The following is a 109912-nucleotide window of genomic DNA, read 5'->3' as shown; positions in this document are numbered from 1 at the left end:
CGACCTGGACGAGCGCGACAGCCGGCGCTGGGCCGAGACCATCGAACTGGCGATCAACCTGGAGCAGGCCGGCGATCTGATCGAGCGCATGGCCAGCGACGTCGACAGCAAGAAGATCGCCGCCCGCCGTTCCTTCTCGGCTTCCGGGGTGGACGAACTTTCCGCCCTGCACCGGCTGCTGGTCGACAGCCTCAAGCTGTGCCTGTCGGTCTATCTCTCCGGCGACCTGGACGCGGCGCGCCGCCTGCGCCGGCTCAAGCAGCGCTTCCGCCTGCTGGAGCGGCGCTATGCCCATGCCCACGTCGAGCGGCTGCACCAGCAGGTGGTGGAGAGCTTCGAGACCAGCTCCCTGCACCTGGGCCTGCTCAGCGACATGCGGCGGGTCAATTCGCTGTTCTGCAGCATCGCCCACGGCGTGCTGGAGGCGGCCGACGCCGGCTACGCCACCGAGCACGAACTGCCGGTGGAAGGGCGCGAGGAGTCGGGTGGGGTCTGAGGTTGGGTTTCGTGGATGAGGCTACGCCGTCATCCACCCTACGGGGCTTCAATGATTTATCGCGGCCATGGCGGTCCGCCGATGCGGCCGCTCCTACAGATGACTGTCTGCTCGCATTATCGCGGCCATGGGCCGCTCCTACAGAAGCATCACACCCTGTAGGAGCGGCCCATGGCCGCGATAACCCCTTCGCTCACTGCACCCGGCTATCAAGCTTCTGCAAGATCCGCCACGCCGTCTCGATCCGCGCCGGGATCGGATAATTGCGGTTGGCCAGGATTACCAGGCCGAGCTGGCGCTCGGGGATAAACAGCGCATAGGCGCCGAAGCCGTTGGTGGAGCCGGTCTTGTTCAGCAGGCGGGCGCCGCTCGCCGGCAGGGGCGGGTGTTGCCAGTCCACCGGTTGCGGCTCCAGGGCCATCGCCGGGGTGTTGCCGGCCAGCAGCTGGGTCTTGGCCAGCGGATAGGGGTAAGCCTCCCAGCCCAGGCCCTGGGTCAGGGGACCACTGCGGTAGTAGCCCTGCTGGGTGGCGTCGAGCGCCTTGGCCAGGGGCGCCGGCAACCGGCCGGGATTGAGATTCGCCTCGACGAAGGCGAGCAGATCGCCGGCGGTGGTCTTGATGCCATAGGCCTCTTCGGCATAGACGCCGGGATTGACCCGCAGCGGCTGATCGTTCTTGCCATGGCCCCAGGCATAGTGGGCCTGCTCGGCCGCCGGCACCTGCAGATAGGTGTGATCGAGTCCCAGGGGCTTCAGCACGTGGCGCAGAAGCGCCGTGGCGAAGGGTTCGTCGAGCCGCTGGGCCGCCAGGGCGCCGAACAGGCCGATGCTGGGATTGGCGTAGAGGCGGCGGCTGCCGGCGGGGAAGGGCGGCTGGAAGGCGCGGTAGAAGGCCGTCGCCTGATTGTCCGTGGTGACGCTATCGGGAAATTGCAGCGGCAGCCCGCCGGCGCTGTAGGTGGCCAGTTGCAGCAGGCTGGCCTGGCCGATGGCGCTGCCGGCCAGGGCCGGGCGGACCTGAGCGGCGGACTCGTCCAGCCGCAGGCGACCGGTCACCGCGGCGTAACCCCCCAGAGTGGCGGTGTAGGTCTTGCTCAGGGAGCCGATCTCGAACAGGGTGGCGGCGTCCACCGGCTGGCCGCTGCGGCGGTCGGCGGTGCCGAAGTAGTAGAGCCGGCGCAGCCCAGGGGCCGTGACGCCCACGGCCAGGCCCGGGATGTCCTGCTCGGCCATCACCGCGCGAGCGGCGGCGCGGACCTCGTCGTCGAGGGGATTGGCCGCGTTGGCCAGGAGCGGCAGGGCCAGGCCCAGGCCGAGCAGCGGGGAAAGACGCGGGAAAGCCGACATGCGGGAGCCATTCCTAGAGAGGGGAGGCCAGGAGTCTAGCCGAGCGGTGCGGCACCGGTATGAGACGCGGCCAGCGTTGGAAGGTTTTCCCGCCGCTGCTGTCCATGGCTGGCTGGAGCCCGGTCCTCGACTGGACTACAGTCGCCTCTCACCTTTTCCAGGAGTCATCCCATGTCCGCTGCCCCCCTCGTCGAACAGATCCAACTGGGTCAATTGCCCGTCTGGCGCATCCGCGTCGGCCAGGCCGAAGCCCTGGTGGCCTGCCAGGGCGCCCATGTGCTGCGCTACGGCTTCGACGGCGAGCCGGACATCGTCTGGGGCAATCCGGAAGCCGTGTTCGAGCCCGGTACCCCGATCCGTGGCGGCATCCCGGTCTGCTGGCCCTGGTTCGGCGATCTGCTGAAAAATCCGCCCGCGGTCCAGGCCATGTGCACCACCACCGCGGACGCCCCGGCCCACGGCCTGGCGCGGCAGGTCGCCTGGCAGGCCGGCGGCGTCGAGGTGGACACCGACCGGGTGCGCCTGGACTTCCATCACCGCACCTCCGCCGAGACCACTCCGGGCTGGCCCCATGCCACCGAGCTGACCCTGAGCCTGAGCGTCGGCGAGCGCCTGGAGCTGACCCTGAGCGTACGCAATCTGGAAGATCATCCGCTGGTGCTGAGCCAGGCGCTGCACACCTATTTCGCCGTGAGCGACGTGCGCGAGGTGGGTATCGAAGGCCTGGCCAATGCCGACTACTACGACTGCCTGGACGGCTGGACCCGCAAGCGGCAGAACGGCGAGCCGACCATCACCGCCGAGACCGACCGGGTCTATGTCGGCCTGCCGGCCCGCCTGGCGATCCGCGATCCCCAGTGGCAGCGCCGGCTGTTCGTCGAGACCCGCAACAGCCATTCGGCGGTGCTGTGGAATCCCTGGATCGACAAGGCCGCGCGCCTGAGCCAGTTCGCCGACGACGCCTGGACCGGCATGCTCTGCATCGAGACCGCCCGGGTGATGGACGACGTCCTCACCGTGGCGCCGGGCGCCTCCGCCGAGATGGCGGTGAGCCTGTGGCGCGAGGCGCTGTAAGGGACTGAGCGGGCGCCTGGGGCGGCCCTCACCCCGACCCTCTCCCGCAAGGAGAGGGGGCGCTGAAGGGGAGTTTGGTGCGAAGGGCTTAGGACTGTCAGGCTTCAAGCGCACCCTCACCTCGACCCTCTCCCGGAGGGAGAGGGGGCGCTTAAGGGGGAGTTTGGTGCGAAGGGCTTGGGCTGTCAGGCTTCAAGCGCACCCTCACCCCGACCCTCACCCGGAGGGAGAGGGGGCGCTTAAGGGGGAATTTGGTGCGCAGGACTTGGGGCTGCCAGGCTTCAAGCGCACCCTCACTCTGGCCCTCTCCCAGAGGGATGGGGGCGCTTAAGGGGGACTTTGGTGCGCAGGACTTAGGGCTGTCAGGCTTCAAGCGCACCCTCACCCTGGCCCTCTCCCAGAGGGAGAGCGGGTGCTCCGATAGAGGTTGGCGCGGGGTGATGAGCGTGTCGAGGGCAAGCCTGGATCCAGGCCAGGATGAAGCGGGCTAGCGGGCGGCAGAGGTCACACAGGAGTCCGCACGAAGTCGACCCAAACGCCCCCTCTCCCCCAGGGAGAGGGCCGGGGTGAGGGNGCAGCCGGCACCTAGCCGACGATCACAACTCCTCGCACAGATTCCGCCCGATCCACTCGGCCACCGCGGCGCGCTCCAGGCCGCAGCCGAGCAGGGCGTGCAGCTTGCCCAGGGCGGCTTCGCGGGTCATGCCGCGACCGGAGATGACTCCGGCGTCGGCCAGGCCGCTGCCGGCGGCGTAGGTGCCCAATTCCACGGTGCCACGGGCACCCTGGCTGAGGGCGACCACGGGGACCCCGGCGTCGCGCAGTTCAGCGAGGGCGGCGAGAAAGTCGGCGTCGTCCGCCGGCCCCGTGCCGCTGCCGTAGCACTCCAGCACCAGCCCCTGTACGCCACTGCCCATCAGACCGCGCAGGACCGCGCCATCGACACCCGGAAACAGCGGCAGCACCGCCACCCGCACCGGCTGGCGCGGCTGGTCGAAGCGCAGCGCGGCAGGTGCGGCGACGAGGGCGTCCCCGCTGCGCGGCCGGGCGCTTGCCACGAAGGCCTTCCAGCCGCTGCTGGCCTGCTTGGTGCAGCGCGCCGCGGGCAGGCGTTCGCCATGGAATTGCACCTGGACTCCTGGCGCCAGTCCGCTCGAGAAGGCCGCGAAGCTGTCGGCCAGGTTGCCGTCGGCATCGCTGTCCGGCACGCCGGCCGGCAGCATGGAACCGGTCAGCAGTACCGGGATGGTCAGGCCCAGCAGGCGGAAGGCCAGGGCGGCGGCGCTGTAGGCCAGGGTGTCGGTGCCGTGCAGCACCAGCACGCCGCGACAGGCCGGATCGGTGGCCGCCGCAATGATCGCCTGGGCCATGCGCTCCCAGGCGGCGGGGGTCATGTTGGCGCTGTCGATCAGCGGCAGCAGCTCCTGCAGCCGCCAGGCCGGATTGCCCAGCTCCGGACGGCTGGCCAGCAGGGCATGGATGCGCGCCTCGAAACCGGCGGCCGGGGCCAGGCCGGCAGCGGTCGCCTGCATGCCGATGGTGCCGCCGGTGTAGAGGATGTGCAGGTAGGGTGAATTCATGAGGGACTTCCTGATAAGACTGCCCCCACACGAGGTGGGGGCAGGAAAGCGGTCGCGGTCCGGGTCAGGACGACCCGGTGGCGGCGGTCAGTGCGCCTGGCGCGGCTGGGCGGCGCGGGCTTCGGCGACGGTCTCTTCCAGACGCTCCAGCGCCGGCCAGGCCTGGCGATCCAGGTCCAGGTCGCGGAACTGGTCGGCGTCGAACACCGGCTGGTCGACCCCGGCACGGCGCTGGGCGTCGTAGTCGTTGAGCACGCGCATGCCGACCTTGATCAGCATGGCCAGGGCGATCAGGTTGACGAAGGCCAGGCAGGTCATGGTGATGTCGGCGAAGGCGAACACCGTGGTCAGGTTCTGCATGGAGCCCCAGCAGATCAGCACCAGCACCAGGCCGCGATAGCCGAGCAGCACGGCCTTGCCGCGGCCGAGCAGGTAGCGCAGGCCGTTCTCGCCCAGGTAGATGTTGTAGAGGATGCAGGTGAAGACGAACAGCGACAGGGCGACGCTGATGAAGATGCGACCCCAGTCACCGACCACCGCGGCCAGGGAATTCTGGGTCAGGACGATGCCATCGCCTTCGAAGCCCGGGGTGTAGAAGCCCGACAGCAGGATCAGCAGCGCGGTGCAGGTGCAGATGACGAAGGTGTCGAGGAAGACGCTGAAGGCCTGCACCACGCCCTGGGCGGCCGGGTGCTTGACCGCGGCCACGGCGGCGACGTTGGGTGCTGCGCCCAGGCCGGCTTCGTTGGCGAAGACGCCACGCTTGACGCCCATGGTGATGGCGGCGCCCAGCAGGCCGGCGAAGGCCGGCTCCAGGCCGAAGGCGCTCTTGACGATGGTCAGCAGGGTGCCGGGGACCAGGTCGATCTGGGTGACGATCACATAGAGGGTGACGGCGATGTAGGCCAGGGTCTTGACCGGCACCAGGATGTCGGAGACCGCGGCGATGCGCTTGATGCCGCCGATGAACACCAGGCCCAGCAGGATGGCCAGGGCGATCCCGGTGTACTGCACCGGCAGGCCGAAGGCGTTTTCCAGCGAATGGGTCACGGTAAAGGACTGCAGACCGACGAAGGCGAAGCCGTAGGTCACCAGCAGCAGCGCCGAGAAGGCCAGTGCCATCCAGCGCTTGTTGAGGCCGTGCTGGATGTAGTACGCCGGACCGCCGACATAGAGGCCGTCGCCGTCGGCGCGCTTGTAGACCTGCGCGAGGGTGCACTCGAAGAAACTGCTGGCCATGCCGACCAGGGCGGTCACCCACATCCAGAACACCGCGCCGGGGCCGCCCAGGGTCACGGCCAGGCCCACGCCGGCGATGTTGCCGGCACCGACGCGACCGGCCAGGCTGAGCATCAGCGCCTGGAAGGAGCTCAGGCCGTCACCGCTGTTGCGCAGGGAGTCCTTGAACACGGTGAACATGTGCGGGAAATGGCGCACCTGCACGAATCGCGAGCGCAGGGTGAAATAGCTGCCCAGGCCGACGATCAGCACGATAAGCACGTGGCCGGACAGGAAGTCGTTGAGCATTTCTAGGTAGTGCATGAAGAATCCTCGAGCATGCTAGTGATGCTCCAAGGCCGGCTCGCAAGCCTTGGGGCTATTATTGTGGAATATCCCGCCCGGGTCTGCTCCCGTCGTGGGGAGACGACGGCAACAGGCGCTGGGACGGGTCGGTCCGGGTGGAACGGGCAGTAGGTCGGACCGGGCGCCTAGATTCGGCTATCCCACCGGCGTGAACAATTCCGCGCCTCGCTTCAAAATGGCGCGACTTGATGCTAGTTTTCTGGCCGTCTGTCAAGCTCGGGCCGGACTCATGAGCGACTTTTCCGCCAATTTGCAGCTGCTCTGCCAGCGCCACCGCTCGATTGCCGCCGTCTGTCGCGCCGTCGGCATCAACCGCGCCCAGTTCAATCGCTACCTCAACGGGCAGAGCCGTCCGTCGCCCTACAACCTGCAGCGACTGGCGGAATTCTTCGGCCTGCCGGTGGGCGATCTGCAGCTGCCACAGCGGCAATTCGCGGCGCGCCTGGGGGCGCCGGTCGGCCAGGAAACGGGGTGGGCTGGGCAGGCCCTGGCCCTGTTCGGCGAGCGTCAGGAGGGCCTGGCGCGTTACCAGGGCTACTACCACGAATACTATCCGTCACTGTCGACGCCGGGCGTGGTGCTCTGCGGACTGGTCTGGCTGTTCGCGGAAGCGGGCGTCTTCCGCTACGTGCGCTTCGAGCGCCTGCGCCGCCGCGGCGAGACCATCAGCCAGGCACGCTTTCGCTACCTGGGCCTGGCCATGAGCCTGGAAAGCCGGCTGTTCTTTACCGACTACGAATCCCTCACCGGCAACGAGTTGTCGCAGACGGTGCTGCTGCCCAGCGCGCGCAACCGCATCGATCGCCTCAACGGACTCAAGCTGGGCGTCAGCGCCTCCGACCGGCGCGAGCCGGCCTGCACCCGGGTGGTCTGGGAGTACCTGGGCACCCGGCCGCCGCGGGGGCGGGCCTATGCCCGCATCGGCCTCTACGACTGGCAGGATCCCAGCCTGGACGACGATCTGCGCCAGCGCCTGGCCAGCGTGGCCCTGGCCGACCACGTCTATCGCCTGGGCTAGAGGGATTCCTCCATCGCTGGGTGGCAGCGATCGCAGTCCTCGAGGATGGCGCGGTCGCGCCCGGCCTGCTTGGCCCAGTAGAGCTGGCGATCGGCGGCTTCGATAAAGCTCTCGGCAGAGTCGTGGTCCGGCCGGGCGCAGGCGCCGCCAATGCTCACGGTCACCCGCGGACCGGCCTGGGGCCCGAGGTGGGGGATCTCCAGGCGCCGTACCGCGTCGAGCAGGCGCTGCGCCAGCTTGGCGGCATCCTCTTCGCGCGACGGCGTGCAGAGGATGGCGAATTCCTCGCCGCCGTAGCGGGCCAGGCAATCGCCGGCGCGCAATTCGTCGGCCAGGGCGCTGGCGACCTGTTGCAGGCAGCGATCGCCGGCCGGATGCCCATAGCGGTCATTGAAGGCCTTGAAGTGATCGACGTCGATCATCAGCAGGAGCAGCGGCCGGGGCGGGGGATGGGCCAGGGCGGTGGCCAGGGCCTGCATCAGCGCCCGGCGATTGGCCACGCCGGTCAGGGGATCGGTGGCGGATTGCTGCGCCAGGAAGCGGTTGGAAGCGGTCAGCTCTTCGTTGCGCAAGCGGTCGCGCAGGATCAGCAGATAGCCCTGACGGCGGGCGCGCTCCATCCAGAAGTTGTTGAGCAGGGTAAAGCTCGCGGTGGCGAACGCCAGGGTCATGACCAGCGACGCCTCCAGGGCCGGCAGGGTATGCATCTGGGTGGCCAGACCGATGGCCAGCAGGGCGATCAGGGTGTGGACCGCGGCCTGGCGCAGGGGTGGCGCGATGCAGCTGTTGGTGAAGAGCGTCATCAGCGGCATGGTCGCCAGCCAGAGGGCGCGATGCGCGGCATCGGTGGCCTCGACGTCGAGCAGCGGCGGCGCATAGGCCAGCAGGCAGGGCAGGATACCCAGCCACTCGCGCGCGGGATGTTCGGCACGTATCAACCCGAGCGCCAGCAAGACCAGCCCGCCGCCGATCACCACCAGCGCGCTGAGCAGGCTGATGAGCCAGAAGGCATCGGTCATCAGGATCCAGTCCCAGATCGAGAAGCTGGCGTAGGCGAGGATGGCCACGGTCAGACTGATGCGCAGGTGCCGCCGGCGCGAACGGGCGATGTCGTGCTGGTAATGCCGTTCCAATACCGGTTCGAAGCGCAGGGCCCAGAAAGGCCGAGCCAGCGCTCGGGTGAGGGCGAGACTGAGGGACATGACGCCGTACCTGGCAGGTAAATCCAATGGGTCACTTCAGCACAATAAGTCCCTTAGCGCGATAGAGGGTTCCCGGACGCGGGGATGTAACCGCCGAATGGTAGCCATTGGCTACCATTCGGATGGTCGTGGAGGACTCGACCTTCAATTACCGGCCTTGATACGACTCCAGGCACGGGTGGGCGAGAGCCCGAAAGGTGATACCTCAGGCCAGGTTGCCATCAGCCGCCCTTGGCTTCGTAGACCACGAAGCGCTTCAGGGTCGGCTCCAGCACCTCCCAGGTGCCCTGGAAGCCGCGCGGCACGACAAAGCTGCTGCCGGGCCCGAGACGGGTGGCGTGGCCCTGGTCATCGGTGACCAGACTCACGCCTTCGAGGATCTGGCAGTACTCCTCCTCTGTGTAGTTCACCCGCCACTTGCCCACCTCGCTGTGCCAGTGGCCGACGGCGAACACGCCGCTGCCATCCTCGTAGTCGAGCCAGAGACTCTGCAGCGGATCACCCTCCAGGCGCTTTTCCGCTGGCAAGCGGTATTGGTCGGTGGGTTGGCAGCGGTCCGCGAGCAGGTGCAGGGCTGGCATGGCAAAGCCTCTCGTTGTGCAGGAGACGCCAGCATACGCCAGGCGCCATGACCGATAACCCCGGAGCCTTGCCTGCCTCTGGCGAGCAGCGACGCCACTCACGATAGACAGATGCGAAAACTCCCCGGGGCGGTGGCAGCCTTCCAAGCAAGAAGGATACCGCGCCCGCGGGGAGTTGCCGTCGGTTACCGCTCTGGTCTGGCGTGCGGGACTCAGACCTTGGCTTTCAGCGGTACGAGTCGCGGGGCGATCATGTTTTCCGGGCGCAGGATGTCGTCCAGGGTCGCCTCGTCCAGCAGATTCTCCTCGCGCACCAGTTCCAGCACGCCGCGACCGGTTTCCAGCGCCGTCTTGGCGATGCGGGTGGAGGTCTCGTAGCCCAGGTAGGGGTTGAGCGCGGTGACCAGGCCGATGGAGTGCTCCACCTGGCGGCGGCAGTGCTCGACGTTGGCGGTGATGCCGGTGATGCAATGCTCGCGCAGCATGTCCATGGCGCGCTGCAGCAGACGGATGGAGTCGAAGATCTTGTAGGCGATCAGGGGCTCCATGACGTTGAGCTGCAGCTGGCCACCCTCGGCCGCCAGAGTCAGGGCCAGGTCGTTGCCGATGATCTCGAAGGCCACCTGGTTGACCGCCTCGGGGATCACCGGATTGACCTTGCCCGGCATGATGGAGCTGCCCGGCTGGCGCGGCGGCAGGTTGATCTCGTTGATGCCGGTGCGCGGACCGCTGGAGAGCAGGCGCAGGTCGTTGCAGATCTTCGACAGCTTCACCGCGGTGCGCTTGAGCATGCCGGAGAACAGCACGAAGGCGCCCATGTCCGAGGTCGCCTCGATCAGGTCGGCGGCGGGCTTGAGCGGCTGGCCGCTGATCTCCGCCAGGCGCTGCACGGCCAGCAGCTGGTAGCCGGGATCGGCGTTGATGCCGGTGCCGATGGCGGTACCGCCCAGGTTGACCTCGGTGAGCAGTTCCGGCGCCAGGCTCTTCAGCCGCGCCAGGTCTTCGCCCAGGGTGGTGGCGAAGGCATGGAATTCCTGGCCGAGGGTCATGGGCACCGCGTCCTGCAGCTGGGTGCGACCCATCTTCAGCACCTCGGCGAACTCCACGCCCTTGGCGGCGAAGGCGGTGATCAGGCTGTCCAGGCTGGCGAGCAGGGCGTCATGGCCGAGCAGCAGACCCAGGCGGATGGCGGTGGGGTAGGCGTCGTTGGTCGACTGCGCCATGTTGACGTCGTTGTTCGGGTGCAGGTGGCGATACTCGCCCTTGGCGTGGCCGAGCAGCTCCAGGGCCACGTTGGCGATTACCTCGTTGGCGTTCATGTTAGTCGAGGTGCCGGCCCCGCCCTGGATCATGTCCACCACGAACTGGTCGTGGAATTCGCCGCGAATGATGCGCGAGCAGGCGTCATTGATCGCCTGGTGCTTTTCCGCGGGCAGATGGCCCAGTCGGTGGTTGGCGTCGGCCGCCGCCTGCTTGACCATGGCCAGGGCCACCACCAGCTTGGGGTAGTGACCGAGGGGCACGCCGGAGAGGCGGAAGTTCTGCACGGCGCGCAGGGTCTGGATGCCGTAGTAGGCATCGGCAGGGACTTCGAGGGTACCGAGGAGATCTTTTTCGAGGCGGACGGATGATGCAGAGTCGGACATGATAGCGTTGGGCTTCGATCGAGCGGCGGGCGCCGCGATGCCCTAGAATCTAGGCCTGCCAGCCGATCTCGGCCAATGCCGATCCGCCAAGCCTCATGCCGGATCGGCATAACTCGGGTTGTGACCTCACGAGATCAGATGACGTATGGGTGCCATGAACATCGAATTCAAATGGCTGGAAGACTTCGTGGCCCTGGCGGCCACCTATAGTTTTTCCCAGGCCGCCGAAAAGCGTTTCGTCACCCAGCCCGCCTTCAGCCGGCGCATCCGCGCCCTGGAGGAAAGCGTCGGCCTGACCCTGGTGGACAGATCCCACACCCCGGTCAGCCTCACCGAGGCCGGGCAACTGTTCCTGGTCACGGCGCGCAGCGTGGTGGAGCAGCTGGGCGAGACGGTGCGCCACCTGCACCATCTCGAAGGCGGGCAGGGCGAGGTGCTGCAATTCGCCGCCGCGCACTCCCTGGCCCTGGGCTTCTTTCCGCAGTGGATCGCCGGCCTGCGCGGCCAGGGGCTGGCACTGGCCAGCCGCCTGGTGGCCACCAACGTCGGTGATGCCATCCACGCCCTGCGCGACGGCGCCTGCGACCTGATGCTGGCCTTCCACGATCCCGATGCCGCCCTGCAGATGGATCCGGAGCTCTTTCCCTCGCTACACCTGGCGCACACCGCCATGCTGCCGGTCTGCGCCACCGATAGCGAAGGACGACCCCTGTTCCAGCTCGACGGGCAAAGCAGTGTGCCGCTGCTGGCCTACAGCGCCGGCGCCTTCCTCGGTCGCTCGGTGAATCTCCTGCTGCGCCAGCGCAAGTTGCGCGCCGTGACCCTCTATGAAACCGCCATGGCCGACAGTCTCAAGACCATGGCGCTGCAGGGCCTGGGCGTGGCCTGGGTGCCGCAGCTGTCGGTGGCCGCGGAGCTGGCCCGCGGCGAACTGGCCATCTGCGGCGATGCCGCCTGGCAGGTCGGCCTGGAGATCCGCCTCTACCGCTGTGCCCTGTTGCGCAAGCGGCTGGTACAGCAGGTCTGGCGGCATCTGGAGAACCAGGGCCGCAGCTGACTGCCTTGGAGGCTTGTATAGGGCAGCCAAACGCCACTGATATGTCTTAGGGTGGCTCCGGCGTAACGCTCGGCTATCTCCTCGTGAGCACGAGTTGCGACCTCAGACACCCCACCAGTAGTGCACGATTCGCAAGAACACGGGCGCGGCGAAACAGACCGAGTCGAGGCGGTCGAGCATGCCACCGTGACCTTCGATCATGTAGCCCCAGTCCTTGACGCCGCGGTCGCGCTTTATGGCCGACATGACGATGCCACCGGCGAATCCGAGGAGGTTGAGGGTCAGGGCGATCAGCGCCGATTGCCAGAAGCTAAAGGGGGTGATCCAGAAGAGCGCGGCACCGATCAATGTCGAGAGGGCCACGCCGCCCAGAAAGCCTTCCAGGGTCTTCGACGGCGATAGCCGCGGGGCGATCTTGCGGCGGCCGAACAGCTTGCCGCAGACGTACTGCAAGACGTCGGAGAGTTGTACCACCAACACCAGATAGGCGATCAGCAGCAGATTGCGCCCTTCATAGCCCGGAATCTTCAGCAACAACAGCGCCGGTACGTGGGAAATGCAGAACACCGCGATCATCAATCCCCACTGCACCTGGGCGGCTCGGGTCAGGAAACGCAGCGCGTCGCCGCCCAAGGACGCCAGGATGGGCAGCAGGAGGAATCCATAGACCGGGATGAAAATGGCGAAGAGCTCGAACCAGCCGATGTACAGCAGCAGGTACTGCATCGGCAGGATGAAATAGAAGGCCGCCACCAGCGCGGGGTAATCGCTGGAATGGGTGGGGACCAGGGTCAAGAACTCACGTAGGGCATAGAAGGACAGGCAGTAGAACAGCAGGATCACTGCGCTATAGCCGAGCCAGAAGGCGATTCCGAGCAAGGCCACCATGACCCACCAGGCCTTGATCCGGGCATTCAGATTGTCGATCACCGGGGCGGAAGACGGTCCGCTGCGCCATTGGAGAACCAGACCGATGAGCGAAGCGCACAGCAGCAGCAGACCGATGCCGAGGAAGAGATAGAGTGCATCTTGGGTCATTCGAGGTGATCCGGACGTAGGGCGAGTAGGGCCGTTCTGGCACGCTCGAGGAACGCCCGCTTGTCTTCTTCCGCGGCGAGGTGCAGTGGCTCTCCGAAGCTCAAGGTGCACAGCAGCGGTAGCGGTAGCGCGCGCCCCTTGGGCATCACCCGTTGCAGGTTCGCTATCCATACCGGCACCAGCTCCACCTTTGGGTAGGCCTTGGCCAGGTGGAACAGGCCGCTCTTGAAGGGGAGCGGTTCCGGGGTCTGGTTGCGCGTGCCTTCGGGAAAGAGGATCAGCGAATCGCCCTCTGCCAGAGCCTCTCGCAACGGTCGTAACGGATCGCTTCCACCCTCTTTCCGACGGTCGACGAGCACTCCGCGAAAGACATCCTGGATGAGGTAGCGACGCAGCCGACTGGCCAGCCAGTAGTCGGCCCCTGCCACTGGCCGTGTCCGGTGGCGCAAGGCCGGGGGTAGGGCCGACCACAACAGGACGAAGTCGCCATGACTGCTGTGGTTGGCGAAATAGAGACGCTGCACTGGCTGTGGCGCACAGCCGAGCCAGAGGCTGCGCGCGCCCGTCACCAGGCGTGCCAGGGTGGTGATCAGCATCGCGCACCAGGAAGCCGTCAGGGACAGCGGCTTGCTACTTCTGTCGCGGGCGGGAGGGCGAGGAGCATTCAACATAGCGGCTTCCTGGCCAGCGAGACGGTGAAAATGCCCCAGTCGTCGGTGCGCTGGGTGAGCTTGCGCAGGCCGTGATGAGCGACCAGCAGATCCATCTCCGTCTGCTCTCGACGCCGCATGACCCAGGGCGCGCCTTCGCGATGGCTGGTCAGGGCGCGGGCGATGAATTCCAGTTGTGGATGCCACGGCTGCCCGGTGTAGATCAGGTAGCCACCCGGTTCGAGGGCGGCAGTCAGGCCGAGCAAGGAGCGGTCGATCAACGCATTGTCGGCAAAGAGCTCATAGAGGCCGGAGACCACGATCAGGGTGGGACGCGGGCGGAGCGCGGCAAGCGCCTCGGCGTCGAAGGCGTCGCCCTGTTCGAAGGTCACCAGGGCGTCGAGGCCCCGCTGGCGGATGAGCGCTCGGCCTGCGTGGACGTTGCGCTCGCTGTAGTCGCGCAGTCGTACCGCTTCGGGCGGTTGCGGGAACTGGGCCAGGGCGTCGAGGACATAGCGACCGTGCCCGGCGGCGATATCCAGGATGCGACTGGCCATACCGGCCTGTCGCAGTCGCGCCTGCGCCTGCAGCAGCAGGGCCTCAAGATTGAGCTTGCGTTGACGGATACCTCGCCAGCCAATCGCGTTCAGATACTGATGATCGATCCACCGCCCCAGCGCGGAGCGGCCATTGGGCTGATAGCGATAGATGTAATCCAGGGTGCTGCCAGAGTCGAAGCCGGTTTCCCTGCCGAGGCGCAGGCCTTCGGAGAGGCGCGCGCCCTGCTGCAGGCCGAGGCGCACGGCGCGCCAGTACCAGGCCCGCAGCGAGTGTCTGGGCAGGGTATCGGCCAGCCCCTCTGCTTCCGCACAGGTCGGGCCGTGCCGATCCGCGCTCCTTAGGTCGAGCATTGGCAGCCGTCTCTCGCCGTGACTGAGGATGAAGCGTTTGATTCGGGGTAGCACGCGCTCGCGTTGGCGTTCTCCCAGGGTGTCGTGGAAAAAGCCGGTCAGTTCGTGCTTTTCCTTGTAAGGGGTTCCCAGGTTGGCGAAGAAGCGCTCTTGGGCTGAGCGCTTGACCACGGCATCGCGACCGGAAATCAACAGCTGGGTAGGCAGGCGAATGGCCCCGGCATCCTTGACGACACGATCCGCGGCCTCTCTCAGTCCGAGCAGCATCCGGACGGAAATGGCGCGGCTGATCGCCGGATCTCGTTGGTATTCGGCAATCCGTGCCGAATCGTGGGTCAGGAAGCGGGGCTTTACGTAGCTGTTGATGAAGAAATTTCCACGCAAGGCATACAGCAGACGCAGGCCGACCCAGGCGAAAGGGACGTAAAGCTTGATCTGGAAGGCTGGCGCGGCGAGCACCAGGCAGCGGATGCGCGGTGCATAGTCATGGGCCCAGGTAGCCGCCACGACCGCTCCCACACTCTGGGCCACGATCGCAGCATTGGCTTCATCCACCCCGTGGTGAGTGGTCAGGTGCTCGATGAATGCCTGGAGGTCGGCGACACTGGTGCCGAAGCAGGGACTGTCGCCACGTGGACCGGGTGAGTTGCCATGGCCACGAGCGTCCCAGGCGAAGAAGTCGTAATCCGGCAACCCCAACTCATCAACCAGATGAGCCAGACGCAGCGAGTGCTCATGCCCCCGGTGCAGCAGCACGATGGCCTGTTTTTGTGCGCTTGGAAGCACGGCCGGCCAATGGCGGTAGAACAGCTCGGTACCGTCGTGGGCGGGGAAGTGAGCGCTCTGATCCTGGCGCTTGCAGTCGTCATCCATGACGTTGGGTTCCTTATGGGTTAGGGGTGGTTCGCCTCGTCGAGCGCGCCGCGTATCCGGTTCGCCAGGGTGATCACCAGCAGCAGCGCCATCAGAGCCAGCATGACGTTCAGCCAGGGGGGGGTTAAGCAGTCCAGGGCGATGCCCAGCGCCAGAAAGCCGAGGCAGGCAGCGCGATCGCTTTTGCCCAAGGGGCCATCGTAACGGCGCGATGCACCCGCCAGGGGGCCCATCACGCCGGCATATTCACTGAGCAGGGCCAGGAGGATCACCAGCGCCAGCAGGCCTGGCTGGACGCCTTGGACGCAGAAGAGCACGCCGAACAGCGCCATGTCGGCGATGACGTCACCCAACTCATTGAGGTAAGCGCCCAGGCGCGATTGCTGGCCGAATTCCCGCGCCAGCATCCCGTCCATCGCGTTCAGCGCCATACGGACCAGCATCCAGACCGGCAACAGCGCGAAGATCAGCGGATGACTGGCAAAACTCATGATCAGCGCCGCGCAGAGCAGCGATCCGCCTGCGGCGACAAGTGTCACCTGGTTGGCAGTGATGTCTTGTTCATTCAGCCATGCCACCGTAGGCCGCAGCAGCCGTTGAAAGCCAGGCTTGAGTTCATAGAGGGTCAGCATGTTCGTCCGTGATTCCTATACTGAAAATCGACCTAAACCACCGTTCTAGAGCGGTTCGTCACCTTGGTCTGTAGGCGGTGTGGATCTTAGCTGATGCGTTGACCTTTGCCTCATCTTTTTCCGGCATCGGCTAAGCAGCCTTGCAAAGATCGGCACGAAAACTATGCCAATTTCGGCATTTTAACGGTGGACTGGCAGCAAGCCTTTTCGCCTGATCTGCGCGACACTGGCCTCTCTCTCACGGAGGTCAGCCATGCAGCGCATCCGCGTCATCGACTCCCACACCGGCGGTGAACCCACGCGCCTGGTGCTGGATGGTTTTCCCGAGCTCGGCCACGGCAGCATGGCCGAACGCCGCAGTCGTCTGGCCGGCGAGCACGACGCCTTCCGCCAGGCCTGCATGCGCGAACCGCGCGGCAACGAGGTGCTGGTCGGGGCGCTGTTGTGCGAGCCGGTATCGCCTGCGGCCAGTGCTGGCGTGGTGTTCTTCAACGAGGTCGGCTATCTGGGCATGTGTGGTCACGGCACCATCGGCCTGGTGGTCTCCCTGGCCCATCTCGGCCGGATCGGCCCCGGCGATCACCTGATCGAGACCCCGGTCGGCGACGTCACCGCCACCCTGCATGACGACGGCAGCGTCAGCGTGCGCAACGTTCCGGCCTATCGCTATCGCCACGCCGTCCGGGTGGAGATTCCCGGCCATGGCCCGGTCACCGGCGACATCGCCTGGGGTGGCAACTGGTTCTTTCTCTGTGCCGATCACGGCCAGCGCATCGCCGCCGACAATCTCGACGGCCTGCTCACCTTCAGCCTGGCCCTGCGTGGCGCCCTGGAGGCCGCCGGCATCACCGGCGAGCAGGGCGGGCACATTGATCACATCGAACTCTTCGCCGAGGATCCGGACGGCGCCGACAGTCGCAGCTATGTGCTCTGCCCGGGCCGTGCCTACGACCGTTCGCCCTGCGGCACCGGCACCAGCGCCAAGCTGGCCTGTCTCGCGGCCGATGGCGACCTGGCCCCTGGCGCCGTCTGGCAGCAGGCGAGCGTCATCGGCAGCCGTTTCGAAGCCCATTATCAGCCCGGCGACGAAGGCCGCATCCTGCCGGTGATCCGCGGCCGCGCCCATGTCATGGCCGAAGCCACCCTGCTGCTGGCCGCGGACGATCCCTTCGCCTGGGGTATTCCGGGGTGAAGCAGGTGGCGGACGTCCTCGTCGTCGGCGCCGGCATCGTCGGGGCCAGTTGCGCCGCGGCCCTGGCCGCGCGCGGCTGTCGCGTGCGGGTGCTGGACGCCGGCCTGCCTGGCGCCTCCGCCGCCGGCATGGGCCACCTGGTGGTGATGGACGACGACCCCGCCGAATTGACCCTGAGCGCACGCTCCCTGGCGCTCTGGCGCGAGCTGGTGCCCCAGTTGCCAGCCGCCGCCGACTACCGCAACTGCGGCACCCTCTGGCTGGCCCGCGATGCCGCCGAGCTGGATCTGATCGAGGCGAAGCGCCAGCGTCTGGACGCCCAGGGCGTCGCCAACCAGCCGCTGAACGCTGCGGCGACCGCCGCGGCGGAACCGGCCTTGACCGCCCTGGCTGGTAGCCTGGAGGTGCCCGGCGACGGCCTGCTCTATGCACCCGTGGTGGCCGCCTGGCTGCTACAACGCTCGCCGCTGATCGAATTCCAGCGTGCCCGGGTAAGCGCCGTCGAAGGCAGACGGGTGCGCCTGGATGACGGGCGCTGGCTGACCGCCGACGCCGTGGTGCTCGCCGCCGGCCTGCAGGCCGCCGGTCTCTGCCCGGACCTGCCGCTGGTGCCCAAGAAGGGCCATCTGCTGATCACCGACCGCTATCCCGAGCAGGTCCGCCACCAGCTGGTGGAGATCGGCTACGGCGCCAGCGCCCATGCCAGCAGTGGTGCCTCGGTGGCCTTCAACGTCCAGCCGCGCCCCACCGGCCAGTTGCTGATCGGCTCGTCGCGCCAGTTCGAGCGTCCGGACATGGCCGTGGAACCTGCGGTGGTCGGCCAGCTGCTGCGCCGCGCCCTGGATTTCCTGCCCGGTCTGACCCATACCTCGCTGATCCGCGGTTGGACCGGCCAGCGCGCCGCCAGTCCCGATGGCTTGCCGCTGATCGGCGCCCATCCCGATCAGCCCGGTCTGTGGCTGGCGGTCGGTCACGAGGGCCTGGGCGTCACCACCGCGCCGGCGACCGCCGAAGCCATCGTCAACGGACTGTTCGACGAGGGTTCCACGTTCCACGTGGAACCCTTCGCACCGGCTCGCTTCGCGACTACCCCAAGGAGCCTGGCATGCTGACCCTGTTTATCGATGGCGAGCGCCTGGAGATCCGTCCCGGCAGCCTGCTTACCGCGGCCCTGGCCAAGAGCGGCAACCCCGCCGCGCGCCGTTCGGTAAGCGGTGAAGCCCGAGCGCCCTTTTGCGGCATGGGCGTCTGCCAGGAATGCCGGCTACAGGTCGACGGCATGCGTCGCCTGGCCTGCCAGACGCCGTGCCAGGACGGCATGCAGGTGGAGCGCCTGTCATGAACGCCACGCGCTGCGATCTGCTCATCATCGGCGCCGGCCCGGCCGGTCTCGCCGCCGCCCGCGCGGCCAGTGGTCAGGGCCTGAGCCTGGTGCTGCTGGACGACAATCCCTTGCCCGGCGGCCAGATCTGGCGCGCTCGCGCGGGCCAGGTCGCCGCCGAAGTCGGTCAATTGCCGGCAGACGTTACCCTGCTTACCCAGACCCGCGTCGCCGCGGTTCTGGGCTCGCACCAGCTGCTGCTGGAAGACGCTCACGGCAGCCGTACCCTGGATTTCGACACCCTGATCCTCTGCACCGGTGCCCGCGAACTGCTGCTGCCGTTCCCTGGCTGGACCCTGGCCGGAGTGACCGGCGCGGGTGGTCTGCAGGCGCTGATCAAAGGTGGCGTGGAGGTAGCCGACGAGCGCCTGGTGGTCGCCGGTACCGGTCCGCTGCTGCTGGCCAGCGCCGCCACCGCGCGCCAGGCGGGTGCCAGGGTCACCCTGGTCGCCGAACAGGCCGAGCGCCGCGCGGTACTCGAGTTCGGTCTGCAGCTCTGGCGCTGGCCCAACAAACTGCGCCAGGCGCTGACCTTGGCCACCCCCCGCTATAGCCCCGGCACCTGGGTCGAGGCGGCGCTCGGTACCGACCGTCTCGAAGCCGTACGCCTGCGCCAGGGCAAGCGGCGCTGGGAGGTCGCCTGCGACCGCCTGGCCTGCGGCTATGGCCTGGTGCCCAATGTCGAACTGGCCCAGAGCCTTGGCTGCGCGACCCTGGATGGCGTAGTGGCGGTAGATGGCCACCAGCGCACCAGCCAGCCGCACATCCTGGCCGCCGGCGAATGTACCGGTATTGGCGGCAACGAATTGGCCCAGGCCACCGGCCGTATCGCTGGTCTGGTCGCTAGCAGCCGGCTCGACGCCATTGCCAGTGTGCAGGCCGAAGCCCGGGCCTGGCGCCGCTTCGCCGCCCAACTGGCTCGCACCTTCGCCCTGAATCCGGCCATTGCCCGGCTGGCCCAGCCGGATACCCTGGTCTGCCGCTGCGAAGACGTCGCCCTCGGCGCCCTGGTCGGCCATGCCGACTGGACCCAGGCCAAGCTGCGCAGCCGCTGCGGCATGGGCGCCTGCCAGGGCCGCATCTGCGGCCAGGCCACCCGCGTCTTGCTGGGCTGGACGCCACCGGCCCCACGCTTTCCGCTGCAACCCACCCGTATCGACAGCCTCCTGACCCTGACCGAGGACGACGCATGAACGCCGCCGCCCACCTGGACGCCCTGAGCCGCGCCCGCCCCGCCGACCTGCCCGCGCTGCTCGCCAGCCTGAGCCTGGTGGCGCCGCTGCTCGACGCCATCCCCGGCGTGGTGTTCTTCGTCAAGGACCTGGAGGCGCGCTATGTACTGGTCAACCTGACCCTGGCCCAGCGCTGCGGCTTCGAGGACGTCAGCGAGTTGCTCGGCCGGACCGCCGAGGAAGTCTTTCCCGCACCCCTGGGCGGCGCCTACGCCGAACAGGATCGCCGCGTGCTGCGCGAAGGCCTGGCGCTGGACGATCAACTGGAATTGCACCTCTACGCCGGTCGTACCCCGGGCTGGTGCCTGACCCGCAAGCTGCCACTGCACGACGCCCAGGGCCGGCTGATGGGCATGGCGGGCATCTCCCACGATCTGCAGGCCCCGGCCGCCGATCATCCGGCCCACGCCAAGGTGGCCGAGGTGGATCGCTATCTGCGCGAGCACTACGCCCAGCCGCTTTCGGTAGGCGAACTGAGTCAGAGGGTCGGCCTGTCGGTCTCCCAGCTCGAACGCCAGTGCAAGCGCATCCTGCGCCTCACGCCCCAGCAGTTGCTGCACAAGGCCCGGCTCGACGCCGCCTCGCGCCTGCTGGCCCGCGACCTGCCCGTCACCGAGGTGGCCCTGGCCTGTGGCTATACCGACCACAGCGCCTTCAGCCGTCAGTTCCGCCGTCTCACCGGCCTGTCGCCCCGGCAATACCGCGACTCTCTCAAGCCCCGTTCCCGTCTGGAGGAAACCCCCGCATGAGCACTCCCCGCGTCAACTGGAGCGGCGTCTTTCCCGCCGTCACCACCCAATTCAACGACGACTTCTCGGTCAACCTGGAAAAGACCCATGGCGTGATCAGCAACCTGGTGCGCGATGGCGTCTCCGGCCTGGTGATGTGCGGGACCGTGGGCGAGAACACCTCCCTGACCCTGGAAGAAAAGATCTCCCTGGTGGAGGTCGCCAAGGACGCCGCCGGTGGTCGCGTACCGGTGATCTGCGGCGTGGCCGAATTCACCAGCCTCAATGCCACCCGCACCGCCCAGGCGGTCGGTCGCGCCGGCGCCGACGGCATCATGCTCATGCCGGCCCTGGTCTACTCGGCCAAGCCCCACGAGACCGCCGCCCACTTCCGCAGCGTGGCCAGCGCCCTCGACCTGCCGCTGATGGTCTACAACAACCCGCCGATCTATAAGAACGATGTCACCCCGGACATCCTCATCTCCCTGGCCGACGTCGACAACATCGTCTGCTTCAAGGATTCCTCCGGCGACACCCGTCGCTTCATCGACGTGCGCAACGAGGTGGGTGACCGCTTCGTGCTCTTCGCCGGTCTCGACGACGTGGTGCTGGAAAGCATCGCCGTGGGCGCCGAAGGCTGGGTCTCGGGCATGTCCAACATCTTCCCCACCGAAGGCGAAACCATCTTCCGCCTGGCCAAGGCCGGTCGCTTTGCCGAGGCCATGCCGCTCTACGAATGGTTCATGCCGCTGCTGCACCTGGACGCCCGCCCGGACCTGGTGCAGTGCATCAAGCTCTGCGAAGAACTCGCCGGCCGCGGCAGCGCCCTGACCCGTCCGCCCCGCCTGGCCCTGCCCGACGCGGACCGCGCCTTCGTCGAACGCCTGATGGCCAAGGCCCTGGAAACCCGCCCGCAACTGCCTGACGTGGGGATCTGAGGCAAGGCCTTATCGCGGCCATGGCGGTACGCCGACGCGGCCGCTCTGCATTAATCGCGGCCATGGGCCGCTCCTACAGTCGTGTCTGAAGCTGTAGGAGCGGCCCATGGCCGCGATAAACACAACGCTTCAGCATGACTTGTCGCCGCAGGGAACCGGAACACCCGAGCTCTCACGCCGCGCCAATCCACCCCCTCTCCCGCCTGCGGGAGAGGGCTGGGGTGAGGGCGCTCTTCAGGGCGATCCCACCTCAAGCGTCCAGGCATCTAGCCCGCACCTCTCGCCCCACACCACCACCCGTCCCATGAGCGCCACAGCCTGTCCTCCAACCGACAGGCGATACCCGGTACAAGATCACTGTACGCCCCGCTTTCGTCTATACTAGCCCGCTCATTTCCCAAGCCACGTCCACCGCGTGGCTTCTTCATTTCAGAGGCACGACGATGAGCGCACTCGTAGGCGTGATCATGGGCTCCAAGTCCGACTGGTCCACCCTGAGCCACACCGCCGACATGCTGGACAAGCTGGGCATTCCCCACGAAGTGAAGGTGGTCTCCGCCCACCGCACCCCCGATCTGCTGTTCCAGTACGCCGAAGAGGCCGCCGGGCGCGGTATCGAGGTGATCATCGCCGGGGCCGGCGGCGCCGCCCACCTGCCGGGCATGTGCGCTGCCAAGACCCACCTGCCGGTGCTGGGCGTGCCGGTGCAGTCGTCCATGCTCTCGGGCGTCGACTCCCTGCTGTCCATCGTGCAGATGCCGGCCGGTGTACCGGTCGCCACCCTGGCCATCGGCAAGGCCGGCGCCATCAACGCCGCGCTGCTGTCCGCCAGCATTCTCGGCGGCAAGTACCCCGAATACCACGAGCGGCTCAACGCCTTTCGCGAAGAGCAGACCCGCACCGTGCTGGACAATCCCGATCCGAGGGAGCAGGCATGAAGATCGGCGTCATCGGTGGCGGCCAGCTGGGCCGCATGCTCGCCCTGGCCGGCACGCCGCTGGGCATGAACTTCGCCTTTCTCGATCCGGCGCCTGACGCCTGCGCCGCCGCCCTGGGCGAACACCTGCGCGCCGACTACGGCGACCAGGATCACCTGCGCCAGCTGGCCGACGAGGTCGATCTGGTGACCTTCGAATTCGAGAGCGTCCCGGCCGAGACCGTGGCCTTTCTCTCGCAATTCGTGCCGGTCTATCCGTCCGCCGAAGCCCTGCGCATCGCCCGTGACCGCCTGTTCGAGAAGTCCATGTTCCGCGACCTGGGGATCCCCACCCCGGCCTTCGCCGACGTCCTCTCCCAGGCCGACCTGGACGCTGCCGTGGCCCGTATCGGCCTGCCGGCGGTGCTCAAGACCCGCACCCTGGGCTACGACGGCAAGGGCCAGAAGGTCCTGCGCCAGCCGGAAGACGTCACCAACGCCTTCGCCGAGCTGGGCAGCGTGCCCCTGCTGCTGGAAGGCTTCGTGCCCTTCACTGGCGAGGTCTCCCTGGTCACGGTGCGCGGTCGTGATGGCGAGGTCGCCTGCTACCCGCTGGTGCACAACACCCACGAGAGCGGCATCCTGCGCCTGTCGGTGGCCAGCTCCGACCATCCGCTGCAGGCCCTGGCCGAAGACTATGCCCGCCGCGTGCTGGAGCAGCTCGACTACGTCGGCGTGCTGGCTTTCGAGTTCTTCGAGGTCGAGGGTGGGCTGAAAGCCAATGAGATCGCCCCGCGCGTGCACAACTCCGGGCACTGGACCATCGAAGGCGCCGAGTGCAGCCAGTTCGAGAACCACCTGCGCGCCGTGGCCGGTCTGCCGCTCGGCTCCACCGCCAAGGTTGGCGAGAGCGCCATGGTCAACTTCATCGGCTCGGTACCGCCGGTGGCCGCCGTCACCGCCCTGGAAGACTGCCACCTGCACCACTACGGCAAGGCCTTCAAGGCCGGGCGCAAGGTCGGTCACGCCACCCTGCGCAGCACCGACGCTACGACACTGCAGACCCGCATCGCCGCCCTGGAAGCCCTGATCCAGGATTGATGCCAGACGGCTTCCGCACACGGAAGCCGTTTTCCCCTGAACCTCGACGGATCACCGGTGGTCGGAGACTACAACGACGCCTGCTGACCGGCGTTGTCTTACCAGCACTCAAACAGGGGATTCTTCACATGGGCATCATCGCAACCATCATCATTGGTCTCATCGTCGGCCTGGTTGCCCGCTTCCTGAAGCCGGGCGACGACAGCATGGGCTGGATCATGACCATCATCCTGGGCATCGTCGGCTCCGTGGTCGCCACCTACCTGGGCCAGGCTCTGGGCATCTATCGTGCCGGTGAAGGCGCAGGTTTCATTGGTGCCGTGGTCGGCGCCATCATCGTGCTGTTCATCTACGGCATGGTGACCAAGCGTCGCTAAGACGCCGCTTCGCCTCGGCGAAGCCAAGTAGCACAGCGTTTTCGCCCCTGGTGTCGCCCGTCGACCCAGGGGCTTTTTCATGGGCGAGGCTCTGCTTTGCGGCCTGGAGACTGGACCCCTGACCCAGCGCGCCTCACACTCGGACTTTTGCGTCCGACCTGCCGACCATGCCCAGACTGCTCATCACCCTGCTGCTCGCCAGCCTGCCGCTGCTGACCCATGCCGCCAAGGGCGAACCGCCGGAAACTAACTGGCTCGATCTGCTCACCGCGGAGGATCGCCACGCCCTGGAAACCATGCCGGAGATCAGCCACAACAGCCCCGAGGCGCCGGGCGGCTTCGGCTCACCGGGCGGGCTCAAGCAGAAGGACGGTGGCCTGCCCGAGGTGATGCACTCCACCCGCACCGTGGCCGCCCTGAATGGCCAGAACGTGCGGCTGGGGGGATTCCCGGTGCCGCTGGAAACCGATGCCAAGGGCAATTTCCGCGAATTCTTCCTGGTGCCCTATCCAGGCGCCTGCATCCACGTCCCGCCGCCGCCGCCCAACCAGATCGTGCTGGTGCGCTACCCCAAGGGCGTGCCGCTTCCCGACATCTACGAGCCCTACTGGGTCATCGGCACCCTGCACACCGAGGCGGTCGACAACGCCTTGGCCGAGGCGTCATACACCCTCGACGCCAGCAAGGTCCGCAAGGTCGAAGAAAGCGATCTTTAACGATCGTAGGTAGGGTTGAGACGGCTCCGCCGTCGAAGCCCAACAGCTAGAGGCAGCCCCGTAGCGTGGACAACGGCGCAGCCTTGTCCACCAACGATCACACGCAGACCCTAGGCCGGCTGCCGCTCGCCGTAGCGCTGCTCCAGATAGGCGATGATGTCGTCCGACTCGTACATCCATACGCTCTGGCTGCCTTCGTCGATCCGCAGGCAGGGCACCTTCACCCGGCCACCGCCCTGTTCCAGCTCGGCGCGCAGTTGCGGGTCCTTCTTGATGTCCTTGAGGCGGATCGGCAGGTTCAGCCGATGCAGCGCCCGGCGCGTCTTCACGCAGAAGGGGCAGGCCTGGAACTGATAGAGCGACAGATTCGCCAGCTCCGTCTCGATGGCAGCCTGAGCCTGCTCAGTGCGCTTGAGCTTGCGTGGCCGGGTCACCAGATCCAGGCCGACGATCACCTGGCCGAGGCCGTTGCGTAGCAGATTGATCAACGCGATTCACCTTGAGGGTCGTTCGAGCCGGGCAGTTTACCCTATCGCCCCAGGGCTGCCGCTCCGCCAGTCGTTACGGAACGTCACCGGTAGGGCAGGGCTCTACTAGAGGGATTAATTCCTCTATGGAGACCTGTTGCATGCCGCTGTCTTCCGCAGAGCGCGAAGCCTTTCGCCAGCTCGCTGCCGATCTTCCGGGTGTCGATCTTCCGGTCTATGAACAGTTCGCCAAGGACCCGCTGGACCCCATCATCGGTCTGGGCGATCCCGATGCGCCCCTGGGCTTCTTTGGTCGCGATCCGGGGCGGGACGAGGTGAAGTACGGCGAGCCCTTCATCGGCAGCGGCGGCCAGATCGCCCGCAAGGTCCTCTATACCCACCTGCACGGCCAGCCCCCGGCCGACTTCGAAGCCACCCGCAGCCTGAGCCAGCAATTCTTCTGGGCCAACACCGTGCCCTACAAGCCGCTCGGCAACAAAGCCTGGTCGGAACGGGTGAAAAAGACCTTCCNCCCCCTGATGCGCCGCCTGCTGATAGAGCACTGGCACGGCACCCAACTCATCACCCTCGGCCGCGAAGCCTTCCTCTGGTTCGGCATCGGCCAGTCCAAGGAAGAACGCGCCCGCCTGGAAGCCTTCTGGAAAAGCGAAGACCGCTTCGAAAACAGCATTGAGGTCACCCTGGAAACGGAGGAGGGCACGCGCAAGACCTTGACGCTCTATCCCCTGCCGCATCCGTCGCCGTTGAATCAGACGTGGTATACGAGATTTCCTGGGTTGTTGGAGAATAGAGTAAAAGAGCTTCTCGCATAGTACTAGAAGGAGTGTAGGTAATACTCGGTTTTAGATTTGTATTTTTTCACCAAGCAATTCAGCTTGGAGGTTTCTTCAGCTCGAGTTCCCAAGCTTTCATTGCTTTCGAATAGACATGTTTTTTCAATGAAATTATCCCATGCGATGCTGGATTCCCTAAGATTTTTAATCTTTTCTGCCTGCATCATCGGATCATCTTCATAGAATTTTTCTGCGTTTTTGTAGGCTGTCTTAGCGTCGCGCTTTGCCATCTCTAGCTGAGATATTAGGACGTCTTCCTCCGTTTTTTTGCTGCTTAAGTTCTATTTCTAAATTAGCATTTTCACTATCTGTGACTGACATGAAGGCAAATAATGCCATGGCTATATACGTTGCACTATGCATGCTTGTGATTCAAGTTTTCGATTTTTACGCTACTGAGAGTTTAAGATGCTTTGAATTCTTCCAAATGAGCGAGTAAGCCTGTCTAGGTTTGAGGTATTCCTGATATTTTGTAATTGCTAACTTTGTGAGTCATGATAATTCTTAACTCATAGTCGTCATTTTCTGACTCTCAGCTTTGACAGACGAAATACTCGGTACCGTTATTTATGGATGAGACGCCATACTCTCCTTTGGGATCATTTGCTTCACCTCCTGCTCTTACATAGCTGTTGAAGGAAAGGCTTTTCCATGAGCTGGAGCTTGCTGAAGCAGGATAGGTCACCTCTATATGGCAAAGGATATTTTCTGTGCGAGCAGCTGCTTCTTGAGTTGCAGCGCCTACGTATATGAATACAAGCAAAGCGGCAATAAGGTTTCTAATGTGATTAGGCATATGCTTTTATGAAGTTATAAATGATTAACTTTATCTCTTTATTTATTATTATGATTTTTGGACTTTTTGCGAACTTGGGGCGGTACACTTAGTTTGCTGTCGCCTTGAATTAACTCTAGCTAATTAGATAAGCCCTTCGAGCCTTTCTTTCATTATTAACGTAGATGCATAACAGGCTATCAATTAGGTTTTCACTTATGGTTGACCTGGGCATTTATAAAAATTAATTTTTCCTTTTTGGAAGAAGTCAGGATTTTCTTTCCAGTACGTTGTGCTATTTTTTTTATTGTAAAAACCGATCCATTCAAAGATAAATTCTTTATCTGACCAATTTTTTATTTTGCCGATAGCCTTGTCTTTTGAGAAGTTTTTCCAGTCAAGCTGCATCCCTCCTGAGCCCAAATCCAATACGTCATCAAAATAAATTGCTGTATCGTTTTTCTCAGTGGAAAGCTTGGTCTTTATATAAATTTGATTAGAATTGACTTCCAGTTCGGCAGCTTTACGGCTAATTATCTGAAATCCTTGCAGGACCTCGCAGTCAGGTGACCAATGGCCGGTAAATTCATTTGGCTCATTTGCGTTGGATAGAGAGTTAGCACTGTAAATCGTAGTGAAAAGCACTATTTTGATACTTTTACTAATTATTTTTTTCATAAGTAATTGCTCAAAAAACCTTTCTTTAAATAGAGTTCTGTTCGGCCTTCCGTTTCTTCTCTTAAAAACTTTTCATAGCTCCTAAGAGATTCTTCCATGGTTTTTACAGGCTGGCCATAAGGGCTGGTTGGCAAGCTTGCCCATTCAGTACTGCATTTCTTTATGGCTTTTCCGATTTCTCCATTGCAAATCATTAGAAGTGGATTCGAACGTATCTTGTATCTTAATAATGCAATGCAAAACCGGTCTTGAGATTCAGGCGTAAAATCCCTGATCTGTAGTTTCTCGCGGATTCTTATCATGGCTTTGTCGTTCCAAGTATACGCCATTACTTGATAGGCGCCTGCCGCTGAAGATGTATAACCTTGTCTCTTTATTTTTATGTTTGGATGGTCGTCGAAATTTTTCGAGTAGTCTTTTATGAAGGACTGCCCGCCGAAAAGCTTTTCGTAACCAGATTTTCCAGTGGTTCCCTCGCCAACTCTAATCATTCTAATGAAGGCGCGAACTCTTAGTTCTCTTATGTCATTTTGTGTGGCTTCTATTAGGGTTATAGGGTGAAAGTGCCACGGATCTTTTATGTTTGTTCGAATAGCGCTGGCTACATGGTTCCACCAGCTAATCGTTTCTATTTTGCTCTTCTCCTTCTGCCATGCGAGATTCGGATTTTCGTTAGAGTTTCCGACTAGCTTATCTAGTTCATCCCAATAATTTGGCTCGTAGATCCATTCGGTTCTATGTCTTACAGCTAATTTGCAAATAGCTTGATAGAGTGAGAATTTATTATAGCTTGTAGGTTTGTAAAGATGTGAGTTGCCCTCTGTATCCTGTTTTCTTAAGATTCTTTCAATTTCATTTATAGCGGGATCGGAGGACGCTTCGCTAATTAAATTTTGAAACTCTCTTTTTTCTTCAGAAGAAAAAGATTCAGCTGTATTTAAGTGGTGCGCAAGTTTTGCTGCTGGAGAGACATTGTCCGCTAAAGTCTTATAGTCAACCCATTCCCACGGACTATGCCGGCTGATAATAAATTCCTGCTCACAAATCCAACCATCAATAGGCACTCCTTCGTCATCAGCCAGCAAACCTTTCAAATGCCACCAGCGTAGTTCTGGCGTGCAAACGCCGCCTGCGTTTCGTGAGGGAACGACGATCTTATCGTTAGTAGGCAGGGCATCCAGTTGAGTCTGGCTCAGTATTAGGTCCACCCCTACCTGAATACCCGGATCGCTGATCCGTGGTGGATGGCTGGCACCGATATCGGGACGGTGGGTAATCAGCTTGCTGGCGCCGGCATGGATTTTTAGTAGGGTTCGGCCACTGTCCGGCAAACGAGCAGCCCAGGCGCGGCTGCGCTCGATGAAGGCGGGGAGGTCATCGCAGCTGAAGGTTTCCAAGTGGATCTGCTGGCGGCCCTCGTAGAGGCCTGGGTGGCCGAGCAGGGTGCCGGCCTTGATGGGGAAGGGCTGGTCGAGGACCACCACAGTGTTCTGGGCCTTAGGGGTTGCTTCTGGCTTGAGATAACGCCTGGCGACATAGCCGAGACCGACCTGGGTTCGCCCTGGTAGAGGCTTCAAGCCGTTATTAGGCACCTCAACGAGCCGGCACCAGTCGCCGCTTCCCTCGATATGGATCTGGCTGCCATTGTCTAGTTCGGCCTGGACTAGAGCTTGGCTGCGCGGCTCTTGGCGGACGTTGAGCTTGCCGCCCTGGGTCTGGACGCGGTAGCGGTCATTGCCCCAGAAGGCTGGGCGGGGTAGTGCAGGGTCGGCCTCATAGCCGGCCCAGTCCAGCAGGTGCATGTAGAGACTGAAGAACACCAGCGAGGGTGGTGTCTCATCACCGCTGGGCACTTGTGGTGCCTCCAGGCGGTGGCGGACCAGCACGAAGCTGGTGGAGTAGGTCCTGCCCTCGATCGCCGAGCCCTCGTCGGGTACGAAGCGATGGACCTTGTCATCGATACGATAGGCAACCACCTCGCCATCGGCGATGCAGTGGATGCGGGATTGGTCCAGATAGGCGGCGGTGCCTGCGTCGAAATGCACGCCGCCATGCCAGAGGCCGTTGCTGCCCAGCAAATAGGTACCACCTTGAGCATGGGCCAATGCCTGTTGGTAGACCTGGGGATCGGTGACGTCCTGGCCGCTTTTCGCCTTGAAGGGGTAGGCCCAGTTTTCCACCTTAGGTTGTTGCATAGTGTTGGGAGTGGTCATGTTGCTGTCCTTGGCAAAGGCCGTTTTGTTGCGGCCGGTCCTGTGAATGGCGCTGAGGTCATACGGAGAAGTCGAGCGTGCGCTGTGGCTTCTGGTCTTGACGTTCCTGTTCGTTGGCGAGCGCCAATTGATTCGGATTCCCGGCGATTCCCTGCTGGGTACTGCCTGGCGGTTGAGGCAATTGCAGGGCGATGCCCGAGCCTTTGCCGGGTGCGCCGCCGGCATTCAGGCGAGCCAGGGGACCGACCAGGGTGATACCGCTCGGGTCAAGCTTGATGAAACTGCCACCGGCAGTCAGGGTAAGTTCGGTGCCGGCCTCGATGACGACACGATCACCCGCCTTGATATGGATTTCCTGGCCGGCCTCGACGAACTGGCTGCTGCCCAGCTTGAGATGCTGACTGCCGCCGATCAGCAAGTGATCGCTGGCCTTGACCTCGACCTTGCGCAGGCTATGGACGAGGCGGTGCTCTTCGGCGTGCAGCTCGCTGTGGCTGTTGCCATGGATACGCTGGTGGCGCTCGTGGCCGATCTCGCTGCGGTGGTCGTGGCGGATGTGTTCATCCCAGTCGCGCTGGGCATGGACGTGGATTTCCTCCTGCCCCTGGCGGTCCTCGATGCGCAGTTCGTTGTAGCCCTGTCCGCCTGGGCTACTCAGGCTCTTGAAGGTGCTCCGGGTCTTGTCCCCGGGTAGTTGTACCGGTGGCTGATGCTCGGCGTGGTACAGGCAGCCAAGGATCAGGGGCTGGTCGGGATCCCCTTCGAGAAAGCCCACCAGAACTTCCATGCCGACCCGCGGGATGGCCAGGGCACCCTGGCGATTACCGGCCCAGTTGCTGGCTACCCGTAGCCAGCAACTGGTGCGTTCGTCTGCCTGCCCTTCACGATCCCAATGAAACTGGACCTTGACCCGACCCAGGGCATCGCAATGGATCTCTTCCCCAGCCGGGCCGGTGACCACGGCGCTCTGCTGGCCGAGCAGGCGTGGCTTGGGATGACGGGGCAGGGGGCGAAAGGGCAGTTGCCAGGGAATGGCGTGGAAACGATTGCGGTAGCCCTGACTCCAGCCATCGTAGTCTGGCAGCCCCAGCAGTGCCGGGGTACCCAGGCCTTCTTCCAGCACCTGGGGTTGGCGGCCCTGATGCTCGATACGGGTGAGCAGCCACAACTGGTTCCAGCTTGCGCGGGGATGCTCGGTCAGGGGTAGGAAATGGCCGCTGGCCAGACGCGGCTGATCGCCGTAGCCCTGGGCTGTCTGGCTGTCGACGCGCAACGCCTCGAGGCCGCGGGCACTGAGCTGCTTGCCGCGATTTCGATCGCGAAAGCCGGCAGGAAAACGGTAGCTTTCCAAGGTCGGCTGCTGCTCGAGGTCGGTGCGGCTTTCCAGGCGCAGCCGGGGCTGCAGGGGATCCTGATCGCGCAGGATCAGCTGGGTGCTGCGGGTCTGGACTCCGACTTCGAGTCCGCGCACGACGGGATGATCGGCGACCTGACCGCTGCCTGGATGATAGGGCGTGGCGGCGAGACGGGGAAAACTGGTGGCGTCATCACCGAACACCAGCACGGCGCCGTCAGGCCGGTGCTCGAAGTGGTAGTGGATGCCTTCTTCCTCGCACAGGCGATTGAGGAAGTGCAGATCGCTCTCGCCATACTGCACGCAGTAGTCGCGCGCAGGATAGGGCGTTGGGCCAAGTGCCAGGCGATAGGCACCCTCCAGGATCCCATGCTCTTCGAGCAACCTGGCGAGGATCTGGGGCACCGCGAGGTTCTGGAAGATCCGCGAGTTGGTACGCTGGGCCAGATAGGTCAGACGGGGAACCAGTTCGAGCCGATAGCGGGTCAGGCGTCGTCCTGAGTCACCCTGAACGATGGCGCCCAGCAGTCCGTGAAGGCCCACGTCCATAGGACCCAGGCCAAGCCAGGCGGGACGGTTGAGCAGGTCTTCCAGGGCCCAGTCGGGCTTTTCGCTGACGACTTCCACCTGCAGACGATAGGGTTCGTTGAGGGCTTCCTGCCCATGGAACGCCAGCACCTGAAAGTCATGGGGCAGGCCCGGCAGGGTCAGGGTGAAGCGCGGCGCATTGGCGGGGCTGAACATGGGGTGTCTTCCTGACAGTGAGAGGTTTCACGTGGAACGCGAGAGCAGACGCTGCCACCATGGCTGCGGAGGCGCCGGCGCCTGCCACGCGGTGCGCCACTCGCCGAGGTCCTGCTGGCGGCGGGCGGGATCGATTTCCAGGGCTTGGCGAAGCACCTGCCAGGCGTCGGTAGGCATGGCCGCTGGCCGTTCGGGTTCGATTTGCAGGCTGCGTGCCTGCTTGGCGCTAAGGCGGCGATAGGGATGCTTGCCGGTTGCCAGTTCATAGAGCACGCAGGCGCAGGCATAGAGATCGCCCGCTGGGGTCAGCCGTCCGTCTTCGAGCAGTTCGAACGCGGCGTAGCGCACCGTCCAGGCATTGAAGCGTGCACGACTCAACCGCGGCAGGCCGGGCAGCAGGTCTTCGCAGGGCTGACCAAGACCGAAATCGAACAGGCGCAGACCGCTCTCCGTGAGGATCACGTTGCTGGGCTTGAGATCGCCATGCAGGACGCCGTTGGCGTGAGCGAACTGCAGGGCATCCAGCAGCGGCAGGGCGATCTCCTGCAGTTCGGTCCAGTCGAGTCCCTCGGGACGGTCACAGAGCAGGGCATCGAGCGTTGGGCCGCGCAACAGCTCAAGGGTGATGAAGGCGCGCTCGCTGCCAGGGTCGATCTCGAAACCATGCAGGCGAACGATATGCGGATGGCGCAGCCGTACGGTCAGGGCGAACTCCCCATAGAGCAGGGCGTTGGCATCGCCGTACTCGGCGAAGTCGTCGTTGAGCACCTTGATCGCGACCTGGGGTGCGGGATCACCATACTGCTCGCGCAACAGGTCGCGGGCGCGGTAGACGGCGCCCATCCCGCCAACGCCCAGCAGGCTTTCCAGTCGATAGCGGCTGCCCAGCACATCGGGCAGTGGAGCCAGCTGGCGGGTAGCAGCCGTCGTGCTGGGAGAAGCGAAGGCGAAGTGGGTGAGACCGTCATCGACGGCTGGATCCTGAAGGTTCATGCAGCCTCCCGAAGATGGATGACGATGGCGGTGAGGTTGTCGCGCGCGGGGCCTTTGAGCACGCCATCGAGCAGGCGCTCCAGGGCCAGGGCGGGCGAGGGCAGCGAGAGTGCGGCGCCCAGGGCGCGCTCTTTCAGGGCATCGTGCAGGCCGTCGCTGCTCAACAGCAGGCGGTCACTGGGCTGCAACTCGAAGCGGACGATGTCCAGGGCCAAGGCCTCCCGGGCACCCAGCGCCTTGGTCAGGGCGCGGGCGCCCGGATGGCGGGCTGCCTGGCGGGGACTGAGGCCTTCGACATCGATCAGGCGCTCCAGCAGGCGATGGTCGCGGGTCAGCTGGTAGAGCCGGTCGCCACGCCAGAGATAGGCGCGACTGTCACCCGCCCAGATGCAGGCCGCCTCGCCTCCACTGACCACCAGCGCCACGACCGTGGTGCCGATCAGGCGCTCGGGACCTTCGGCCAGTACCGTGAGATCCTGGGTGAGTCGTCGATTGATGTCGTGAAGCACTCGGCGCACCTGTTCCAGACGCTGGTCGAGCCCACCGCTTAAGGGCGTCTCGGCCAGGCGCTCGATAGCCAGGCGACTGGCGCGCGCACCGTCCTGATGGCCGCCCATGCCGTCGGCCACCGCCCAAAGGCCGTCGTTGGGGCGCTCCAGCAGGGCATCTTCGTTATGGGCGCGTACCTTGCCCGGATGGGTACGGGCAATGCTCAGGGCCGTCGTCATCAGAGCCGCTCCGGCAGCCTGAAGCCGCGCAGGGTGGCCACGTCGAAGGGGTTGGGCGAACGCTGACTGGATAGCAGATAGCCGGCATGGCGGCCCTCCAGGTCGGCCTGCACCAGCAGCACGTCGCGGACGCTGTGCTGTTGTAGCTTCATGCGGTCCAGCAGGCGGAACAGCGACCAGGCGCTACCGTCCTGCTCCAGGCCCACGCGGCGCCCACCCAGCTCTTCCAGGACCAGGGTCGTCCTCAAGGCATCGTTCTGCGGCCAGCGAAAGGTGGCGGCGACGATGGGGCCATGGCGGTATTCCAGACGCTCCTTGCCGATATTGAGGTCGGCGCGGGTCAGGCTTGGATCCAGCGAATAGGGCTCGAGCTTGAAGACGATGCCGGGCTCGGCCGGATTCTCGGCAAAGAAGCCGCGCCTGATCTGCTGGGTGCGGCTCATCTGGGCGAGGAAGTCCCGAGACAGCGGCAGGCTGTGGCCATCAATGCTGCGCGCGCGATAGGCTTCGCTCTCGCCGCGAACCACGAAGGGCTTCAGATAGGTCTCGAAAAAGCTGTCGGCGATACCCTGGGCCTTGAAGAATTCGCGGAAATCGACCAGAGAGACATCGCTTTCGCTGTCGGCCTTGAACGGATAACGCCTGTCCAGGCCGTTGCGATAGCTCGCCAGCAGTTCACTCTGGTAACGCCCATTGATGTAGTCGTAGGCGCCGGCCAAGATCAGATTCCAGCTGTCGTCGACCAGCAGACCGAGCCAGCCGTTGACCGGGGTGGGCAGCCGGCCGGCGGCACTACGCAGGCTGTTGAGTGCGTCGCGGTTGCCGGCCATGCGCGCCTTGGCCAGTTCGAAGGCGGCCTGCTCCGGAGCGCTGGCGTGGGCCAGGCCTGCCAGTTGTTGCTGGAGGTCATTGAGTGCCGCCATGGCCGGAGCAAGGTCGGCCACTGCAGCGCCCTGGTCGTCGAGCAGCCGATGCAGATTCTCGAAACGGCTCTGCAGGCTGCGGCGCGCGGTGTCCGGCAGGGCTCCATCCTGGCTGGCCGCCGCGGCGAGGCGGGTGTTGTTGCGGACTTCGGTCAGGAGCTGCAAGAGCGGCGAGTTGGCCGAGGTGAGCGCGGCCAGCAGGGTGGCGCCCTGGTTGGCGTCGCCCACGGGTTGCAGCGTGATCCGGGCGAGCGCATCGCTCCACTGATTGGCGTAGTCGCGGAAATAGAGTTGCTCGAGTTCCACCTGCAGGTGGCGCAGGTCCATGCCGGTGATGCCGTCGCCATCGCCCAGCACCCAGTTGTCGGCGGTCAGCTCTTGGATCACGGCCAGGCCCTGGGTGGAAAAGGTCTGCGCATAGCCCTGACGGGTATAGAACCCGGGGATGGGGTAGTCGGCGCCTTCGAAGGTCAGGGCCTGGGCGCCCAGCTGCTGGCTCAGCCGATAGATCGGCAGGCCGCTGGCCTGGTCGCGCAGGATGCGATAGACCACCACGGCTAGGGATTCGCTGCGCAGTACCTGGCGCGCCTGGGTCACCAGCTGGGTATCCACCGGATAGGCGTCAAAGCCCTGCTCCAGCAAGCGCGCCAGATGGGTATCCAGACTGTTCTGGGTGAGGGCGTCACCCGGATAGCGCTGGGACCAGTCGGCGGCGGCCCAATCGCGCAGGGTGCGGGCGTCGCGGCGTTCGGGCAGTTGCAGCATCAGGTAAGCCCGCAGGTGACCGATCAGCCGCTCCCGGTCGCCGAGGCTGCCACGGATGCGCTCTTCCAGCTGCGCCTTGAGCCGCGGCAGCAGATAGTTGTCGAGGGCCTGGTGATAGGCGGCCTCGATGACTGGGCGTACGGCCTCTCCTTGATAGAGCCCGGTGCGTTCGCGCAGCGGCGTAGCGTCTGCGGCTGGAAAGACCTGGGTGCCGGCATAGGCGTTGTCCAGTACCGGCAGCACCGCGCGGGCATCGGCGTCGGCCTTGAGCTGACTGCGCGCTTGCACGCCGTGCTGCACCAGGTCGCGCAGGCGCTCCAGTCGCGCGTGATTGCCGGCGAAGCTGCTGGTCCAGAGCGCCGCACCCAAGGCCAGGCCGGCCAGGGCTGCGGCATAGAGACCCCGCTGCCCCCAGCTCAGGCGGCGCAGCTCGCGCTGGTCCAGGCCAGCCAGAGCCGCCTCGGGAAAGATCACGCGACTGAACAACTGGCGGATGAAACGTGGCTGGCCGCTACGGTATTGGGGCAGCAGGCTGCTGGGCAGACCGAGCTGATCGCCGATGCCCTGGGTCTGGGCGTCGAGTGGCTGGCTCAGCGCCGGGGTGCTGGTCAGGTAGAACCCGCGTAACTGGGCCGCGCGCTGGTAGCGATTGCCCGCGAAGGCCAATTCGACGAAGAGGGCGAGGCCATCGCCCAGACGACCCAGCTGATGTGGGAAGTCGAGGATCTGGCCGCGGCGCTGGCCGTCGCGCTCCTGATGGATACGCGGGATGACCTGGCTGTTGAGGCGGCGCAGCAGTTCCTCGAATTCCTGGCGCAGCACTCCGGGATCGGTACCGTTCTGGGCTTCACGAAAGGTGGTGCCCAGGACCTGCTCATTTTCCTCGCGAGAAAGACTGTCGAAGAAGGCGTCGAAGCCAGGCAGGTGATCCGCCTGGGTCAGCACCAGATAGACGGGGACCTCGACCTTGAGCTGGCGAGCCACCTCGTGCAGGCGGGCGCGTACCTGACGTGCCAGGGTTTCCAGGGCGACTTCGTTGCCACTGGCCAACTGAACTACCGGGATAGCAATGAGAATGCCATTGAGCGGGCGCGTTCGCCGCTGGCGCCGTAGCAGTTGCAGCAGGGTCTGCCAGGCACTGCTGTCCACCGGAGCGTCGCCCTGGGTCAGGTAGCGGCCGGCGGTGTCCAGGAGCACCCCCTGTTCGGCGAAGTACCAGTCGCAGTGACGGGTGCCGCTGACATCGCGGGTCAACCGGGAACGCTCTGTATTGAGCGGGAATTCCAGACCGGAGAAATCCAGCAACGAGGTCTTGCCGGCACCCTCCGGTCCCAGTAGCAGGTAATGCGGCAGTTCGCGCCGCCAACGCTGGCTGCGTCCCCGATAGAGGCCGGCGCCATGCAGGGTGCGGTAGGCGTCCCGGGCGCGGGACTCCAGTTCGTGGGCCTCGTCGTCGATGCGCTCGGCGCGCAGCTGATCGTGCTGGCCCGCTTCGGTGGCGAGACGCTGCCGTTGCTTGCGCTGCTGCAAGCTTTGCAGCAGCGCCATGACCAGGCCCCAGGCCAGGAACAGACCGCAGAGGGTGGCCAGGCGGTGGGTGACCGAGGCCCAGGGGCTGTGGCCGGCAAAGGCCAGCAGAGGACCAAGGGTCCAGACCATGCCGCCCAGGCCCAGGGTCACGAGCAGCGTCCAGGTCCAGGGACGGCGCAGCATGCGCCCGAGTGCAATGATGAATCCTTTCATGGGTGCGCTTCCGTATCAGGCGTGGGGCGGGGCGGCCACTGGCGCGGTGACCGCAGGACCACCGGGATAGCCTTGCAGCAGGCCGTCGCGCTGCTGTTCCAGCGCCAGCCTGAAACCGCCATAGAGGGTGGCAAGGCAGATCAGGGTGAACAGCGCGACGAGCCACCAGGGCACCAGGCGGACCAGCCGTCGTGGCCGGGCATCCAGTCCCTGCCAGTGCGGCGACAACTCGCGCGGCACATCCCCACGCAGCTGGCGAAGTTGCCGATAGAGGCTGTCGCGGATGGCTTCGAGTTCGAGCATGCCGCGCGGCAGCACCCGATACTTGCCTTCGAAGCCCAGCGCCAGGCAGAGGTAGAGCAGCTCCAGCAGAGCCAGGTGCTTGGCTGGATTGCGACTGAGGCGTTCGAGCAGCAGAAAGAACTTTTCGCCGCCAAAGGTCTCGTTGTGAAAGCTGCTCAGCAGGCTGAGTTGCGACCAGTCACCGGCATTGCCCCAGGGGGTGGTGACCACCGCCTCGTCGACCGTGGTGCAAAGGGCATAGCGGGCGGCCATGACCTCACCGCTGTCCAGCCCGCTGGCCAGAGCACGCTGTTCGAACAGCCGTAGGCTGGCGGCCAGGCGCTCCTTGAGCACATGCAGGTCTTCCGCGGCGTAACTCTGGCGCAGGCGCACCACCTCGGAGAGCAGTGGCGCGGCAGCGCCTATCATGGGATTGATGCTCAGATTCAGGGTCTCGCCCGGTCGCAGGCGTGCCGCCTGGACCATGCGTTCCTCCAACTGGGCGTAGCGTGGTGGCTCGGCAAAGTCGGTGAGCGGGCTGCGGGGTGTGTCCGGCCCCTGGGCGTGGCGACTCAGCACCACGGTCCTGTCGTCCCGGCCTGCGTCGGTTGCGGTCTGCATGCTTAGCTCCTGATCGCCCAGAAGGCGAGGTCGAGGCCCGGAAAGGCGCCGGAGACATGAAAGGCGAAGCCACCGGATTGCTCGAGCTGGGCGATGTCGGTGGCGCTGAGTTCGAGGGCGAAATAAGCCTTGTCGGTATGGAAGGGCAGCTGACGCGGCGCGACCGGCAGCGGTTTGAGGGTGAGTCCTGGCAGGTGCAGATTCACCAGCTGGCGGATGCGCTCCACCGGTCCCACCTTGAGGTGCGCCGGCAGGCGCTGACGCAATTCCTCGGTGCTGCACTCGGCCCCGGCGATGAGCACGAAGCTGGCGCTGGCTAGCAGACCGTGGTCCTGCAGGGGCGCGACCTGGATGCCGTACTGACGCTGTTGCAGGGGCAGTGGCAGGGCATGCTGTTCGAGCACCATGGACAATGCCTGGCGCAGGGCCTGGAACAGCGGTGCGAAGCTGCCGGACTGATCGGCGTGGCGATAGTGAAGGTCCAGTGCCGGACGCCGGTCGGCAGCCGCGAAGGTAGCCAGCTCTCCGTGCAGGGCGAGCAGTTCGCGAAAGAGGCTGCGTGGATGCAGTTGTTCATAGTCCAGGCAGTGGCGCAGAACCGCTTCATGGCGATTGACCAGTTGCAGCAGCAGGAAGTCACCGATCTCTGCGGTGCCCAGGCTGCCAGCCTGGCGCAGGCGTTGAGAAAGTACCTCGGCACGATGGGCGAGCAGGGAGGCGACCTCCTTGAGACCCGCCAGCAGAGGCTCGGCCGCCCGCACCTGGATGACGCTGGGGGTAAAGGCGGTATCCAGCTCCAGGCTGCCGTCTGGCGCCGTTTCCAGCAGCTGACAGACCTGCAGGCGGACATAGGCGTCCAGTCGCGGATGGCTATCGAGCAGCAGCCGGAAATCGGGACGTCCGCAGGTGACCGCCCCCCGCTCGCCGAAACCGGCATGAGAGTCGGCGATCTCGCTGTCGACGCTCAGGTAACGGGCGATGACGTCGTCCTGGTCGACTGGACGGCTCTCCAGGCGCTGGCCGCTGGTCAGGGGGAGCGCCAGCCAGACCGCACTGTCGCGGGTATTGGCCGGTACATCGAGAGCCAGGGGCTCGCCGTCGGCGCCCAGTTCGAAGAGGGTGCCATCGGGCAGGATGCCACTGGCCTGACTGACCACTACCTTGCCCATGGCGAGGAATTGGCGATCGAGAGTCAGCTCGAAAAAGCCCCATGCCGGCTCGCCCAGGCGACGGGTACGAATCTGCAGCTGCTGGGCGTGATAGCGGTCGTTCTGCTGGAAGTGCTGCGGCCGCAGCAGCATGCCTTCCTGCCAGATCACCTTGAGTTGCTGCATGGCCTACTCCTTGATCGGCGGAGCGGCCTGGATGCCATCCGCCGTGAAATCCAGGCGGATCTGCGCCAGCGCCGCGGGCCTGAGCTGGATGACCTGCCGCCACTGGCTGCCGCCCAGGTTGCGGTAGGCGCCATAGATGCCGACGTAGCGGCTGGCGTCCTGCACCCTCAGCTTGAGTTCGCGTGACTCACCGGGCCGTAGCTCGACTTCTTCCTCGGCGACCCAGTCGGGAGCCAGGGTCTGCTTGGCGTTTTCATAGAGGGAAAAGAATTCGGCATTTTCGAAGCCGACCGGATTCTTCAGTTCGATAAGGCGCACCACCAGCGGCGAGGGCCGGCCGTTGAGGTCGGGATTGAGGTCCTCACCGCCCTTCAGGGTCAGGTCGAGGCGGGTCGGATCAGGTGCCCTGGGGCTGGTGCAGGCACCTAGCAGTAGGGCCAGGCCGAGCGCGCCGAGGCGTAATAGGGTGTTCATGTCAGCGTCCTTGCTGGGTGGGGTTGAGGGTGGCGATGAGGCGGACCTGCTCGGTGTAGGCCTGGGCGAAGTCCTTGGCGAACAGCCGTTCGCACCAGTCGTCGTCCTGACGCAGCTCGCGATACTGGCGCTGCCAGGCACGCCAGAGTCTGGCATCGCGCCCCCAGCGCAGGCGTCGGCCGTCACGCTCAAGGCGGGCCTCGCACTGGGCCGGTGCCAGCTGTTCAAGGGTGGCCAGCACCGCCTGGCGACTGGCCGCGACCAGGCCGACCTGATGGGCCTGAAGTTCGCGGCAGGCGCGGAGCAGAGCCTGGTCCGCGGTGAGCTGGCCGGAAGCGCTGGGGCGCAACAACTGACTCAAGGCCGCGTCGCCGTCGGCCGCGAAGGCCAAGGGGTTGTTGCCGCTGCTCTGTACCGTGGTAAGCGGCAGCCGCAGTTCATTGCGCGTTTCGTTGCGGGTCCGCAGGCAGCCGTGCAGGCCCTGGGTCGCCAGGCGCAGCAGGCGCGCGACCTCGAGTGCCAGGGTTTCACGCGCCTCCTGGTCGAGGTCGGCAAGCTCCAGACCCAGGGCCACCCCGAAGGCCTTCCAGAACGTTGGTGTCTGGCGCTGCGGAGCCGCCGCCGGGCGCTCGACCGGAGCCGGAGCGCTGTGCTCTACCAGAGCAGGAATGCCCAGGCTGTCCAGATCGACCCTGGCATAGTCGCTGCGAGTAATGTCAGTGGCGAAGGGATCCAGACCCTCGAGCTCGTCGATGCCGTGAGGATCGCGACGCTCCAGCGCCTGCAACGGATCCAGTTCGAGAAAGGCGTCGTCCGGGATCAGTCCAGGGGCACTGGTTGGGACCTGGAAATCGTCGGCGAACCCGGCCGGATCGCGGACCAGGCGGGCAGCGAGGGCGAAGGTGCCTAGGGCGAAGGTCTGGCCATGCTGGATCCGCCAAGGCTCGCCCTTGGTCAGACGCTGACCATCGGCAAGCTGGACGCCATTGCTGCTCAGGTCGGTGAGAAAATAGTCGCCTTCGCTGTAGCTGATGCGGGCGTGCTGACTGGACAGCACCCGCTGCGGATCGGGCAGGTACCAGTCGCAGTCTTCGCTGCGGCCGATGAGTCCGCCAACGTGGCGAAAGGTCTTTTGGGTGAGCAGTCCGGGGGCGTGCGCTCGACTGCCGACCAGATCGAATACCAGTTCCATGGTCTTGTCCTGTCCTAGGTGAGGCGGTGGGGTGTCTGGGGTTCGCCCAGGGGGCGATAGTCCTGCAGATCCCCGAGCGACGAGGTGCAGGCGGCCAGGGCGAGCAACGTCAGCAGCAACAGGGAGCGAAGTAGCGCAGGCATGGGGCGTTCCTCTAGGAAAGTTGCAGATCGGCGCTGCGGATGCTCAGTCGCTGCAGGCGATAGAGCAGGGTGCGGCGCGGCAGTCCCAACTCCTGGGCCGCCTGGGTCTGGTTGCCGCGGTTCTTGCGCAGGCAGTCCACCAGCAGGCCGCGTTCGAGCTGATCCAGGCGCTCACGCAAGGTCAGGCTGCCGGCATTGCCGGTCAGGGCGGCGGAGCGGATGGCAAAGTGTTCGGGCAACAGCTCGTTGCCGTCGCAAAGCAGGACGGCGCGCTCCACCAGCCCCTTGAGTTCGCGGACATTGCCGGGAAAGGCATAGCCCGCCAGCAGGTCCAGGGCGGCGCTGGACCAGCGACAACGTGACCGCTGCAGGCATGCACAGGCCTGGTCGGCGAAGTGCCGGGCCAGCAGCGGCAGGTCCTCGCCGCGCTCGCGCAGGGGCGGCAGCTGAATGGGAAAGTGAGTGAGGCGATAGTAGAGATCCTCACGAAAGGTGCCCTGCTCGACCAGCCGCGCCAGTTGACGATGGGTCGCCGCAACGATGCGTACGTCGACCCTGTGGGTTTCGGCACTACCCAGCGGGCGGACCTCGCCTTCCTGCAGCACGCGCAGCAGCTTGGCCTGTAAGGTCAGCGGCATATCACCGATCTCGTCGAGAAACAGGGTGCCGCCATTGGCCGCATCGAACAGACCGGCGCGATCGCGCTCGGCACCGGTAAAGGCGCCCTTGCGATAGCCGAAGAGCTCGCTTTCCAGCAGGTGCTCGGGCAGCGCCGCGCAGTTCTGCACCACGAAGGGCTGGGTCCGTCGCGAGCCCCGTTCGTGGATGGCCCGGGCCACCAGTTCCTTGCCGGTGCCGGTTTCACCGGTCAGCAGCACGGTGATGGGGCTGTGCAATATCTTGCCGATCAAGCGATGGACTTGCCGCATGGCGCCGCTATCGCCAAGCATGCCGAAGCCATCGCCCACTGCCGGTGACGTTGGCCTTTCCGTTACGGCGCCCAATGGCTGAGTCTGGGCGCGCTCTAGCAGCTGGCTCTGCGCCAGGGCGAAGCATCCGAGCGGTGTCAGTACCTCTGCATGGGTTTCCAGTTCGCGGCGGCAGCGGCTGGCCTGTACCAGCAGACCCTCGACGCTGCCCGACGGGCCAGTCAGGGGTAGGCAACCAAGGCTGAGCCAGCCGTCGCCAGGCAGGAAGGTAGTGGTGTGCAGCAGCGGGTCCAGCTCACGCAGGTGCAGGCTGCGATTCTGCGAAAGGCAGTAGTGCAGCAGACTCTCCTGCTCCAGCGGCAGGGCGTCACCGGCCATGGCGGCGGTGCTGTCCAGACTTTGTGCCAGGCACACCAGTTGGGTATGAGTGGCGTCCAGACGGTAGTACTGCACCAGGTCGAGCCGGGCCAGACGCTGGATGCCTTCCACCAGGCCGAGGGCGAGTTGGGCGGGGTCTTCGTGCTGGCCGAGCGCGATGAACAGGGGCAGCATGGCTTCTGGCGCGGGGGACGGGATCATGCCGCCACCTCACAGCGGAAATCACCCTGGTCGTTGCAGGTGAGGTGCAGCCGCCCTGGCGTCTGACCACGGGCGAGGGCGTCGAGCAACTGGTCGGTAAGCAGCGGCAGCACTCGCTGCTCCAGGAGTAGGTCGATCCGGCGAGCACCACTGTCGGCGTCCAAGCAACGTGCCGCCAGGTCCTCCAGCAGGGCCGGGGCATAGCTGAAGGCGACCCGGCGGGCGGCCAGCCGGACGCCGAGTCGTTCGAGCTTGAGCACGATCAGCTCACGCAGCAGCTCGGCATCTAGCGGGTAGTAGGGCACCACGCGCATCCGCGCCAGCAGGGCAGGCTTGAAGTGGCGGGTCAGGGTGGGGCGAATCGCCTCGGTCAGTTGGGCCACGTCCGGACGTACGTCGGCGCACAACCGCTGGATCTCGCCGCTGGCCAGATTGGAGGTCAGCAGGAAGAGCACGTTGCGGAAGTCGATCTGCCGGCCCTCGCTGTCGGTGGCCTGGCCACGGTCGAAGATCTGGTAGAAGAGGTTGAGTACCTCGGGATCCGCCTTTTCCACTTCATCCAGCAAGACCACCGAATAGGGCTGGCGGCGCACGGCCTCGGTGAGCAGACCTCCTTCGCCATGGCCGACATAGCCGGGCGGCGCGCCGATCAGGCGCGACACGCTATGTTTTTCCGCGAATTCCGACAGGTTGAGGGTGGTGAGAAAGCGCTCCCCGCCATAGAGCAATTCGGCGAGCGCCAGGGCGGTCTCGGTCTTGCCGACCCCGCTGGGGCCGACCAGCAGGAAGACGCCGACCGGCGCCTCGGGAGCGTTCAGACCCACCGCGGCTGCGCGCAGGGCGCGATCCAGGGCGACCACCGCCTGCTCCTGGCCACGCAGGCGTACGCGTAGATCGCTGGCAAAGCGGGCCAGGCGCTGGTCATGGCGACGGGCGAGTTGGTCGACCGGAAGGCCGGTCCAGGCCGCGATCACCTCCGCCACGAGGTGCGGGCAGACCTCAAGGTTGACCAGGCGCCCATGCTGGCGTTGCAGCTGCTCCAGCTCTGCCTGGGTCGCTGCCAGCGCAGCGCTGACCGAGGCCGTACGCAGGGTCAGGATGCGCTCGGCCAGCTCCCGCTGGCGTTCCCAGTCGGCCTGCAGCGCAGTGGCTGCCAGGTGCTCGGCGTCCCGCATGGCGGTAAGGCTATCCAGATGGCCGGGCGCGACAGGCAGACCGAGATCGGCATCGCGGCGGGTGGCGGAGAGCGTGCGCTCGGTAGCGGCCAGGCGTGCGCTCAAGGCATCCAGGGCCGGAGGCGGGCTGGCCAGGCTGATACGCACCCGGGCGCAGCAGGTGTCGAGCACATCCACGGCCTTGTCCGGCAACTGGCGCCCGCTCAGATAGCGGGCGGCCAGCTCGGCGGCGGCCACCACCGCATCGTCGCGCAGATAAACGCCATGGCCCTCGGCATAGGTCGGCGCCAACCCACGCAGGACGGTGATGGCGGTGGCGACGTCGAATTCGTCCAGCCTTACCGGCTGGAAGCGCCGCGCCAGGGCCGGGTCCTTTTCGAAGTACTTCCGGTACTCGCCCCAGGTGGTGGCGGCGATGGTGCGCAGCTCGCCGCGCGCCAGGGCCGGTTTGAGCAGGTTGGCCGCGTCCGAGCCCCCGGGCTGGCCACCCGCACCGATCAGGGTATGGGCCTCGTCGATGAACAGGATGATGGGGTGCGGTGCCTGGCGTACGGCATCGATCACGCCTTGCAGGCGGCGTTCGAATTCGCCCTTGACGCTGGCGCCGGCCTGCAGCAGCCCGAGATCGAGACTGCGTATTTCCACACGGCGCAGACTGTCGGGCACCTCGCCTGCCGCGATGCGCAGCGCCAGCCCCTCGACGATGGCGGTCTTGCCAACGCCGGCTTCGCCTACCACGAGGGGATTGTTCTTGCGCCGCCGCGAGAGGATGTCCACCAGTTGCCGGATCTCGGCCTCGCGGCCCAGCACCGGATCCAGGCGCCCGGCACGGGCCTGGCCGCTGAGGTCATGGGTGAAGCGGTCCAGAGGGGACTCGCTGATGACCGGTGACCCCTCGGGCCGCTGAGCCCTGACGAAGTCCAGGAGCTGCGCGGCATCCACCCGCTCCAGCAGGCGACCGTAACCTGTGCCCAACAGCCGCTCGGGATGGCGCAACAACGCCAGCAGCAGGGCGGCGCTATCGGTCTCAGCCTGTTCCAGTTCGAGACGGGCGAGCAGCACGGCATCCTGCAGCCACAGCAGCAGTGCAGGATCGAAGACCGGGTCGCCGCCTTCTCCATTGCCCTGGCGCGGCTGCAGCGTCGCGGCGAAATCCACCGAGTCCAGGTCAGCCGCTTTCAGCACGCGAGTGAGCAGTCCGTCGCGGGATTCCAGCAGGACCGCCAGCAGGTCTTCGATCAGGATCTGCCGGCCGCCCCGACGGACGCAGCGCTGCGCCGCCTGTTCCAGGTCCTGGCGCGCGGTCACGGAAAGGCTGTTGATAAGGAGGTTCAGGTCCAGGGTGAGCATCTTGATCGTCCTTGATTAACGGTGGCAGGCAAGGGTGACCTGGCCCTTGGCTCGGCCGAGGCCGAGCCAGGTGGTCCAGCCGAGACGGCAGGGGCTGACGGCTTCCAGCCGCCATTGCCGCAACGCGTCCCGCTGCAGATGCAGGCGCAGGTCGTAGTCCAGCTGGTCGCGCAGGGTGAAATTCAGCAAGGCGCGCACGGCGGCGTACCGACTGCCCCCGGGCAGGAATGAATGAAAGGCTTCCCAGTCCAGTTCGAGCAGGTGCAGGCGAAACTTGCCGCCACGATCGCGCACCTGCACACCCAGGACGGCTGTCTCTCCGAGCTGGGCGCTGGCCTGCCCGAGATGCGCGCGTTGTTCTGGGGGAATGACCACTGCGCGCTCTAGGCACTGCTCCAGCTGCAGCTCGGGCTGCTCCAGGTAATAGCGCAGCACCGCTTCGATCAGCGTCGCCGAATGCACCTTGAGGCTGAGCAGGCCGAGATAGGGCAGCAGGCGTTTCCAGTTCAGCTCCGGCGCCTGGCGCAGGCTACTGTCGCCCAGGCCGATCAGACTGAACAGCCGGGCCGACAACTCGTCACGCGCGCCTTCCCGGAAGCGGGCGTGATAGCGATACTTGCGCCAGATCGGCAGCAGCAGCCGGTGCAGCCGGTGATTGAAGAGGTCGAGGAAGTCGCGGGTGGTACGCCCTTGTTCGCCATCGCTCAGTGCCTGTTCGCTGTAGAAGGCCGGCAGCGGCGAACCGCTGCCCATCAGGGCGCCCAGGTTGAATTGCAGGCGGGCGCGCAGCCCGTCGGCGTCCTCGACGAAGTGCAGGCACTCGATATCGCTACCCGGAAAGGCCAGGCTGGGGTTGGCGTGGAACTCCAGCCGTTCATAGAGCTGCTCCTCCGAGAGACTCGGCATCAGGCGCTGCAACTGCAGGAGCACCTGTCCGATACCCTGGAACAGCGAGTACTCGCGGATCTCGCGGCACAGCGCCGAGCGATTCAGATCAGCGGCTGCTGACCCATGCGCGGTGTCCATAGATACACCTCTCCCTGTAGGCTGCGAACACTGAGTTGATGGAAGGAATTCAGGCTGGCGTAGAGCGCGAAGAACTCGTTGAGTACGCTGGCGAACAGGTACAGCTCGCCCTCGCTGCGAAAGCCGCTGGCATCCATGTCCAGCTGGGTGGCGATACCGCGGATCGGCAGGCTGCGGTAGAGGCGATCCACCGGGCGATGGCTGATGCCCTGCAGGGCGGCCAGGCGCTGGTGACTGATACGCTCGGCCTGCCGGTCGTGCTGACTGGGCAGGTCGTAACTGGCCAACACCGTACGCAGGGCCGCGACATCGGTGAGCGACAAATAATTGAGCGATAGATTGGAAACCAGCTGCCACAGCCGGTTGCCGGACAGCACCGGCGCATGACAGGCAGTTGGGGCGGCCAGATTGCGAAAGCCCAGGCCACCCGGGGTATTTTCGGTGGGCAGGCACAGATCACCGGCGCGCAGGCGCTGGGGCAGGTTCTGGTTGGTGCAGGTCAGTTCGATGGACAGGGTGTCCTGATCGGTACCCGGATCGCCAAACGCCAGATAGGTATCGATGCCGCCGTGCAGCAGGGCACTGCGCTGGCGTACGGCATAGTGCGGCCGACAGCTCTGGCCGCCGAAGCTCAGGTCGTGGGCAAAGGATTCGAAGGGTAGATAGTCACGATGGCCCAGGCCGCCCGGTTGCCAGCCGGTCACCCGCTCCACGGCAAAGACCCCCAGGTGTTCGCGGCCGTGGCCGGCCGGAAACAACGGGTACTCGTCGCGCTTGCCGTCGAGGCGGATCGGCAGGGCGTCATGGCGGAACAGATTGACCACCGGGACGCAGTGCAGGCGCAGGTTATCGCGACTGGGAAGCCGCGGCTGCCGGGCGATCCGGGCGATGTCGAAGCGCACCTCCAGCCCGCGGATCTGGCGGCGCACCGGGTCTGCCAGTTGCTTCAGCTTCGTCATTCCCTGAATCGAGACGAAGAGGAATTTCTCCGGAAAGGCGAAATATTCCTGCAGGTGGCGATAGCCGCGGAAGGCATTGGGTGGATAGGGCAGCAGCGCCTCGTCTTCGCCGAAGCCCAGCGGCTGGACCTGGTCGCGAGCGAGCGGCAGGACGAGTTCGCTGCCCTGGAGGTCAGTCAGCGGCTGGCGTTCGGCATCCAGGGGTACCAGGCTCAGACCGGCCAGGTTGTGCAGCAGTGCAAGATAGAGATCCTGACTAAGCGTGCGATCGCCCGCCAGATGCAGCGGCAACTGATGCAGGTCCAGAGCGTCCAGGGTGCCATTGCCGGTGATCTGCAGGCGCAGCGTCAGGCGCGCGCCGCTGCCCTGCTGGGCAAGGCTCAGCTCATCCACGCGTAGCGGTTGGATGGCGGTGGCGAAGCAGGTTCGAAAGCGGCAGCTCACCTCGTCCAGCGCTCGGGATTCCACTTCCGTTCCACGTGGAACCTGAATGGCCGCGCCTGGTGCTGGTAGAGGATCGAATTCGAGGATGGTGCAACTCGGCAGGGGCCGCAGATAATGGGGCCAGAGCAGGTTGAGCAGCGAATGGGTCAATTCCGGCAACTCGTCGTCGAGCTTCTGCCGCAGCCGACCAGTGAGAAAGGCGAAGCCTTCCAGCAGGCGCTCGACATCTGGATCCTGACCAGCCTGGCCCAGAAAGGGTGCCAGCGCAGGATTGCGTTCGGCGAAGCGCGCGCCCAGCTGACGCAACTCGGCCAGCTCGCTCTGGTAGTAGTGATTGAAGGACATGGACCTATCCCTGGCTGACCTTGACCTGGCCGCTGCCATCCAGGCTCGCGGTGAAACGGATGGGGCACCGCTGGCCGTCGAGCTCGAGCTGGCCTTCGAGGGCGAACGCCAGGGTGGTGCCTTCCCGCTGCAGCGGCAGCACCTTCACACCGGACAGGCGCGGCTCGTAGGCGGCCACGAACGCCTCGATGGCCAGCCGCGCACGCTGTAGCGAGTCGTGCAGCGACAGCCGCAAGTCATTGAGGTCGGGCAGTCCGTAGTCGACCTGGATCGGGACGCTGCCGGCACGGGTGCTGAGCATCTTGGCCAGGTGGGCGGCCACCGAGGCGCTCAAGGCGTCGGCGGACGCGCCCTGGTTGTGCGCGCTGCCCGGACCGGCCAGGCGTTCGAACAGACTGCCGTAACTCATGAGCCGTTACTCCTTGTCCAGCTTGCCGACCAGCGACAGGGTGAAATCGGCGCCCTGGTACTTGAAGTGCGGTCTCACGCTCAGGCCCACGCGGAACCAGCCCGGATTACCCTCGACATCGCTGACGCGGATGCTGGCGGCACGCAGCGGTCGACGACCGCGCACCTCGGCGCTGGGGTTTTCCTGATCGGCGACGAACTGACGGATCCACTTGTTGAGTTCCAGCTCGAGGTCGGTGCGCTCCTTGGTGCCACCCAGTTGCTCGCGCTGCAGCACCTTGAGGTAGTGGGCCAGGCGGCTGACGATGAACAGATAGGGCAGCTGGGTACCCAGCTTGTAGTTCAGCTCAGCTGCCCGACCTTCTTCGCTGTTGCCATAGAACTTGGGTTTTTGCGTCGAACAGGCGGAAAAGAAGGCGGCGTTGTCGCTGCCCTTGCGCATGGTCAAGGCGATGAAGCCGGCATCGGCCAGCTCGTATTCGCGACGATCGGAGATCAGCACCTCGGTGGGGATCTTGGTCTCGATCTCGCCCATGCTCTCGAAGTGATGCAGCGGCAGGTCTTCCACCGCGCCGCCGCTCTGCGGACCGACGATATTCGGACACCAGCGGTACGTGGCGAAGCTGTGGGTCAGGCGGGTGGCGAAGGCGTAGGCGGTGTTGCCCCAGAGGTAGTGGGCATGGTCCCGGCTGACGTTTTCGCGATAGGCAAAGGTCTTGACCGGATTCTCTTCCGGATCGTAGGGCGTGCGTAGCAGGAAGCGCGGCAAGGTCAGGCCGACATAGCGCGCGTCTTCCTGCTCGCGGAAACTCTGCCACTTAGCGAATTGCGGACCGTCGAAGTGATCTTTGAGGTCCTTGAGGTCGGGCAGACCGGTAAAGCTTTCCAGGCCGAAGAAGCGCGGACCGGCGGCGGCGATAAAGGGCGCATGAGCCATGGCCGAGACCGCTGCCACCTGTTGCAGAGTGCGGATGTCCGGTGCGGTGGGGTCGAAGTCGTAGTTGGCGATGATGGCGCCGACCGGCTCGCCACCGAACTGGCCGAATTCGGCGGTATAGACGTGCTTGTAGAGGCCCGACTGGACGATGTCCGGCGAATCCTCGAAGTCTTCCAGCAGATCCTGCTTGGAGACGTTGAGCATCTCGATCTTGTTGTTCTCGCGGAAGTCGGTGCGCTCCACCAGCAGGTGCAGGCCGCGCCAGGCGGCCTCCAGCGACTGGAACTCCGCGTGGTGGAGGATCTCGTCGACCTGGCGGCTGAGCTTCTCATCGATCTCGGCGATCATGCGATCGACCAGTGCCTTCTTGACCGGTTGCTGGGCGTTTTGCGGCTTGAGCAGCTCTTCGATAAAGGCGGAGATGCCGCGTTTGGCCACGCCATAGCCCTCGTCGTGGGGCGCGAGGCGAGTCTCGGCGATGATGCGGTCGAGGATGCCACGGTCTTCAGCGACGTCGGCAGCGGGTTGCGGGAGCAGGGTAGCGGTCATGATGATCTTCCTGATCAGACGTCTTGATTCGGCAAGCCGAGTTCGCCGAGCACCGTGGCCCGGGCGACCGGATCGGCGAGCACCTGCTCGATGGCCCTGCGGAACGCCGGGGCGTTGCCGAGCGGCCCCTTGAGCGCCACCAGGGCATCGCGCAGATCCATCAGTTGCTTGAGTTCGGGCACCTGCTGCACCAGCCGCGCCGGGCTGAAGTCGGCCATGGCCTTGAGGTCGAGCTGGACGGCCAGATCGTCCTGGCTGTCGTCCTGCAGGCGATTGGGTACCGCCAGGGTCAGGCCCAGCTGCTGCTTGGCCATCACCTCATCGAAATTGTCCTTGTCGACGGCTACCGGCTTGCGGTCTTCGAGCTTGCGGTCGTCGGCTCGCTGGGTGAAATCGCCCAGCACCATGAGCTTGAGGGGCAGTTCGAGTTCTTCCTCGGCACCGCCGCTGGCGGGTCGAACCGTGACGTTGATGCGTTCTTTCAGGGCAACCGAGCCTTCTTTGGCCATGTGTTTCTCCTTGGATATGAGGACAAGCCTCAGTCGAGAGCCGCTTCGAGATCGAGGCGGCAGAGTCGCGGACGCAGCTGTTGCAGCTGCATCCGGCTGTCGGCGGTGGCGGGGAGGGCTTCTAGGCACTGGCGGCGGGCCTGCAGGATCTCCAGCGCCAGTTGCGGCTCCCAGTGCGCCAGCAGGGCGCCGTGTTCGGCATCCAGGGCCGCGAGCTGAAGGTGTGCCAGTTCGAACTGGCGGGCCTGGATCAGCAACCGGACGCTGGCCAGATCCCACAGCAGGCGCTGGCGTTCGCCCTGGGCACTGCAGCTGCGCTGCTGCAGGTGGCGCACGGCGCTCCTGAGGCCGCTCGCGCGCAACTCCCCCAGGGCTTCGGCAAGGGCTTCGCTCCAGCTGTCCTGGCACGCCTCGCTTGAGGCGGAGACGGGTTGCGTCGCCTTAGCCGCCGTCAGACCGGACAGCCAGAGGCGGGTCTGGGCATCGGCAAAGGGTTGCCCGTCATGGAAGGCCAGGGCTTCCAGGCCTGGCAGCCGTTCCAGCAGCAACATCAGCGGCCACTCGATTTCTCGACAACTCGTTGTCGCACCGAGGGCCTGCAGGCACTCCCAGGCCAGCCGCTGGCCATCCAGCCAGAAAGGCGCCCGCGTCAGGCTGACCTCCAGTTCGCCGAGCAGCAGAGAAAAGTCACCGGCGGCCTGGCACTCCTGAAAATATCTCAGGCGATCAGCTGGCAGGCCGCGCAAGCCGGTGACACCCCGGGCATCATGAGCGGGCAGACTGTCGATGCCGCTCCACAGCAAGGCGCGATTCAGCCGCAGGGCGCGGTGGTCGCCGCTCCGCTGACGTAGCCACCAGCCGCTCAGCGTGCGGGCGCTTTCCTGTAGCTGGCGCAGCAGACGATGGGCGTCCTTGTCCGAGTCCAGCGGGCCCTGGAGGGCCTGAGCGGTCACGACCGGGCTGGGTGACAGGGCTGCGATGGTCGACTCCGCTGGAGCGGTGGATTGGATCTGGCGACGTCGTTGCTCATCGAGGCGACGTACCAACGGCAACAGCAGCGGAGCGGCCTCGCCCAGGCGCGGCTGGAGGAGTGCCTCCAACTGGCCGAGCTGGGTACTGAAGGTCTGTAGCCAGTATGCTTCCAGCGTCGTCAGGGCGGCGTTATCGAAGACGCCTTCCAGGCGGATCTGGAGCCAACCGAGCGCCGCGGCGCGAGTACGCTCCTTGCGGGGATAAAGGTCCTGCCAGTGAGCCTCCAGCAATCGCTCAAGCAGAGCCAGGCCGGCTTCCAGCCCCGTCCAGCTCCGGGTGCAGTACAGGGCCCAGGTCAGCCAGACGGCAACGCGCAGGTCCTTGGAGTGCTCACGCAGAAAGGTGGTCGCCTGCTCGGCCGTGGACTCCCAGTCCGGCATGACGTCGCGATGCAGCGCCTGGGTGTTCTGACAGACCGCTTCGAGTCTCTCGAACTCGGGGCTATAGCGGCGATCTTCCCCGACGAAGTTGTCCGTGGTAATGGGGTGATCGGCGACCGCTATATAAATCTGGGCGAACGAAGACAATAAAGTCATCCATGACCTCACAGGTTGAAGTTCCATTCCTTGAACTTCCCAAGGCGAAAAATGCTGGAGAATTTTTCAGCCTGTTGCTGAGCAGCTATTGGCTCAAAATGTCTGAGGTGCGCATCCTAGAGCTGTTTAATGAGCTTTGGTAGCAAAAAATTGTGATCTATGTCCAATTTTTATTGCTTAATTCTTAATGAAAAATAAGCCTATTTAGTGAAGTGACAAAAATTGTCCGAACTAACTGTGGAAACCTGACAGTCATCGTCAGTTTTAAAAGATATGATAAGTCACAACTATAAAGTTATATTTTAAGTTGGGCCGGGCTTGCCTGCTCGCGAAGCTATTAAAGCCATCCATATTCCGCCATCGACAGCGGCTCCCCATCCCCCACGATGAAATGATCCAGCACCCGCACATCGATCAGCGCCAGGGCGTCCTTGAGGCGGGTGGTGAGCAGGCGGTCGGCCTGGCTGGGTTCGGCGATGCCGGAGGGGTGGTTGTGGGTCAGAATGACGGCAGCGGCGTTGTGGGCGAGGGCGCGCTTGACCACCTGGCGGGGGTAGACGCTGGCGCCGTCGATGGTGCCGTGGAACAGGGCTTCGAAAGCCAGCACCCGGTGGCGGGTGTCGAGGAACAGGCAGCCGAAGATCTCGTGAGGTTCGTGGCGCAGGCGGGCCTTTAGATAGTCGCGGACCTGCTGCGGGCTTTCCAGAGCCGAGTCGCGTTTGAGGCCTTCGGCCAGGTGGCGGCGGCCCATCTCCAGGACCGCCTGCAACTGGCTGAACTTGGCCGGGCCGAGGCCGAGGTGAGCGCTGAAGGCGGCGAGATCGGCCTCCAGCAGGGCTCTGAGGCTGCCAAATTCCCCGAGCAGTTGGCGGGCGAGGTCGACCGCGCTTTTGCCGGCCACGCCGGTGCGCAAGAAGATCGCCAGCAGTTCGGCGTCGGTGAGAGCCTGGGCGCCGCGTTCCAGCAGTTTCTCCCGCGGCCGTTCCTGGGCCGGCCAATCCTTGATGCTCATGGACGCTCCTTGTCTGGCGGGGCGCCTGCGTCCTGCAGGCGCTGTGCTATCTTAACCGGATCATTCGCGGGTGCGCGCAGGCCTCGATTGGCCGTGCGATGCCCGTTCTAGACGGTTCGAGAACGGAAAGGCTATATGCAGCGGCTCCATCGTAAACGCATCGTGCTGGGCGTCGGAGGTGGCATCGCCGCTTACAAGAGCGCCGAGCTGGTGCGCCGACTCAAGGATCAGGGCGCCGAGGTGCGGGTGGTGCTGACCCGCGGCGGTCGCGAATTCATCACGCCGCTGACCCTGCAGGCACTGTCGGGTCTGCCGGTGCATCTGGATCTGCTGGACCCGGCCGCCGAAGCGGCCATGGGGCATATCGAGCTGGCCCGCTGGGCCGATCTGGTGCTGGTCGCGCCGGCCACCGCCGATGTCATGGCGCGCCTGGCCCAGGGCGTGGCGGACGATCTGCTCACGACCTTGGTGCTGGCCACCGATGCCCGGGTCGCCCTGGCACCGGCCATGAACCAGGCCATGTGGCGCGATCCGGCCACCCAGGCCAATGCCGAGCTCCTGCGCAGCCGTGGCATCAAGCTGTTCGGTCCGGCCAGCGGCAGCCAGGCCTGTGGCGACGTCGGCCCCGGCCGGATGCTGGAAGCCACCGACCTTGCCCAGCTCGCCGCCGACTGCTTCCAGCGCCTCGACCTGACCGGTCGCCACGTGGTCATCACCGCGGGGCCGACCCAGGAAAACATCGACCCGGTGCGCTACATCACCAACCACAGCTCCGGCCGCATGGGCTTCGCCCTGGCGGAAGCGGCGGCGGAGGCGGGTGCGCGCGTCAGCCTGGTGAGCGGCCCGGTGCATCTGCCGACCCCTGATCGCGTCGAGCGCATCGATGTGATCAGCGCCCGCGACATGCTGGCCGCCTGCGAGGCGCTGATGCCCTGCGACGTGCTCATCGCCTCGGCGGCGGTGGCGGACTATCGCCCCGAGGTCATCGCGCCGCACAAGCTGAAGAAGGACCCCACCCGCGGTGACGGTCTCCTGCTGGAGCTGGTGCGCAACCCGGATATTCTCGCCACCCTGGCGGGGCGCCCGGATCGGCCCTTCAGCGTCGGCTTCGCCGCGGAAACCCAGAATCTGCTGGAGTACGCCCAGCGCAAGCTGCGCGACAAGAATCTCGACCTCATCGTCGCCAACGACGTGGCCAATCCGGCCATCGGCTTCAACAGCGAAGACAACGCGGTCACCGTGATCGACCGTGGCCTGCACGAGATCCGCTTCGAGCAGACCAGCAAGGGCAAGATCGCCCGGCAGCTCATCGCCCTGATTTCCACCCACCTGAAAGACACCACCCAGAACCATGCATAGCCTTCAAGCCAAGATCCTCGACCCGCGCCTGGGGCGCGATTTCCCGCTGCCGTCCTACGCCACTCCCGGCTCGGCCGGCCTCGACCTGCGCGCCATGCTGCAGGAGGATCTGGTGCTGGAGCCGGGGCAGACCGCGCTGATTCCCACCGGGCTCGCCATCCATGTGGCCGATCCGTCGCTGGCGGCGCTGATCCTGCCGCGCTCGGGCCTGGGCCATAAACACGGCATCGTGCTGGGCAACCTGGTCGGCCTGATCGACTCGGACTACCAGGGCGAGCTGATGGTCTCCTGCTGGAACCGCGGCCAGACCACCTTCACCGTGAGCGTGGGCGAACGTATCGCCCAGCTGATGCTCGTACCTGTGGTGCAGGCGCACTTCGATATCGTCGACAGCTTTACCGAGACCGAGCGGGGCGCTGGCGGCTTCGGCCACTCCGGTACCCGCTGACGCCAGACACGCAAGGCGCGCCGTGACATAAAGGAGAAGAACGGCATGGCAAGGGGCAAGAACGACAAGGATGTGCGCAAGGCGGCCCCCCGGGTCGCTGGCTTGCCCGGCATGGGCGCGGGACTGCTGCTGGCACTCGCCGGCCTGCTGCTGGCCGCGCTGCTGCTGTGGTTCCTGGTGTTGCAGCCGCAGGGCGCGCGCGACCAGGAGCAGCAGGCGGACCAGGCGCTGCAGGCGCAGGCGACCTCCCTCAATCAGCTGCTGGTCGGCCTGACCCGTCGGCTGCAGGGTGTCGCCGGGGATGCCCTGGTGCTGCAGGCCCTGCAGGGCGACGATCCGGCGGCGCGCGCGGCGGCGGAAAGCCAGCTGCGCGAGCGCCTCGGCGTGGTCGACGTGCTGGTGGTGCCGGCCGGCATGCGCCAGATCGAAGACGATCGTCCCGGCCCCCTCAACTATGCTGCCCTCGATCTGCTCAAGCGCCTGGAAAGCGGCCAGCGGACCCCGCCGGAAGCCTATCGACTGGGCGATCGCTGGCTGGTCTACAGCGCCCAACCCATCCGCCGCGGCGATCAGCTGCTTGGCAGCGCCGTACTGGTGGAAGAACTCCCGGCCGTCCTGCAGGGCTGGGCCACGCCACCGGCGAACGTCGGCCAGTGGCGCCTGCTGCAGCAATTTCCCGGTGGCAGCGTGCAGGTGCTGGCCAGTGGCGGCAGCCCCGGTGATCCGGCGCTGATGCGGCGGCTCGCCACCGGCAGCCCGCTCTGGACGCTGGAGTTGGCACCCGCCGCCGAGGCGGGCGCCGATACACCGCTGGGTATCCCCCTGGTGGCGCTGCTGCTGGCGCTGTTTGGCGTGCTGGCGGGCTTTTGGCTGTTTTCCCGGGAGCTGTCACGCCGGCTCCGTGACGACGTCCGCAGTCTGACGGCCTATGCCGAGGAACTAGAAGCCAATCAGATAGCCAAAAGCCCGACTTTGCGCCTGGCGGTAATGGAACCCGTGGCCAAGTCGACGGCCCGATTGGCCAGCCGATCGGCCGGGTCGTCGCCGGACCTGTACGCCACCGCTCCCAGCGATGCGGTGGCCAAGACCCTGGCGGAGTTTGCCGACAGAGGCCGCTCTCAGCAGAGCGAGCCGCTGTTCCAGACCACCGACATCCTCGATATCAGTATCCTCGACGAAGACCAGGATCTCCTGGGATTGGAGAAACCCCCGATGAGCACTACCCCGCAAGCCCCCCAACTCAACGCCAGCATCTTCCGCGCCTACGATATCCGTGGCGTGGTGGGTGACTCCCTGACCGCCGAAGCCGCCTACTGGATCGGGCGCGCCATCGGCTCGGAGAGCCTGGCACGTGGCGAGCCCAACGTGGCCGTCGGCCGTGACGGCCGCCTGTCCGGCCCCGAGCTGGTCGCCCAACTGATCAAGGGCGTGGCCGACAGCGGCGCCAATGTCAGCGATGTCGGCATGGTGCCGACCCCGGTGCTCTACTACGCCGCCAACGTGCTCGAAGGCAAGTCCGGCGTCATGCTGACCGGCAGCCACAACCCGCCGGACTACAACGGCTTCAAGATCGTCATCGCCGGCGAGACCCTGGCCAACGAATCCATCCAGCGTCTGCGCGAGCGCATCGAGACCGGTGACGTGGCCAGCGGCCAGGGCCAGATCAAGCAGGTCGACGTGCTCAAGAGCTACGCCGACTACATCCGCAACGACGTGGTGCTGGCCAAGAAGCTCAAGGTGGTGGTGGACGCCGGCAACGGTGTCGCCGCGGTCAACGCGCCCCAGCTGATCGAGTCCCTGGGCTGCGAGGTCATCCCGCTGTTCTGCGAGGTGGACGGCAACTTCCCCAACCACCACCCGGATCCGGGCAAGCCCGAGAACCTGGAAGACCTGATCGCCAAGGTCAAGGAAACCGGTGCCGACCTGGGCCTGGCCTTTGACGGCGACGGCGACCGCGTCGGCGTGGTGACCAACGAAGGCAAGATCATCTATCCCGACCAGCTGCTGATGCTGTTCGCCAAGGACGTGGTCTCCCGCAACCCGGGCGCCGACATCATCTTCGACGTCAAATGCACCCGTCGCCTGAACAACCTCATCGCCGGCTACGGCGGTCGTCCCATCATGTGGAAGACCGGCCACTCGCTGATCAAGAAGAAGATGAAGGAAACCGGCGCGCTGCTGGCCGGCGAGATGAGCGGCCACGTGTTCTTCAAGGAGCGCTGGTTCGGTTTCGACGACGGCATCTACAGCGCCGTGCGTCTGCTGGAGATCCTCAGCCAGGAGAAGAACAGCGCCCAACAGGTGTTCGATACCTTCCCGGTAGACATCTCCACCCCGGAGATCAATATCCAGGTGACCGAAGAGAACAAGTTCGGCATCATCGAAACCCTGCAGCGCGACGCCCAGTGGGGCGATGCCCAGATCACCACCCTGGACGGCGTCCGCGTCGATTACCAGAACGGTTGGGGCCTGGTGCGTGCGTCCAACACCACGCCGGTGCTGGTGCTGCGCTTCGAGGCGGAAACCCTCGAAGAGCTGGAGCGCATCAAGACGGTGTTCCGCAAGCAGCTGCTGGCGGTACAGCCGGATCTGAATCTGCCGTTCTGACCTCGGGTCAGCGGTAGCACAGAGGGCGCCTAGGCGCCCTTTGTCTTTTCTATGTCGACCTTGAGAGGTGAGCCATGACCCTGAGCCGCGAGGATGCCTCGCACGTCGCCGAGGTGCTGTCCGAGGCGCTGCCCTATATCCGCCGGTTCGTCGGCAAGACGCTGGTGATCAAGTACGGCGGCAACGCCATGGAGAGTGACGAGCTCAAGGCCGGTTTCGCCCGTGACATCGTGCTGATGAAGGCGGTGGGCATCAACCCGGTGGTGGTGCACGGCGGCGGTCCGCAGATCGGCGACCTGCTCAAGCGCCTGTCCATCGAAAGCCACTTCATCGATGGCATGCGCGTCACCGACGCCCAGACCATGGACGTGGTGGAGATGGTGCTGGGCGGCCAGGTCAACAAGGACATCGTCAACCTGATCAACCGCCATGGCGGCAAGGCCATCGGCCTGACCGGCAAGGACGCGGGCCTGATCCGCGCCACCAAGCTCAAGGTCAGCCGGCAGACGCCGGAAATGACCAAGCCGGAGATCATCGACATCGGCCATGTGGGCGAGGTCACCGGGGTCAACACCGATCTGATCAACATGCTGGTGCGTGGCGACTTCATCCCGGTCATTGCGCCCATCGGTGTGGGTCCGGACGGCGAGTCCTACAACATCAACGCCGACCTGGTGGCGGGCAAGGTGGCCGAGGCACTCAAGGCCGAGAAGCTGATGCTGCTGACCAACATCGCCGGCCTGATGGACAAGCAGGGCCAGGTGCTCACCGGGCTGTCCACCGAGCAGGTCAATTCGCTGATCGCCGACGGCACCATCTACGGCGGCATGCTGCCAAAGATCCGCTGCGCGCTGGAAGCGGTGCAGGGCGGCGTGCAGAGCGCCCACATCATCGATGGCCGGGTGCCCAACGCGGTGCTGCTGGAAATCTTCACCGACGTCGGCGTCGGTACCCTGATCTCCAACCGCAAGCGCTGAGCGCTTTCGGTCGGACCAGAAACGGCGCCCCAGGGCGCCGTTTTCATTGCAGGCCCGGACTCACTGCTCCCAGCTGGCCTTGGGCAGGGTCAGGCCATGCTGGCCGTTGTAGGCCGCCCGCTTGGGCGATTCCCAACCCTGCAGCAACGCCTCCTCGACCCGGTAGATCTCCACGCCCAGCGGGCGGCAGACCTTGAGCGGGTCCTCGGCGTCAGGACCCCACATCGCCAGGGACAGATCGCCGCCCGGGCAGGTGGACAGGGCGCAGAGCACGTCGATCTCGGCGAAGAATTCCAGGTAGTCGCCGGGCTTGGCCGGGCAGGCCTTCATGAAGTAGAGGTCGTCATGGTTGAGGCCGGTGCACTGGAAGATGTTCAGCACGTCGTGGACATCGAATTCGGTGAGGCCGTGGGGCAGCACCGCGCGGGTCAGATTCGAGTGGCAGTGGTGGTGGAAGTCCTCGCCGGTGAGCATCTTGTTGACGTAGGGATCGCAGCGGGTGCCGAGCAGGTCATGCAGGCGGCCGCCGTGTTCGTCGATGCCGTAGCCGGCCAGGCTGTCGTCGGTGATGGTCAGCAGCGGACGCAGGAAGGGCAGGTTCGACCAGAGGCGGTCGTAGGTGCTGACGTGGGCCCCCTGCAGTTGCCGGGTGCGCGCGGCCCACATGCGCTCGCGTGGGTCCTCGGCGTTCCAGACGTTGAAGTCGCCCACCTGGGGACCGTGCGGGGTAGTGACGCGGAACAGATGGCCCGCCGGGACCTTCCAGGCGCGACCGGTGCGGATCGGGATCTCGAATTGCTCGATCAGGGTACGCGCGTCCTTGTCCTCGCGCAGGCGATCGTAGAAGGCCTGGTCGACCTGCAGGGCGGAACCCTGGGTGGACTGGTAGGCGGCGGGGTAGTCCTTGTACATGGGAGGTCTCCTCGGTCAGAGCGGCCTGGCTGCGCTCAGCAGATCCAGCAGCCGGTTTTCGGAATCGTCGAGATAGCTGGCCATGGCCTCGGCCGCCGCCTGGCGCTGTCCGGCGGCGAGCAGGTGGTGGATCTGGCGGTCGCGGATGATCCAGGGCCGCTGGAAGTGCTCCTCGTCGGGCGCGAGGGAAAACAGCAGGCGTATCTGGGCGGCGACGGTGGCGAAGAATTCATCGAACAACGGACTGCCCAGTAGGCCGACGATGTGCTGATGGAAATGCAGGCCGTGGGTGCCGAGGGCGCGCCAGTCTTCACGCGACTGCGCCAGTTCGGCGGCCTCCAGCGCGTCCAGCATCCGATCGGACTGGTATTCGCGCAGCGGGCGGCTGGTGAGGATGGCCTGCAGTTCCAGGGTGCGGCGCACGGTAAAGAGGTCGCGCACCTCGGCCAGGCCCAGGCGCCGCACCATCACCCCCTTGTGCCGCACATAGGTGGCCAGGCCCTCGCGATCCAGCTGGTGCAGGGCTTCGCGAATGGTGTTGCGCGAGGCGTTGTAGGCCTTGACCAGTTCAGCCTCGACCAGCGCCGTACCGGGTAGCAGGCGACCGCCGATGATGTCTTCGCGCATTTCCAGCAGCAGCTGAGCCCCCAGGGACAGCGCGCCTGCGTCTTTGCCGCTCATAGGTCTTCACGCCCGATTGTTCAACAATGCGTAGAAAATCGAACTGCACGGTACGTGCCAGAATATGGCGTGAAGAGGCGGCAACCTTGTCGTGCCGCCCAGCAGGCCATGGGCGGAGGGGGCCGCCGGCAGCGTGCTCAGAAGGGCTAGCGATCCGTGGCCTGAGCCGCTTCCAGTCGCTGCATGCGCGCACGATCGGCGTCGAAGGCCGCGCTGGTGCTGGTGCGCAATTCGGCGTAGCGCTGCAGATCGGCCTGCAGACGCACCTGATCGGCGGCCGCGGCGTCGAGGCGGGCCTGGAGGTCCGCCGGAAGCGCCTGGCCATTGCGCTGCTGCACCGCCGCCTGCTCCATCAACTGGCTCTGCAGCTGGCGTGCGGCCTCAAGGTTAGCCCTCTTGATCTGCATCAGGCCATCGAGCTCCGTCAGCTTGCGCGCCTTGGCGCGGTCGACGTCCTCGACATTGCTGTAGAGCTTGCGCAGCTGGCCATCGATCACGGCCTGCTGGCGCTCGCGCGCCTGGCGGTCGAGTTCGGCGGCGGGCAGGGCCGGGGCGACCTTGCGGATTACCCGGCCCTGTTCGTTCAGCACGTCATAGCCCTTGCCGGCGTATTCCGGCGGCACGCCCTGGCGGTCGATGACCAGGGTGCCGTTGCGGTCCAGATAGCGGTACAGCTCGGCCGCCTGGCCGGCCAGCGGCAGGGCGATGAGCAACAGGCTGGCAGCGGCGCGACGTACGACCATGGCCGTCTCTCCTGGGGCTAGATGCCGTATTGAGCGCGATAGTCCTGGACGGCGGGGAGGTGACGCTTGAGCTCGGCGTCCTCGGCCAGGTATTCGAGCACCTGATCCAGGGCGACGATGCTGAGCACCGGAATGCCGTAGTCGCGCTCGACTTCCTGGATGGCCGACAATTCGCCGCGGCCACGCTCCTGGCGGTTCAGGGCGATGAGCACCCCGGCCGCACTGGCGCCCTGGCCTTCGATGATCTGCATGACCTCGCGGATGGCGGTGCCGGCGGTGATGACGTCATCGATGATCAGCGCCCGACCGGTCAGGGGCGCGCCCACCAGCAGGCCGCCTTCGCCGTGGTCCTTGGCTTCCTTGCGGTTGAAGCACCAGGGCACGTCGCGGCCGTGGTGCTCGACCAGGGCCACCGCCGTGGCCGCGGCCAGGGGGATGCCCTTGTAGGCCGGGCCGAAGAGCACATCGAAGGGCAGGTTGGCCTGCACCAGCGCATCGGCATAGCAACGGCCGAGCTGGGCCAGGGCCGCACCGCTGTGGAACAGGCCGGCGTTGAAGAAATAGGGGCTGATACGACCCGATTTCAGGGTGAATTCACCAAAGCGCAGAACTCCGCGCTCGATGGCGAAACGAATGAAATTACGCTGATACGCCTGCATATAAGTCCTTGCGCGGCTTGTATTTAGCTAAACCGGTTTAGCTCGGGTATCATACATCCACGATTTTTTGGGGGCCATTTATGCGGATCATCAGCTTGAACGTCAATGGTATTCAGGACGCTGTGGAGCGGGGCCTGTTGCCCTGGCTTAAGGCGCAGAATGCCGACGTGATCTGCTTGCAGGATACGCGCGCCTCTTCTTACGACATGGACGATCCGGCCTATGCGCTGGAGGGTTACATCCTCTATGCCTGCGACGCCGAAGTGCCGTCCCAGGGTGGGGTCGCGCTCTATACGCGGGTCCAGCCGAAGGCGGTGATCAGCGGCCTGGGCTTCGAGTCCTGCGATCGCTTCGGTCGCTACCTGCAGGCGGACTTCGACAAGGTCAGTATCGCCACCCTGCTGCTGCCTTCGGGCAAGCGCGGTGACGAAGACCTGAACATGAAATTCAAGTTCATGGACGACTTCACCCACTACCTGAACAAGCAGCGCCGCAAGCGCCGCGAGTACATCTATTGCGGCTCGCTGTACGTGGCGCACCAGAAGCAGGACGTGAAGAACTGGCGCGACTGCCAGCAGATCCCCGGTTTCCTGGCGCCCGAGCGGGCCTGGATGGACGAGGTGATCGGCAACATGGGCTATGTGGATGCCCTGCGCGAAGTGAGCCGCGAAGGCGACCAGTTCAGCTGGTGGCCGGACAGCGACCAGGCCGAGCACCTCAACCTGGGCTGGCGCTTCGACTACAACATCCTGACCCCGGGTCTGCGCCGCTTCGTCCGCTCGGCGCGCCTGCCGCGGCAACCGCGCTTCTCCGAGCACGCGCCGCTGATCGTCGACTACGACTGGACCCTGAGCATCTGATCCAGACGCTGCTCCAGAACGAAAAAACCAGCCCGAGGGCTGGTTTTTTGTTGGGCGACTATTTCACCAGGATCACCGGCAAGGGCACCTGATGGACCACGCGATGGGCCACCGAGCCGAGCAGCAGGCCGCTGAGCGAGCCCAGGCCGCGGGTGCCCATGACCACGGTGTCCACCTGCAGGCGCCGCGCCGTCTCGCCGATGGTCTCGGCGATGCCGCCGAAGCCCACGTGGGTCTGGGCCTCGATACCGGCTTCGAGCAGGGCCGGGCGCGCCCGGACGAGGATGTCTTCGGCCTTGTCCTGCAGGCTGCCGCGCCATTCGCGCAGGATGCGGTCGTCGAAGGGCGCGCCGTAGATCTCCGGCTCGTTCTGGACGTTGAGCAGGTGCAGCTCCAGCGACAGCCCGGCCTTCACCAGGTCGAGGATGTAGCGCAGGGCGTTGTCGGCGCTGGGGGAACCGTCGTAGGCGACCAGGACAGTGTGCATGGGGCATCTCCACGAGAGGGGTATGCCTTCATGCTAGACCCTGGCTGTCAGGGGCGCTTGATCCCAATCAAGGCCGCGGCCTCAATGCCCCACCCAGTTGCGCGCGCCCTTGGGAATCACCTCGGATTCGTCCAGCTTGCTGGCGAACATGCTCACGGCTTCCACGGCGTCGCTGGCCCCATCGCGGATCTGCACGATCACCGCACCGGCCTGGTCGGCCAGCTCGACGCCCTTGACCGCTCGACCCTGGGTGCTTTCCATGCTGGCGACCGCCTGCTGGGTCTCGCTCAGGATCCGCCCGATCATCTCGGCGATCTCCGCCGTGGCGCTGCTGGTGCGTCCCGCCAGCTGGCGGACCTCGTCAGCGACCACGGCGAAGCCACGCCCCTGGTCACCGGCGCGCGCGGCCTCGATGGCGGCGTTGAGCGCCAGCAGGTTGGTCTGGTCGGCGATGCCGCGGATGGTGTTGACGATGGCGGTGATCTGCTCGGAGCGCTGGCCCAGCTGGCCGATCACCTCGGCGGAGGCGCTGACGTTGTGGGCGATCTCGCGCATCTCGCCGGCGGCCGCCTGGATGATCCGGGTGCCGTGCTCGGCGACCTTCTCGGTCTCGGCGGAGATGTGATAGGCCCGCGAGGCGCTGCGGCTGTCGCTTTCGTGCTTTTCCACCCGCTCGCTGATGTCGCTGGCGTACTTGACCACCTTGTATAGCCGACCGGTGGCGTCGTACACCGGGTTGTAGCTCGCCTCCAGCCAGACCACCCGGCCGTGCTTGCCCAGCCGCTTGAACTGGCCGCGAAAGAACTCGCCGGCATTGAGGCGGCGCCAGAAGTCGGCGTATTCACTGCTATTGACCAGGGCCGGCTCGCAGAACAGGCGATGCTGCTGGCCCTGGATCTCCTTTAGGCTGTAGCCCAGGGTGGCCAGGAAATTGTCGTTGGCCGTGAGGATGCGCCCGTCCAGGTCGAATTCGATGCGCGCCAGGGCGCGGTCCAAGGCCTTGAGGTTGCTCTGGGCTTCGCTGTCGCGCTCGACCTGGGCGGTGACGTCGAGGGCGTACTTCACCACCTTGGCGATCCTGCCGCTGCTGCCGGGCACCGGGTTGTAGCTGGCTTCCAGCCAGAGGGTACGGCCCTGGGCGTCCAGGCGGTGGAAGGTGCCGGAAACGAAATCGCCGCGCTTGAGGCGGGCCCAGAAATCGCCATAGTCGCGACCCTGCACCACGTTGGCCGGACAGAGCCGGCGATGGTGCTGACCGACCAGGGTGTCGGCACGATAGCCGGTCAGGCGGAGAAAGTTGTCGTTGGCACGCAGGACGGTACCGTCGGTATCGAACTCGATCACCGCCATGGACCGCTCCAGCGCCTGGGTCAGGCCCTGGTTGGCGTGCAACTCGGCCTCCAGCCGAGCGATGGTCTTCTTGTGGTGCGCATTGAACATGGCAGAACTCGCTGGCCGGGGGAGAGGTAGTCAGCCTATCGGCGCGGATCGGAGCGACTTGATGGCACCCGGCGAACGGCAGAACTCGGCCGTTGAGTGGCTGTCGCAAACGCGCCGGCCCGGGGCGTAAACAGGCATCTTGGGGTCTGGGGCCGGGCCTACCATCGCGGCCAAGGGGGTGGTTTTCACCGCCACAGACTTTAGGAGCGCCGCGATGTTCAGCAAGCAGGACCAAATCCAGGGCTACGATGATGCGTTGTTCGCCGCCATGGGCGAGGAAGCGCGGCGCCAGGAGCATCACCTGGAACTGATCGCGTCCGAAAACTACACCAGCCAGCGCGTCATGGAAGCCCAGGGCAGCGTGCTGACCAACAAGTACGCCGAAGGCTATCCGGGCAAGCGCTACTACGGTGGCTGCGAGCATGTCGACAAGGTCGAGCAGCTGGCCATCGAGCGCGCCAAGCAGCTATTCGGCGCCGACTACGCCAACGTCCAGCCGCACTCCGGCTCCCAGGCCAACTCGGCTGTCTACCTGGCGCTGCTGCAGCCTGGCGACACCATCCTGGGCATGAGCCTGGCCCACGGCGGTCACCTGACCCACGGTGCCAAGGTCAGCTCCTCCGGCAAGCTCTACAACGCCGTCCAGTACGGCATCGACACCGATACCGGGCTGATCGACTACGACGAGATCCAGCGTCTGGCCGAAGAGCACAAGCCCAAGATGATCGTGGCGGGTTTCTCCGCCTACTCCAAGACCCTGGACTTCCAGCGCTTTCGCGACATCGCCGACAGCGTGGGTGCTCTGCTGTTCGTCGACATGGCCCACGTGGCCGGTCTGGTCGCCGCCGGGGTCTACCCGAACCCGGTGCCCTTCGCCGACGTGGTGACCACCACCACCCACAAGACCCTGCGCGGCCCCCGTGGCGGCCTGATCCTGTGCAAGGCCAACGCCGACATCGAGAAGAAGCTCAACGCCGCGGTATTCCCGGGTGCCCAGGGTGGTCCGCTGATGCACGTCATCGCCGGCAAGGCGGTGTGCTTCAAGGAAGCCCTCGAGCCGGGCTTCAAGACCTATCAGCAGCAGGTGATCAGGAACGCCCAGGCCATGGCCGGCGTGTTCAAGGCCCGCGGCTTCGACGTGGTCTCCGGTGGCACCGACAACCACCTGTTCCTGGTCAGCCTGATCAAGCAGGGTATCACCGGCAAGGACGCGGACGCCGCCCTGGGGCGCGCCTGCATCACCGTGAACAAGAACGCCGTGCCCAACGATCCCCAGTCGCCCTTCGTGACCTCGGGTCTGCGCATCGGCACTCCGGCCCTGACCACCCGCGGCCTGGGCGTCAGCGAAAGCGAACGCGTCGCCGGCTGGATCTGCGACATCCTCGACCACCTCGGCGATGCCGATGTGGAAGCCCAGGTGGCGCGCCAGGTGGCCGCGCTGTGCCGTGACTACCCGGTTTACCGCTAGTCGCCACGCGCCTGACGCAACCCTTATCCAACCCCTTTCCCCCTTTGCGGAAAGGGGCGTCGTCTGCAGGAGTCTCCAGATGCAACGCTATTCCGGCTTCGGCCTCTTCAAGCACTCCCTGAGCCATCACGAGAACTGGCAGCGGATGTGGCGCACCCCGACGCCCAAGCCGGTGTACGACGTGGTCATCGTCGGCGGTGGCGGTCACGGCCTGGCCACCGCCTACTATCTCGCCAAGCAATTCGGCGTGAAGAACGTCGCGGTGATCGAGAAAGGCTGGCTGGGCGGCGGCAACACCGCGCGCAACACCACCATCGTCCGCTCCAACTACCTGTGGGACGAATCGGCGCACCTCTATGAGCACGCCATGAAGCTGTGGGAGGGCCTGTCCCAGGACCTCAACTACAACGTCATGTTCTCCCAGCGCGGCGTCTACAACCTCTGCCACACCCTGCAGGACATGCGCGATTCCGAGCGCCGGGTCAGCGCCAACCGCTTGAACGGCGTGGACGGCGAACTGCTCGACACCCGCCAGGTGGCCGAGGAGATTCCCTACCTGGACTGCAGCAAGAACACCCGCTACCCGATCTTCGGTGCCACCGTGCAGCGCCGCGGCGGCGTGGCCCGTCACGATGCCGTGGCCTGGGGCTTCGCCCGCGCCGCCGACGCCCTGGGCGTCGACCTGATCCAGCAGACCGAGGTCACCGGCTTCCGCAAGCAGGACGGCAAGGTGATCGGCGTGGAAACCAACCGTGGCTTCATTGGCGCCCGCCGCGTCGGCGTGGTCACCGCCGGCAACTCCGGGCACATGGCCAAGCTGGCCGGCTTCCGCCTGCCGCTGGAATCCCACCCGCTGCAGGCGCTGGTGTCCGAGCCGATCAAGCCCATCATCGACAGCGTCATCATGTCCAACGCGGTACACGGCTACATCAGCCAGTCCGACAAGGGCGACCTGGTGATCGGCGCCGGTATCGACAGCTGGGTCGGCTACGGCCAGCGCGGCTCCTACCCGGTGATCGAGCACACCCTGCAGGCCATCGTCGAGATGTTCCCGATCCTCTCGCGGGTGCGCATGAACCGCCAGTGGGGCGGCATCGTCGACACCTCGCCCGACGCCTGCCCGATCATTTCCAAGACCCCGGTGGAAAATCTGTTCTTCAACTGCGGCTGGGGTACCGGCGGCTTCAAGGCCACCCCCGGCTCGGGCAACGTCTTCGCGGCGTCGCTCGCCTCCGGCGAGATGCATCCGCTGGCCAAGCCCTTCTCCATCGACCGTTTCCACACCGGCGCGCTGATCGACGAACACGGCGCAGCGGCCGTCGCGCACTAAGGAGCCCGAGCATGTTGTACATCCATTGTCCCCACTGTGGGGAACTGCGCTCCGAAGAAGAATTCCACGCCGCCGGCGAGGCGCACATCCCGCGTCCGCTGGATCCCGAGGCCTGCAGCGACGCGGAGTGGGGCGATTACATGTTCTTCCGCGACAACCCGCGCGGCCTGCGTCACGAGCTGTGGGTCCACGCTTCGGGCTGCCGCCAGTACTTCAACGCGACCCGTAACACCGAGACCTACGAAATTCTCGAAACCTATCCGATCGGCGAGCAACCCCGCTTCACCGCCGAGCGAGGAGAGCGCACATGAGCCAGGTCCATCGACTCACCCAGGGCGGTCGCCTGGACCGCAGCCAGGCCATCACCTTCACCTTCAACGGTCAGACCTACCAGGGCTTCAAGGGTGACACCCTGGCCTCGGCCCTGCTGGCCAACGGCGTGGACGTGATCGGCCGCAGCTTCAAGTACTCCCGGCCGCGCGGCATCGTCGCCGCCGGTGCCGAAGAACCCAACGCCATCATGCAGATCGGCGCCACCGAGGCCACCCAGGTGCCCAACGTGCGGGCCACCCAGCAGGCGCTGTACCAGGGCCTGGTCTCCGCCAGCACCAACGGCTGGCCGAGCGTCAACAACGACCTCATGGGCATCCTCGGCAAGGTCGGCGGCAAGATGATGCCGCCCGGGTTCTACTACAAGACCTTCATGTATCCGCAGAACCTGTGGATGACTTACGAGAAGTACATCCGCAAGGCCGCCGGCCTCGGCCGGGCGCCGACCCAGGTCGATCCGGATACCTACGACAACTTCAACCAGCACTGCGACGTGCTGGTGGTGGGCGGTGGCGCCGCCGGCCTGGCCGCGGCCCTGGCCGCCGGTCGCAGCGGCGCCCGGGTGATCCTGGCCGACGAACAGGAAGAATTCGGTGGCAGCCTGCTGGACAGCCGCGAGCGTCTCGACGGCGCCCCGGCCGCCGACTGGGCCGCCAAGGCCGTCGCCGAGCTGCAGGGCCTGGACAACGTGGTGCTGCTGCCGCGCGCCACGGTCAACGGCTACCACGACCACAACTTCCTCACCATCCACGAGCGACTCACCGATCACCTCGGCGATCGCGCGCCCCATGGCCAGGTGCGTCAGCGCCTGCACCGTGTCCGCGCCACCCGCGTGGTGCTGGCCACCGGCGCCCACGAGCGGCCGCTGGTGTACGCCAACAATGACCTGCCGGGCAACATGGTGGCCGGCGCCGTGTCCACCTACATCCGCCGCTATGCGGTGGCCCCGGGTCAGCGCCTGGTGCTGTCCACCAACAACGATTACGCCTACCGCGTGGCCCTGGACTGGCTCGAAGCCGGTCGCCAGGTAGTGGCAGTCGCCGATGCGCGTCCCAATCCCCGCGGCGCCTGGGTCGAGGAAGTGCGCAAGCGTGGCGTGCGCGTCATGGGCGGTACCGCCGTCAGCGAAGCCCGCGGCAATACCCGGGTGACCGGCGCCAAGATCGCCACCATCGACCTGACCGCCTTCCGTACCCTGGGTGGCGGCGAGTGGCTCGATTGCGACCTCATCGCCACCTCCGGCGGCTACAGCCCGGTGGTCCACCTGGCCTCGCACCTGGGCGGTCGTCCGCTGTGGCGCGATGACATCCAGGCCTTCGTGCCCGGTCCGGCGCCGCAGAAGCGCCTCTGCGCCGGTGGCGTGAATGGCGTCTTCGCCCTGGGCGATGTCCTGGCCGACGGTTTCGAGGCCGGCGCCACCGCCGCGGCCGAAGCCGGTGCCAAGGTGGTCAGCGGCGAGCTGCCCCAGGCCGAATTCCGTCAGGAAGAGCCAAGTCTGGCGCTGTTCCAGGTGCCCCACGACAAGCCGTCGTCGCGGGCCCCCAAGCAATTCGTCGACCTGCAGAACGACGTGACCGCCGCCGGCATCGAGCTGGCCTGCCGCGAGGGCTTCGAGTCCATCGAGCACGTCAAGCGCTACACCGCCATGGGTTTCGGCACCGACCAGGGTAAGCTGGGCAACATCAACGGCCTGGCCATCGCCGCCCGGGTGCAGAGCAAGGCCATCCCGGAAGTCGGCACCACCATGTTCCGCCCGAACTACACCCCGGTGACCTTTGGCGCCATCGCCGGTCGCCATTGCGGTGCCCTGTTCGAGCCCAAGCGCTACACCGCGCTGCACGCCTGGCACCTCAAGCAGGGCGCGCTGTTCGAGGACGTCGGCCAGTGGAAGCGCCCCTGGTACTTCCCCAAGGCGGGCGAGGACCTGCACGCCGCGGTCAATCGCGAGTGCCTGGCCGTGCGCCGCAGCGTCGGCCTGCTCGACGCCTCGACCCTGGGCAAGATCGACATCCAGGGCAAGGACGCGCGGGAATTCCTTAACCGCGTCTACACCAACGCCTGGACCAAGCTGGACATCGGCAAGGCCCGCTACGGCCTGATGTGCAAGGAAGACGGCATGGTCTTCGACGACGGCGTCACCGCCTGTCTCGCCGACAACCACTTCCTGATGACCACCACCACCGGCGGCGCCGCGCGCGTCTTCGAATGGCTGGAGCTGTACCACCAGACCGAATGGCCGGAGCTGGAGGTGTACTTCACCTCGGTCACCGACCACTGGGCGACCCTGACCCTGTCCGGTCCCAACAGCCGCAAGCTGCTGGCCAAGCTGACCGACATCGATCTGGACAACGCCGCCTTCCCCTTCATGGCCTGGAAGGAAGGCCAGGTGGGCGGGGTACCGGCGCGGGTGTTCCGGATCTCCTTCACCGGCGAACTCTCCTACGAGATCAACGTACCGGCCAACTACGCCATGGGCGTGCTGGAGCAGGTGGTCGCGGCGGGCAAAGAATTCGACCTCACCCCCTATGGCACCGAGACCATGCACGTGCTGCGGGCGGAGAAGGGCTTCATCATCATCGGGCAGGACACCGATGGTTCGGTCACGCCCCAGGACCTGGGCATGGGCTGGGCGGTGAGCCTGAACAAGAGCTTCTCCTTCATCGGCAAGCGCGGCATGCATCGCCAGGATTGCGTCCGCGAGAATCGCAAGCAGCTGGTCGGCCTCAAGCCCCTGGATGCCCGCGACGTCCTGCCGGAAGGTGCGCAACTGGTGTTCGAGCGCAACCAGCCGATCCCCATGGACATGGTCGGTCACGTGACCTCCAGCTACCACAGCGCGACCCTGGGCTACGGCTTCGCCATGGCCATGGTCAAGGGTGGCCTGGGCCGCATGGGCCAGACCGTCTACGCCCCGCTGGCCGATGGCCGCTACATCGCTGCCGAGATCGTCTCGCCGGTGTTCTACGACCCCAAGGGTGAGCGGCAGAACGTCGCCTAACGAGGATAGCGCCCCATGAACAACATCAATGTCTACGACCAATACTCCGCCACGGCGCGCGCCGAATCCCCGCTGTTCCACGCCGAGCTGAACAAGCTCGCCGGCCGCGGCCCGGCCACCGCCGGGGTGACCCTGCGCGAGCGGGCCCTGCTGGGGCATCTGGTCATCCGTGGCGACGCCCATGACGAAGGCTTCACCGGCGCGGTGCAGAGCGTGGTCGGCCTGGAAGTGCCCGGTCCCCTGGTAATCACCCAGAAGGGCGAGAGCTCGCTGCAGTGGCTCGGCCCGGACGAGTGGCTGCTGGTGGTGCCCGGTGGCAGCGAGTTCGCCACCGAGCAGGCCCTGCGCCAGGCCCTGGGCGAGCGCCATGTCGCCATCGTCAACGTCGGCGGTGGCCAGACCCTGGTCGAGCTCAAGGGCCCCAAGGTGCGTGAAGTGCTGATGAAGTCCACCTCCTACGACGTCCATCCGAGCAACTTCCCGGTGGGCAAGGCGGTGGGGACGGTGTTCGCCAAGTCCCAGCTGATGATCCGCCATACCGCGGAAGACACCTGGGAGCTGGTGGTGCGGCGCAGCTTCGCCGACTACGTCTGGCTGTGGCTGCAGGACGCGAGCGCCGAGTACGGACTGCGCATCGAGGCCTGATCGGTCGCTGCGTCCAGTCGTTCTCTCGAACCCGACCTGCGTGAGGCGCAGGTCGGGTTTTGTGATTCTGGCTTCATCTCCATGCAAAGGAATTCATCATGAGCCGCACGCCCGATACCTGGATTCTCACCGCCCAGAGCCCGAGTCGCCTCGGCACCGTGGACGTGGTCACGCGCTACCTGTTCGAGCAGGGCTGCTATGTCACCCAGCACCACAGCTTCGACGATCGTGAAGCCCAGCGCTTCTTCATCCGGGTGGAATTCCAGGTACCCAGCGACTTCAACGAAGGCCTGTTTCGCGTCGGTCTGGACCTGCGCTTCACGCCCTTCGACATGACCTTCGAACTGACCCCGCCCGGCTATCGCGCCAAGGTCGCCATCATGGTCTCCAAGGCCGACCACTGCCTCAACGACCTGCTCTATCGCCAGCGCATCGGCCAGTTGCCCATGGACGTGGTGGCGGTGATCTCCAACCACCCGGATCTGGAGCCCCTGGCGGCCTGGCACGGCATTCCCTATCACCATTTCGCCCTGGATCCCCAGGACAAGCCGGCCCAGGAGGCCAGGGTCTGGCAGGTATTGCAGCAGACCGGTGCCGAGCTGGTGATTCTCGCGCGCTACATGCAGGTGCTGTCGCCCGAGCTGTGCCGTCGCCTCGACGGCTGGGCGATCAACATTCACCACTCGCTGCTGCCCGGCTTCAAGGGCGCGCGGCCCTATCACCAGGCCTATGCCAAGGGCGTCAAGCTGGTGGGCGCCACGGCGCACTACATCAACAACGACCTGGACGAAGGCCCCATCATCGCCCAGGGCGTCGAGTCCGTGGACCATGCCCACTACGCCGAGGACCTGGTGGCCCGCGGCCGCGACATCGAGTGCCTGACCCTGGCTCGGGCGGTGGGCTATCACCTGGAACGCCGCGTCTTCCTCAACGCCGGGCGGACGGTGGTGCTCTAAGGCCTTCCCGCTACCGCTCCAGGCGGGCTGCGAGATCGCCGAGGCGCTCGCAGCGCCCCTTGCCCCTTGCCGGTAGCCTTGCAGGGTTTCCGGCTGGGTCGCTGCCATGGCCGTAAGACGATGACTCGGATCGTCATCGAGGCAATGGCGGCAAAAGCGCTTCTGCGCCACGTCGATTCCAACCGATGACTGCCATTGAAACGTTTAACGTTATTCGTTAAATTTTTCTTGACCAGCTGCGTTAGGGTGGCCTGATGATACTGAGCTTCACGTGCAAGGATACGCAGGCGCTGTTTACCGATGGCAACAATCGGAAGTGGAGCCAGATTGCCAATGTGGCGACACGCAGACTGACGGCGCTGAGTGAGGCGGTGGAGTTGCGCGACCTCAGATCGCCGCCCGGTAATCGTCTCGAGCTCCTGGAAGGGAAGCGGAAGGGTCAGCACAGCATCCGCATAAATGACCAATGGCGGATCTGTTTCGAATGGACGCCGCAAGGACCAGCCAACGTCGAGATAGTCGACTATCACTGAAAGGCCGGCACTTGCCAAATCAGGCGCTGGCTCAGGTATCGATCAAGATCCGACCCATGTCTTAGCCCTATCCGGAAAGAAAGAGGTAACGCCATGCTGACCAACGGAATGCGCCCGGTTCATCCCGGGGAGATTCTGCGGGAAGACTATCTGGTCCCCATGAACATGACGCCATCGGCCCTGGCCCGTGCGCTGGGCGTCTCGGCACCTACGGTAAACGACGTGGTACTGGAGCGTCGCGGAATCTCTGCGGATATGGCCTTGCGGCTTGCCGCTGCCTTCGATACCACGCCGAATTTCTGGATGGGCCTTCAGGCCACCTATGAACTGCGGGTGGCGGAAACCTCGAAGGGCGAGCTGATCCGCCAGCAGGTGAAGCCACTGCACGTCGCCTGACGACGTTCCACTGGTTTGAGCATGACGAGCCGGACGTCTGTAGTGCCTTTTGCGCTATCTGGTCGCGCAAGATGCAGAACGGGGTGCCTTGAGACGCTACCCATTGCATCGGGGAACAGGCGCCGTGTCGGTCATAGAGGCTTGGGCTTCAGGCTGGTAGGGACGGGGCGGGGGCGAGAACGTTAGGCCTGAAGCCTTCATAAACGTTCAGGGTAGGGCCGCATAGTGGTCCTGCCAGGCTCCTGACCACCCGCCTTCGCAGGGAGCGGCGGGTGGTCGGGGAACGGTCAGCCCGCCTGGGACAGGGTGGAGCGGACCGCGGGCGGGGCGACGTCTTCGCCGGCCTTTTCCAGGTTCTTGCCCAGCAGGGCGTGGTAGAGCTCCTTGTCACCGAGGATGCCCACGGCGCGGCCATCGGTCTCCAGCACCAGCTTGTGCCCGGTGTGGTAGCGGATCTCCAGGGCGTCGCGCATGCGGATATCGGCCGGTGCCAGGGTCGGCTGGCGTTGCAGGCTGTTGATCGGCATACCCGGGGTCCAGCGTTGCAGGGCCAGGCTCTCGCCGCCGCGGCGCAGCGCCTTGACCGTCTGATTGTCCAGGGCCAGCCAGATGTCGTGGCTGCGCTCCAGGCAGATCTCGTTGCCCTCGCGCCCGCACTTGTCCAGGCCGCGCATCAGGCTGTAGCCGCTGAGCACGTTGAGCGGATTGGTGTGGGCGACGAAGGTGCGCACGTATTCGTCCGCCGGATTGAGCACGATGTCCTCGGGACGACCATGCTGGATGATGCGACCGTCCTTCATGATGGCGATGTTGGTGCCGATCTTGAGGGCTTCGTCGAGGTCGTGGCTGACGAAGACGATGGTCTTGTTGACCTTGGCCTGCAGTTGCAGCAATTCGTCCTGCAGCTGCTGGCGGATCAGCGGATCGAGGGCGGAGAAGGGCTCGTCCATCAGCAGGATGTCGGCGTCCATGGCCAGGGCGCGGGCCAGGCCGACGCGCTGCTGCATGCCACCGGACAGGGAGTCGGGCTTCTTGTTGCGCCACTGGGTCAGGCCGACCAGCTCCAGCTTCTCCTCGACCAGCTTCTTGCGCTCGGCGGCCGAGCGGCCCTGCATCTCCAGACCGAAGCCGACGTTCTCGGCCACGGTCAGCCAGGGCATCAGGGCGAACTTCTGGAACACCATGGCGATGCGGGTGGTGCGCATGTCCTTGAGCACCGCGGGCGAGCAGTTGGCGATGTCCACCTCGCTGCCCTTGTGCTCGATCAGCAGCTTGCCGCGACTCACGGTGTTGAGGCCGTTGATGCAGCGCAGCAGGCTGGACTTGCCCGAGCCGGACAGGCCCATCAGCACGCAGATCTCACCCTTCTGGACCTCCAGGCAGGCGTCCTCGACACCCAGCACCTGGCCGGTCTCCTGGAGGATCTCGCTGCGACCCTTGCCCTGGTCGAGCAGCTCCAGGGCGCGCTTGTTCTGCTTGCCGAAGATGACGTCGACGTGTTCGAAACGTATGGCGGTCATGATTTACTTAACCTCGCGAGGGGCGGGTTGCTTGCACACCCGGTCGAGTAGGATGGCGATCAGGACGATGGACAGGCCGGCTTCGAAGCCCAGGGCGATGTCCGCGGTGTTGAGGGCGTTCACCACCGGCTTGCCGAGGCCGTCGGCACCCACCAGGGCGGCGATCACCACCATGGACAGCGACAGCATGATGCACTGGGTGATGCCGGCGCCGATGCTGGGCATGGCGTGGGGTAGCTCGATGCGGGTCAGCAGCTGCCAGCGCGAGCAGCCGAAGGCCTTGCCGGCGTCCATCAGCTCGGCGGGAACGTCTTGGATGCCCAGGCAGGTCAGGCGGATCGGCGCGGCCACGGCGAACACCACCGTGGAAATCAGCCCGGGCACCACGCCCAGGCCGAACAGAGTCAGGGTCGGAATCAGATAGACGAAGGTGGGGACCGTCTGCATCAGGTCCAGGACCGGGCGCAGGCCGGTGTAGAACCAGGGCTTGTGCGCGGCGACGATGCCCAGCGGTACGCCGACGGCGATGCACACCAGGGTGGCGAAGACCACCTGGGCCAGGGTTTCCATGGTTTCCTGCCAGTACCCCAGGTTGAGGATCAGCAGCAGGGAGACGAGGGCGAAGATCACCAGGCCGATGCTGCGTTGCAGCAGATAGACCCCTACCGCGACCAGGGCAATGAAGGCCAGCGGGTTGAACCACATCAGGCCGGCGGTGAGGCCGTGGATGAGGCCGGACAGCACATCGGAGATCTTGTCGAAGACGCTGGCGCCATGCAGCGTCAGCCAGTCGATGAAGTCGGCGATCTGCTGACCGAGAGGGAGCTTGTGGTCGGTAAGTAACATAACGGTGCCCGTCAGGTAGGAGTGGACAGGTCGAAGCACGAGAACCGCAGATTCGTGCTTCGGCTGTGGCAGTACCCGCCCGAACTGGCGCGGGACAGTCGAATGTTATTGTTCTATCAAGGGGCCAGGGTGGCCTTGGCCGCTTCCAGCGCAGGCTTGCCATCGCGGGTGGTCACGCCGGCCAGCCATTGGTCGAGCACCTGCGGATGGGCCTTGAGCCAGGCCTTGGCGGCGGCGCTTGCGGCTTGTTTTTCGTTGAGGACCTTGTCCATCAGCTGGTTTTCCATGTCCAGGGTAAAGGACAGGTTGGTCAGCAGCTTGCCCACGTTGGGGCATTCCTGGACGTAGCCCTTGCGGACGTTGGTGTAGATGGTGGCGCCGCCGAAGTTGGGACCGAAGACGTCGTCGCCGCCTTCGAGATAGGCCATCTTGAAGCGGGTGTTCATCGGATGGGGTTCCCAGCCGAGGAAGACCACCCACTGCTGGCGGCGCTCGGCGCGCTGGATCTGCGACAGCATCCCCGCCTCGCTGGATTCCACCAGCTTGAACTTGCCCAGGTCGAAGGTGTTCTTGTCGATCATGCCCTGGATCAGGCGATTGCCGTCGTTGCCCGGCTCGATGCCATAGATCTTGCCGTCGAACTTGTCGGCGTTCTTGGCGATGTCGGCGAAGCTTTTCACCCCGGCGTCGTAGACGTACTGGGGCACGGCCAGGGTGTACTTGGCGCCCTCCAGGTTGGCGCGTACGGTCTCGACGCTGCCGTTGTCGGCATAGGGCTTGATGTCCGCCGCCATGCTCGGCATCCAGTTGCCGAGGAAGACGTCGATGTCCTTGTTCTGCAAGGACTTGTAGGTGACCGGTACGGAGATCATGTTGGTCGTGGTCTGGTAGCCGAGGGCGTGCAGCACCTCGCTGGTCACGGCCGTGGTCACGGTGATGTCGGTCCAGCCGACATCGGCAAAGCGCACCTTGGCACAGGAAGCCGGTTCAGCCGCCTGAACAGCGAGTGGCGCCAGCAGGGCGGCACTCAAGAGCCAACGGGAACAACCTTTCATGGACACATCTCCTTGCGTTTGGCGGGGTACCTTTCGGTGCGCCCCACGTGTATTTATCTGTAACCCATCCCCCCAGGCTCGCCTACCGCCTGCGTCGCTACCAGTGTACGCGGCGTCGTAACCAGAAGCGGAGATGTCGTATCCAGCGTGAGCCCCAGGGCACGTCCGCGCCCGGAGCGCTGTGGCAGAGCGAGAGAGGCGGGCAGCAGCGTCCCTCGCCGTGGCGGAACGCTGGCCAGAGGCGCTGGCGTCGGCCGGAGCGGCCCTGGATCAGTTGGCCAGACTGGCCTTCACCGCCACGCTACCCGGTGCGCCGCTGCGGGTGGCGACGCCCTTGAGCCAGGCGTCGAGGCGTTCGGGATTGCGCTTGAGCCAGTTGCGCACGGCGCGACGCGGATTGTCCTTTTCGTTGAGCACCCGATCCATCAGCTGGTTTTCCATGTCCAGGGAAAACACCAGGTTGCCCAGCAGCCGGGCCACGTTGGGGCACTGCTGGGCGTAGCCCTTGCGCACCACCGTGTAGACCGTCGCCCCGCCCTGGTTCGGGCCGAAATACTCGTCGCCACCGTCGAGGTAGGCCAGCTTGTGCCGGACGTTCATCGGATGGGGTTCCCAGCCGAGAAAGACGATCCACTGGTGGTCCAGGAGTTCCTTCATCCGCACCTGGGTGAGCATGCCCTGCTCGCTGGATTCATCGAGCTTGAAGTCGCCCAGGCCGAAGGCGTTGCTGGCGATCATCTTCTTCACCAGGGCGTTGCCGTCGTTGCCGGGCTCGATGCCGTAGAGGGTGTGATCGAAGCGCTCGGCGAAGCGGGCGATATCGGCGAAGTTCTTCACCCCGGCGTCATAGACGTACTGGGGGACCGCCAGGGTGTAGCGGGCCCCTTCCAGGTTGGCGTGCAGGCGTTCGACCGCACCCGCATCAACCCGCGGCTGACTGAGCTTGGCCTGCGCCGGCATCCAGTTGCCGAGAAAGACATCGGCCTCGCCCGCGGCCAGGGCGTCGTAGGTCTGCGGCAGGGACAGGCGCAGCACCTCGGTCTCGTAGCCGAGGGCGCTGAGCAGATAGCGGGCCGTGGCGTTGGTGATATTGAGATCCGACCAGCCGACATCGGCCAGGCGTACCTGCTGACAATTCTCGGCTTCGCCTGCCTGTACGGCAGCGCTCAGCAACAGACCGGACAACCACAGCGCTGGGGAGATTTTCATCCTGAACTCCAGGGGTCGCGAGGGGAAGGGCCGCTGGCCGCTGCACGTACCGGTCCGTCTGGCCCGGGGCCTGGTGGCTTTTCGCCATAAGTGGCCAGAAGGGCGACGGACGGTCGCAGGGCCTGACCTACAACCGTGCCCGTTGAGTCGCCATGCCACATTTTGGCGCGCGTCGGTTACGTCTCGGTGTTACCGATGGCGTCCTCCTGGCGAAGTGCCATCGGCAAAGGGTCGGTCTCGGATCAGAAAGGTCGCAAATAAAAACCCTAGCTAATCAACGTCATTGAGCGCTGCTGAATGGGTTGTTCGTGCCAGACAGCTTGCCTGGGCAGGGGTTCACCCAGTTTCGGCATGGGAATTGCGACATGACTTATGCGTCCGCGACACATCTTTCACCCAACGTTGTCCGTCGCACCTCATTAGAGCCCAGCCAAGGGCCCCAGCCTGCGTGAAGGAGATTCAAACCATGTCGCCCATTCCCACCTCGTCACAGGCCCGTGCGATCCAGTCCATCGGCTTTCTGCTGCTGGACAACTTCACACTCATCTCCCTGGCGTCGGTGGTGGAGCCGCTGCGCATGGCCAACCAGCTGTCGGGACGGGAACTCTATCGCTGGTGCACCCTGAGCCTGGACGGCCGACCGGTGCGGGCGAGCGATGGCCTGCAGATCACCCCGGACAGCGCCGTGAGCGCCGCCCCGGTGATGGACATGGTGATCGTCTGCGGCGGCGTAGGCATCCAGCGCAGCGTGTCGCGCGAACATTGCACCTGGCTGCAGAGCCAGGCGCGCCAGGGCCGCAAGCTGGGCGCGGTCTGTACCGGCAGCTGGGCCCTGGCCCGGGCCGGCCTTCTCGATGGCTACGACTGCAGCGTGCACTGGGAAACCCTGGCGGCCCTGCAGGAAGCCTATCCGCGCGTGGTGCTCAGCACCCGCCTGTTCACCATCGACCGCAATCGCTGCACCGCCTCGGGCGGCACCGCGCCGATGGACATGATGCTGCACCTGATCGGTCGCGAGCATGGCCGCGAGCTGTCGGCGGCGATCTCGGAAATGTTCATCTACGAGCGCATCCGCAACGAGCAGGATCACCAGCGCGTTCCCCTCAAGCACATGCTGGGCACCAACCAGCCCAAGCTGCAGGAAATCGTGGCGCTGATGGAAGCCAATCTCGAAGAACCCATCGACCTCGACGAACTGGCGGTCTATGTGGACGTGTCCCGACGCCAGCTGGAGCGGCTGTTCCAGAAGTACCTGCACTGCTCGCCGTCGCGCTACTACCTCAAGCTGCGGCTGATCCGCGCCCGGCAGCTGCTCAAGCAGACCACCCTGTCGATCATCGAGGTGGCCTCGGTGTGCGGCTTCGTCTCTACCCCGCACTTTTCCAAGTGCTACCGCGAATACTTCGGCATCCCGCCGCGCGACGAGCGCCAGGGTCCGACCATCCAGCAGCCCATCGCGCTGATGCCGCTGTCCCAGGAATTGTCGCTGATGCCGGCCTCGTCCGCGCTGGCGGCCCTGAGCCAGGCCCAGGGCGAATCCACCTTTGCCAGCGTGCGGCTGTAAGCCGCCTGCGGCCGCCTAGCGACCGCTGGGCAGGCTGAGCAGCAGCGCCGCCGTCTGCAGATCCGGCTGGCCGTCGAAGCGGCCCGGCCGGTACTTCATCTGGAAGGCGCCGATCACATCGCGGGTGGCCGCATCGAGCACGCCGGTGCGGGGCACCGTATAGCCGATCCGTGCCAACTGGTCCTGGAACCAGGCCGGGGGTGGCAGCACGCCGCCCAGGCTGGCTTGACGCTGGGCGACCACCGCCGGATCCGGCCAGTTGATCAGGCCCGCGGCGGCCAGGCGCGCCCAGGGAAACAGCGGACCCGGATCCTGCTTGCGCCCCGGGGCGATATCGCTGTGGCCAACGATGGCGCGGCGATCCAGGCCATGGCGTTGTTCGATGTCCTTGAGCAGCGGAATCAGCGCCTTGATCTGGGCTTCGCTGAAGGGATACCACTGGCGTCCGGCCGGGGTGTCGCGAAAGCCCAGGTTGACCATCTCGATGCCGATGGAGGTGGAATTGAGCCAGGTGCGGCCTTCCCATTCGCTCACGCCGGCATGCCAGGCGCGGCGATTCTCGTCCACCAGACGATAGATGGTGCCGTCGGTATCGATCAGATAGTGGGCGCTGACGCCGGCCTGGGTCAGCAGCTTGAGCGACTGCTTGGAATCGGCTGCGGTGTAGTGCAGCACGATGTACTGCACCCGGCTGTCCTGATCGCGGGCGGTGTAGTCGTCATTGATGCGGGGGCCGCTGGAGCAGCCGGCCAGGAGCAGGCCGCAGAGCAGCCAGGGGAGGAGCTTGAAGGGCTTTCGCACGATTACCTCGCGAACGTGGAAGGGGTCAGGCCACGTCCAGGCGATCGCGTCCGGCGCGCTTGGCGCGGTAGAGCGCCTGGTCGGCACGCTCGAATACGGTATCGGCATCCTCGCCCGGCGCAAAGGCCGCGAGACCAGCGGACAGGGTGATCACCACCCGTTCGCCCTTGAAATGGAAGGGGCAGGCGGCGACCGCGGCGCGTAGCTGCTCGATCAGGGTGACCCCGCCGGCGACCGGCGTGGCACCCAGCAGCATGACGAATTCCTCGCCGCCGAAGCGGGCGATGAAGTCGGTCTTGCGCAGGCGGCGCTGCAATTCGCTGGCGATGATCTTGAGTACCTTGTCACCGGCCAGGTGGCCGTAGCCATCGTTGATGCGCTTGAACAGATCGACGTCGAGCACCGCCAGCAGCAGATCGCCGCCGTGGCGCTGCCAGCGGGCCACCTCCAGCTCCAGGCGCTCGCTCCAGGCGGCGCGATTGGGCAACCCGGTGAGGGGGTCGCAGAGGGCCTTCTGCCGCTGTTCTTCCAGGTGGCCGCGATACTGCTGGGCCTCGCGCTCCATGCCGGCGACGCGCTCGGTGAGGGCGCTGAGTCTTTCGCTGGCTTCCTGCTCGCGGGTCTCGCGCTGGCTCTGCTGGTCGGCCAGGCTGGTCAGCAGGCCTTCCAGGCGGCTGTCGAGCGACAGCTTGAGGCTGTCCAGGTCGGTCGCCTCCTGGACCTCGGTCTGCAATTCATTGACCTGGCCGCGCAGGGCGTCGCCAAAGGCGCGCTCCTGGGTCTGGCCGTCCTGGCGCCCGACGTGGACGTCCTGCAGACCGGTCTGGAAGGCGGCGAGGCGCTCGTTGAGGCGGCGCAGGTAGAGCTGGAATTCGCTCTGCCCGGAATGGTTGAGCGCCAGCACCAGCACCGACAGATCGTCGAGCACCGGCACCAGTTCGTACCAGTTCAGACTGCCCTGGATGCGCTGGCGCAGGTGCTCGGCCTGGGGCTTGTGGCTGTCCGGCAGCGCCAGGTCGTCGAGCAGCCGCAGCAGGGTGGCTTCCAGGTGCGGGGCAATGGCGCTGTAGCCGGGTTCGGGCAGCGGGGGCAGGGCATAGGCCGGATCGGCCTGGACTGCCAGAGGCTCTACAGGGGCTTCAGATGGCGCAGCGGCTATACCTTCGACCGGCAGCGGCGGCGGTTCGGGCGTTGCCAGCGCTTCCGTCGCTGGCGAGGCTACTGGCGCCGGCGAGGCGTCTTCAGCTAGCGGACTCGACGCGGTCGCCGGCGCCTCTTCCGCCGCCTCGCCCCGACCGCCCAGCAGGCGCTGCAGGAAACCGGCGCGGGCGGGCTGTTCGGGGTGCAGCTGACTCAGCGCCTGTTGCTGCAGACGGCTGAATTCACCGAGCAGCGCGGGCAATTCACCCGGTTGGTCGGCCGCGGCCTGGGCGCGTTTGGCGAAACCCTTGAGCGCCTTGCGCTGGTCGCGCGGCAACTCCAGGGTCTGCAAGAGCCGGCACAGTTCGGCAAAGGCCTCGGCCACCTGGCGCGCGCGCATTTCCCGGCGCTGCTCGGAGTCGAGCACGGTGCGCTCCAGGCGCGGAATCAGCTTGGCGAGGTCGGCGTCGCTGTCGTCACGGCGGAGGATGTCGCGCAATTCGACCAGGCAGGCGTCCACCGCCGCGTCGTTGCCTTCGGCGGCCAGGCTGCTGCGCACGAGGCCACGACGAACCAGGTCCAGGCGGTTTTCCCACCGGCTTTCCAGGCGTTCGAGGTTCTCGAGGCTCTCCAGGTATTTGCTTTTCCAGCGTTCGACGTCCGCGCGCTCCATCCGCCCGCTCCAAAGGCTTGAGGGTGGCCAGCAGGCAGGCACGACGGGGCGGCCAGCCGACTTGATAGTGGCTAGGGTATCGGCGGTTTCGGGGAAAGTTTGAGCAGGACGACCGGAGGCCGCTTGAGAGGGACGAGCTGAGGAGCCGCCGCCGCGGGACGCGGCGGCGGGTAACGCTTACTTGGCGGCGCGTTCTTTCTGGATCAGGAAGTCGGCGACCTTCAGGGTCTCGTCCGGACCACCCGAGGAGCCCAGGTCGAAGCGGTACTTGCCGTTGACCACCATAGTCGGTACGCCGGTGATCTGGTAGGCCATGGCCAGTTTCTTGTCCTTTTCCACCTGACCCTTCACGGCGAAGGAGTTGTAGGTGCTGAGGAACTTGTCGCGATCCACGCCCTGGGTGGCGAGGAAGTCGGCCATCTCTTCGGGAGTGGCCAGCTTCTTGTGCTCCTTGTGGATGGCGGCGAAGACGGCGTCATGCACCTTGGCTTCCACGCCCATGGCTTCCAGGGTCACGAACAACTGACCGTGAACGTTCCAGATGCCGCCGAACATGGCCGGCACGCGCTTGAAGGCGACGTCGTCGGGCAGCTTCTTGGACCAGGCGTTGAGGGTGGGCTCGAAGGCATAGCAGTGCGGGCAGCCGTACCAGAACAGCTCAACCACTTCGATCTTGCCGGGTTCGGACACCGGAACCGGACTGCTCAGTTCGGTGTACTGCTTGCCGGCCTGGATGTCGTCGGCATGGGCGGCCGCGCCGAACAGACTGGCGGCGGCGAACACGGCGGAGAAAAGCAGGTTGCGCATGGGACTACTCCTGGAAGAAGGCACGCCCACCAACCGGGCATGACGGATTGCGGGCATTGTAGCCGGGTGCATCGCCGCGCCTAGTCGCTGGTGTGCCCGAGGCCGGCCATGTTCAGGCTTCGTTCAGGTTGCCGGGGGCACGGCTCTCGCCCGGCGCATCCGATATACTGCTGGCTTTGCCGCGCGCTCGCGAGTACCCCCATGTCCAGCTTCAAGAATCCCATCGTCGGTCTGTGCCAGCAGGCGTCCTTTCTCATCAGCGCCGCCAAGGTCGATCAGTGCCCGCTCGACAGCGGCCTGGAAGTGGCCTTCGCCGGTCGCTCCAACGCCGGCAAGTCCAGTGCGCTCAACACCCTGACCCACGCCAATCTGGCGCGTACCTCCAAGACGCCGGGGCGGACCCAGCTGCTAAACTTCTTCAGCCTCGACGACGAGCGGCGCCTGGTGGACCTGCCCGGCTATGGCTACGCCAAGGTGCCGATTCCGCTCAAGCAGCACTGGCAGGAGCACCTGGAGGCCTATCTGAGCAGCCGCAATTCGCTCAGCGGCGTGGTGCTGATGATGGATATCCGTCATCCGCTGACCGAATTCGACCGCCTGATGCTGGACTGGGCTCAGGCCAGCTCCATGCCGCTGCACATCCTGCTGACCAAGGCCGACAAGCTGGCCTTCGGGGCGCAGAAGAATGCCCTGCTCAAGGTGCAGCGCGACGTACGCCAGGGCTGGGGCGATACCGCCAGCATCCAGCTGTTCTCGGCGCCCAAGCGTCAGGGCGTGGAAGACGCCCAGCGCGTGCTGGCCCGCTGGCTGGGCCTCGACGAGCCCGTCGCCGAGGCATAAAAAAACTCCGGACTTCCATCGGGGGAGGGGAGAAGTCCGGAGTTCAAGACTGGACCGCCAAGCAGGGGTCCAGCATCTGCCAACACTAAACAGCAAAGGAGCAGAACGGCTATCCAAACCGTTCAGCAGTTCAGACGGGGCGCCAGGAAAAAGGTTCGCCCCCGTCCGAGCAGAAAGCCGGTGCCCTGACTAGCGGCCGCTGGCGAGCCCCAGACCCTCGTCGGCGCCCAGGTGCACGTTCATGCACTGGACCGCAGCACCTGCCGCGCCCTTGCCCAGGTTGTCCAGGCGCGCCACCAGCGTCATCCGCTCGGCATTGCCATAGACGAAGAGATCGGCGCGGTTGGTGTCATTGCTGGCCTGGACGTCGAAGAAGCCATTGTCCAGCTCCTCCTCGGCGGCCACCGGGGCCACCCGAATGAAGGCTTCGCCGTCATAGTGACGGGCCAGCGCCGCCTGCAGGTCGGCGGCGGTGGTGCCCGGGCGCAGCTGGCTGGCATGCAGCGGAATGGTCACCGCCAGGCCCTTGAGGAAGGGGCCGACGATGGGGCTGAATACCGGCGCGGCGGTCAGACCGCTCTGCACGCGCATTTCCGGCAGGTGCTTGTGGCCCTGGCCCATGGCATAGGGGCGCGGACTCAGCAGGCGCGCATCGCCGCCGGCTTCGTAGGCGGCGATCATCTGCTTGCCGCCACCGCTGTAGCCGGTCAGGGAAAAGGCCGACAGCGGGGTGTCCGGGGCCAGCAGACCGGCATCCACCAGCGGCCGGGCCAGCAGGATGAAGGCGGTGGCGTGGCAACCGGGGTTGGCGATGCGCTTGCTGGCGCGCAGCGCTTCGCGCTGACCGGCCGCCAGTTCCGGCAGGCCGTAGGTCCAGCTGCTGTCGGTGCGGAAGGCGGTGCTGGCGTCGATGATGCAGGTGTTGGGATTGGTCACCAGGCTGACCGCTTCGCGGGAGGCGGCATCGGGCAGGCAGAGGAAGGCCACGTCGGCGGCATTGAGGAAGCGCGCACGCTCGGCCGGATCCTTGCGCTTGCTCTCGTCGATGCGCAGCAGTTCGATGTCCGAACGGCCGGTCAGGTAGTCCAGCAGACGCAGGCCGGTGGTGCCTTCCTGGCCGTCGACGAAAACTTTGAAGCTCATGGCGGTGCCTCTCGCGGATGGGCGCTGAAAGCCTCGATTGTAGCGACTCGGACAGATCAGGCATACGCCGTGGAAAGCGGATACAGCCGTAACTCGTCTGACCGGCGCAGTAGGCCGGATCAGCGCGGTTCAGGCATGATCGCCAGGTACAGATCTAAAAATTGATGATTTGTACGGATACAGTTCTGTGCAGCTGTAAGTGGTCTGGTCCCGCATCAGCGGCGAAGCTGGAGTTCCTCCACCGCTTCGCTGGATATCGCCATGGATCGCCTCTCGCCCGACAGTGCCATTACCCGCCTGGTCTCCCCTCGGCGCGGATGCCGCGCCCTGTTCGCGCTGCTCGTCCGCTGGCGCCTGCGTGCCCTGGGCCGGCGGCAATTGCAGCAGCTGGACGGCCGGGCGCTGGGCGATCTGGGTCTGAATCTGGCGGATCAGCGGCGGGAAGGCGACAAACCCTTCTGGCGGGAGTGAAAATCTGCGCCGGGATGCGACTTCCTCGGGCTGACGGTAGTCTCACTCAGGCCTATCCAGACGGGAGTCCCCCATGAAAACCCTGCACCTGGGCGCCGCCGCGGCGCTGTTCTGCCTGTCCACCGCCGCCTCGGCGTCGAGCTTCTATGTCACCACCGACATCATCGTCAACGCCATCGATGCGACCTCGGACACCACCTCGTCCATCACCGGCTCCTTCAAGAACGACAAGCTGGTCCAGGAAGCCCGTGACGATGCGGCTACCTACGTCGGCAGCGCCGGCGACATCCGCGGCGTACGCCTGGAAGCGGCGCTGGACCACCTGCGCAGCCAGGCGCCCGAACTGCGGCAGGCCAGCGATGACCAACTGGCCCAGGCGATTCTCGCCATCTGACGCGCAACACCGCGATACCCCCCGTACCCCGTGGCTGCTAGCCCGGAGCGGGGGGCTGCGTTAGCCTTGGCGACCATCTGCCACCGGAGGGTCGTCATCCATGCATATCCGTCGTTCTGCCGCGCTGTTGCTCGGCCTCTGTCTCGCCACGCCGGTCCTGGCGTTCGACTCCACCACCGAGGGTCTGGTGAAGACCATCTACGGCACCAGCCAGCTCACCACCGGCCCCTTCCAGAACAAGCTGGTCCTGGCGGCGCGTGACGATGCCGCGGCCTTCGTCGCCACCGACGGCGCCCTGCGCGGTGCTCAGCTGGAGGAAACCCTCCGCGCCCTGCGCGCAGCCGATCCGGCACTGCACGCCTCCGACCGGGAACTCGCCCAGGCGATTCTGAGTCAGTAGTCCGTTTCAATTCCGTGACATCCCTGGAGTATCCATGCGCCGTTCCCTGCTTATCGCCGCTGCCCTGACCCTGGGCGTTTCGAGCCTGGCTCAGGCCCAGACCCTGGTGGCCACCAGTAACATCGTGGTGCGGGCGCTGCAGCGCAGCATCGACTTCACCTCCGATACCACCACCTCCATCCGCGACGCCAAGATGATCCAGGCCGCGCGCGGCGATGCCGCCAGCTTTGTCGCCACCGACGGCGACATCCGTGGCGTCCAGCTGGAAGAAGCCTTCCGCAGCCTGCGCGACCAGTTCCCGGCCGCGCGCCAGGCCAACGACCTGCAGCTGGCCCAGGCCATCCTGGCACTGTGAAGAACCGCGCCGGCCGGCTGCGGCAGTGGCTGGCCGGCCTCGCGGCCGGCCTGGCCCTCGGTGGGGCCCAGGCCGCCCTGCACCTCGAACTCGATACCCAGGGCCTGACGCCCGCGCAGATCCAGGCGACCCAGCAACTGCTGGATGAAGCCCAGGCCCTGCTGCCACCCAGATTCAAGGCGGCGCTGGACGAGCGCATCCCGGTGCGCTGGAGCAGCGAGCTGCTGGAAGAGGCCTATGGCGAAGCGGATCGGCGCAATCTGCTGCTCAATCGCCGCCTGCTGCCCAGCCTGGTCGACGGCAGCGACACCCGCATCCAGACCGGCCGGCCCCATGGCACCCAGCACCGCGAGCTGCTGGCCACGGTGCTGCACGAGCTGACCCACTTCTATGACCGCGAGCGCGTCTGGACGCCCGCGCAGCGTCAGCTGATCCTCTCCTGCGGCGGCCTGGGGCTGACCTCCGACCAGCTGCCGGTGAAATGCCAGGGCCAGGCCGGGCGCAGCTATACCCTGTCCGACGATCCACGGCTGCTGGACCTGGCCGGCTGGCAGGTGAAGACCCGCAAGCACGGCAATCGCGAGTCGAAGAATCTCTTCATCGCCCGCAGTCCCGATCTCTATGAAGTCACCAACCCGAAGGAATTCGTGGCGGTGAACATGGAGTACTTCCTGCTCGACCCCAGCTACGCCTGCCGGCGGCCGGCGCTGCAGCGCTACTTCGCCGAGCACTTCGGCTGGTCGCCCGAGCACGATGCCTGTCCGGGGCGCTATCCCTATCTCAACGCCGGCAACGACTTCGGCGAGGCGCCCCTGGGCTGGCTCGATCCGGAGCGGGTCTATGCGGTGGACTACCTGCTGGCCGAGGGCAACGAGAAGGTCATGAGCCGCTGGGGGCACAGCATGCTGCGCCTGGTTGTCTGCGCCCCCGGTCGGCCGCGTGGCCCGGATTGCCGGCTGGATCTGCAATACCACCTGGTGCTGTCGTTCCGCGCCTTCGTCAACGACGTCCAGCTCTCCAGCTGGCGCGGCCTGACCGGCTCCTATCCGTCGCGGCTGTTCGTGCTGCCGCTGGCCCAGGTGGTCGACGAGTACACCAAGGTGGAGTTGCGCGGCCTGCAATCCGTGCCGCTCAAGCTGACCCGCCCGGAGATCGCCGACTTCCTCGAGCGGACCGCCCAGGTGCACTGGAGCTATGACGGCCAGTACTACTTCGTGACCAACAACTGCGCGGTGGAGACCTTCAAGCTGCTGCACGACGGGGTGCCGCGCCTGGCCGATGCCCAGCTCGATGTCATCACCCCGACGGGCCTGATGGATGCGCTGAGGTTCAAGGACCTGGTGGACACCTCGGTGCTCGACGATCCGCGCGAGGCCTTGCGGCTGGGCTATCGCTTCGACAGCTTCCGCGAGCGTTTCCAGGCGATGTTCAAGGTGGCGCGGGAGCGCCTGCAGCTGCCCCAGGCGGATGTCGAGGCCTGGCTGGCGCTGACCCCGCAGCAGCGTCGCGAGCAATTCCAGCGTGCCGACCTGCGCGCCAGCGCCGCCCTGCTGCTGCTGGAGCAGGCAGCCTATCGCCGGGCGCTGCTGCAGGCCCAGACCGAGCTCAAGGATCGTTACCTGGGCCAGGACGCGGTGGACAAGGCACGCTTCGGCAAGGCCGGTGGCGCCCTGGAACAGATCCTCAAGGACAGCGGCTACCTGAGTCGTCCGGCCGAGTTGCTCGGCACCGACGGCTACGGCCTGCCGCAACCGGGCGAGTGGGAACAGCTGACCGCCGAGAGCCAGAAGCGCCAGGCGCACCTGCGCAGCCTCCGGGACACCCTCAACAACGAGGTTCGCCAGCTGCTCTCGCCGGAGGCCCGCGATGGCCTGGACCTGACCGAAGCCAACCTGGACCTGCTCGGCAAGCACCTGCGCGAGCTGAACAAGGCCAGTGGCGGGCTGGAGTTGAAGTAGGGCGGTTGGGACGGCCGGGGCGTTGTTGGGCTTCGCTGGGCTCAACCCAGCCTACGCAAGGTACAGCAGGGGCCAGATAGCCCCCTCTCCCCTGGGGAGAGGGCTGGGGTGAGGGGCGCGGTACCAGGCTGTTGGGCTTCGCTGCGCTCAACCCAACCTACGGGAGCTGTGTAGGTTGGGCTGAGACGGCGCCATCGTCGAAGCCCAACCGCCCCGGCATCCGCTAGCGCTTCGGCGCCTTGCCCTGGGGTTTGGCGGGTGCCGCGGGTTGCGGGCGTTCCAGCAGGGCCAGCAGCTGTTCCGGCGGGACTTCCTGGCCGTTGAGCAGCAGCCGCCCGGCGCTGTAATTCAGGGTTGCCACCAGATCCTCGCCTTCGGCCTTGAGCAGGCCGCTGTTGAGGCCGATGCCCGCCAGGGCTTCGGCGGTGGCCTGGGCCTGTTGCTGCATGGCCGGCTGGCTGCGCTGGGCGCCCGCCTGGAACAGCACGCCATCCACCAGGCTGCCCCGCGCCACCGACAGGCGCGCATCGAGACCGGCCAGCAGCTGGGCCGCGAGTTGCTCCGGCGGCAGATCGTAGGTCGCCGGCTTGGCCAGGGTCAGGTCCAGGTGCAGGCGGTTGCTGCCGCCAGGGGTGTCGAAGCGCAGCTCATCCACCACCAGCTGGGGACGCGCGGCGAGCACATCGCCGAGGTGCTGCTGCAGGGTCGCCTGGGTGGTGGGATCGAGACCCTGCTCGGTATCCAGCTGCAGGTGCTGCAGCAGGGCATTGAGCTGGGCCAGGGCCGGGCTGTCGAGCTGGCTGTAGTGGCTTTTCAGGGTCGCCTTGCCCAGGGTCTGGCCGGCGATGTCGAGCTGGCCGAGGCTGGCGTTGAGCGTGCCCGCCAGTTGCTGGCCCTGTTGCTGGGTGTCGCCCTGGAGCTGCAGATCCCGCAACTCGACCGCGGGCTTGCCGGGCATGGCCAGCAGCAGGCGCCCGAGGCGCAACTGCCCCGGGCCGAGCCAGAAGCCATCGGCATTGCGACGGTTGTCGCCGGTCAGGCCGAAGCCTTCGGTCTCCAGCTTGGCCCAGCCATCCGGCGTGCGCACATTGAGGCTGAATTGGCCGACGGTGCTGTCCAGGCGCAGCCGGCTGGCCTCCATGTCGGTAGCGAAGGTGGCGGTCAGGCCGGAGAAGGCCACCGCGCCCTGGGGCTGGTCCAGGTGCAGGGCGGCCAGGGTCAGACCGCCCTCCACCGTGCGGTCGTAGCCCAGGGCGGCGTCGAGCCGCACGGGTTCGGCGCCCTTGGCCAGGGTGAAGAGATCGGCGGTGAGCGGCGTGCGCGCCAGGGTGACGCGGTTGACCGCCATGACCGGCGCCAGCTGCAGGGATTTGAGGCGGGTCAGGGGGAAGGGGCCGTGCTGGATGTCGTCGAGCACCCGCAGCACCTCCACCGGCGGTCGATCCTCGGCCTGTACGCTCAGGCTGAAGGTGGCGGTGCTGCTGAAGATACCGCGCTGCAACTCGACCAGCTGCAGTTGCAAGGGGTACTCGGGCAGTTGCGCCTGCAGGGCCAGCTGGGCTTGGCTCGCGGCCTGGCGCAATTCGCCTTCCAGCCGGGTGCCGGTGTACCAGGCGCCGCCCACGGCGGTGCCGACGGCGACCAGGGCCACACCGGCGAGGGTGGTAAGTAGCGGTTTCTTCATGGTGACCAAATCCCTTTGCATGAGGCTCACGGCGGCGCACGGCCGATAGGAAGCGGAGTGTACGAGAGCGCCGGGTGGATGCCGAGGGGGAGCGGCCGGGATCGCCTCGCCGGGCCACAGACTGTGATGGCTTTCCGGCGGTGTCGGTGCCGAGTCGACGACCCGCTCCGCGGGGTGCTAGCGTGCCGCGATCCCCACTGCCGGAACCTCCGCCATGACCGCTCTCCCGTGCCTGCCTGTCGTTTCCATCCTTGCGCTACCGGGGGTGCCGGCATGAGCAGTCAGCGTCCGGTCGATGGCCTGCAACTCCCCGCCGAACTCCTCGCCCGCGCCGAGGCGCTGCTGGCCCAGGGGGGACGCCGCCTGCTGGGCATCGCCGGTACGCCGGGCGCGGGCAAGTCGACGGTGGCCGAGCTCCTGGCGGCGGCGCTCGGCGAGCGCGCCGTGGTGGTGCCCATGGACGGCTATCACCTGGCCAATCGCGAACTGGCGCGTCTGGGCCGCGCCCAGCGCAAGGGCGCGCCGGACACCTTCGACGCCCGCGGCTATCGCGCCCTGCTGCAGCGGCTGAAGACGCCGGTGGCCGGCGAGACCGTCTATGCGCCGCTGTTCAATCGCGAGATCGAAGAACCCATCGCCAATGCCATCCCGGTCCACGCCGAGACCCAACTGGTGATCAGCGAGGGCAACTACCTGCTCTTGACCCAGGCGCCCTGGAGCGATGTCGCCGAGGTGTTCGACGAGTGCTGGTACGTGCGCGTCGATCCCGCGGAGCGTCGCGAGCGGCTGGTCGCCCGGCACATGCACTTCGGCCGCAGCCGCGCGGACGCGGAGGCCTGGGTGGCGAGCACCGACGAGCCCAATGCGCGCCTGATCGACGGCGACCGGGCGCGGGCGGATCTGGTGGTGGAGTGGCGGGATGGGGCGGCTGCCGGCAAGGCCTAGGCCTAGGCCTGTGCCCGCTGCCATTCGGTCGGGCTCGCACCAATGATGCGGCGAAAGGCGCGGGCCAGGGCCGAGGGACTTTCGTAGCCGACCTCGTCGGCGATCAGCGCCAGGGGGCGGCGCTGCTGCAGGCGCTGTTGCGCCAGGGCGATGCGCCAGCGGGTGAGGTAGTCGCCTGGGGCACTGCCGACGACACGTTGGAAATGTGCGGCAAAACCCGCGCGTGACATGCCGGCCAGGCCCGCCAGCTCGGCTACGGTCCAAGCGTGCTGGGGTCGTTCGTGCAGGGCGGTCAGGGCACGCGCGAGCCGGCGATCCGCCAGGCCGGCGAGCATGCCGGGCGTGGCGCTGGGGCGGGTCAGCAGTTCACGCAGCAGCTGGATGATCATCAGTTCGAACAGGCGGTTGAGCACCAGGCCGCGCCCGCAGTCGTTGCCAAAGGCCTCGGCAAACAGCCAGTCGGCGCTGGCGGCGAGACCTGGCAGCTGGCGCAGTGGACTGACCAGGTAATCCGGCAGGGCGCGGGTCAGCGGGTTATCCGGACCACCGCGAAAGGCCAGCGAGGCGCACACCAGCTCGGCAGGGCTATCGTCCGGGGTGCTCAGCTGATGCGCGCGCGGGCGGATCACCAGCATGAGGCTGGGCTCGACCAGGTCCTGCCGCTCGCCCCGTGCGGTTGCGAAGCTCAGGCGTCCGCCGCGCAGCAGGTGGACCTGGCCGGTGGCTTCACCGTCCGCATGGCGGCTCACGCCACAGAAGGCGCCCTGGTGGTAGCTGTCCGCAGTGAAGGCGAAGTGGTCGAGCAAGACGGCGAGGCGATCCATGGATGAGGCACCGATTTGGACGATCTGTCGCGATGTTTGGACGCTGGGCGTCCAGGCGTCAAGTCGCCCCGCCTAATCTGGTTCCACGCCTGATGACCAGGCCGCAACCCAAGGAGCACCCTCATGACCCGTATCGCCCCCCTTACCCTCGACCAGGCCTCCGCCGAGGCGCAAACCGCCCTGCAGGGCATCCAGAAAGGCCTCGGTTTCCTGCCCAACGCCTTCGCAACCCTGGCGCATTCGCCAGCGGCGCTCAAAGGCTATCTGGCGCTGGCCCAGGCGCTGGGCAGGAGCGGACTCAGCGCCCAGGAGCGCGAGGTGGTGGCCTTGGCGGCCTCGGCGGTCAACGGTTGCGACTATTGCCTGGCGGCCCATGAATTCTTCGGTGGCAAGACCGGCTTGACCACTGTGGAGCTGGCCGCCGCCCGGGCGGGTACGCTCAGCGCCGTGGCGCGCCTGGCGCGGGAGGTGACCGAGCAGCGTGGCCAGTTGCATGACGAGCAGTTGCAGGCCGCCCACGCAGCCGGTCTGGATGATGCCAGGATCGTCGAGGTGGTGGCGCAGGTCAGCCTGCTGACCCTGACCAACTACCTCAACAACCTGGCGGCGACCGAAGTGGATTTTCCGCCCGCCGCCTGAGCATGAAAAAGGCCCCGGTCAGGGGCCTTTTTCATGGCCGGGTCAGGCCGGCAGCGGCGGCGCGGTCGCCGTGCGCCTGGAGCGCTGCAGACTGAACAGCGCCAGCAGCAGGAAAGCCAGCGACGTCAGCAGCAGTCCCTGGAAGCCATGGCGGGGATAGACCTGCCCAGCGACGAAGGTGCCGACGCCGATGCCGCAGAACATGAAGGAGGCGGTCAGCGCCAGGGCGATGCCCCGTACCTCGGCGAGCTGTTCGAGGATACGTCTCTGCTGGGACGGCCAGAGGATGTCGGTGGCCAACGCCCAGACCACCAGGCCCAAGAGCAGCGCCACGAAGCGGCCCTGGCCGAGGGCCAGGATCGAAAGCGCCAGGGCCAGTAGCAGGAGGCCGCCGAGCAGCAGCCGCTCGGCACTGAAGCGGCGTGCGGCGCGGATCACCAGCAGGTTGCCCAGTACCCCGGCGACACCCAGCACCGCGAGTGCGAGGGAGACATCGGCGACGCTGCCGTGGAAGTCCTGGCGCACGATGGGCGTGAGGAAGGCGTAGGTGGAAAACACCCCGGCGGCGATGAAGAACACCACCAGGAAGGCGTGCAGCGAGTGGGCGGTGGTCAGCAGCCGCGCGACCACGGCCGGGGCGATGCGCTCGCCCGGGACCCGATCGGGCACCTGCCTGAAGATCAGCCAGGCGGTGAGCAGCCCCAGTCCGCCGATGCCGGCGAACAGCGGGCGCACGCCAAGGGCCGTCGCGACCCAGGCGCTCAGCGGCAGACCCACCAGGCTGGCCAGGCTCAGCCCCAGCAGCACCGTGGCGATGGCGCTGCCCTGTTGCTCGCGGCTGACCAGACCGGCGCCCAGCGCGCCCAGCACCGGACCGATGAAACCGGCGCCCACACCCATCAGCACCCGGCTGACCAGCAGGGTCGGGTAATCGGCGGCGCAGGCGAGCAGCAGGGCGGCCAGGCTGAACAGCAGCAGCCCGCCGAGCACCTGGGTCCGCCGCGCCCAATGGCCGAGCAGTATCTGCAGCAAGGGCGCCGCCAGGGCGAAGGTAATACCGAAGAGGCTGAGCAGGTAGGCGCTCTGGCTGTCGCTGAGGTGCCACTCGCGGGAAATCGCCTGCAGGCAGCCGACGACCGACAGCGCCCCGACCGCCTGGACGAAGTAGGCCAGGCTCAGGGGCCGCAGCGCCCCGGGCAAGGGAAGTGAGGACATGGGAGGCTCCAGAACACACGCCGACCGCAGAAGGCGGCCGGCGTGCCGAGGTCAGGCGACGGGGATGGGGTTCTCGACCAGCGAGAGGTTGAACTGGTTGATCAGCACATGCTCCTGGGGACCGGGGTTGGCGCGCAGCGGCACCACGCGATCCACCAGCACCTCGGTCTCGGCGGTGGCCAGCTTGTCCAGGGTCTCGGCGATGAAATCGTCGAGGGGCATGGCGCGGCTGTCGCCACTCTTGTGGACCAGGTCGGTGTCCACCCACGGCGGGGCGATCTCCAGCACCTGCACCGAGGTGTCGCGCAGCTGGAAGCGCTGGGACAGGGTGTAGGAGTGCAAGGCCGCCTTGGTGGCGGAGTAGAGCGCCGTGGCCGCCAGCGGCAGGAAGGCCAGCACCGAGGTGTTGTTGATCAGCGTTGCCGTCGGCTGCCGCTTGAGGTGCTCGATGAAGGCGGCGCTCACCCGCACCGGGCCGAGCAGGTTAGTGGTGACCAGCTGCACCGCCTGGGCATCGTCCAGATCGCCGGCGCCGGCATCGTCGAAGGGCATGATGCCGGCGTTGTTGATCACCACGTTCAGGTTGGGGTGACGGGCGATGACTTCGGCGGCGACGGCCTTGATCTGCGCCGGGTCGCCAATGTCGAGCAGCACGGTATCCATACCAGGATTGTCGGCGGCGATCTCGTCGAGCAGCGCCTGGCGGCGACCGGCGACGATCACCTGGTTGCCGCGACTATGCAGGGCCTCGGCCAGGGCGCGGCCAATGCCGGAGGTGCCGCCGGTGATGAAGACGGTGTTGTCGGTCAGTTTCATGGGGTGTGCTCCTCTCGGGATCAAGATCAATGGGCGGTGTGATAACGGGGGGCGAGCTGGCGGCTGGACAACTGGTCGGCCATGGCCAGGCGACTGGCTTCGTAGGTCTCCCAGCGGGACAGGTCGTGCAGCGAGGGGATCGAGATGGCGACCTCACGCTCGAAATCGGCCAGGGCGGCGGCGACCAGGTCGGCCGGGCTCATGACGATCTCCGGATCGAGGTGCGCCAGCGGCAGGCCGCCGCGCGCCCAGAAGTCGGTGGCGGTGGCGCCGGGCAGCACGGCCTGGGCGCGCACGCCGGTCCCGGCCAGCTCGCGCTGCAGGGATTGGGTAAAGGCCGTGACATAGGCCTTGCTGCCGCCGTAGACGCCGTTGAGCAACTCCGGCGCCAGGCTGACGATGGAGGAGACGTTGATGATGGCGCCACGGCCGCGGGCGACGAAGGCGGGCACGGTGGCATAGGTCAGCTGGGTGAGGGCGGTGACGTTGAGGGCGATCATCCGCAGCATCTGCGCCGGATCGCTCTGCAGCAGCGGCGTATGGGTACCCATCCCGGCGTTGTTGACCAGCAGGGTGAGGCTGGCGTCTTCACGCAGAGTGCGCTCGACCTCGGCCAGGGCGGCAGGGTCGGCCAGGTCGGCCGGCAGGACCTGGACGCTCTGGCGGGTCGCGTCGGTCAGGCGCTGGGCGAGGGCATCCAGGCGCTGGCGATCCCGGGCGACCAGGATCAGGTCGTAGCCGCGCTGGGCCAGTTGTTCGGCGTAGTGGGCACCGATGCCGGACGAGGCGCCAGTGATCAGGGCAGTACCTTGTGGGGAGCGGGTCATCATCGTGTCTCCGGGGTGGGTGTGAGGCCATGATGAGCGCGCTGGTCGATGGCGCAAATGACGCTTATAGTCATGATTTAGGACACAAGGAGCAGCCATGCACCGGATCGGCTATGTATTGGGCGAGCGTTTCCAGGTGATGGCGCTGGCGACCCAGAGCGTTTTCGAATTCGCCAATCTGGTCCTGGGCGAGCCCTTCTATACCCAGGCGATCTTTTCCGAACGGGGCGGCCTAGTGCGTTCTTCACAGCAACTGCTGGTGGAGACCGAAGCCCTGGGTACGCCGGGCCGCGCCGATACCTGGTTCATCGTCGGCAACCTGACGCCCCTGGCCACCGAGCCATCGCCGACGCTGCTGGACTTCGTGCGCCAGGCCGGCGCCCAGGCGCGGCGCACCGCCGGCATCTGTACCGGCGGCTTCGCCCTGGCGGCGGCTGGCCTTCTCGATGGGCGCCGGGCCACCACCCACTGGTCGTTCGCCCGGGCCATGCAGGAACGCTATCCACAGATCCGCGTCGAGGAAGACCGCATCTTCATCGTCGATGGTCCGGTATGGACTTCCGCCGGCATGACCGCCGGCCTGGATCTGGCGCTGGGGATGGTGGAGAAGGACCTGGGCATGGACGTGGCCCGTTCGGTAGCGCATCGCCTGGTGATGCAGCAATTTCGCTCGGGCGGTCAGACCCAGCATTCGGAGCTGCTGGCCCTGGCGCCCAAGTCGGATCGTATCCAGACCGCGCTCGCCTACGCCCGGCAGCACCTGGGCCGCGTCTTGAGTGTCGAGGAGCTGGCTGAGGTCGCCCACCTCAGTCCTCGGCAATTCAGCCGGGTGTTCACCGCCGAGACGGGACAGTCACCGGCCAAGGCCATCGAGGGGCTGCGCCTGGAGGCGGCGCGGCTGATGATCGAGCAGACTCGTCATTCGCTGGAAACGGTCGCCCGCGAGACCGGCTTTCGCGATCGCCGTCATCTGCGCGAGGTGTTCATGCGCGGCTTCGGCGTACCGCCGCAGATGATCCGCCGCGATGCCCGCCGCCTGGCCTGAACCCCGGGTCTTCAAAATCCTCCGCCGGCATCCAGCCAGGCTTGTTCCTCCGGCGTATTGATGCGGCCTAGCGCCCGGTTGCGGTGCGGGAAGCGGCCGAAGCGGGCGATCACCTGCAGATGGGCCTCGGCATAGCGCCGGTAGTGCTCGATGCCCAGGGCCTCGAACAGTTCGAGCGAGCGCTGCTGATCGGCCAGGGTCTCGGAGTGCTCGAACGGCAGATAGAAGAAGGCGCGCAACTCGGCTTCGACCTGCTGATCCAGGCTGGCGGCTATCGCCTGTCGCGCGTGCTGCAGGGCCAGGCCGTCGGTGGCGAAGGCGTGGCCGCTGTGGCGATAGATATTGCGCGGGATTTGGTCGAGCAGCAGACACAGGGCCAGGGCGCCTTCGGCGCTGGCGGCCCAGCTATCGAATTCGCGACGACTCGCAGCGAAATGCCCTGCCTCCAAGCGTGTACGGCATTCGGTGTCGAACTCGGGGCCGCCGCTGAACCATTTGCGCCTGCCGGCAGAGCGCCAGAAGGTTACGACCTCCTGTGGTTGCATGCTGTCTTCCTCCGATCGATCCGGGCTTGCCTGGGTGGTGGTTCCACAAAGCATAGCCTGGAGACCTGCGGCAAACGGTTGCTTGGTACGGTGAGACGCGGCTATCCGAGGACGCTGCGTCATGGGGATGGTGCGTCATTGACTTATATGTTGGCCACCGTATGATTGGGGTACGCCAATGACGCATGGATTGCGACATGATCTTTATCGAAACGCCGGTCTTCACTCGGCTCGTCAAAGAGCTACTTGAGGATGATGCCTACGCCGCTTTCCAACGTGAACTGGCGCAAAATCCGACGGCAGGCGATGTCATCAGGGATACCGGCGGCCTACGCAAGATCCGTGTCGCCAGCGGTGGCCATGGCAAGCGTGGCGGCTCTCGGGTGATCTACTATCACTTCGCTGCCGATGCTCGCATGCCCTGCTACTGATCTACCCCAAGAGTGAGAAGGATGACCTCTCCGTCGAGGACCGGAAAGCCCTGAAGGCCATGATCGAAAAGTGGAGATAGACAGCATGACCAAGTTCCTGGATGACCTCATGGAAAGCGTTACCCAAATGGACGAGATCGTCCGGGGTGAGCGACAACCTTCCCGTGAATTCCACGTCGATGCCTTGCAGATCAAGCAGATCCGCAAGAATACCGGTCTGAGCCAGGCGCAGTTCGCCAGAAAGCTCAATATCGACGTCGGTACGTTGCGCAACTGGGAGCAGAGCCGCCGCGAACCTACCGGGCCGGCGAAGGCCTTGTTGGTAGCGCTAAAGAACGATCCCGTGCATGTACTGGCGGCGTTGGAGGCTTGACCGTCCCAGTCCTAGTTTGTGAGCTGCCGTTGCGGCAATGAATTTTCCCCCTTACCCCAGTCTGGGTTGGAATGCTTTCTTAGCTGCCTGCACGGCAGTGAACCTATCGCTACGCACCTTGGACAAACCCGGCATTTTCTAATGCTGCCTATACAGCCGTGAACCGTGACACCGGCTCGCCAACGACGGGCTGAGTTTTCTAAGCTGCCTCCGCGGCGGCTTAGAAATCATCTCCATGCGAGGCGGTAGAAGGAATGGCTTTCACCGCCCTCTTGGCAGCCCCTTGGGGTTCCACGTGGAACCCCTCAGCCCCGCCCCACATAGGGCATCTTGGTCGCCATCACCGTCAGGGTCTGGACGTTGGCGTCCAGCGGCAGGCTGGCCATGTAGCGGACGGCGTCGGCGACGTGCCTGACGTCCATGCGCGGCTCCACGGCGGTGCTGCCGTCGGCCTGGAGTACGCCGTTGGCCATGCGCTCGGTCATCTCGGTAGCGGCGTTGCCGATGTCGATCTGGCCGCAGGCGATGTCGAAGGCGCGGCCGTCCAGAGCCAGGGCCTTGGTCAGCCCGGCCACGGCATGCTTGGTCGCGGTGTAGGGCGCACTGAAGGGGCGTGGCGTGTGGGCGGAGATCGAGCCGTTGTTGATGATGCGCCCGCCGCGGGGCGATTGCGCGCGCATCAGGGCGAAGGCCGCGCGGCTGCAGAGAAAGACGCCGGTGAGGTTGGTGTTGACCGCCCGGTGCCAGGCGTCCAGTTCCAGTTCGTCGATGGGCACCGCCGGAGCGCCGACGCCGGCATTGTTGAACAGCAGGTCCAGGCGGCCGTAGGTCTCGCGGATGCGGGCGAACAGCTCCTCGACGCTGGCGGCATCGGTGACGTCGCAGGGTACCGCCAGGGCTTCGCCGCCCTGTTGCCGCGCCTCTTCGGCGAGGGCCTCCAGGGGTTCGGCGCGACGAGCGGCGAGGACCACGCGGAAGCCGTCCTGCAGCAGGCCGAGGGCGACGGCGCGGCCGATGCCCTGGGAGGCTCCGGTGACGAGGGCGATGGGGCGGACGGTGGTCATGGGCGGTCCTTGGGCGGGGGAGGAGCTTCCAAGGCTAGCAGGTAGGGAGGGGTGGTGGGTGGGCCCTCACCCTAGCCCTCTCCCGGAGGGAGAGGGGATGATTGTGGTGTGTTGGGGAGGTAGGTGGTTCCTGGTAGCTCCGGTCGGCTCAGCGCAGCTTTAAGTCGGTCGCCACCAGGATCGCCTGACCGGAGGGTCGCGCGCGCAGGCGGTCGAGGTAGGCGGCGAGGCGGGGCCAGGTCGTCCGCCAGTGTAGGTCGGGCAGGGGCTCCAGGTAGTCGAGCATGGGCGCCAGCAAGGCGTCGGGCAGACTGAATTCGGCGCCGCAGAGAAAGTCCTGGTTGCCCAGCTGGCGATCGAGCACGGCCAGGGTCGCGTCGACGTCGGCCAGGGCGCGCTGCTCGTCCTCCGGTGTGCGGAAGGGGGCGGGTCGTGGCCCGGCGACGCGCAGCAGATAGTGGCGGACCAGACGGCTATCCACAGTGGTGAGCAGGGCGCTGCTCCAGGCGTCCTGCTCCGGGTTGCCATCGCGCTCCGGCGAGAGCCGACGATCGAGATGGCGGCAGATGGCGAGGGTCTCGAAGATCCGCAGCTCGCCATCGAACAGCACCGGCACCTGGCCGAAGGGGTGCAGCGCCAGGTGGGCTTCGCTGCGCCAGGCGATGGCCTGGCCGGCGGGTGCGAGGCCACAGGGCAGCTCCAGGCCCTGTTCCAGGGCATGGAGGCGCACGCTGCGCACCAGGGTGCTGAAAGCGGGACCGAAGAGATAGGGCGTCATGCTGCAGGCTCCTTGCAAAGAAGGCTGCATGCTGGCAAAGGGGACCTTATGTTCAAGAACATAATCTGGAGTAGCCATGGCCTGGCCCCTTGATCAGCGCGAGCAGACCCGCCAGCGCATCCTCGACAGCGCCGCCCGCCTGTTCGCCCTGCGCGGCTTCGATGCGGTCGGTCTCGACGACCTGATGGCCGATGCCGGTCTTACCCGCGGCGCCTTCTACCACCACTTCCGCACCAAGACCGAGGTCTATGACCAGGCCATCGCCCATGCCGCGCGGATCGGCAGTGCCCGGCTCGACGATCTCGGTAGCCAAGGCCTCGGGCAATTGGTCGAGCATTACCTGAGTCGCGAGCATGCCGAGGGCGAAGCCTTGCGCTGTCCGCTGGCCTTTCTGGCGGCCGACGTCACCCACCGGGAGGCCGCCATCCGGGGCAGCTATACCCGCTTCTTCGCGCGCTTCGTCACCCGACTGGAGCAGGATCTGTCGGGGCCGCCGGGGCAGCGGCGCGCCCGGGCGCTGCAGCTGGCCACCACCCTGATCGGGGGCGTGGCCCTGGCGCGGGCACTGGATGACGAGGGCCTCGCCGAGGAACTGCTGGCGGCCTGTCGCCAGGGCGCCCAGGAGCTGCTGGAAGAGGGTGGTGATTTGGCAGCTGCACTCGGCTAGGCGACACTGGCGGCTCCTTCGTCCGCCGGAGTCACCCATGCAGATTCGCCCCCTCGAAGCCGCCGATTTCGACCAGGTCTGGCCGCTGATCCAGCAGGTCGCCCAGGCCCGGGAGACCTACGCCTACGACCCGGACATGACCCGCGACGAGGCCTGGCGCCTCTGGGTGGAGCTACCGCGGGCGACCTTCGTCGCCGAGCGCGACGGCCAGCTGCTCGGCAGCTACTACCTCAAGGCCAATGCCATGGGGCCAGGCGATCACGTCTGCAATTGCGGCTACATGGTCGCCCCCGCCGCCCGCGGCCAGGGCGTCGCCGGCGCCCTTTGCGAGCACTCCCTGCAGGTGGCCCGTGAACTGGGCTTCCAGGCGATGCAATTCAACTCGGTGGTGGCCAGCAACCAGGTGGCGGTACGGCTCTGGCAGAAGCACGGCTTCGAGATCGTCGGCACCCTGCCCAGGGCCTATCGCCACTCCAGCCTGGGGCTGGTGGATTGCCATGTGATGTATCGCTGGTTGGCGGACTAGCGCCACTCGCTCAACACCGTCTGCAGCGAGGCCGGCAGCATGGGGCCGTGGCCCAGCCCTTCGAGCACCTCGTAGCGCACCCGGATGCCGGGGAGCTGGCCGAGGCGGTCGGCCAGGCGCCGGGTGGCATCGGCGGGGACCTCGCTCTGGAAGTGCGCGGGCAGTTCGCGCTCGGCGCCGCCCTGCAGCAGCACCAGGCGGGCCGGATGGGCCTGGAAGCGCGCCTTCAATTGCTCGTCGTCTTGCGGCAGCACGGTGGGACTCCACCACAGCGAAGGACTCACGGCGTAGCCCTCGGCGAAGGCGTCCGGACGGGTGAGCAGGGCGTGGAGGACGAACAGCCCGCCCAGGGAATGACCCCAGACCGCGCGCTGGTCAGGATCCAGGGGGACCTGACGGGCCACCGCCGGCTCCAGGCGCTCCAGCAGCCAGGCGAGAAAGACGTCGGCGCCGCCGGTGGCCATCTCGCGAAAGCGCTCGCTGGTGGGGGCCGAGGGCGTGTAGTCATAGGCCCGACCCGGGCCATCGATACGCTTGCCGCCCGTGTAACCCACCGCCACCAGCACGGGCGGATGGGGCCGCTTGGCCAGGGTGTCGAGCAATTCGGCATTCAGCCCGCCCAGGGCGGCGTTGCCATCGAGCAGATAGAGCACCGGATAGCCGGTGGCCGGCGCCGGGGTGGCGGGTCGGGCGATCCACACCTGGTAATGGCGGGCGCCGTCGGTGGAATCCAGCTGGAGTTCGCTGAAGGCATAGCCGTGGCCCGGCTGCTGGAGCACCTGGGCGTCCATGGGCTGATCGATGGGGCGCGCCTGGCCCGGCAGGGCCAGGGCCAGCAGCAGCGGCAGGGCCAGCCAGGTGCAGCGTGGGGGGCGGCGAGAGGAGAGCGGCGACAGAGGCATCAGCAAACAAGACTCATTTCCAGTGGAGCGGTCGAGCCTACCGATCTCTGCCGCCGGTCGCCATACTGACGGGGATCTCCGCTGCCCAGGACGCCCCATGCATCACCCCCATCTGCTGTTCGATCTCGATGGCACCCTCACCGATTCGCGCCTGGGCATCACCCGGGCGATCCAGGTGGCGCTGCGCGCCGAGGGGATCGAGGAGCCCGATCTGCGCAGGCTGGAGGTCTTTATCGGCCCGCCGCTGCTGCAGAGTTTCATGACCCACTACGGCTTCGACGAGGCGCGCGCCTGGCGCGCGGTGGCGGCCTATCGCGGGTATTTCCGCGCCACCGGTCTCTATGAGAACGAGGTCTATGCAGGCATCCGCGAGTTGCTGGCCGCGCTGCAGGCGGCCGGGCGACGGCTCTATCTGGTGACGGCCAAGCCGCGGGTGTTCGCCGTGGAGATCCTCCGGCACTTCGCGCTGACGGAATTCTTCATCGCCCTGCATGGCAGCGAGCTGGATGGCACCCGCACCGACAAGACCGAGTTGCTGCGCTTCGTGCTGGACACCGAAGGCCTGGCGCCGGAGACCTGCCTGATGCTGGGTGACCGCGAGCACGACCTGATCGCCGCCCGGGCCAACGGCGTGGCGGCGGTGGCCCTGGGTTATGGCTTCGGCAGCCGGGAAGAGCTGGAGCGCCAGCGCCCGGCCTTTCACTTCCACAGCGTGGCAGCCCTGCGCCAGGGCTTCGGCCTTTAGCGGCAGGCGCCGACCTGCGCGACCGGGGTCGGCAGGTCGTGGGGCGCGACGGGGATCAGCCGCAGGTGGCGGTCTGCACCACCAGGCTGGCGCTGGTGGTGATGGTCAGGCGCTGGGAGTTGAAGTCCATGGTCATGGGGTCCTGCGGACGGACCACGCGAACGACCTGGGCACCGGCGCGTTGCCGGCCTTCTTCGGCCAGGGCCGGGGAGAGGGCCTTGCCGACCAGATCCTGGACCGCATCGGAGTTGCACCGGCCACTGCTGCTGACGGCGCCGCTCGGGGCCGAAGAGGCGGCCGCCGGGCTGCTCTGGGTTTCGTGCGAGCCGCAACCGGCCAGCAGGGTGAAGAGCGCGGCGCCAGCCAGCAGGAGGGGAGTCTTGGAGCTCATGAGTTCGCCTTTTCGATCGTGAGAGAAGGAACCTTAACCCGTACGGGCCTCCTCATGGACCCCTCAGGGGCGGGCATTGTTACAAAGCGCGATACAGGAGACGTTGCGAGGCCCGGGTGACCGGTCGTCCCGCAGGCATAAAGTTAATAAATATAACGTTCGGTAATCGGCCAGATTCGGGTCGGATGGCTTGATCCATTTTGGCCATCGACCATCATCGAACCAGGGCCACCCGGCCCCCACGGTGACGACAACAACAACAAAGGGACACCCGCCATGTCAGCTCGCTATCCAACTACCCTCCCGCCTGACCGCTACCCGATCCGCGCCCGCTAGGCCCTGATCCGCGCCCCCGCGGCGCCTTCCGCATCCTCAGTCAGGACGGTCATCTCATGTCTTGTTCGCGCTCGCTTCCGGCCTGCGCACGGGCCCGCTCGTGCCTCGCCTTTACCGCTCTCGCCGCCTTGCTCGCCAGCCAGGGCCTTGTCGCCGCGCCTTCCACCACCCTGGAAAGCGCCCGCCCCAAGCCGCTCAACAACCTGGAGACGGCGCGTCCCCTGCCGCCCGGACCGCCGCGCTGGGCGGAGGACTATCGCTTCCTCGACGATCCGCAAAAGCGCACCGATCCCTTCGACGGGCTGCGCTACCAGCGCCTCGGTGACTCGGCCTGGCTGCAGACCGGTGGCGAGGCGCGCTACCGCTTCGACACCATCCGCAATCCGGTCTTTGGCCGGCGGGGGGTGGATACCGATCACTACATCCAGCAGCGCCTGCAACTGCACGCCGACCTGCACCTGTTCGATGACGCCGTGCGCGCCTTCGTCCAGCTGGAAAACACCCGCGCCTGGAACAAGGCGCTCTACGGCCCCTACGACCAGAGCCGCACCGAACTGCACCAGGCCTTCATCGACCTCAACACGCCGCTGGCCGGTGGCAAGCTGATGACCCGCATCGGTCGCCAGGAGCTGGGCTACGGCAACCAGGCCTTCGTCACCTACCGCGACGCGCGCAACATCCGCCTCAACTTCGACGGCCTGCGCCTGGCCTGGACCCGTCCGGACGGCTACCGGCTGGACGCCTTCGGCCTGCGGCCCGTGGTGACCGGCGAAGACAGCTTCGACGACGGCTCCAACAACGCGGTCAAGTTCTATGGTCTCTACGGCACCCTGCCGCTGACCGGGCCGCTCAAGCTCGACGTCTACGGCTTCGGTCTGGAGACCGACCAGCGCACCCTGGATGGCCTGACCGGTGCGGAAAAGCGCTACACCGCCGGCTTCCGTCTGTTCGGCAACGCCGGTCCCTGGGACTGGAGCTGGGACCTGGCCGGGCAGGGCGGGCATCTGGCCGGGGCGGAGATCCGCGCCTGGGGCCTGAGCAGCGAAACCGGCTATCGCCTGGGCGGCGCCTGGAAGCCGCGGCTGGCCTTGCGGGTGGACGCCGCCAGCGGCGATCGCGGCCCGGGCGACGACCGCGTCGGCACCTTCGATCCGCTCTTTCCCAAGAACGGCTTCTATGGTGATTCCGGGCTCACCACCCTGGCCAACCTCTATCTGGTCGGGCCCCTGCTGACCCTGGCGCCGCGACCGACGCTGCAGCTGGAGAGCGGGCTGTTCGGCGTCTGGCGGCAGAGCACCGAAGACGGCGTCTACCTGCCGGGCATGACCACGGTGCCGGGCACCGCGGCCAGCTCGGCGCGCAAGGCCGGCACCCTCTGGCGCAACAACCTGCGCTGGATGCCCACCGCCAACCTGACCCTGGACCTGGAATACAGCTACTTCCAGGCCGGCGCCGCCGTGCGCCAGGCCGATGGCGACGACACCAGCTTCCTGATGGTCGCCACCACCTTCCGCTTCTGAGGAGTCCACCATGCGCCTGCTCTCGACCGCCCCGCCCGGGGCCCGCCTGACCCTGCTGCTGTGCTTCATCGTCGCCCTGCTGGAGGGCATGGATCTCCAGGCCATGGGCATCGCCGCCCCGGCCATGGCCAAGGCCTTCGGCTTCCAGCCGGGGCAGATGGGCCTGGTGTTCAGCGCCAGCATCCTCGGCCTGCTGCCCGGCGCCTTCATCGGCGGCTGGTGCGCCGACCGTATCGGCCGCAAGAAGGTGCTGATCGCCTGCGTGCTGATCTTTGGCGTCTTCTCGGTGGCCACCGCCCATGTCTGGAGTCTGGAGAGCCTGCTGCTGGCGCGGCTGCTCACCGGCATCGGTCTGGGCGGCGCGCTGCCCAATCTGATCGCCCTGTCCGCCGAATCGGTGGACGAGCGCGCCCGCGCCACCGCGGTCAGCCTGATGTACTGCGGCGTGCCCCTCGGCGGCGCCCTGGCGGCGGTGGTGGGGCTGCTGGACGTCGGCCGCTGGCAGACGGTGTTCTATGTCGGCGGCCTGGCGCCGCTGCTGGTGGCGCCGCTGCTCGGGCGTTACCTGGCGGAGACCGCCGGCTTTCTGCGCAAGCGAGGCGGGACTCAGGCGGGTAGTCCGCGCGGGGCCTGGCTGGGCGCCATCCCGCTGTCGACCACCCTGCTGCTGTGGCTGGGCTACTTCTTCACCCTCACGGTGATGTACATGCTGCTCAACTGGCTGCCGTCGCTGCTGGTGGGGCAGGGCTTCAGCCGCGGCCAGGCGGTGGGGGTGCAGATCCTCTTCAACCTGGGCGGCGGCATCGGTTCGGTGCTGTTCGGCCTGCTCATGGATCGCTGGCGGCCGCGGCTGACGGTGCTGGCCATCTACCTGGGCATCCTGCTGGGTCTGGCCGGGCTAGGGCTGGCCAAGGCCTATCCGCTGGTGGCCCTGGCCGGTTTCGCCGCCGGGCTGTTCGTGGTCGGCGGCCAACTGGTGCTCTATGCCCTGGCGCCGCAGCTCTATCCGGCGGCGGTGCGGGCCACCGGAACCGGCGCGGCGGTGGCGGTCGGACGCCTGGGCGCCATGGCCGGCCCACTGCTGGCGGGGCAGGTCCTGGCCCTGGGCGGTGGCGCGGCGACCCTGGTGGTGGCCACCACCCCGGCAGTGCTGGTGGCCGCGGGCGCGGTGCTGGCCCTGCTGCAGCGGCGGGCGCCGGTGCCGGCGGCTACCACCCACGCGGAGGCGCCTGGGCATGCGTAGTGTGCTGCTCGTCACCCTGCTGACGCTGACTGGCCTGGCCCGGGCGGCCACCACGGACGGCGATCCGGCCACCGCCACGCCACCGCCGCTGCAGCTCGAACCCCTGGCGCGCTTCGAGGTGGCCCTCGACGCCCCGGTCTGGGAGCTGGGCCAGACCAGTGACCTGGGCAAGCGGCGCATCATACCCATCACCGGCGGCCGCTTCGACGGCCAGCGCCTGCATGGACGGATCCTCGACAACGGCGCCGACTGGCAGGTGGTGACCGCCGATGGCCTGGCCATCATCGACACCCGCTATCTGCTGCAGACCGACGATGGCGCCCTGATCTATCTGCAGACCAAGGGCTATCGCTACGGCCCGCCGGAGGTGATGCGCGAGCTGGCCGCCGGCAAGCCGGTGGATCCCCGGCGCTATTTCTTCCGCGTCACCCTGACCTTCGAGACCGCCGCGCCGGCCTATGCCTGGCTCAACCGCGCCCTGGGCGTGGGCAGCGCCATGCGCCTGGGCAAGGCGGTGGTCTACGACGCCTATCTGCTGCAATAGAGGAGGAGCCGATGCCCATTGGAATGAGTGCGCTCTACGATGATGTCCTGCTGCTGGATGGCGTGCGCACGCCCTGGACCGATCTGAATGGCGCCCTGGGGCAGGTGTCGCCCACCGACCTGGGCATCGCCGTGGCGCGGGCGCTGCTGGCGCGCGGGCATGAGGCCGGGGCGGTGGATTCCGTGCTGGCCGGCTCGGTGGCCCAGGCCAGCTTCGATGCCTATCTGCTGCCACGCCATATCGGCCTCTATGCCGGGGTGCCCGAGGCGGTGCCGGCGCTGCAGGTGCAACGCGTCTGCGGCACGGGGCTTGAGCTGCTGCGCCAGGCCGGCGATCAGTTGCAGAGCGGCCAGGCCAGCCGGGTGCTGTGCGTGGCGGCCGAGTCCATGACCCGCAATCCCATCGCCGCCTACACCCACCGCAGCGGCTTTCGCCTCGGCGCGCCGGTGGAATTCCACGACTTTCTCTGGGAGGCGCTCAAGGACCCGGCGGCCGGACTGGACATGATCGCCACCGCCGAGCGCCTGGCCCAGCGCCATGGCATCGCCCGCGAGGCGGTGGATGCCTGGGCGCTGCGGAGTTTCGAGCGGGCCCTGGCAGCCCAGCGCCAGGGCTGGTTTCGCGAGGAGGTCGTGCCGGTGACGGCGGCGCGCTTCGAGGCTGAAGGCCTGGCGCCGCGGGAGTTGCGTCTGCCGCGGGGCTGCGCGGGGGTCGAGCATGACAGCCATCCGCGGGACACCTCGCGGGAGGCCCTGGCACGACTGACGCCAGTGCATCCGGGCGGGGTGCAGACCGCCGGCAACAGCTGCGCGGTGGCCGACGGCGCCGCCGCCGTGCTGCTGGCACGGGGCGCGGACGCCGCGCCGGAGCGGGCGCTGGCCTGGATGCGCGGCAGTTGTGTGGTGGGGGTGCCGCCGGACGTCATGGGCAGTGGTCCGGTACCGGCCATCCAGGGCCTGCTCGACCGCGCCGGCCTCAGGCTGGAGGCCATCGACCGCCTGGAGATCAACGAAGCCCAGGGCGCCCAGCTGCTGGCGGTGCAGCAGGCCCTGGAACTGGATCCGGCGCGACTCAATGTGCATGGCGGCGCCATCGCCCTGGGTCATCCACTGGCCGCCACCGGCCTGCGCTTGGCCGTCACCCTGGCCCGCCAGCTGCGCGCCGAGGGGCTCAGGTACGGGGTGGCGGCGGTGTGCATCGGCGGTGGGCAGGGGATGGCGGTGCTGCTGGAGAATCCGGGGTGGCGGGGGCGGTAAGGGGTTGGGCCGGGGTGTATCGGGCTTCGCGGGGCCCAGCTCAACCTGATCGCAGCCATGGCGGTCCGCCGATGCGGCCGCTCCTACGGTTGTCCCACAGCCTGTAGGAGCAACTGTCTTGATCGCGTATCGCGGCCATGCCGGTGCGCCGTAGCGACCGCTCCTACAGTGGCGTCCGTGCCTGTAGGAGCGGCCCATGGCCGCGATGATTTTTTAGGCGGCAGGAGGGCGGCACTTTGTTGGGCTGCGCGCTCAACCTACGCGGGGACCTCCACGGCAGGCACGACCAGGGGCGGGAAGTGGATGGCCACGCGCAGGCCCTGACCGCCGGTGGCGGTGGCCAGTTCGATGCCGGCGTCGTGGGCGGTGGCGATGTCGCGGACGATGGCCAGGCCCAGGCCGGTACCGTGGATGCCGCGGTCGAGGCGATAGAAGCGCTCGAAGATGCGTTCGCGCTCCGCCTCGGGAATGCCCGGGCCGTCGTCTTCCACCTCCAGCACCGTGGCCCCGGCCTGGCCGCGCAGGCGGACCGTGACCTGACCGCCGCGCGGGGTGTATCTGAGGGCATTGTCGACCAGGTTGTCGAGCAGGTCGCGCAGCTGGAAGGCGTTGCCCTGCACGGTCTGCGGCTCCAGTTCGTAGCCCAGGTCGATGCCGTGGCCATCGGCCTGGGCCAGCTGGCTGGGCATGGCTTCGCCGATCAGTTCGTCCAGCCGCAGCGGCTCGCGCGGCGGACTCTCCAGCCGCGCGGTGGCGGCGCGGGCCAGGGTCAGCAACTGGTTGGTCTGGCGGGTCATGCGCTCGGTGGCGGCCTGGAGTTGCGCCAGCGCCGCGGCGCTTTCGGCATCGCCGGCATGGCGCTGGCGCAGCCACTGGGTCAGGGTGCTGATGCCCGCCAGCGGGGTGCGCAGCTGGTGGGCCATGTCGTCGAGAAAGGCGCGCTGGTTGCGCGCGCCCTCGCGGATGCGCAGCAGCAGGCCGTTGAGGGCGGTGACGAAGGTGCCCAGTTCGCGGGGCGCACCCTCTTCGCGCAGCGGCGCCAGGTCATCGTAGTGGCGACTGTCGAGCTGACGCTCCAGCCGTTCCAGCGGCTTGAGGCCGCGGCGCACCGCCCAGAGCAGCTGGGCGGCGATCAGCAGGGCGACCAGGATCTGCACCGCCACCAGGGTCAGCACCATGCGCTGCAGGGCGGCGGTGTGGCGACTCAGGGTCTGGGCCACGCTGGCCACCACCGGTTGCCCGGCCACCTCGCCGAGGCGGCCGACCATGAACACCGAGCGGTCGTTGATACGGGTGCGCAGCGCGGTGGTATGGCCGTCGCGCATCTCGTCGGTGATCTCCTGGACCGGCATGGCGGCATCGCCGAACAGCAGCTGGCCGTCGAGGGCGCGCACCGCCAGCCAGACGTGGTCGTGGCTGTTGTGGCGCAGCAGGTAGTCGGCTTCCGTCGGCAGCCACAGGCGGCCGTTGCCGTCCACCTCCAGCTGTTCGAGCAGCAGGATCGCCGCGTCGGTGAGATCGCCGTCCAGGGCGCTGAAGGCCGGTTTGCGGGCGAACTGGTAGCTGACCACGGCGCCGCCGAGGTTGACCAGCAGCACCGGCAGCACCAGCCATTTCAGCAGCCGCCGGCGCAGGCTGGGCGCGGTGGCGGTCATGGCGCGGCTTCTTCCAGGCGATAGCCGAAGCCGCGCACGGTGCGGATACCGACCCCGGAGTCGGCCAGTTTCAGCCGTAGCCGCGAGACATAGACCTCCACGGCGTTGTGGGTCAGGTCTTCGCTGCCCCAGGGCGCCAGGGCGTCGATGATCTGCTGCTTGGAGACCACCTTGCCGGCCTGGCGCAAGAGGTGTTCGAGCACCGCCCACTCGCGCGCCGAGAGATCCAGCGCGGTGTCGCCGAGGCGCGCCTGGTGGGCGGCGGTGTCCAGGCGCAGGGCGCCGAGAGTCAGGTCGGCGCTGTTCTGGCCACCGGCGCGACGCACCAGCGCCTTGATCCGCGCCACCAGCTCGGGCACGGCGAAGGGCTTGACCAGGTAGTCGTCGGCGCCCACCTCGAAGCCGTGCACCCGGTCGTCGATGGCGTCGCGGGCGGTGAGCAGCAGCACCGGCTGGTCGCTGCCACGCTGGCGCAGGCGGCGGACCACCTCGAAGCCGTCCAGGCCACCGGGCAGGCCGATGTCCAGCACCACCACGGCGAAGCGAGTGGTGCGCAGCCAGGCATCGGCCTCGGCGCCGTTGCGCAGGAGGTCGACCTGCATGCCATGGCCTTCCAGGACGCGGCGGATGCCGTCGGCCAGGGTGGCGTCATCTTCGACCAGCAGGATGTGCATGGGTGATCCTCGGATTCAACGCGATTCGGTCGCCGTAGCGCCGATTATGCACAGGCGCTCAGCGGGGCAGGGCGCAGAAATCGCCCAGCGCCCGCACCAGGGCCAGGCGGTGGAGATCATCGGGGCGCGCGGCGGCGAGGTGGGCGGCGAGGGCGCGGTCCAGTTGTGCCGGGCAGTCCGCGGCGGCGCGCAGTTCGCCGGTGGCGGCGAGACCGCCGAGCAGCCTGGCCTGGAGTTCGTTCAGCTGGGTCCTGAGCGTCGTCAGGTCCGTCGTCTTGGCGGGCAGCGGCCGTTCGTGGCGCCGCCAGGCCTGCAGCAGGCCGTATTGCACCAGCTTGTTGGCTTCCATCTGGGCGGCGAAAAAGGTCTGGGCGGTGGCCGGGGAGACGGCGGCTGCCGGCGCGGCCTGGGCGACCTCCTGCAGCACCTGGCGCTCGCGGGCGTCGTCCAGCACCGGCTTGCCGCTGTCGTGCTTGCTGCGGGCGACCCCATCGGCCAGCGTCAGGCGCTGGGCCATGGCGTCCAGCAGGGCCGGCAGCGGCGCCGGCGCGGCCTGGGCGCCGAGGGCGATGCTCAAGAGCGGAAGGGCGAGCCAGCGAATACCCGACATGAGGGACCTCCAGGGCAGGGGAAAGGGCACCGAAGCTCGCACGGGGCCGCGGGGCGGTCAAGATGGCCGGGGCAGGGCGGTTGCGTGGGAACGCGGTGGTGGGGGCGGCCCTCACCCCAGCCCTCTCCCGGAGGGAGAGGGGGCGGAGCGGCGCGGGCGTTGGGCTGGCGTAGGGTGGAAAACCGCGGAGCGTTTTCCACACGCGTGCCGTGCCATCGTGGATGAGGCTGCGCCGTCATCCACCCTACGGAGTCCTGCGCAGGTCGGTAGCTCCGTGCGGAGCCGCACCCTCACCCCAGCCCTCTCCC

Annotated in this window: 103 protein-coding genes and 3 pseudogenes (1 of these 106 cut by a window edge); 47 read left to right on the top strand and 59 right to left on the bottom strand. The window is 66.3% G+C overall.

Features of this window, described 5'->3' with window-relative positions:
• Positions 1-496, top strand: the final stretch of a protein-coding gene (locus PSK12I2_RS0112545) for a Na/Pi cotransporter family protein (RefSeq protein ID WP_007160079.1). The gene continues 1175 nt to the left of window position 1, outside the view; only the last 496 of its 1671 coding nucleotides appear in the window; its start codon lies beyond the left edge, outside the window; the stop codon is at positions 494-496.
• Positions 497-689: 193 nt separating this feature from the next.
• Here the strand turns inward: PSK12I2_RS0112545 and ampC are convergent, their stop codons facing one another.
• Entirely contained in the window at positions 690-1844 is a 1155-nt protein-coding gene (ampC, locus tag PSK12I2_RS0112540) for a class C beta-lactamase (protein ID WP_027598677.1), read from the bottom strand.
• Positions 1845-2015: 171 nt separating this feature from the next.
• On the opposite strand from ampC, the gene PSK12I2_RS0112535 reads away from it, so the two are divergent.
• On the top strand, positions 2016-2918 hold the full coding sequence (locus PSK12I2_RS0112535) for a D-hexose-6-phosphate mutarotase (RefSeq protein ID WP_027598676.1): 903 nt from the start codon (positions 2016-2018) through the stop codon (positions 2916-2918).
• Positions 2919-3514: 596 nt separating this feature from the next.
• Here PSK12I2_RS0112535 and PSK12I2_RS0112525 read toward each other — a convergent pair.
• Both PSK12I2_RS0112525 and PSK12I2_RS0112520 read right to left on the bottom strand, forming a co-directional pair.
• Positions 3515-4498 (bottom strand): asparaginase, encoded by a 984-nt coding sequence (locus PSK12I2_RS0112525; protein WP_027598675.1) that lies wholly within the window; start codon positions 4496-4498, stop codon positions 3515-3517.
• An 87-nt stretch (positions 4499-4585) separates the two neighbouring features.
• Positions 4586-6040: a sodium:alanine symporter family protein gene (locus tag PSK12I2_RS0112520; protein WP_037006575.1), complete on the bottom strand. Its 1455-nt coding sequence runs from the start codon at positions 6038-6040 to the stop codon at positions 4586-4588.
• 271 nt (positions 6041-6311) lie between these two features.
• On the opposite strand from PSK12I2_RS0112520, the gene PSK12I2_RS0112515 reads away from it, so the two are divergent.
• Entirely contained in the window at positions 6312-7100 is a 789-nt protein-coding gene (locus PSK12I2_RS0112515; protein ID WP_027598673.1) for a helix-turn-helix transcriptional regulator, read from the top strand.
• Here the strand turns inward: PSK12I2_RS0112515 and PSK12I2_RS0112510 are convergent.
• The 3 genes from PSK12I2_RS0112510 to PSK12I2_RS0112500 form a co-directional block, all read right to left on the bottom strand.
• Positions 7097-8302 carry a diguanylate cyclase gene (locus PSK12I2_RS0112510; protein WP_027598672.1) on the bottom strand — a complete coding sequence of 402 codons (1206 nt, stop codon included), beginning with the start codon at positions 8300-8302 and terminating at the stop codon, positions 7097-7099. The genes PSK12I2_RS0112515 and PSK12I2_RS0112510 overlap by 4 nt on opposite strands.
• A gap of 221 nt (positions 8303-8523) precedes the next feature.
• On the bottom strand, positions 8524-8883 hold the full coding sequence (locus PSK12I2_RS0112505) for a cupin domain-containing protein (protein ID WP_037007699.1): 360 nt from the start codon (positions 8881-8883) through the stop codon (positions 8524-8526).
• Positions 8884-9095: 212 nt separating this feature from the next.
• Positions 9096-10529 carry an aspartate ammonia-lyase gene (locus PSK12I2_RS0112500; protein WP_027598670.1) on the bottom strand — a complete coding sequence of 478 codons (1434 nt, stop codon included), beginning with the start codon at positions 10527-10529 and terminating at the stop codon, positions 9096-9098.
• Between the two features lie 154 nt (positions 10530-10683).
• Between PSK12I2_RS0112500 and PSK12I2_RS0112495 the strand changes: the two genes are divergently transcribed.
• Positions 10684-11586, top strand: a complete 903-nt coding sequence (locus PSK12I2_RS0112495; protein WP_027598669.1) for a LysR substrate-binding domain-containing protein — start codon at positions 10684-10686, stop codon at positions 11584-11586.
• Between the two features lie 102 nt (positions 11587-11688).
• On the opposite strand, the gene PSK12I2_RS0112490 is transcribed toward PSK12I2_RS0112495, so the two are convergent.
• The 4 genes from PSK12I2_RS0112490 to PSK12I2_RS0112475 form a co-directional block, all read right to left on the bottom strand.
• The gene (locus PSK12I2_RS0112490) at positions 11689-12624 is read right to left on the bottom strand and encodes a phosphatidate cytidylyltransferase (protein ID WP_027598668.1); all 936 of its coding nucleotides are present in this window, start codon (positions 12622-12624) and stop codon (positions 11689-11691) included.
• Positions 12621-13220 carry a 1-acyl-sn-glycerol-3-phosphate acyltransferase gene (locus PSK12I2_RS0112485; protein ID WP_037007711.1) on the bottom strand — a complete coding sequence of 200 codons (600 nt, stop codon included), beginning with the start codon at positions 13218-13220 and terminating at the stop codon, positions 12621-12623. The genes PSK12I2_RS0112490 and PSK12I2_RS0112485 overlap by 4 nt, the downstream gene beginning before the upstream one ends.
• Before the next feature lie 68 nt (positions 13221-13288).
• On the bottom strand, positions 13289-15058 hold the full coding sequence (locus tag PSK12I2_RS0112480) for a bifunctional alpha/beta hydrolase/class I SAM-dependent methyltransferase (RefSeq protein WP_027598666.1): 1770 nt from the start codon (positions 15056-15058) through the stop codon (positions 13289-13291).
• Positions 15059-15078: 20 nt separating this feature from the next.
• Positions 15079-15690 (bottom strand): CDP-alcohol phosphatidyltransferase family protein, encoded by a 612-nt coding sequence (locus tag PSK12I2_RS0112475; protein ID WP_027598665.1) that lies wholly within the window; start codon positions 15688-15690, stop codon positions 15079-15081.
• Positions 15691-15943: 253 nt separating this feature from the next.
• On the opposite strand from PSK12I2_RS0112475, the gene PSK12I2_RS0112470 reads away from it, so the two are divergent.
• The 10 genes from PSK12I2_RS0112470 to PSK12I2_RS0112425 all read left to right on the top strand — a co-directional run bounded on the left by PSK12I2_RS0112470 (position 15944) and on the right by PSK12I2_RS0112425 (position 24271).
• Entirely contained in the window at positions 15944-16882 is a 939-nt protein-coding gene (locus PSK12I2_RS0112470; RefSeq protein WP_027598664.1) for a 4-hydroxyproline epimerase, read from the top strand.
• Entirely contained in the window at positions 16879-17994 is a 1116-nt protein-coding gene (locus tag PSK12I2_RS0112465; RefSeq protein WP_027598663.1) for an FAD-binding oxidoreductase, read from the top strand. The genes PSK12I2_RS0112470 and PSK12I2_RS0112465 overlap by 4 nt, the downstream gene beginning before the upstream one ends.
• Positions 17988-18224: a (2Fe-2S)-binding protein gene (locus tag PSK12I2_RS0112460; RefSeq protein ID WP_027598662.1), complete on the top strand. Its 237-nt coding sequence runs from the start codon at positions 17988-17990 to the stop codon at positions 18222-18224. The genes PSK12I2_RS0112465 and PSK12I2_RS0112460 overlap by 7 nt, the downstream gene beginning before the upstream one ends.
• Positions 18221-19456: an FAD/NAD(P)-binding oxidoreductase gene (locus tag PSK12I2_RS0112455; protein ID WP_027598661.1), complete on the top strand. Its 1236-nt coding sequence runs from the start codon at positions 18221-18223 to the stop codon at positions 19454-19456. Before PSK12I2_RS0112460 ends, PSK12I2_RS0112455 begins: the two co-directional genes overlap by 4 nt.
• The gene (locus tag PSK12I2_RS0112450; protein WP_027598660.1) at positions 19453-20244 is read left to right on the top strand and encodes an AraC family transcriptional regulator; all 792 of its coding nucleotides are present in this window, start codon (positions 19453-19455) and stop codon (positions 20242-20244) included. The genes PSK12I2_RS0112455 and PSK12I2_RS0112450 overlap by 4 nt, the downstream gene beginning before the upstream one ends.
• Positions 20241-21161 carry a dihydrodipicolinate synthase family protein gene (locus PSK12I2_RS0112445; protein ID WP_027598659.1) on the top strand — a complete coding sequence of 307 codons (921 nt, stop codon included), beginning with the start codon at positions 20241-20243 and terminating at the stop codon, positions 21159-21161. The genes PSK12I2_RS0112450 and PSK12I2_RS0112445 overlap by 4 nt, the downstream gene beginning before the upstream one ends.
• Before the next feature lie 443 nt (positions 21162-21604).
• Positions 21605-22099: a 5-(carboxyamino)imidazole ribonucleotide mutase gene (gene purE, locus PSK12I2_RS0112440; RefSeq protein ID WP_027598658.1), complete on the top strand. Its 495-nt coding sequence runs from the start codon at positions 21605-21607 to the stop codon at positions 22097-22099.
• On the top strand, positions 22096-23178 hold the full coding sequence (locus PSK12I2_RS0112435; RefSeq protein WP_027598657.1) for a 5-(carboxyamino)imidazole ribonucleotide synthase: 1083 nt from the start codon (positions 22096-22098) through the stop codon (positions 23176-23178). The genes purE and PSK12I2_RS0112435 overlap by 4 nt, the downstream gene beginning before the upstream one ends.
• 128 nt (positions 23179-23306) lie before the next feature.
• The gene (locus PSK12I2_RS0112430) at positions 23307-23555 is read left to right on the top strand and encodes a GlsB/YeaQ/YmgE family stress response membrane protein (RefSeq protein ID WP_007160058.1); all 249 of its coding nucleotides are present in this window, start codon (positions 23307-23309) and stop codon (positions 23553-23555) included.
• A gap of 167 nt (positions 23556-23722) precedes the next feature.
• Entirely contained in the window at positions 23723-24271 is a 549-nt protein-coding gene (locus PSK12I2_RS0112425) for a DUF3299 domain-containing protein (protein ID WP_027598656.1), read from the top strand.
• Between the two features lie 110 nt (positions 24272-24381).
• Here the strand turns inward: PSK12I2_RS0112425 and PSK12I2_RS0112420 are convergent, their stop codons facing one another.
• Complete coding sequence (locus PSK12I2_RS0112420) at positions 24382-24759, bottom strand: glutathione S-transferase N-terminal domain-containing protein (protein WP_027598655.1); 378 nt, start codon at positions 24757-24759, stop codon at positions 24382-24384.
• A gap of 140 nt (positions 24760-24899) precedes the next feature.
• On the opposite strand from PSK12I2_RS0112420, the gene PSK12I2_RS0112415 reads away from it, so the two are divergent.
• Positions 24900-25571: a uracil-DNA glycosylase family protein gene (locus PSK12I2_RS0112415; RefSeq protein WP_027598654.1), complete on the top strand. Its 672-nt coding sequence runs from the start codon at positions 24900-24902 to the stop codon at positions 25569-25571.
• A gap of 1012 nt (positions 25572-26583) precedes the next feature.
• On the opposite strand, the gene PSK12I2_RS24865 is transcribed toward PSK12I2_RS0112415, so the two are convergent.
• The 20 genes from PSK12I2_RS24865 to radC form a co-directional block, all read right to left on the bottom strand.
• Positions 26584-27045, bottom strand: coding sequence for a hypothetical protein (locus tag PSK12I2_RS24865; protein ID WP_156930144.1), 462 nt, complete (start codon positions 27043-27045; stop codon positions 26584-26586).
• The gene (locus tag PSK12I2_RS24860; protein ID WP_156930143.1) at positions 27042-29258 is read right to left on the bottom strand and encodes a hypothetical protein; all 2217 of its coding nucleotides are present in this window, start codon (positions 29256-29258) and stop codon (positions 27042-27044) included. Before PSK12I2_RS24860 ends, PSK12I2_RS24865 begins: the two co-directional genes overlap by 4 nt.
• 58 nt (positions 29259-29316) lie before the next feature.
• Positions 29317-31356, bottom strand: a complete 2040-nt coding sequence (tssI, locus tag PSK12I2_RS0112405; protein WP_027598653.1) for a type VI secretion system tip protein TssI/VgrG — start codon at positions 31354-31356, stop codon at positions 29317-29319.
• A gap of 27 nt (positions 31357-31383) precedes the next feature.
• Positions 31384-32349: a serine/threonine-protein kinase gene (locus PSK12I2_RS0112400; protein ID WP_027598652.1), complete on the bottom strand. Its 966-nt coding sequence runs from the start codon at positions 32347-32349 to the stop codon at positions 31384-31386.
• Entirely contained in the window at positions 32346-33077 is a 732-nt protein-coding gene (locus PSK12I2_RS0112395; RefSeq protein WP_037007698.1) for a PP2C family serine/threonine-protein phosphatase, read from the bottom strand. Before PSK12I2_RS0112395 ends, PSK12I2_RS0112400 begins: the two co-directional genes overlap by 4 nt.
• Positions 33077-36508, bottom strand: coding sequence for a type VI secretion system membrane subunit TssM (gene tssM, locus PSK12I2_RS0112390; RefSeq protein ID WP_027598650.1), 3432 nt, complete (start codon positions 36506-36508; stop codon positions 33077-33079). The genes PSK12I2_RS0112395 and tssM overlap by 1 nt, the downstream gene beginning before the upstream one ends.
• Before the next feature lie 15 nt (positions 36509-36523).
• A complete protein-coding gene (gene icmH / locus PSK12I2_RS0112385; RefSeq protein WP_027598649.1) occupies positions 36524-37411 on the bottom strand; it encodes a type IVB secretion system protein IcmH/DotU in 888 nt (295 codons plus the stop codon).
• Between the two features lie 2 nt (positions 37412-37413).
• Entirely contained in the window at positions 37414-38745 is a 1332-nt protein-coding gene (gene tssK, locus PSK12I2_RS0112380) for a type VI secretion system baseplate subunit TssK (RefSeq protein ID WP_027598648.1), read from the bottom strand.
• 3 nt (positions 38746-38748) lie between these two features.
• Positions 38749-39219, bottom strand: a complete 471-nt coding sequence (gene tssJ / locus PSK12I2_RS0112375) for a type VI secretion system lipoprotein TssJ (RefSeq protein WP_027598647.1) — start codon at positions 39217-39219, stop codon at positions 38749-38751.
• 1 nt (position 39220) lies between these two features.
• Positions 39221-40411: a type VI secretion system-associated FHA domain protein TagH gene (gene tagH, locus PSK12I2_RS0112370; RefSeq protein ID WP_027598646.1), complete on the bottom strand. Its 1191-nt coding sequence runs from the start codon at positions 40409-40411 to the stop codon at positions 39221-39223.
• A gap of 14 nt (positions 40412-40425) precedes the next feature.
• Positions 40426-40554: a type VI secretion protein gene (locus PSK12I2_RS24855; protein ID WP_156930142.1), complete on the bottom strand. Its 129-nt coding sequence runs from the start codon at positions 40552-40554 to the stop codon at positions 40426-40428.
• Positions 40555-40565: 11 nt separating this feature from the next.
• Complete coding sequence (locus PSK12I2_RS0112360) at positions 40566-42062, bottom strand: sigma-54-dependent Fis family transcriptional regulator (RefSeq protein ID WP_027598645.1); 1497 nt, start codon at positions 42060-42062, stop codon at positions 40566-40568.
• Positions 42059-44587 (bottom strand): type VI secretion system ATPase TssH, encoded by a 2529-nt coding sequence (gene tssH / locus PSK12I2_RS0112355; RefSeq protein ID WP_027598644.1) that lies wholly within the window; start codon positions 44585-44587, stop codon positions 42059-42061. Before tssH ends, PSK12I2_RS0112360 begins: the two co-directional genes overlap by 4 nt.
• Positions 44588-44602: 15 nt before the next feature.
• Positions 44603-45613 carry a type VI secretion system baseplate subunit TssG gene (tssG, locus tag PSK12I2_RS0112350; RefSeq protein WP_027598643.1) on the bottom strand — a complete coding sequence of 337 codons (1011 nt, stop codon included), beginning with the start codon at positions 45611-45613 and terminating at the stop codon, positions 44603-44605.
• Positions 45577-47361, bottom strand: a complete 1785-nt coding sequence (gene tssF, locus PSK12I2_RS0112345; RefSeq protein WP_027598642.1) for a type VI secretion system baseplate subunit TssF — start codon at positions 47359-47361, stop codon at positions 45577-45579. Before tssF ends, tssG begins: the two co-directional genes overlap by 37 nt.
• Positions 47362-47365: 4 nt before the next feature.
• Positions 47366-47770, bottom strand: a complete 405-nt coding sequence (gene tssE, locus PSK12I2_RS0112340; protein ID WP_027598641.1) for a type VI secretion system baseplate subunit TssE — start codon at positions 47768-47770, stop codon at positions 47366-47368.
• A 6-nt stretch (positions 47771-47776) separates the two neighbouring features.
• Positions 47777-49255, bottom strand: a complete 1479-nt coding sequence (tssC, locus tag PSK12I2_RS0112335) for a type VI secretion system contractile sheath large subunit (protein WP_027598640.1) — start codon at positions 49253-49255, stop codon at positions 47777-47779.
• Positions 49256-49269: 14 nt separating this feature from the next.
• Complete coding sequence (tssB, locus tag PSK12I2_RS0112330) at positions 49270-49764, bottom strand: type VI secretion system contractile sheath small subunit (RefSeq protein ID WP_027598639.1); 495 nt, start codon at positions 49762-49764, stop codon at positions 49270-49272.
• A 29-nt stretch (positions 49765-49793) separates the two neighbouring features.
• The gene (tssA, locus tag PSK12I2_RS0112325) at positions 49794-51323 is read right to left on the bottom strand and encodes a type VI secretion system protein TssA (RefSeq protein WP_051398719.1); all 1530 of its coding nucleotides are present in this window, start codon (positions 51321-51323) and stop codon (positions 49794-49796) included.
• Positions 51324-51669: 346 nt separating this feature from the next.
• A complete protein-coding gene (radC, locus tag PSK12I2_RS0112320; RefSeq protein WP_027598637.1) occupies positions 51670-52344 on the bottom strand; it encodes a DNA repair protein RadC in 675 nt (224 codons plus the stop codon).
• Between the two features lie 135 nt (positions 52345-52479).
• Between radC and coaBC the strand changes: the two genes are divergently transcribed.
• From coaBC to argB, 4 genes are all read left to right on the top strand, one after another.
• Complete coding sequence (coaBC, locus tag PSK12I2_RS0112315) at positions 52480-53703, top strand: bifunctional phosphopantothenoylcysteine decarboxylase/phosphopantothenate--cysteine ligase CoaBC (RefSeq protein ID WP_027598636.1); 1224 nt, start codon at positions 52480-52482, stop codon at positions 53701-53703.
• Positions 53696-54151 carry a dUTP diphosphatase gene (dut, locus tag PSK12I2_RS0112310; protein WP_027598635.1) on the top strand — a complete coding sequence of 152 codons (456 nt, stop codon included), beginning with the start codon at positions 53696-53698 and terminating at the stop codon, positions 54149-54151. Before coaBC ends, dut begins: the two co-directional genes overlap by 8 nt.
• A gap of 1212 nt (positions 54152-55363) precedes the next feature.
• Positions 55364-56758 (top strand): phosphomannomutase/phosphoglucomutase, encoded by a 1395-nt coding sequence (algC, locus tag PSK12I2_RS25145; protein ID WP_197027426.1) that lies wholly within the window; start codon positions 55364-55366, stop codon positions 56756-56758.
• 74 nt (positions 56759-56832) lie between these two features.
• Positions 56833-57735, top strand: coding sequence for an acetylglutamate kinase (gene argB / locus PSK12I2_RS0112300; RefSeq protein WP_007160051.1), 903 nt, complete (start codon positions 56833-56835; stop codon positions 57733-57735).
• Between the two features lie 60 nt (positions 57736-57795).
• Here the strand turns inward: argB and PSK12I2_RS0112295 are convergent, their stop codons facing one another.
• The 4 genes from PSK12I2_RS0112295 to pyrE all read right to left on the bottom strand — a co-directional run bounded on the left by PSK12I2_RS0112295 (position 57796) and on the right by pyrE (position 60730).
• Positions 57796-58647, bottom strand: coding sequence for a DUF1989 domain-containing protein (locus PSK12I2_RS0112295; protein WP_027598633.1), 852 nt, complete (start codon positions 58645-58647; stop codon positions 57796-57798).
• Between the two features lie 15 nt (positions 58648-58662).
• Positions 58663-59328 carry a GntR family transcriptional regulator gene (locus PSK12I2_RS0112290; RefSeq protein WP_027598632.1) on the bottom strand — a complete coding sequence of 222 codons (666 nt, stop codon included), beginning with the start codon at positions 59326-59328 and terminating at the stop codon, positions 58663-58665.
• A 146-nt stretch (positions 59329-59474) separates the two neighbouring features.
• Positions 59475-60071 carry a hypothetical protein gene (locus PSK12I2_RS23945; protein WP_037007696.1) on the bottom strand — a complete coding sequence of 199 codons (597 nt, stop codon included), beginning with the start codon at positions 60069-60071 and terminating at the stop codon, positions 59475-59477.
• 17 nt (positions 60072-60088) lie between these two features.
• Positions 60089-60730 carry an orotate phosphoribosyltransferase gene (gene pyrE / locus PSK12I2_RS0112280; RefSeq protein ID WP_007160047.1) on the bottom strand — a complete coding sequence of 214 codons (642 nt, stop codon included), beginning with the start codon at positions 60728-60730 and terminating at the stop codon, positions 60089-60091.
• Positions 60731-60810: 80 nt separating this feature from the next.
• On the opposite strand from pyrE, the gene PSK12I2_RS0112275 reads away from it, so the two are divergent.
• Complete coding sequence (locus tag PSK12I2_RS0112275; RefSeq protein ID WP_027598631.1) at positions 60811-61590, top strand: exodeoxyribonuclease III; 780 nt, start codon at positions 60811-60813, stop codon at positions 61588-61590.
• Between the two features lie 58 nt (positions 61591-61648).
• On the opposite strand, the gene PSK12I2_RS0112270 is transcribed toward PSK12I2_RS0112275, so the two are convergent.
• The 3 genes and pseudogenes from PSK12I2_RS0112270 to PSK12I2_RS25500 all read right to left on the bottom strand — a co-directional run.
• Positions 61649-62077: a universal stress protein gene (locus tag PSK12I2_RS0112270; RefSeq protein ID WP_027598630.1), complete on the bottom strand. Its 429-nt coding sequence runs from the start codon at positions 62075-62077 to the stop codon at positions 61649-61651.
• A gap of 81 nt (positions 62078-62158) precedes the next feature.
• Positions 62159-62635 (bottom strand): annotated as a pseudogene (locus tag PSK12I2_RS25505) (methyl-accepting chemotaxis protein); the annotation flags it as partial.
• A 111-nt stretch (positions 62636-62746) separates the two neighbouring features.
• Positions 62747-63517: pseudogene (locus tag PSK12I2_RS25500) on the bottom strand (PAS domain-containing protein); the annotation flags it as partial.
• 214 nt (positions 63518-63731) lie between these two features.
• On the opposite strand from PSK12I2_RS25500, the gene glyA reads away from it, so the two are divergent.
• The 8 genes from glyA to PSK12I2_RS0112225 all read left to right on the top strand — a co-directional run bounded on the left by glyA (position 63732) and on the right by PSK12I2_RS0112225 (position 72173).
• Complete coding sequence (gene glyA, locus PSK12I2_RS0112260) at positions 63732-64985, top strand: serine hydroxymethyltransferase (RefSeq protein WP_027598628.1); 1254 nt, start codon at positions 63732-63734, stop codon at positions 64983-64985.
• Positions 64986-65064: 79 nt separating this feature from the next.
• Positions 65065-66315 (top strand): sarcosine oxidase subunit beta family protein, encoded by a 1251-nt coding sequence (locus PSK12I2_RS0112255; RefSeq protein ID WP_017639231.1) that lies wholly within the window; start codon positions 65065-65067, stop codon positions 66313-66315.
• Between the two features lie 11 nt (positions 66316-66326).
• On the top strand, positions 66327-66626 hold the full coding sequence (locus PSK12I2_RS0112250; RefSeq protein ID WP_017639232.1) for a sarcosine oxidase subunit delta: 300 nt from the start codon (positions 66327-66329) through the stop codon (positions 66624-66626).
• Positions 66623-69643 carry a sarcosine oxidase subunit alpha gene (locus PSK12I2_RS0112245; RefSeq protein WP_027598627.1) on the top strand — a complete coding sequence of 1007 codons (3021 nt, stop codon included), beginning with the start codon at positions 66623-66625 and terminating at the stop codon, positions 69641-69643. The genes PSK12I2_RS0112250 and PSK12I2_RS0112245 overlap by 4 nt, the downstream gene beginning before the upstream one ends.
• Positions 69644-69658: 15 nt before the next feature.
• Positions 69659-70288 (top strand): sarcosine oxidase subunit gamma, encoded by a 630-nt coding sequence (locus tag PSK12I2_RS0112240; protein ID WP_027598626.1) that lies wholly within the window; start codon positions 69659-69661, stop codon positions 70286-70288.
• Positions 70289-70386: 98 nt separating this feature from the next.
• Entirely contained in the window at positions 70387-71244 is an 858-nt protein-coding gene (locus PSK12I2_RS0112235; protein ID WP_027598625.1) for a formyltetrahydrofolate deformylase, read from the top strand.
• A 254-nt stretch (positions 71245-71498) separates the two neighbouring features.
• The gene (locus PSK12I2_RS0112230) at positions 71499-71777 is read left to right on the top strand and encodes a type II toxin-antitoxin system RelE/ParE family toxin (protein ID WP_027598624.1); all 279 of its coding nucleotides are present in this window, start codon (positions 71499-71501) and stop codon (positions 71775-71777) included.
• 93 nt (positions 71778-71870) lie between these two features.
• A complete protein-coding gene (locus PSK12I2_RS0112225) occupies positions 71871-72173 on the top strand; it encodes a HigA family addiction module antitoxin (protein ID WP_027598623.1) in 303 nt (100 codons plus the stop codon).
• 287 nt (positions 72174-72460) lie between these two features.
• On the opposite strand, the gene choV is transcribed toward PSK12I2_RS0112225, so the two are convergent.
• The 4 genes from choV to choX all read right to left on the bottom strand — a co-directional run bounded on the left by choV (position 72461) and on the right by choX (position 76803).
• A complete protein-coding gene (gene choV / locus PSK12I2_RS0112220) occupies positions 72461-73693 on the bottom strand; it encodes a choline ABC transporter ATP-binding protein (protein WP_027598622.1) in 1233 nt (410 codons plus the stop codon).
• Between the two features lie 3 nt (positions 73694-73696).
• Complete coding sequence (choW, locus tag PSK12I2_RS0112215; RefSeq protein ID WP_027598621.1) at positions 73697-74539, bottom strand: choline ABC transporter permease subunit; 843 nt, start codon at positions 74537-74539, stop codon at positions 73697-73699.
• Between the two features lie 116 nt (positions 74540-74655).
• The gene (locus tag PSK12I2_RS0112210) at positions 74656-75594 is read right to left on the bottom strand and encodes a choline ABC transporter substrate-binding protein (RefSeq protein WP_027598620.1); all 939 of its coding nucleotides are present in this window, start codon (positions 75592-75594) and stop codon (positions 74656-74658) included.
• Positions 75595-75864: 270 nt separating this feature from the next.
• The gene (gene choX / locus PSK12I2_RS0112205; RefSeq protein WP_027598619.1) at positions 75865-76803 is read right to left on the bottom strand and encodes a choline ABC transporter substrate-binding protein; all 939 of its coding nucleotides are present in this window, start codon (positions 76801-76803) and stop codon (positions 75865-75867) included.
• A gap of 466 nt (positions 76804-77269) precedes the next feature.
• Between choX and PSK12I2_RS0112200 the strand changes: the two genes are divergently transcribed.
• Entirely contained in the window at positions 77270-78367 is a 1098-nt protein-coding gene (locus tag PSK12I2_RS0112200; protein WP_037006569.1) for a GlxA family transcriptional regulator, read from the top strand.
• A gap of 15 nt (positions 78368-78382) precedes the next feature.
• On the opposite strand, the gene PSK12I2_RS0112195 is transcribed toward PSK12I2_RS0112200, so the two are convergent.
• The 3 genes from PSK12I2_RS0112195 to PSK12I2_RS0112185 form a co-directional block, all read right to left on the bottom strand.
• Complete coding sequence (locus PSK12I2_RS0112195; RefSeq protein WP_042134837.1) at positions 78383-79168, bottom strand: N-acetylmuramoyl-L-alanine amidase; 786 nt, start codon at positions 79166-79168, stop codon at positions 78383-78385.
• Positions 79169-79193: 25 nt separating this feature from the next.
• Positions 79194-80981, bottom strand: coding sequence for a diguanylate cyclase (locus PSK12I2_RS0112190; RefSeq protein ID WP_027598616.1), 1788 nt, complete (start codon positions 80979-80981; stop codon positions 79194-79196).
• Between the two features lie 177 nt (positions 80982-81158).
• Positions 81159-81788, bottom strand: a complete 630-nt coding sequence (locus tag PSK12I2_RS0112185) for a thiol:disulfide interchange protein DsbA/DsbL (protein ID WP_027598615.1) — start codon at positions 81786-81788, stop codon at positions 81159-81161.
• A gap of 201 nt (positions 81789-81989) precedes the next feature.
• Between PSK12I2_RS0112185 and yihA the strand changes: the two genes are divergently transcribed.
• On the top strand, positions 81990-82628 hold the full coding sequence (gene yihA, locus PSK12I2_RS0112180; RefSeq protein WP_027598614.1) for a ribosome biogenesis GTP-binding protein YihA/YsxC: 639 nt from the start codon (positions 81990-81992) through the stop codon (positions 82626-82628).
• A gap of 189 nt (positions 82629-82817) precedes the next feature.
• Here yihA and argC read toward each other — a convergent pair whose 3' ends face one another.
• Positions 82818-83771 (bottom strand): N-acetyl-gamma-glutamyl-phosphate reductase, encoded by a 954-nt coding sequence (argC, locus tag PSK12I2_RS0112175; protein WP_027598613.1) that lies wholly within the window; start codon positions 83769-83771, stop codon positions 82818-82820.
• Positions 83772-84032: 261 nt separating this feature from the next.
• On the opposite strand from argC, the gene PSK12I2_RS0112170 reads away from it, so the two are divergent.
• The 5 genes from PSK12I2_RS0112170 (at position 84033) to PSK12I2_RS0112150 (ending at position 87349) form a co-directional block, all read left to right on the top strand.
• Positions 84033-84242 carry a DUF1127 domain-containing protein gene (locus tag PSK12I2_RS0112170; protein WP_027598612.1) on the top strand — a complete coding sequence of 70 codons (210 nt, stop codon included), beginning with the start codon at positions 84033-84035 and terminating at the stop codon, positions 84240-84242.
• A gap of 73 nt (positions 84243-84315) precedes the next feature.
• Complete coding sequence (locus PSK12I2_RS0112165; RefSeq protein WP_007160027.1) at positions 84316-84636, top strand: DUF2388 domain-containing protein; 321 nt, start codon at positions 84316-84318, stop codon at positions 84634-84636.
• Positions 84637-84736: 100 nt separating this feature from the next.
• Positions 84737-85036, top strand: coding sequence for a DUF2388 domain-containing protein (locus PSK12I2_RS0112160; protein WP_037006567.1), 300 nt, complete (start codon positions 84737-84739; stop codon positions 85034-85036).
• A gap of 34 nt (positions 85037-85070) precedes the next feature.
• Positions 85071-85391 (top strand): DUF2388 domain-containing protein, encoded by a 321-nt coding sequence (locus tag PSK12I2_RS0112155; protein WP_007160025.1) that lies wholly within the window; start codon positions 85071-85073, stop codon positions 85389-85391.
• Positions 85388-87349, top strand: a complete 1962-nt coding sequence (locus PSK12I2_RS0112150) for a DUF4105 domain-containing protein (protein ID WP_037007695.1) — start codon at positions 85388-85390, stop codon at positions 87347-87349. The genes PSK12I2_RS0112155 and PSK12I2_RS0112150 overlap by 4 nt, the downstream gene beginning before the upstream one ends.
• A gap of 223 nt (positions 87350-87572) precedes the next feature.
• Here PSK12I2_RS0112150 and PSK12I2_RS0112145 read toward each other — a convergent pair whose 3' ends face one another.
• A complete protein-coding gene (locus tag PSK12I2_RS0112145; protein ID WP_027598609.1) occupies positions 87573-89033 on the bottom strand; it encodes a YdgA family protein in 1461 nt (486 codons plus the stop codon).
• 273 nt (positions 89034-89306) lie between these two features.
• On the opposite strand from PSK12I2_RS0112145, the gene PSK12I2_RS0112140 reads away from it, so the two are divergent.
• A complete protein-coding gene (locus PSK12I2_RS0112140; RefSeq protein WP_027598608.1) occupies positions 89307-89978 on the top strand; it encodes a nucleoside/nucleotide kinase family protein in 672 nt (223 codons plus the stop codon).
• Between the two features lie 2 nt (positions 89979-89980).
• On the opposite strand, the gene PSK12I2_RS0112135 is transcribed toward PSK12I2_RS0112140, so the two are convergent.
• Positions 89981-90802 carry an AraC family transcriptional regulator gene (locus PSK12I2_RS0112135; protein WP_027598607.1) on the bottom strand — a complete coding sequence of 274 codons (822 nt, stop codon included), beginning with the start codon at positions 90800-90802 and terminating at the stop codon, positions 89981-89983.
• Between the two features lie 123 nt (positions 90803-90925).
• On the opposite strand from PSK12I2_RS0112135, the gene PSK12I2_RS0112130 reads away from it, so the two are divergent.
• Complete coding sequence (locus PSK12I2_RS0112130) at positions 90926-91441, top strand: carboxymuconolactone decarboxylase family protein (protein ID WP_027598606.1); 516 nt, start codon at positions 90926-90928, stop codon at positions 91439-91441.
• 42 nt (positions 91442-91483) lie between these two features.
• On the opposite strand, the gene PSK12I2_RS0112125 is transcribed toward PSK12I2_RS0112130, so the two are convergent.
• From PSK12I2_RS0112125 to PSK12I2_RS0112115, 3 genes are read right to left on the bottom strand one after another with little or no spacing between them, the layout of a single operon-like run.
• Positions 91484-92656: an MFS transporter gene (locus PSK12I2_RS0112125; protein WP_027598605.1), complete on the bottom strand. Its 1173-nt coding sequence runs from the start codon at positions 92654-92656 to the stop codon at positions 91484-91486.
• Between the two features lie 51 nt (positions 92657-92707).
• Entirely contained in the window at positions 92708-93472 is a 765-nt protein-coding gene (locus PSK12I2_RS0112120; protein ID WP_027598604.1) for an SDR family oxidoreductase, read from the bottom strand.
• Between the two features lie 26 nt (positions 93473-93498).
• Entirely contained in the window at positions 93499-94299 is an 801-nt protein-coding gene (locus PSK12I2_RS0112115) for an SDR family oxidoreductase (protein WP_027598603.1), read from the bottom strand.
• A gap of 97 nt (positions 94300-94396) precedes the next feature.
• On the opposite strand from PSK12I2_RS0112115, the gene PSK12I2_RS0112110 reads away from it, so the two are divergent.
• Positions 94397-95344 (top strand): GlxA family transcriptional regulator, encoded by a 948-nt coding sequence (locus PSK12I2_RS0112110; RefSeq protein ID WP_027598602.1) that lies wholly within the window; start codon positions 94397-94399, stop codon positions 95342-95344.
• A gap of 11 nt (positions 95345-95355) precedes the next feature.
• On the opposite strand, the gene PSK12I2_RS0112105 is transcribed toward PSK12I2_RS0112110, so the two are convergent.
• Positions 95356-95889 (bottom strand): DUF924 family protein, encoded by a 534-nt coding sequence (locus PSK12I2_RS0112105; protein WP_027598601.1) that lies wholly within the window; start codon positions 95887-95889, stop codon positions 95356-95358.
• 197 nt (positions 95890-96086) lie between these two features.
• Between PSK12I2_RS0112105 and PSK12I2_RS23940 the strand changes: the two are divergent.
• Positions 96087-96400, top strand: a pseudogene (locus PSK12I2_RS23940) (type II toxin-antitoxin system RelE/ParE family toxin).
• A 5-nt stretch (positions 96401-96405) separates the two neighbouring features.
• Positions 96406-96693, top strand: a complete 288-nt coding sequence (locus tag PSK12I2_RS0112095; RefSeq protein ID WP_027598600.1) for a DNA-binding transcriptional regulator — start codon at positions 96406-96408, stop codon at positions 96691-96693.
• Between the two features lie 305 nt (positions 96694-96998).
• Here the strand turns inward: PSK12I2_RS0112095 and PSK12I2_RS0112090 are convergent, their stop codons facing one another.
• A complete protein-coding gene (locus PSK12I2_RS0112090) occupies positions 96999-97757 on the bottom strand; it encodes an SDR family oxidoreductase (protein ID WP_027598599.1) in 759 nt (252 codons plus the stop codon).
• A 148-nt stretch (positions 97758-97905) separates the two neighbouring features.
• Entirely contained in the window at positions 97906-98535 is a 630-nt protein-coding gene (locus PSK12I2_RS0112085; RefSeq protein ID WP_027598598.1) for a glutathione S-transferase family protein, read from the bottom strand.
• A 76-nt stretch (positions 98536-98611) separates the two neighbouring features.
• Between PSK12I2_RS0112085 and PSK12I2_RS0112080 the strand changes: the two genes are divergently transcribed.
• Positions 98612-99202 carry a TetR/AcrR family transcriptional regulator gene (locus PSK12I2_RS0112080; protein WP_027598597.1) on the top strand — a complete coding sequence of 197 codons (591 nt, stop codon included), beginning with the start codon at positions 98612-98614 and terminating at the stop codon, positions 99200-99202.
• Between the two features lie 37 nt (positions 99203-99239).
• Entirely contained in the window at positions 99240-99728 is a 489-nt protein-coding gene (locus PSK12I2_RS0112075; protein WP_027598596.1) for a GNAT family N-acetyltransferase, read from the top strand.
• Here the strand turns inward: PSK12I2_RS0112075 and PSK12I2_RS0112070 are convergent.
• Entirely contained in the window at positions 99725-100630 is a 906-nt protein-coding gene (locus tag PSK12I2_RS0112070; RefSeq protein ID WP_027598595.1) for an alpha/beta hydrolase, read from the bottom strand. The genes PSK12I2_RS0112075 and PSK12I2_RS0112070 overlap by 4 nt on opposite strands.
• Before the next feature lie 97 nt (positions 100631-100727).
• On the opposite strand from PSK12I2_RS0112070, the gene PSK12I2_RS0112065 reads away from it, so the two are divergent.
• Positions 100728-101375, top strand: coding sequence for an HAD hydrolase-like protein (locus PSK12I2_RS0112065; protein ID WP_027598594.1), 648 nt, complete (start codon positions 100728-100730; stop codon positions 101373-101375).
• Between the two features lie 55 nt (positions 101376-101430).
• On the opposite strand, the gene PSK12I2_RS0112060 is transcribed toward PSK12I2_RS0112065, so the two are convergent.
• Positions 101431-101766 (bottom strand): I78 family peptidase inhibitor, encoded by a 336-nt coding sequence (locus PSK12I2_RS0112060; protein WP_027598593.1) that lies wholly within the window; start codon positions 101764-101766, stop codon positions 101431-101433.
• A 392-nt stretch (positions 101767-102158) separates the two neighbouring features.
• Between PSK12I2_RS0112060 and PSK12I2_RS0112055 the strand changes: the two genes are divergently transcribed.
• From PSK12I2_RS0112055 to PSK12I2_RS0112040, 4 genes are read left to right on the top strand one after another with little or no spacing between them, the layout of a single operon-like run.
• Positions 102159-103622: an alginate export family protein gene (locus PSK12I2_RS0112055; protein ID WP_027598592.1), complete on the top strand. Its 1464-nt coding sequence runs from the start codon at positions 102159-102161 to the stop codon at positions 103620-103622.
• Positions 103623-103632: 10 nt separating this feature from the next.
• Positions 103633-104865, top strand: coding sequence for a 3-(3-hydroxy-phenyl)propionate transporter MhpT (mhpT, locus tag PSK12I2_RS0112050; protein ID WP_027598591.1), 1233 nt, complete (start codon positions 103633-103635; stop codon positions 104863-104865).
• Entirely contained in the window at positions 104858-105409 is a 552-nt protein-coding gene (locus PSK12I2_RS0112045; RefSeq protein ID WP_027598590.1) for a DUF3237 domain-containing protein, read from the top strand. Before mhpT ends, PSK12I2_RS0112045 begins: the two co-directional genes overlap by 8 nt.
• A gap of 23 nt (positions 105410-105432) precedes the next feature.
• Positions 105433-106665 carry a thiolase family protein gene (locus PSK12I2_RS0112040; protein ID WP_027598589.1) on the top strand — a complete coding sequence of 411 codons (1233 nt, stop codon included), beginning with the start codon at positions 105433-105435 and terminating at the stop codon, positions 106663-106665.
• A 257-nt stretch (positions 106666-106922) separates the two neighbouring features.
• On the opposite strand, the gene PSK12I2_RS0112035 is transcribed toward PSK12I2_RS0112040, so the two are convergent.
• Genes PSK12I2_RS0112035 through PSK12I2_RS0112025 form a run of 3 tightly spaced genes read right to left on the bottom strand, consistent with a single transcriptional unit; the run spans position 106923 to position 109604 of the window.
• The gene (locus PSK12I2_RS0112035) at positions 106923-108320 is read right to left on the bottom strand and encodes a sensor histidine kinase (RefSeq protein ID WP_027598588.1); all 1398 of its coding nucleotides are present in this window, start codon (positions 108318-108320) and stop codon (positions 106923-106925) included.
• On the bottom strand, positions 108317-108994 hold the full coding sequence (locus tag PSK12I2_RS0112030; protein WP_007160283.1) for a response regulator transcription factor: 678 nt from the start codon (positions 108992-108994) through the stop codon (positions 108317-108319). Before PSK12I2_RS0112030 ends, PSK12I2_RS0112035 begins: the two co-directional genes overlap by 4 nt.
• A gap of 58 nt (positions 108995-109052) precedes the next feature.
• Positions 109053-109604: a chorismate mutase gene (locus PSK12I2_RS0112025; protein ID WP_027598587.1), complete on the bottom strand. Its 552-nt coding sequence runs from the start codon at positions 109602-109604 to the stop codon at positions 109053-109055.
• Between the last annotated feature and the right edge of the window lie 308 nt (positions 109605-109912).

The sequence above is a fragment of the Pseudomonas sp. MOIL14HWK12:I2 genome, assembly GCF_000510745.1.
Lineage (GTDB): Bacteria > Pseudomonadota > Gammaproteobacteria > Pseudomonadales > Pseudomonadaceae > Chryseomonas > Chryseomonas oryzihabitans.
The sequence above is the reverse complement of the archived record's forward strand: the minus strand, read 5'-3'. Positions and strand labels throughout refer to the sequence as shown.

What these genes read in the sequence shown, in the direction of transcription:
- radC (WP_027598637.1), bottom strand. Translation starts at nt 52,344, where the DNA reads ATGAGCATCAAGGATTGGCCGGCCCAGGAACGGCCGCGGGAGAAACTG.
- PSK12I2_RS0112235 (WP_027598625.1), top strand. Translation starts at nt 70,387, where the DNA reads ATGAGCCGCACGCCCGATACCTGGATTCTCACCGCCCAGAGCCCGAGT.
- tssH (WP_027598644.1), bottom strand. Translation starts at nt 44,587, where the DNA reads ATGCTCACCCTGGACCTGAACCTCCTTATCAACAGCCTTTCCGTGACC.
- tssI (WP_027598653.1), bottom strand. Translation starts at nt 31,356, where the DNA reads ATGTTCAGCCCCGCCAATGCGCCGCGCTTCACCCTGACCCTGCCGGGC.
- PSK12I2_RS0112505 (WP_037007699.1), bottom strand. Translation starts at nt 8,883, where the DNA reads ATGCCAGCCCTGCACCTGCTCGCGGACCGCTGCCAACCCACCGACCAA.
- purE (WP_027598658.1), top strand. Translation starts at nt 21,605, where the DNA reads ATGAGCGCACTCGTAGGCGTGATCATGGGCTCCAAGTCCGACTGGTCC.
- PSK12I2_RS0112245 (WP_027598627.1), top strand. Translation starts at nt 66,623, where the DNA reads ATGAGCCAGGTCCATCGACTCACCCAGGGCGGTCGCCTGGACCGCAGC.
- PSK12I2_RS0112155 (WP_007160025.1), top strand. Translation starts at nt 85,071, where the DNA reads ATGCGCCGTTCCCTGCTTATCGCCGCTGCCCTGACCCTGGGCGTTTCG.
- algC (WP_197027426.1), top strand. Translation starts at nt 55,364, where the DNA reads ATGAGCACTACCCCGCAAGCCCCCCAACTCAACGCCAGCATCTTCCGC.
- choX (WP_027598619.1), bottom strand. Translation starts at nt 76,803, where the DNA reads ATGAAAATCTCCCCAGCGCTGTGGTTGTCCGGTCTGTTGCTGAGCGCT.
- PSK12I2_RS0112230 (WP_027598624.1), top strand. Translation starts at nt 71,499, where the DNA reads ATGATACTGAGCTTCACGTGCAAGGATACGCAGGCGCTGTTTACCGAT.
- PSK12I2_RS24860 (WP_156930143.1), bottom strand. Translation starts at nt 29,258, where the DNA reads ATGACCACTCCCAACACTATGCAACAACCTAAGGTGGAAAACTGGGCC.
- PSK12I2_RS0112535 (WP_027598676.1), top strand. Translation starts at nt 2,016, where the DNA reads ATGTCCGCTGCCCCCCTCGTCGAACAGATCCAACTGGGTCAATTGCCC.
- PSK12I2_RS0112475 (WP_027598665.1), bottom strand. Translation starts at nt 15,690, where the DNA reads ATGCTGACCCTCTATGAACTCAAGCCTGGCTTTCAACGGCTGCTGCGG.
- PSK12I2_RS0112455 (WP_027598661.1), top strand. Translation starts at nt 18,221, where the DNA reads ATGAACGCCACGCGCTGCGATCTGCTCATCATCGGCGCCGGCCCGGCC.
- PSK12I2_RS0112450 (WP_027598660.1), top strand. Translation starts at nt 19,453, where the DNA reads ATGAACGCCGCCGCCCACCTGGACGCCCTGAGCCGCGCCCGCCCCGCC.
- PSK12I2_RS23945 (WP_037007696.1), bottom strand. Translation starts at nt 60,071, where the DNA reads ATGGTCGTACGTCGCGCCGCTGCCAGCCTGTTGCTCATCGCCCTGCCG.
- PSK12I2_RS0112270 (WP_027598630.1), bottom strand. Translation starts at nt 62,077, where the DNA reads ATGCACACTGTCCTGGTCGCCTACGACGGTTCCCCCAGCGCCGACAAC.
- PSK12I2_RS0112120 (WP_027598604.1), bottom strand. Translation starts at nt 93,472, where the DNA reads ATGAAACTGACCGACAACACCGTCTTCATCACCGGCGGCACCTCCGGC.
- tssE (WP_027598641.1), bottom strand. Translation starts at nt 47,770, where the DNA reads ATGAGTTACGGCAGTCTGTTCGAACGCCTGGCCGGTCCGGGCAGCGCG.
- PSK12I2_RS0112400 (WP_027598652.1), bottom strand. Translation starts at nt 32,349, where the DNA reads ATGAACCTTCAGGATCCAGCCGTCGATGACGGTCTCACCCACTTCGCC.
- PSK12I2_RS0112480 (WP_027598666.1), bottom strand. Translation starts at nt 15,058, where the DNA reads ATGGATGACGACTGCAAGCGCCAGGATCAGAGCGCTCACTTCCCCGCC.
- PSK12I2_RS0112190 (WP_027598616.1), bottom strand. Translation starts at nt 80,981, where the DNA reads ATGGAGCGCGCGGACGTCGAACGCTGGAAAAGCAAATACCTGGAGAGC.
- PSK12I2_RS0112105 (WP_027598601.1), bottom strand. Translation starts at nt 95,889, where the DNA reads ATGCAACCACAGGAGGTCGTAACCTTCTGGCGCTCTGCCGGCAGGCGC.
- mhpT (WP_027598591.1), top strand. Translation starts at nt 103,633, where the DNA reads ATGCGCCTGCTCTCGACCGCCCCGCCCGGGGCCCGCCTGACCCTGCTG.
- PSK12I2_RS0112030 (WP_007160283.1), bottom strand. Translation starts at nt 108,994, where the DNA reads ATGCACATCCTGCTGGTCGAAGATGACGCCACCCTGGCCGACGGCATC.
- PSK12I2_RS0112200 (WP_037006569.1), top strand. Translation starts at nt 77,270, where the DNA reads ATGTCGCCCATTCCCACCTCGTCACAGGCCCGTGCGATCCAGTCCATC.
- PSK12I2_RS0112095 (WP_027598600.1), top strand. Translation starts at nt 96,406, where the DNA reads ATGACCAAGTTCCTGGATGACCTCATGGAAAGCGTTACCCAAATGGAC.
- PSK12I2_RS0112515 (WP_027598673.1), top strand. Translation starts at nt 6,312, where the DNA reads ATGAGCGACTTTTCCGCCAATTTGCAGCTGCTCTGCCAGCGCCACCGC.
- PSK12I2_RS0112295 (WP_027598633.1), bottom strand. Translation starts at nt 58,647, where the DNA reads ATGTACAAGGACTACCCCGCCGCCTACCAGTCCACCCAGGGTTCCGCC.
- PSK12I2_RS0112510 (WP_027598672.1), bottom strand. Translation starts at nt 8,302, where the DNA reads ATGTCCCTCAGTCTCGCCCTCACCCGAGCGCTGGCTCGGCCTTTCTGG.
- tssB (WP_027598639.1), bottom strand. Translation starts at nt 49,764, where the DNA reads ATGGCCAAAGAAGGCTCGGTTGCCCTGAAAGAACGCATCAACGTCACG.
- PSK12I2_RS0112240 (WP_027598626.1), top strand. Translation starts at nt 69,659, where the DNA reads ATGAACAACATCAATGTCTACGACCAATACTCCGCCACGGCGCGCGCC.
- tssJ (WP_027598647.1), bottom strand. Translation starts at nt 39,219, where the DNA reads ATGAACACCCTATTACGCCTCGGCGCGCTCGGCCTGGCCCTACTGCTA.
- choW (WP_027598621.1), bottom strand. Translation starts at nt 74,539, where the DNA reads ATGTTACTTACCGACCACAAGCTCCCTCTCGGTCAGCAGATCGCCGAC.
- argC (WP_027598613.1), bottom strand. Translation starts at nt 83,771, where the DNA reads ATGAGCTTCAAAGTTTTCGTCGACGGCCAGGAAGGCACCACCGGCCTG.
- argB (WP_007160051.1), top strand. Translation starts at nt 56,833, where the DNA reads ATGACCCTGAGCCGCGAGGATGCCTCGCACGTCGCCGAGGTGCTGTCC.
- tssK (WP_027598648.1), bottom strand. Translation starts at nt 38,745, where the DNA reads ATGCAGCAACTCAAGGTGATCTGGCAGGAAGGCATGCTGCTGCGGCCG.
- PSK12I2_RS0112070 (WP_027598595.1), bottom strand. Translation starts at nt 100,630, where the DNA reads ATGCCTCTGTCGCCGCTCTCCTCTCGCCGCCCCCCACGCTGCACCTGG.
- PSK12I2_RS0112425 (WP_027598656.1), top strand. Translation starts at nt 23,723, where the DNA reads ATGCCCAGACTGCTCATCACCCTGCTGCTCGCCAGCCTGCCGCTGCTG.
- PSK12I2_RS0112225 (WP_027598623.1), top strand. Translation starts at nt 71,871, where the DNA reads ATGCTGACCAACGGAATGCGCCCGGTTCATCCCGGGGAGATTCTGCGG.
- PSK12I2_RS0112435 (WP_027598657.1), top strand. Translation starts at nt 22,096, where the DNA reads ATGAAGATCGGCGTCATCGGTGGCGGCCAGCTGGGCCGCATGCTCGCC.
- PSK12I2_RS0112255 (WP_017639231.1), top strand. Translation starts at nt 65,065, where the DNA reads ATGCAACGCTATTCCGGCTTCGGCCTCTTCAAGCACTCCCTGAGCCAT.
- PSK12I2_RS0112290 (WP_027598632.1), bottom strand. Translation starts at nt 59,328, where the DNA reads ATGAGCGGCAAAGACGCAGGCGCGCTGTCCCTGGGGGCTCAGCTGCTG.
- PSK12I2_RS0112520 (WP_037006575.1), bottom strand. Translation starts at nt 6,040, where the DNA reads ATGCACTACCTAGAAATGCTCAACGACTTCCTGTCCGGCCACGTGCTT.
- tssC (WP_027598640.1), bottom strand. Translation starts at nt 49,255, where the DNA reads ATGACCGCTACCCTGCTCCCGCAACCCGCTGCCGACGTCGCTGAAGAC.
- PSK12I2_RS0112250 (WP_017639232.1), top strand. Translation starts at nt 66,327, where the DNA reads ATGTTGTACATCCATTGTCCCCACTGTGGGGAACTGCGCTCCGAAGAA.
- PSK12I2_RS0112115 (WP_027598603.1), bottom strand. Translation starts at nt 94,299, where the DNA reads ATGACCCGCTCCCCACAAGGTACTGCCCTGATCACTGGCGCCTCGTCC.
- PSK12I2_RS0112160 (WP_037006567.1), top strand. Translation starts at nt 84,737, where the DNA reads ATGCATATCCGTCGTTCTGCCGCGCTGTTGCTCGGCCTCTGTCTCGCC.
- PSK12I2_RS0112130 (WP_027598606.1), top strand. Translation starts at nt 90,926, where the DNA reads ATGACCCGTATCGCCCCCCTTACCCTCGACCAGGCCTCCGCCGAGGCG.
- PSK12I2_RS0112135 (WP_027598607.1), bottom strand. Translation starts at nt 90,802, where the DNA reads ATGGATCGCCTCGCCGTCTTGCTCGACCACTTCGCCTTCACTGCGGAC.
- PSK12I2_RS24855 (WP_156930142.1), bottom strand. Translation starts at nt 40,554, where the DNA reads ATGCCTGCGCTACTTCGCTCCCTGTTGCTGCTGACGTTGCTCGCCCTG.
- PSK12I2_RS0112085 (WP_027598598.1), bottom strand. Translation starts at nt 98,535, where the DNA reads ATGACGCCCTATCTCTTCGGTCCCGCTTTCAGCACCCTGGTGCGCAGC.
- glyA (WP_027598628.1), top strand. Translation starts at nt 63,732, where the DNA reads ATGTTCAGCAAGCAGGACCAAATCCAGGGCTACGATGATGCGTTGTTC.
- PSK12I2_RS0112145 (WP_027598609.1), bottom strand. Translation starts at nt 89,033, where the DNA reads ATGAAGAAACCGCTACTTACCACCCTCGCCGGTGTGGCCCTGGTCGCC.
- PSK12I2_RS0112075 (WP_027598596.1), top strand. Translation starts at nt 99,240, where the DNA reads ATGCAGATTCGCCCCCTCGAAGCCGCCGATTTCGACCAGGTCTGGCCG.
- PSK12I2_RS0112065 (WP_027598594.1), top strand. Translation starts at nt 100,728, where the DNA reads ATGCATCACCCCCATCTGCTGTTCGATCTCGATGGCACCCTCACCGAT.
- PSK12I2_RS0112185 (WP_027598615.1), bottom strand. Translation starts at nt 81,788, where the DNA reads ATGCGCAACCTGCTTTTCTCCGCCGTGTTCGCCGCCGCCAGTCTGTTC.
- PSK12I2_RS0112445 (WP_027598659.1), top strand. Translation starts at nt 20,241, where the DNA reads ATGAGCACTCCCCGCGTCAACTGGAGCGGCGTCTTTCCCGCCGTCACC.
- PSK12I2_RS0112525 (WP_027598675.1), bottom strand. Translation starts at nt 4,498, where the DNA reads ATGAATTCACCCTACCTGCACATCCTCTACACCGGCGGCACCATCGGC.
- PSK12I2_RS0112055 (WP_027598592.1), top strand. Translation starts at nt 102,159, where the DNA reads ATGTCTTGTTCGCGCTCGCTTCCGGCCTGCGCACGGGCCCGCTCGTGC.
- PSK12I2_RS0112485 (WP_037007711.1), bottom strand. Translation starts at nt 13,220, where the DNA reads ATGCTGATCACCACCCTGGCACGCCTGGTGACGGGCGCGCGCAGCCTC.
- PSK12I2_RS0112080 (WP_027598597.1), top strand. Translation starts at nt 98,612, where the DNA reads ATGGCCTGGCCCCTTGATCAGCGCGAGCAGACCCGCCAGCGCATCCTC.
- PSK12I2_RS0112045 (WP_027598590.1), top strand. Translation starts at nt 104,858, where the DNA reads ATGCGTAGTGTGCTGCTCGTCACCCTGCTGACGCTGACTGGCCTGGCC.
- PSK12I2_RS0112090 (WP_027598599.1), bottom strand. Translation starts at nt 97,757, where the DNA reads ATGACCACCGTCCGCCCCATCGCCCTCGTCACCGGAGCCTCCCAGGGC.
- PSK12I2_RS0112140 (WP_027598608.1), top strand. Translation starts at nt 89,307, where the DNA reads ATGAGCAGTCAGCGTCCGGTCGATGGCCTGCAACTCCCCGCCGAACTC.
- PSK12I2_RS0112395 (WP_037007698.1), bottom strand. Translation starts at nt 33,077, where the DNA reads ATGACGACGGCCCTGAGCATTGCCCGTACCCATCCGGGCAAGGTACGC.
- PSK12I2_RS0112025 (WP_027598587.1), bottom strand. Translation starts at nt 109,604, where the DNA reads ATGTCGGGTATTCGCTGGCTCGCCCTTCCGCTCTTGAGCATCGCCCTC.
- yihA (WP_027598614.1), top strand. Translation starts at nt 81,990, where the DNA reads ATGTCCAGCTTCAAGAATCCCATCGTCGGTCTGTGCCAGCAGGCGTCC.
- PSK12I2_RS0112430 (WP_007160058.1), top strand. Translation starts at nt 23,307, where the DNA reads ATGGGCATCATCGCAACCATCATCATTGGTCTCATCGTCGGCCTGGTT.
- pyrE (WP_007160047.1), bottom strand. Translation starts at nt 60,730, where the DNA reads ATGCAGGCGTATCAGCGTAATTTCATTCGTTTCGCCATCGAGCGCGGA.
- dut (WP_027598635.1), top strand. Translation starts at nt 53,696, where the DNA reads ATGCATAGCCTTCAAGCCAAGATCCTCGACCCGCGCCTGGGGCGCGAT.
- PSK12I2_RS0112035 (WP_027598588.1), bottom strand. Translation starts at nt 108,320, where the DNA reads ATGACCGCCACCGCGCCCAGCCTGCGCCGGCGGCTGCTGAAATGGCTG.
- icmH (WP_027598649.1), bottom strand. Translation starts at nt 37,411, where the DNA reads ATGCAGACCGCAACCGACGCAGGCCGGGACGACAGGACCGTGGTGCTG.
- PSK12I2_RS0112125 (WP_027598605.1), bottom strand. Translation starts at nt 92,656, where the DNA reads ATGTCCTCACTTCCCTTGCCCGGGGCGCTGCGGCCCCTGAGCCTGGCC.
- tagH (WP_027598646.1), bottom strand. Translation starts at nt 40,411, where the DNA reads ATGGAACTGGTATTCGATCTGGTCGGCAGTCGAGCGCACGCCCCCGGA.
- tssG (WP_027598643.1), bottom strand. Translation starts at nt 45,613, where the DNA reads ATGGACACCGCGCATGGGTCAGCAGCCGCTGATCTGAATCGCTCGGCG.
- PSK12I2_RS0112470 (WP_027598664.1), top strand. Translation starts at nt 15,944, where the DNA reads ATGCAGCGCATCCGCGTCATCGACTCCCACACCGGCGGTGAACCCACG.
- coaBC (WP_027598636.1), top strand. Translation starts at nt 52,480, where the DNA reads ATGCAGCGGCTCCATCGTAAACGCATCGTGCTGGGCGTCGGAGGTGGC.
- tssM (WP_027598650.1), bottom strand. Translation starts at nt 36,508, where the DNA reads ATGAAAGGATTCATCATTGCACTCGGGCGCATGCTGCGCCGTCCCTGG.
- PSK12I2_RS24865 (WP_156930144.1), bottom strand. Translation starts at nt 27,045, where the DNA reads ATGAAAAAAATAATTAGTAAAAGTATCAAAATAGTGCTTTTCACTACG.
- PSK12I2_RS0112460 (WP_027598662.1), top strand. Translation starts at nt 17,988, where the DNA reads ATGCTGACCCTGTTTATCGATGGCGAGCGCCTGGAGATCCGTCCCGGC.
- PSK12I2_RS0112165 (WP_007160027.1), top strand. Translation starts at nt 84,316, where the DNA reads ATGAAAACCCTGCACCTGGGCGCCGCCGCGGCGCTGTTCTGCCTGTCC.
- PSK12I2_RS0112060 (WP_027598593.1), bottom strand. Translation starts at nt 101,766, where the DNA reads ATGAGCTCCAAGACTCCCCTCCTGCTGGCTGGCGCCGCGCTCTTCACC.
- tssF (WP_027598642.1), bottom strand. Translation starts at nt 47,361, where the DNA reads ATGTCCTTCAATCACTACTACCAGAGCGAGCTGGCCGAGTTGCGTCAG.
- PSK12I2_RS0112495 (WP_027598669.1), top strand. Translation starts at nt 10,684, where the DNA reads ATGAACATCGAATTCAAATGGCTGGAAGACTTCGTGGCCCTGGCGGCC.
- PSK12I2_RS0112500 (WP_027598670.1), bottom strand. Translation starts at nt 10,529, where the DNA reads ATGTCCGACTCTGCATCATCCGTCCGCCTCGAAAAAGATCTCCTCGGT.
- PSK12I2_RS0112360 (WP_027598645.1), bottom strand. Translation starts at nt 42,062, where the DNA reads ATGATCCCGTCCCCCGCGCCAGAAGCCATGCTGCCCCTGTTCATCGCG.
- ampC (WP_027598677.1), bottom strand. Translation starts at nt 1,844, where the DNA reads ATGTCGGCTTTCCCGCGTCTTTCCCCGCTGCTCGGCCTGGGCCTGGCC.
- PSK12I2_RS0112110 (WP_027598602.1), top strand. Translation starts at nt 94,397, where the DNA reads ATGCACCGGATCGGCTATGTATTGGGCGAGCGTTTCCAGGTGATGGCG.
- PSK12I2_RS0112275 (WP_027598631.1), top strand. Translation starts at nt 60,811, where the DNA reads ATGCGGATCATCAGCTTGAACGTCAATGGTATTCAGGACGCTGTGGAG.
- PSK12I2_RS0112210 (WP_027598620.1), bottom strand. Translation starts at nt 75,594, where the DNA reads ATGAAAGGTTGTTCCCGTTGGCTCTTGAGTGCCGCCCTGCTGGCGCCA.
- PSK12I2_RS0112170 (WP_027598612.1), top strand. Translation starts at nt 84,033, where the DNA reads ATGGATCGCCTCTCGCCCGACAGTGCCATTACCCGCCTGGTCTCCCCT.
- PSK12I2_RS0112490 (WP_027598668.1), bottom strand. Translation starts at nt 12,624, where the DNA reads ATGACCCAAGATGCACTCTATCTCTTCCTCGGCATCGGTCTGCTGCTG.
- choV (WP_027598622.1), bottom strand. Translation starts at nt 73,693, where the DNA reads ATGACCGCCATACGTTTCGAACACGTCGACGTCATCTTCGGCAAGCAG.
- PSK12I2_RS0112040 (WP_027598589.1), top strand. Translation starts at nt 105,433, where the DNA reads ATGAGTGCGCTCTACGATGATGTCCTGCTGCTGGATGGCGTGCGCACG.